Origin of the sequence: Methylobacterium sp. yr668, from assembly GCF_900116245.1 — a bacterium.
Taxonomy (GTDB): Bacteria; Pseudomonadota; Alphaproteobacteria; order Rhizobiales; family Beijerinckiaceae; genus Methylobacterium.
This window is the reverse complement of sequence record NZ_FOZY01000006.1, coordinates 55542-170884: the sequence shown is the minus strand read 5'-3', so window position 1 is coordinate 170884 and position 115343 is coordinate 55542. Positions and strand designations below refer to the sequence as shown.

Below are 115343 nucleotides of genomic sequence, written 5' to 3'. Positions count from 1 at the left end.
TCCGCGAGCGTGGCATCCGGCAGCATCCGGAGGCCGCGGACGTCGCGGACGGGCTCCGGGCCCGGCGCGTAGACCCGGTAGGTGCTGTTGGGCACCCGGGACAGGACCTCGAACGGGCCGGTGAGGTCGATCTGGTCCAGCCCCTCGAACAGGAGCGAGCCGATCTGCAGGTGGGTGTCGGGCGGGATCATGCCGGGTCTCCGTGGTGGACAGGGTGATCCTAGCGCGTCAGGATCTGGCCGAAATGCCAAAGAGCCCTCGTTTCTCGCCAGATCCGCCGCGCCCGGTCGAGGTGCTGGCCTTCCCGTCGGTGCAGCTCCTCGACGTGGCCGGGCCGCTCCAGGTCTTCGCCACCGCCAACGAGCACGGCGGCGCCGGGATGCCCTACGCGCCGCGGGTGATCGCGGCCGGCGACCCGGGGCTCACCGCCTCGGCGGGCCTGCGGCTGGTCGCCGACCCATTGCCGGATCCCGACGCGCCGGTGGACACGCTGGTGATCGCGGGCGGCCCCGGCGTCGTCGCGGCCTGCGACGACGCCGCTCTGGTGGCCTGGGTGCGGGCCCGGGCGGGCCGGGCCCGCCGGGTCGCGTCGGTCTGCACCGGCGCGTTCCTGCTCGGGGCTGCGGGGCTCCTCGACGGGCGGCGGGCCGTGACCCACTGGAAGCATTGCGGGGCGCTCGCCGCCCGCTACCGGCGCGCCCGGATCGAGCCCGACCCGATCTTCGTGCGCGACGGCCCGGTCTGGTCCTCGGCGGGGGTGACGGCGGGGATCGACCTGGCCCTGGCGCTGGTCGAGGAGGATCTCGGCCGCGCGACCGCGCTGACGGTGGCGCGCCACCTCGTGATGTTCCTCAAGCGCCCCGGCGGGCAGGCGCAGTTCAGCGCGGCGCTGGCGCTGCAGGCGGGCGAGGAGCGGTTCGGGCGGCTCCACGCCTACATCGCCGACAACATGTCCGGCGACCTGTCGCTGCCGGCGCTCGCCGCGGCGGCCGGGATGAGCGCGCGCAGCCTGAGCCGGCACTATCACGCGGCGACCGGTCTGACCCCGGCCAGGGCCGTGGAGCGCCTGCGGGTGGAGGCGGCGCGGCGCGCGCTCGCCGAAACGGCGCAGCCGGTGAAGCGCGTCGCCCGGACCTGCGGCTTCGGCTCCGAGGAGACGATGCGGCGCAGCTTCCTGCGGCACGTCGCGGCGACGCCGCAGGAGTACCGGGCGCGGTTCGGCGGGTGAGGGGGGACTAGAGCCGTATCCGACCATGTTGCAACGGTCGGGAAGGACGGCGAGCCCGGTCTCGCCATTCGCTCCAGGCCCCCCTCTCCCGCACGGGAGAGGGGACCCGCGCCTCGTCCCGTCGCCGCGGCGCCGCGCACGACGCTCGAGTCCGGGAGCCCGAACGGCAACCCGCTCACCCCAGCTTGTAGACCGCCGCCAGATCCGGGTCCTTGGCGGCCACGAGCTTCGCCAGGTCCACGATGACCTTGGCCTGCTTCCAGGTGGCGTCGTCCTGCATCTTGCCGTCGAGCATCACGGCGCCGGTGCCGTCCGGCATGGCCTCGACGATCCGCGCCGCGAAGGCCACCTCGGCCGGGTCCGGCGCGAAGACCCGCTTGGCGATCGCCACCTGGCTCGGGTGCAGCGTCCAGGCGCCGGCGCAGCCCATCAGGAAGGCGTTGCGGAACTGCGCCTCGCAGGCGTCGCCGTCGGAGAAGTCGCCGAACGGGCCGTAGAAGGCCTTGATGCCGTTGGCCATGCAGGCGTCCACCATCCTGGCGATGGTGTAGTGCCAGAGATCCTGCTGGGCGGTGGCGCGGGGGGCATCGCCGGAGGGATCGCTGAGCACCCGGTAATCCGGGTGGCCGCCACCGACCCGGGTGGTCTTCATGCCGCGCGACGCCGCGAGGTCCGCCGGCCCGAGGCTCATGCCGTGCATCCGCGGCGAGGCCGACGCGATCGCGTCGACGTTGGCGACGCCCTCGGCGGTCTCCAGGATCGCGTGGACCAGGATCGGCTTCGTCACCCCGTGGCGCGCCTCGAGCTGGGCGAGCAGCTGGTCGACGTAGTGGATGTCCCACGGTCCCTCGACCTTGGGCACCATCACGACGTCGAGCTTGTCGCCGACCTCGGCCACGATCGTGAACAGGTCGTCCAAGATCCAGGGCGAGTTGAGGGCGTTGATCCGGGTCCAGAGGCCGGTGCCGGTGGCGGCGAAATCGGTGGCCTGGGCCATGGCGACGAAGCCCTTGCGGGCCGCCTCCTTCTGGTCGGCCGGGACCGCGTCCTCGAGGTTGCCCAGCACCACGTCGACGGTCCCGGCGAGGTCCGGCACGCGGGCGCGGACCTTGTCGTTGTGGGGCGGCACGAAGTGGATCATCCGCTCCAGCCGCACCGGCAGTTCGCGGAACGGGGCCGGCGCGCCGGTGGCGAGGGGCTGGAAGAAGCGGCGGGGCAGTTTCATCGGGTGCCTCTTGTCAGGGCTGGCGTCTGAGCCCCGTTAAGGCAGCTTGGGCGGGCGCGTAAAGCCGCGCCGCGCGGAAGTGATCTCGGACTTTCGTGACGCTCGGGCTTCCGGCCCGGCGCGCCGCAGGGCCCGCGGAGCCTCAGCCCCGGCCGCCCCGGCGCCCGGCGAGGCCGATCCGGTTGAGGATGCCGCCGCCGTCGCCGCTGCCGGCCACCACCACGAGGCGCCGGACCTCGCCCCGCAGGAAGGCCTGCAGGAAGCGGTTGTAGTCGCGGAACGAGACGCAGCCGTTCGAGGCGCCGGGCTGCCGCAGCATGTAGGTGTGGGCCAGCAGGCCGTCGCGGCCGTGGATCGCGGCGCTGCCGCCCACCGGGTTGAGCCGGATCGCCCGGACCCCGTGGAACAGGCGCTCGCGCTCGGTCAGCGTGTAGGTGCCGGGCGGGGTCGAGCCGCGCATGCGCAGGTGGACGTAGCGCGGGTTGTCCATGTGCTCGCCGAGGCCGGAATGGGCCTCCAGCACCTCGCCGGAGGGCAGCGTCACCGTGCGGGCGGTGATGTCGTAGACGGCCGTTCCGGCCACCGAATCGGGCTCCGGGCTGATCCGGGTGCGCGGCGCCTCCTGCGGCAGGGCGTCCGGGCTGGCATAGGCCAGTGCCTGACGGGGCTCCTGGCGGCTGTCCTGGCGGCTGTCCTGGCGGCTGTCCTGAGACGGCGCCGCGGCGCCGACGCCGAACAGCTTCTCGAAGAAGGACGGCTCCTCGGCCATCGCGGCGCGGAACACGTCGCGGGTCCGGGGCAGGGCGCGGCTCGCCACCCGCGCGGGCGGCGCCGGTGCGCGCCGCAGCTCGGGCGGGCGGGCCACCGGAAGCGGCACGAGGGCGGGAACGGGGGCGGGGGCGAGGGCGGCGGGCGTGGGCTCGGCCGCGGCCATCCGGACCGGCGCCCCCGTCCCCTTCTCGCCGGTCCTCTCGCCGGTCCTGTCCGCGACTCTCTCGGCGACTTTCTCTGCAGCTTTGGCCTGGGCCATCCGGACCTGGGCGGCCCGCGCCCGCTCCGCCTGCGCGACCTGCCGGGCGATCTCCCGGACCGCCGGGGACGGGGCGGCGGCGGCGACCTGGAAGCCGGCGACCGGCGGGGTTTCGCCCCCGAAGGCCGTGGCGGTGCCGGCGCCCAGCGCCGGGCTCCGGTCGAGCATCCAGGCGAGGCTCGGCCGCGGCGCCGCCGCGGCCTGCGGGACCGGGACGGCGGCCGGCCCGGCCGCCGCGACGGACTCCGCCTCGGGGCGGGCCGGCCCCTGCGGGTGGCTGAACACGGCCCAGCCGGCGAGGCTCACGCCGGTGAGAGCGATGAGCGTCGTCAGCCGGGCGCGGCGACGGGCGCGCCGCATGGCGCTCGGGTAGGGCGCCCGGGTGCGGACGACCGGGTCGTAGGCGGTCTCGACGTAGCTGGGGCGCGGGGGCGCCGGTCGCCGGGATTCCGCGCTGGGATACGCGGTCTGGAACGCGGCGAGGGACAACGCAGCCTGGGCCATTCGGGAACTCGCGTACGCGCTTCCCCTGGGCAGCCGCCGCCGTTCGTCCGCGAGAGCCGTTCTCGCGCACGTGGCCCGGGTCACCCGTCTGGGGAGGACATCAACCGTCCACCCCATTAAGCCGTGCTGTGGTTAATCCCCGCTAAAGAGACAGTTTCCGCGGGCGTTCCCGTGTTGGGACACAGCCTCAGGTGGCCCGATTCGGCGTGTCCCCGGCCGCGTCGGCCGCCGGCTCCATCGGCCCGTGCCGGCGCGCGACCAGCAGGCAGAGCAGGGCCACCGGCACGCCGATGAGGGACGTGCCGACGAAGAACCACGCGAACCCGGTCCACTCGATCACGAAGCCCGAGAACCCCGCGAGCAGGCTGCCGGGCAGGGCGCAGAGCGAGGTCAGCAGGGCGTACTGGCTCGCCGCGTGGGCGGTGGCCGAGAGCCGCGACATGTAGGTGATCAGCACGATCGACGCGAAGGCGTAGGCGAAGCCGTCGATCCCGACGGTCAGCGCGAAGGTCCAGAACGCCGCGCCGCCGTGGCCGCCGTGCCAGGCGAGGTAGGCCAGCGCGAGGTGGGAGGCCGAGGCCGTCACGGTGCCGATGAGCAGGCTCGCCATCATGCCGATCCGCGGGATGATGGCGCTCGCCAGGAAGGTGCCCCCGAGCGCGATCCAGAAGCCGAACAGCTTCGTCACCGTCGCGATGTCGGTGTTGGTGTAGCCGAGCGTCTTGAACAGCGGGATCGCCATGGCGTTCGAGACGTAGCCGGGCATCCGGAAGCCCGCGACCAGCGCCAGCACCGGCAGGGCGAGCGGCCCGAGCCGGGCGAGGAGGTCGCGGATCGGCGCCCAGACGGTCTCGACGAAGCCGCCGGTGGCGGGGGTCTCGGGGACGGGGGGTTCGGGCGCCAGCAGGGCCGCGACCGTGCCGGGCGCCATGAGCGCGGCCATGCACAGGTAGGCCACGCGCCAGCCATACGCGTCGGACAGGTAGAGCGCGCCGGCGCCGGCCGCGAGGTTGCCGATCCGGAAGCCGATCTCGGCCCAGGACGACATCAGCGCCTGCTGCTCGGGCGGCGCGGCGGTGATGCGCCAGCCGTCGATCACCACGTCCTGGGTGGCGCCCGCGACGCCGAGCGCCAGGGAGAACGCCACCGTCCAGGCGAGCCAGTGGGCCGGGTCGCCGAAGGCGACGCCCGCCAGCGCCAGGGCGACGAGGATCTGCGTGGCGACGATCCAGCCGCGGCGCCGCCCGAGCCAGCGGCCGATGAGCGGCGCGTCGTGGCGGTCGAGGAAGGGGGCCCAGAGGAACTTGAGCTTGTAGGCGATGGTGAGCTCGCTCATCAGCCCGATCGTGGCGAGCGGCACCTTCGCCTGGACGAGCCACGCCGACTGCGTCGCGTAGACGAGCAGGAACGGGATACCCTGCGCGAAGCCGAGCCCCAGCACCGCGGCGACGCGCCGGTCGGTGAACAGGGGCGTGAGGAAGGCGCCCGGCGCGGCCTTCACCGGCTCGGGCGCGCCGGTGATCGGCGCCGGGTCTGCCATCCACGCGTCTCCTCAAGCCGCCCCGCAGGATGAGGGGTCTCGCCGGGGCGCGACGCCCCCGCCCCTCACGCCGCCTTCTTCCCCCGCTCGGCGATCTTCACGAGACTGCGCAGCACCTCGGTGGCGGTCTTGAGCCGGGCCGGGACCGTGTTCAGCTCGCGCACGAACACCACGCTCATGTCGGGCCGCACCTTCGCGAACGACGCCTGCTCGGCGACGAAGGCCACGAGCCCCTGCGGGTTGGCGTAGGAGCGGTCGCGGAAATGGACCACCACACCCTTCGGCCCGGCCTCGACCTTCTCGACGTTCGCCTTGAGGCAGAGGATCTTGATCGTGCCGATCTTGAGGAGCTGCTCCACCTCCGGCGGCAGCGGCCCGAACCGGTCGATCAGCTCGGCGCCGAAGCTCTCCATCTCGGCATCGTCCTGGATGGTGGCGAGCCGGCGGTAGAGCGCCAGCCGGACGCCCAGATCCTCGACGTAATCCTCCGGGATCGTGACCGGCGCGCCGAGCGCGATGGTCGGCGACCACGCCTCCTCGGGCACGTCCTCGATGCCGGCCTTGAGCGCCGTCACCGCGTCCTCCAGCATCTGCTGGTAGAGCTCGTAGCCGACCTCCTTGATGTGGCCCGACTGCGCGTCGCCGAGCAGGTTGCCGGCGCCGCGGATGTCGAGGTCGTGGGAGGCGAGCTGGAAGCCCGCGCCCAACGTGTCGAGGCTCTGGAGCACCTTGAGGCGCTGCTCGGCCTGGGCGGTGAGCTGGCGGTTCGCCGGGGTCGTGAACAGCGCGTAGGCGCGGGCCTTCGAGCGCCCGACGCGGCCGCGCAGCTGGTAGAGCTGGGCCAGCCCGAACATGTCGGCGCGGTGCACGATCAGCGTGTTGGCGGTGGGGATGTCGAGGCCCGATTCCACGATCGTGGTCGAGAGCAGGACGTCGAACTTGCCCTCGTAGAAGGCGGTCATCACGTCCTCGAGCTGGCCGGCCGCCATCTGGCCGTGGGCGACCGCGACCTTGATCTCGGGCATCTCGGCGTCGAGGAATTTCTTGACCTCGGCCAGATCCTCGATCCGCGGCACGACGTAGAAGGACTGGCCGCCGCGGTAGCGCTCGCGCAGCAGGGCCTCGCGGATGGTCAGCGGGTCGAACGGCGTCACGAAGGTGCGCACCACCAGCCGGTCGACCGGCGGGGTGGCGATGATCGAGAGCTCGCGCACCCCCGTCATGGCGAGCTGCAGCGTGCGCGGGATCGGCGTCGCCGAGAGCGTCAGCACGTGGACGTCCGCCTGGAGCGCCTTCAGCCGCTCCTTGTGGGCGACGCCGAAATGCTGCTCCTCGTCCACGATGATCAGGCCGAGGTCCTTGAAGGCGATGTTCTTCGCCAAGAGGGCGTGGGTGCCGACCACGATGTCGACCGTGCCGGCGATGAGCCCGGCGCGGGTCTGCTTCATCTCCCCCGCCGAGACGAAGCGGGAGAGCTGCGCCACCTGGACCGGCAGCCCTTTGAAGCGCTCGGCGAAGGTCCGGTAGTGCTGGCGGGCCAGCAGCGTGGTCGGGACGATCACCGCCACCTGCTTGCCGGAGATCGCCGCCGCGAAGGCGGCGCGGAGCGCCACCTCGGTCTTGCCGAAGCCGACATCGCCGCAGACCAGCCGGTCCATCGGGCGGCCGGCATTGAGGTCGTCCAGCACCGCGTCGATGGCGTTGGCCTGGTCCTCGGTCTCCTCGAACGGGAAGCGGGCGGCGAACTCGCCGTAGAGCCCCTCGGGCGCCTGCAGGGACGGGGCCTTCCGGACGAAGCGCTGGGCCGCGACCTTGATCAGCTCGCCCGCCATCTCGAGGATGCGGCGCTTCATCTTGGCCTTGCGGGCCTGCCACGCGCCGCCGCCGAGCCGGTCGAGGGCGACCTCGGAATCCTCCGAGCCGTAGCGGGTCAGGAGCTCGATATTCTCCACCGGCAGGAGCAGCAGGCCGCCGGTGTATTGCAGCTCCAGGCAATCGTGCGGGGCGCCGGCGGCGTGGATCGTCTTGAGGCCCACGAATCGGCCGATGCCGTGGTCGGCGTGGACCACGAGGTCGCCGGGCTGGAGCGCCTGCACCTCCAGGATCACGTCCTGGGGCCGCTTGGCCTTGCGCTTCTGGCGGACCAGCCTGTCGCCCAGGATGTCGCCCTCGGAGACGACGGCGAGTTCGCCCGCGGTGAAGCCCGCCTCCAGGCCCCAGACGGCCACGGCCGCGTCGGTTCCGCGCTTGAGCGCGTAGACGTCGGTGAGCCGGGTGATCGCCACGGGCTTCCTCAGGCCGTGGTCGGTGAGCACGCCGCAGAGCCGGTCGCGGGACCCGTCGGACCAGGCTCCCAGGATCACGTGATGACCGGATCCCTGGAGATCGCGGATATGCGCCACCGCGGCGTCGAACACGCTGGCATTCTCGTCGGCCCGCTCGGGGGCGAAGCTCCGTCCGGCCTTGGCGCCGCAATCGATCACCGCGCGCTCGGACGATTCGGGCTGCGCGAACGGGGTCAGCCGCGCCACGGTGGCGGTGCCGATCCGCTCCTTCAGCTCGTTCGGCGTCAGGTAGAGGGCGCGGGGCGGCAGGGGCTTGTAGGGGGCGACGCCGGGCTGCGGCGTCTTCATCGCGCCCTCGCGGGCCTGGTAATAGTCCTGGACGAGCGCGATTCGCTCGGCGGCAGCGTCCTCCACCTGCGGGTCGAAGACCAGCGGCACGCCGCCGAGGTAGTCGAACAGCGTGTCGAGGTGGTCGTAGAACAGCGGCATCCAGTGCTCGAGGCCGGCGTAGCGCCGCCCCTCGCTCACCGTCTCGTAGAGCCGGTCGTCCCGGGTCGCCGCCCCGAAGCTCTGGATGTAGTTCTGGCGGAAGCGGCGGATGGTCTCCGTGGTGAGCTGGACCTCGCTCATCGGCATCAGGTCGAGCGAGCGGAGCTGCCCGGTGGTGCGCTGCGTCTCCGGGTCGAAGGCGCGGATCGATTCCAGCGTGTCGCCGAAGAAGTCGAGGCGGATCGGGGCCGGCAGGCCGGGGGGCGACAGGTCGAGGATGCCGCCGCGAACCGCGTACTCGCCGGTGTCGCGCACCGTCCCGGTGCGCAGGAAGCCGTTGGCCTCGACCCAGGCCACCACGTCGTCCATCGACACGACGTTGCCGATCGCCGCCGAGAACGCCTCCTTGGCGATGTGGGCGCGGGGCGGCACCCGCTGCACCAGGGCGTTGACCGTGGTGCAGAGGATGCGCGGGCGGTCCTCGGCCGAGCGGGTGCGGGCGAGGCGGGCGAGCGCCGTCATCCGGGCGGCGGCGACCGCCGTCGTCGGCGAGACCCGGTCGTAGGGCTGGCAGTCCCAGGCCGGCAGGCTCATCACGTCCATCTCGGGCGCGACGAAGCCGAGGGCCGCCTGGAAGGCCGCCGAGCGCCCGGAATCGCGCGCCACGTGGACCAGCACCGCCGGCGCGTCGACGGTGGGCGCCAGGGCGCGGGCGAGGTCGGCGAGCGCCAGCGCGTCGAAGCCCTCCGGGGCGTTCGCCAGGACCGGGCTGTCGCCGCGCTTGAGGGCGTCGATCGCCCGGGCGAGCGCGGAGGATTTCGGCAGCGCGAAGCGCGCGACCTGCGGCTTGGCGGCGGGGGGCTTCGGCTGAGGCTTGGCCATCGGGTCTTTCGCGGGAAATCCCGCCGGGCGCGTCAGGGGAGGAGGTCGGGTGGCGTTAGCCGATCGGGCCGCCGCGATAAAGCGTCCCCGCGGTCACGGCTGAACGCATCCTATATGGCGGTTCTGCCGCGGCATGGAACGGCTGTTCGGCCGCGCTTCGGGAACACGCGCGGCCCGGCCCAGAGCACCTTGCGGATCGCCTCTCCCAGGGGGAAGAGACGGCCCCATCGTCTTTGCGAGCGCAGCGAAGCGATCCAGCGGCGCCGCACCTTCGGACGTCGCGCTGCCCTGGGTCACATCGCTGCGCTCGTGATGACGGAGCGGGCCGCATCGGCCGAGCTTTTCGATCGGATGAGACGGAAGCCCGCGGCTTACGCCCCTCAGGCGTCCGGCCCGACGATCTCCGCCAGCGCCGCCTCGACCCGGCCGCGGAAGAAGTCCGCGTTGGGCATGTGCTCGGTCATCGCGGCGGCGCGCGCCGTCGCCTGCCGCAGGATCTCGGCGCGGAGCGCCGGATCGGAGCGCTCCATCATCTCCAGCATGATGCGCACCACCAGCTCGGTGGCGATCGACCGGGCCGGGTGGTCGTAGTTGGGCTTCGGTTCGTCCATCGCGGGCTCTCTCGACCGGTCGCTCTCAGGAGTGGATCGGCGCGTCGTGCCGGTGGAACGCCCGCACCCGCCGCCAGACCGACGTGTCGTAGTTCGTGGGCGTCTCGACCTCGCCGGTGAGCCACTTGAACAGGTCGCGGTCCGGCACCTCGATCAGCGCCTCGAACTGGTCGAGCTCCGCCTCCGACAGGTCGCCGATCTCGGCATCGGCGAAGCGGCCCATGATCAGGTCCATCTCGCGGATGCCCCGGTGCCAGGCGCGGTAGAGGAGGCGGCGGCGGCGCGGATCGAGGTCGGCGCTCGTGCGGGTGGTGCCGGACATGGATGTCGGACCTCGGCTCAGGGAATCGCAGGGCCTAGATAGGCGTCCGGGTCCGGCGGATCCAGAACGGGGCCGCGGCCGGGCGGGTTACAACCGGGGCGCGAGAGGCCAAAAACGAATTGCCTCCGGCGGGCGGTCCGTTATCTCGGGCTGCAACGCCCCGGACGGGGCGGCGAGCGGGAGTCCAACGATGCCGAAGGCGATCCGGGTCTACGAGTACGGCGGTCCCGAGGTGATGCGCTTCGAGGACGTGCCCCTGGCCGAGCCGGGCCCCGGGCAGATCCGGGTCAGGCAGGCCGCCATCGGCGTCAACTTCATCGACATCTACTTCCGCACCGGCGCCTACAAGTCCCCGCACATGCCCTACACCCCCGGCAAGGAGGGCGCCGGCACCGTCACGGCGGTGGGCGAGGGCGTGACCCAGTTCAAGGCCGGCGACCGGGTCGCCTACGGCTCGGTGGCGGACGGCTGCTACGCCGAGGAGCCGGTGATCCCGGCCTCGGCGGCCGTGCCGATCCCCGACGGGGTCGACGAGAAGACCGCCGCCGCCATGATGCTCAAGGGCCTGACCGTCGAGTACCTGCTGCACCGGACCTACGCGGTGAAGCCCGGCGACACGATCCTGTGGCAGGCCGCCGCCGGCGGCGTCGGCCTGATCGCGTGCCAGTGGGCCAAGCACCTCGGCGCCACCGTGATCGGCACCGCCGGCAGCCCCGAGAAGGCGGAGCTCGCCAAGCAGAACGGCTGCGACCACGTCATCCTCTACCGCGAGGAGGACGTGGCCAAGCGCGTGCGCGAGATCACCGGCGGCAAGGGCGTGCCGGTGGTCTACGACGGCGTCGGGCAGGCGACCCTGATGGGCTCCCTGGACAGCCTCGCGCCGCTCGGCCTGCTGGCGAGCTTCGGCTCGGCCTCCGGGGCGATCACCGGGCTCGACCTCGGCCTGCTGGCCCCGCGCGGCTCGCTCTACGTGACGCGCCCGACGCTCGCGACCTTCTCGTCGAACCGTGCCACCCTCGAGGAGGCGGCCGCCCGCCTGTTCAAGGTGGTCCGCGACGGCGCGGTGAAGATCGCGGTCAACGCCACCTACCCGCTGGCCGAGGCGCAGCAGGTGCACCGCGACCTCGCGGGCCGGGAGACCACCGGCTCGATCGTGATGCTGCCGTAGGGACCGACCGTGACGCCCGGCAACGCCGACCTGCTCCTCGTCGTCGACGTGCAGGTCGACTTCCTGCCGGGCGGGGCGCTCCCCGTCCCGGGGGGCGACGCGGTGATCGGTCCGATCAACGACCTCCAGCACCGCTTCCGGCACGTGGTGCTGATGCAGGACTGGCATCCGGCCGATCACGTCTCCTTCGCCGAGACCCATCCGGGGCGGGCCCCGTTCGAGACCGTGACGCTGCCCTACGGGCCGCAGGTGCTGTGGCCGCGCCACTGCGTCCAGGGCAGCCCCGGGGCCGCCTTCGCGCCGGACCTCGCCACCGACCGGGCGAGCCTGGTGGTGCGCAAGGGGCTGGATCCGCGGGTCGACAGCTACTCGGCCTTCCTGGAAGCCGACCGGGCCACGCGCACCGGCCTCGCCGGGGCGCTCCGGGAGCGCGGCATCACCCGCGTCGCCGTGTGCGGCCTCGCCACCGATTTCTGCGTCGCCTGGAGCGCGCTCGACGCGCGCGACGCGGGGTTCGACGTCCTCGTGGTGGCGGACGCGGTGCGCGGGATCGACGTGGACGGGTCGCTCGCGCGGGCCTGGGCGCGGATGGAGGCGGCGGGCGTCCGCCGGATCGCCGCGGCGGAGATCGGCTGAGGGCGTGCGGGGACCGGGAGGCGAACCGCCGCACGCCGCGCGGGAGACCGGCCCCGCGCCGACGCGTTGGCCCGACATCAGCATCCGACAGGAGCCTGCATGTCATCCAAGCACCCGAAGACCGACACGCCCACGGACGCCGACCTCAAGGGCAATCCCGGGATCGGCACCTCGAAGGGGATGAGCGGCGCCGACCCCGCGGATCTGCAGGCGGATTCGACCTTCGAGGGCGACGTCGACAACGAGACGAAGCTCGACGGCGGCGTCGACCCCGACCACCGGCCGCGCAAGAACGCGTGACCGAGAACGCGTGACCGGATGCCCGGGCCGGTGCGGCCCGGGTCGATCTCAGCGACTGCGCGCCGGCGCCTTCGGCCGCTGCGGTGCGGGGGCCGCGGGCTTGGCGCTCGGGCCGCCTGCCGGAACGTAGACCTGGGCCGGGCTCGCGGTGTAGCCCCGGAGCTGGGCCGCGTTGGCGGCCCCGAAAGCGGATGTGCCGTCCGCGCGGGCGGCGCCCGCCGCGAGGGCCGATAGAAGCGCGGCGGCCAGGGCCAGGCGGGCGTGCTTCGGCATCGACAGGGTCCTTGTGTTCGCGCAGGCTCGAGAAACCCTGATCCGGACCGGATCGCTCCGCTCTGCGATCGACCCGGCCTTCCCGACGTGCGGAACCGCACAGGCGCCGTGTCGTGCATGACGGCGGCGGCTCCATCGCTTTCCGGTTGATGCTTCCCCACCGTCGTCGTTGCGAGTGGAGCGAGGCGATCCAGGGCCAGAGCCACGCTGACCGATGTCCTGCTGCCCTGGGTCACTTCGCTGCGCCCGTGATGACGGAGCGTGGGCCTGCCCCGGAGGCCGTGTCAGAGCGCCAGCCCGAGCTGGAGCGGCGCCTCCGGCGCGTCCTGCGCGAAGCCCGACAGCGACACCCCGATCAGCCGCGCGCTGCGGCGCAGGGGGAACAGGCCGGCGAGCAGGTCGAGGCCGATCCGCTCCAGGGCGGCCCGGTCGGCCACCGGCACGGCGAGGGACTTCGCCCGGGTGACCTGCGCGAAATCCGAGAACTTGAGCTTCAGGGTCACGGTCCGGGCGCGCATGCCCTTGGCGTCGGCGCCCGCCCAGACCTTGTCGAACAGCGGCGCCAGCCGGGCGGCCAGGACCTCGAAAGCGGCCGTGTCGTCCGAGAAGGTGGTCTCGGCGCCGATCGACTTGCGCACCCGGTGGGCGCGCACCGGCCGCGCGTCGATGCCCCGGGCGACCGCGTGGTAGTAGGCGCCCGCGGAGCCGAAGGTCTCGCGCAGGCGCTCCGGCGTCCAGGCGCGCAGATCCGCCCCGGTCTCGATCCCGAGCCGCTTCATCTTCGCCTCGGTGACCGGGCCGACGCCGTGGAACCGGCCGATCGGCAGCGCCGCCACGAAGTCCGGCCCCATGGCGGGGGTGATGACGAACAGGGCGTCGGGCTTGCGGTGGTCGGACGCCACCTTGGCGAGGAACTTGTTGTACGAGACCCCGGCCGAGGCGATGAGCCCGGTGCGCTCCAGGATCTCGGCCCGGATCGCCTTCGCCACGGCCGTCGCCGTCGGGAGGCCCAGGAGGTTCTCGGTGACGTCGAGATAGGCCTCGTCGAGGGCCACCGGCTCGATGATGGCCGTGTGCCGCGCGAAGACTGCCCGGATCTCCTCGGAGACCGCCCGGTAGACCTCGAAGCGCGGCTTCACGAACAGCAGGTCCGGGCACAGCCGCCGCGCGGTGGCCGACGGCATGGCGGAGCGGACGCCGAATTTTCGGGCCTCGTAGCTCGCAGCGGCCACCACCCCGCGCTCCCGGGAGCCGCCGACCGCCAGTGGCCGGCCGCGCAGCGACGGGTCGTCGCGCTGCTCCACGGAGGCGTAGAACGCGTCCATGTCGATGTGGATGATCTTTCGGAGCGCGACCTCCGGATCCATCGCCGCCTCGGGTCCCGACCAAGTTCCTGATCTGTTCCGAAAGACCGCGCGGGGCGGGCGGGGTCAAGCCGCGCCGGACGCGGCGTCAACAGGAGTCCGGTCCGCGCCCGTCGCGAGCGCAGCGAAGCGACGAGAGGGCAGCGCGACGTCCCCGAGCGCAGCGCATCCCTGGATTGCTTCGCTGCGCTCGCAAAGACGGGGTCTGCCGTCAGGCGACGCTGCCGTAGAGGTCGTAGGCCTCGGCCCGGTCGATCTTCACCGTGACGATGTCGCCGACCCGCACCGGGCGCCGGAACGCGGCGTGGACATTGCCGTCGATCTCCGGCGCGTCGGCCTTGGACCGGCCCCGCGCCACCCCGCCCTCGACGGAATCGACGATGACGGGCAGCCGCTTGCCGACCTTGGCCCGCTGCAGCCGGAGCGCGATGCCGTTCTGGGTCTCCATGAACCGGCGCTTGCGCTCGGCCTTCACCGCCGGCGGCACGAGGTCGCCCAGCGCGTTGGCGGTGGCGCCGGCCACCGGCTCGTACTCGAAGCAGCCGACCCGATCGAGCTTGGCCTCCTGCAGCCAAGCGAGCAGCTCCTCGAACTCGGCCTCGGTCTCGCCGGGGAAGCCGACGATGAAGGTCGAGCGGATCGCGAGGTCCGGGCAGGTCTGCCGCCAGCTGCGGATCCGGTCGAGCTGGCGCTCCTGGTTGCCGGGGCGGCGCATGCGCTTGAGCACGGAGGGGCTCGCGTGCTGGAGCGGCATGTCGAGGTAGGGCAGCACCTTGCCCTCGGCCATCAGCGGGATGACCTCGTCCACGTGCGGGTAGGGGTAGACGTAGTGCAGCCGCACCCAGGCGCCGAGCTCGCCGAGTTCCTTGGTGAGGTCGTAGAACTTGGCGCGGACCTGGCGGTCGCGCCACGGGCTCTCGCTGTAGCGGATGTCGACGCCGTAGGCGCTGGTGTCCTGGCTGACGACCAGCAGCTCCTTCACGCCGGCCTTCAGCAGCTTCTCGGCCTCGCGCAGCACGTCGGCGGCGGGGCGGCTGACGAGGTTCCCGCGCAAGCTCGGGATGATGCAGAAGCTGCAGCGGTTGCTGCACCCCTCCGAGATCTTCAGGTAGGCGTAGTGGCGCGGGGTGAGCTTGATCCCCTGCGGCGGCACGAGGTCGAGGAACGGGTCGTGGGCCGGCGGCACCGCCTCGTGGACGGCCGCCACCACCGACTCGTAGGCCTGGGGCCCGGTCACCGCCAGGAGGTCGGGGTACTTCTCGCGGATCTCCTCCGGCTGCGCGCCCATGCAGCCGGTGACGATGACGCGGCCGTTCTCCGCCATGGCCTCGCCGATGGCCGAGAGCGACTCCGCCTTGGCGGAATCGAGGAAGCCGCAGGTGTTGACGATCACCACGTCGGCGCCGTCGTGCCGCCGGGCCAGCTCGTAGCCCTCGGCGCGCAGATGGGTGAGGATCCGCTCGGAATCGACCAGCGCCTTCGGGCAGCCCAGCGAGACGAACGAGATTTTCGGGGCGGCGCCGGGAGCGGGGCCGCGGGGAGCGGGCGTGGCGGTCATGGCATTCGGGTCGGATAGTCCGGCGGGGCGATCGGCCGCCCGGCGCGCGGGACCAGGAATTCGGGGTCGCGCTCCTATACAGGCTCCCGCGCCTCCGCGCGAGGCCGGCCGCCGCAGGGGTGCCCGGCCCTGCGCGCGAGCCTGAGCCCGGGCGCGGATCCTATCGCTACGGCAGAGCTTTGCGGCCGGCTCCTCAGACCCCACATCAGGATTGGGCGGCGCGGCCCTGCGCCCCGGACACGGCCCGCCCGCGCGCGGCGGCGGGGCCTGCGTGGAACTGCCGCTTCCCCCGCGGCATCGCCTGTGCGACGGCAGCGGATGACGCACAGCCCGAGGATAACGGCCCCGAACCCGGTCATGTGGACCCGAGAGATCCCCTTCATCGATCCCGTCGCGGCGGCGGCGCGGCTGCGCGCCCTGCCCGGGCTCGCCTTCCTCGACAGCGCCATGCGGCACGACCCGCTGGGGCGGCACTCGATCGTGGCCGCCGACCCGTTCGCGCGGTTCCGCTACCGCGACGGGCGCGCGACCCTCGACGGGCGGCCGGTGGCGGGCGGCCCGATGGCCGCGCTCCGGGCCTGCCTCGAACCCTACCGGCTCGAGGCAGGCCCGGAGCCGTTCCCCGGCGGGGCGATCGGGTACCTCGCCTACGACCTCGGCGCGGCGCTGGAGCGGGTGGCGCCGCCCGCCCGGCGGGCGGGGCTCACCGACGACATCGCGCTGAACCTCTACGACACCGCGCTGGTCGTCGACCACGCCGCCGGCACGGGCCGGCTCGTCGCCACGGGTTTCCCCGAGACCGCGCCGGACGCGCGGCGGGCCCGCGCGGAGGCGCGGCTCGCCCGCTTCGCCGACCTGCTCGGCGGCGCGGAGCCGCCGGTCCCGGCCCCCGCCCGGCCGGCCCAGCCGCTCGCGTGGCGCTCGAACTTCGACCGCCAAAGCTATGAAGAAGCAGTCGAAAAGGTCCGCACCTACATCCGGGCCGGCGACATCTACCAGGCCAACATCGCCCAGCGCTTCGTCGCCGACCTGCCGGCCGGCTTCGACCCGTTCGCCCTCTACCGGCGGCTGCGCGAGACCAACCCGGCGACCTTCGGGGCCTACCTGGAACAGGAGGGCCTGACCGTCGCCTCGTCCTCGCCGGAGCGGTTCATCCGCCTCGACGGGCGGCACGTGGAGACGCGCCCGATCAAGGGCACCGCCCGCCGCCTCGACGACCCGGCGGCCGACCGGGCGGCGGCCGAGGCGCTCCAGGCCAGCGTCAAGGAGCGGGCCGAGAACGTCATGATCGTCGACCTGCTGCGCAACGACCTGTCGCGGGTCTGCCGGCCGGGCACCGTCGCCGTGCCGACCCTGTGCGGCCTGGAGACCTACGCCAACGTCCACCATCTGGTGTCGGTGGTGACCGGCGACCTCCGCGACGGGCTCGACGCCCTCGACCTCCTGGAAGGGACCTTCCCGGGCGGCTCGATCACGGGCGCGCCGAAGATCCGCGCCATGGACATCATCACGGAGATCGAGGGCGACGCGCGGGAACTCTACTGCGGCGCCATCGGCCGGATCGGCTTCGACGGGGCGCTCGACACGTCGATCGCGATCCGCACCGTGTTCATGGACGACCGGCAGGCGGTCCTGCAGGCCGGGGGCGGGGTGACTCTGCTGTCGGAGCCCGGCCCGGAATACGACGAGACCCTGGCCAAGGCCGCCCGCGTGTTCGAGGCCTTCGCATGATCCTCGTCCTCGACAATTACGACTCGTTCGTCTTCAACGTCGTCCGTTACCTGGAGGAGCTCGGCGAGACGGTCCGGGTCGTGCGCAACGACGCGCTGGACGTCCCCGGCATCCGGGCGCTGGAGCCGGAGGCCCTGGTGGTCTCGCCCGGGCCCTGCACCCCCGCGGAGGCCGGGATCTCCCTGCCGGCGATCCGCGACCTGTCGGGCGCGGTGCCGATCCTCGGCGTCTGCCTCGGCCATCAGGCGATCGGCGCGGCCTTCGGCGGCACGGTCGCGCGGGCACAGCGCCCCCTCCACGGGCAGATGACGCCGATCGCCCATACCGGCGAGCGCCTGTTTTCCGGAATCCCGGCGCCGATGCCGGTCGGGCGCTACCACTCGCTGGTCGTGAATCCCGGCCCCGACATGGAAAGACACCTCTCGGTCGACGCGGTCTCGCAGGAGGGGGAGGTGATGGCGCTGTCGCACCGGACTCACCCGACCTACGGCATCCAGTTCCACCCGGAATCGGTCCTGACCGAGGGCGGCCACGCCCTGTTCGCCAATTTCCTGGATCTCGCCCGCGCGTGGCGGGAGAGGCCGGAGGGGCGCCGCGATGCTGTGGCGTGACGGGGCGCTTCTGCCCGGAACCACGGCTCCGCTCGACCACACCGACCGCGGCCTGACGCTCGGCGACGGCCTGTTCGACACCGCACTGGCGCTCGGCGGCCGCGTCGCCTTCGAGGACGCCCATATCGCCCGGCTCGTGGCCTCCGCGGAGACGCTGGGGATCCCCGCCGAACCCGAGCGGATCCGTGCGGCCATGCGGGACCTCGCGGGTCAGGGGGAGCGGCTCGCGATCCGGACCACGCTGACGCGCGGCTCCGGCCCGCGCGGCCTGAGGCCGCCGGACGCGCCGAACCCGACCCTGTTCGCCACCGCGGCCGCGAGCGCCAGGGCCGCGTCCTTCGCGCCCCTGCGCCTGTGGCCGACGGCCATCGCCCGCAACGACACCTCCCCCGCCGCCCGCCTGAAGACGCTGGGCTATCTCGACGCGGTGCTGGCCGCCCGCGAGGCCGCCGCCGCGGGGTTCGACGAGGCGCTGTTCCGCAACACCCGGGGCCGCGTCGCCTGCGCGGGCACCGGCAATCTCTTCGCCCTGTTCGGCGCCAATCTGGTGACGCCCCCGCTCGGGGACGGCGTGCTCGCCGGCATCGTGCGGGCGGAGGTGCTGGGTCTCGCCGCCGGATGCGGGCTGCGGGCCGAGGAACGGTCGCTCGGCCTGCCCGATCTCCTCGGCGCGGAGGCCGTGTTCCTGACCAACTCCCTGCGGCTCCTGGCCCCCGTGACGGCCGTCGGCGACACGGCCTTCCCGGGCGCCGGCCATCCGGCGGTGACCCGCCTCGTGGCGGCCCTGCGCGCCCGCGTGGCGCAGGCCTGCGGCGTCACGGAGGACGCGGTCGCGTGACCGAGGGAGCGATCGAGGCGTCAATCGAGACTTGGCGGCGCCGGCTGCGCTACGCGCTCGCGGCGATCTACGGGTTCATCGGCGTGGTCCACCTCGTGGCGACCGATGCGATGCTGCCGCTCATGCCCGACTGGGTGCCGCAGCCGCGGCTCGTCATCCTGGCGACCGGCCTGTGCGAGATCGCGGGCGCGGTCGGCCTCCTCACCGGGCGGTTCCGCCGGGCGGCCGCGCTCGGCCTCGCCCTCTACGCGGTCTGCGTCTACCCGGCGAACCTCAAGCACGCGTTCGAGCACGTCCACGTCGAGGGCATCCCGGATTCCTGGTGGTACCACGGGCCGCGGCTCGCGTTTCAGCCGGTCTTCGTCTGGGCGGCGCTCTGGGCCGGCGGCCTGATCGACTGGCCGTTCGGCGGCCGCCGCGGGTCCGGACAGGGCGCGACCGAGATCTCCGGTGATCCGGCACGGCCGCCGAAAGGTCCGGGTCCCGACGCGCCGGCAACCATCCGCGAACCTTGATCACAGGATCCCGGGATCCCCGGATCCCGGCAGGCTTTGATCCCAGGATCCTGGCCGATCGACCGGCCGGAAGCCGCCGCGCGGGCCGGAAGACCGGTCGGCCCGGCGGCGATACGGGCGGACGACATGCCGAAGCGCCGCGACCCGGGCCGATCGCCCCCGCCTCCGCCGGACGCGGTGCCGGAGACCGTGCCGGACCGCGACGCGGTGGAGCGCGCCCTGGAAACGGTCCTCGACCGCCTGCGCCCGAAGCCGGGCGGCGCGCCGCGGGGCAGCCGGAAGCCGCGCCCGGACGGGGCGGGCGGCTGAGCCCCGAAAGGTTCCTCCACAGGGCGAAGATATCGCCCGGATACGGCCGGCCGGACCGGAGTTCCCCGGAGGACGCCGCCGAACACGGCGCGTGGACACCAGCGGAGACAGACCGAATGGCCAAGCAGAAGACGCTGCAGGACGCCTTCTACGAGACCCTGAAGGACGTCTACTACGCCGAGAAGCAGTCGGTGAAAGCCCTCAAGAAATCCGCCAAGGCGGCGGAGCACGACGAGCTGCGCCAGGCCTTCGAGACCCACGCCGAGGAGAGCGCCCAGCAGGTGGAGCGCCTGACGCAGGTCTTCGAGATCATCGGCAAGCCGGCCCGGGCCAAGACCTGCGAGGCGATGCAGGGCATCGTCTCGGAGATGGAGGAGGATCTCGACGACTTCGCCGACAGCCCGGCCGCCGACGCGGTGCTGGCCGCCTGCGCCCAGGCGGTGGAGCACTACGAGATCGCCCGCTACGGCACCCTGAAGACCTGGGCGGCCCAGCTCGGCTACGCGGACGCCGCCCAGCTCCTGGACGAGACCCTGCAGGAGGAGAAGCGGACCGACGCGCTGCTCTCGAAGATCGCCGAGTCGATCAACGCCGCGGGCGAGCCCGGCGGGGCGGAGCCGGACGCGGAGCCGTCGAAGGGCCGGGGGAAGAAGGCCGCCTGACCGCGGACCGGCCGCGCGGGCGGGCCGGCGCCCCCGGGCGCCGGTTCGCCGCCACCCCGCGGGGGCGTCAGTTCGCCGTCAGTTCGACTTCTCGATGGCGCTCAGCGGCGTCCAGTAGCAGCGATCCTGCGTGTCCTTCAGGGCGAGGCAGCCGTAGCTCATCGTCCGGGACTCGAGCCGGACCTCCTCGCCGGGCTTGAACGACCGGCACTCGCCGCTGGCGAGGCTGCCCTGCAGCAGCTGGCCGAACCCGGACTCGTCGCCCGCCATGACCAGCTTGAACAGGCGGTCCGTGACCTCCTGGGTGTGGCACCCGAACCGCTCCTGGAGGATGGTCTCGGCCGCGGCCGGCCGGGACAGGGCGGCGGTGACGGCGAGGACGGCGAGGGCGGGCAGGGCGAAGCGCATGCGCGGAACATATCCGCGCGCCGCGACGTGTCGAGCCCTCGCCGCGCGGGGGCGCCGCGGAGGATCGCCGCGGGGATCGCCGCGAAGGCAGCCGCGAAGGCAGCCGGCCCGGTCGGGCGGCGCGTCCGGGCGAGGGCCGATCCGCGCTACCCGGCGACGGGCCTGACCACGACGTCCTCGGCGTAGACGAGGGTTGCCATGACGCCGGACCGGATCCGATCGAAGACCGCGTCGAGATCCCCGACGCTCTGCATCAGCACGGCGCACGAGAGGGCGACGATCTGCGGGGTGCGCTCCGTCCCTTCGGCGAGGAACTCGCGGATCGCGTCGACGAGGGACGCGGTGGCGTCCGCCTCCGCGGAGACGTCGAGGACGTGCAGGCAATCCTGCCGCAGGGACACGAGATCGCCGTCCACGACCGAGACCCATTGCCGGTTGTGATCGTAGATGAGCCAGCGCACCGACCCCGCCGCCACGGGGGCCAGTCCCGCGAGGTAGCGCCGAGCGGCCGCGTCGTCGAACATGGCACGGGTTTAACGCCCGCCCGCCGGAACGCCAACGCGTCGGATCACCGTTTCGGAGCCCGACGGATCCGCCGCGACGAGCCGGCATCTCGGGCCGCGAGCGAGCGGGCAGGGCGGGGCGGGGCGGGGCGGGGCGGCCTGACGGCGCCGCTACGCCTGTCCCGCCGCCTCGTCGCGCTTGGCCGCCTGCCACGCCGCCTCCATGGCGGCGAGGTCGGAGCGGCCGAGGGCGCCCCCGGACGCCGCGAGATGGCGCGCCATGGCGGCGAAGCGGCGCTCGAACTTGGCGGTGCCGTCGCGCAGGGCCGTCTCCGGGTCGATCCCGGCGTGCCGCGCGAGGTTCGCCACGGAGAACAGGAGGTCGCCGATCTCCTCGGACAGGGCCTCCGGGTCGCCCGCCGCCAGGGCCTCGGCGACCTCGTCGGTCTCCTCGCGGACCTTGTCGACGACCTGGGCGGCGTCGTCCCAGTCGAAGCCGTAGGCGGCCGCCCGCCGGGAGATCTTCTCTGCCCGGGCGAGGGCCGGCAGCGCCCGCGCGACGCCGCCGAGGAGGTCGGGCGCCGGGTCCGGCGCGAGCCCCGAGTCCCGCCGCTCCGCCTGCCGGGCCGCCCGCTCCTGCGCCTTGATCGCAGCCCACTGGGCCTCGACCGCCGCGGGGTCGCGCAGGGGCGAGCCGGCAGGCAGGGGCGCGCCGTCCGGGGTGAAGACGTGGGGGTGGCGTCGGACCAGCTTGTCGCCGATGGCGCGGGCCACGTCGTCGAACGCGAAGGCGCCCCGCTCCTCGGCCATGCGGGCGTGGAACACCACCTGAAGCAGCAGGTCGCCGAGCTCGTCGCGCAGGTCGCCGAGGTCCCCCCGCGCCACCGCGTCGGCGACCTCGTAGGCCTCCTCGATCGTGTAGGGCACGATGGTGGCGAAGCTCTGCGCCACGTCCCAGGGGCAGCCGGCGACGGGATCGCGCAGGGTCGCCATCAGGCGCAGGAGCCGGCCCAGGGGCGCCTCCGCGGCGGGATCGGCGTCCCGCCCCCCGCTCGCCCCGGACCGGCCCGCCTCGCGTGTCTCGCTCATGCGGACGGGGTTAGAGCATGGCGCGGCGCAGGGAAATGCGTCTCGCGGATCGCCGGTCCTCAGCGCCGGGCCTCAGACCCGGCGGGGGTCGCGCTCGCGCACCCGCTCGGCCTGCAGGCCGTTCAGGTAGCCGGTGAGGCGGCCGCTGACCGCCGGGTCGGCGCACTGCACCCAGAGCGGCGCCGGGAGGGCGCGGACGGGCAGGCGCAGCAGGAAGGCCTCGGCCGAGAGGGCCGCCTCCCGCTCGGAGGCGGCGGCCAGGAGGCGCGCCCCCGCCTGCGTGCCGATCAGGATCGCGATCGTGCTCATGGCAGCTCTCCCGGCAGCTCGCTCGGCCGCGCTCTCGGCCGCACTCTCGGCCTCTCCGGGCCGCGCCCGTGCGGGACAACGGCGCGCGGGCCGCGGGCGTTGCACGGCGCGCCGATCCGCGCGGGTTCCGTCGGGGCCCTCAGCTCGTCGGTCGGACGCAGAGCGGCTCCCGGGCCAGCGCCAGGGTGAACGACCACAGGATCCGGCCGAGGGAATCGGTCAGCACCGCCCCGGTCAGGAGCATGTTGGCGGCGGTCCGGCACAGGTCGCGGGCGCGGCGGATCGCCGCCTCCGCGTCGTCCGCCTCCAGGCGGTCGCTGGCGAAGGCGAGGCCGCAGCGGCCGTCCGCGTGCTCGAGGGTGCGTCGGAGGTGATAGGCCGGCATCGCTTGGACCCACGCGAGGCGAATCACCGGCCGCCCGCGGCGCGGGCGGGAGCGGCTGGCCAAGCTAGCGGCCCGGCGCGGGCCCGCGACTGATCCAGATCAAGCCGACGCGCATCCGCCGCCGCCCGGTCACGTCCCGGTGTCGCAGGCTGTCGCAGGGTACGCCCGCCGCCGCCGGCCGCTGCGGGAGGTCCGCGCGAGGCCGTGCCGGGTCTTGTTCCAGCGCAGCGGCGCCCGGACCAGCTCGATCAGCGCCAGCCACGCGGCGAGGCTGACCAGCAGGAAGTAGACCGGCATCCACGGGACCGACCGGGCGAGGTCCCCCCAGCCGCGCCGGGCGCAGCCGACGAGGGCGGGCAGGACCAGGGCGGCGAGCCCCGTCCCGAACAGCGTGATGGCGAGCCCCGTGGAGAGGTTGTCCAGGAAGACGGGGGCGGCCGGGATGTCCCGGACCAGGAAGGACCACGCCGCCGCGGCGAGGCAGGCTGGGTAGGCGAGCGCCGAGACCACCGTCCCGGGGACCAGGGCGGCGGCGCAGAGCGTCTCCAGGCCGCCGAGCCTGCGGGCGTTGGCCAGCGGGTGCCGCCCGTGGGTGAGGCTCGTCTGGACCAGGCCCTTCAGCCAGCGGGTGCGCTGGCCGAGCCAGGGCCCGAGGCGGGCCGGCGCCTCCTCGAAGGTAGGGCTGGGCAGGTCGCCGACGGTGTAGCCCGCCAGCGCGAGGCGCAGGCCGAGATCCGCGTCCTCGGTGACGTTGTGGGCGTCCCAGCCGTGCAGAGCCCGCACCACGTCGGTGCGCAGGTGCATCGAGGTGCCGCCCAGCGGGACCGGCAGGCCGCAGCGGGCGAAGGCCGGGTTCAGCACGTCGAACAGCCCGGCATATTCGAGGGCGAAGGCACGGGCGAGGCGCGAATCGCCGGCATTGTCGATCACGAGCCGCCCCTGGAGGCAGGCGGTCCGCGCGGGCAGGCGCGCGAACAGGGCGGCCGCCAGCCGCAGTTGCCCGGGATCGGGCACGTCCTCGGCGTCGTAGACCGTGATCAGGGTGCCGCGGGCCAGCGGCAGCGCGGCGTTGAGCGCCCGAGGCTTGGTGCGCGGGCCGCCCGGCGGCACCGTGATCACCTCGAACCGGGCCGGGAGGGTGTCGCGGGGGAGGGCCGCGGCGGTCTCCGCGTCGTCCGCCTCGAGCAGCAGCTTGATGTCGAGCTTGGCGGCCGGATAGTCGAGGGCGGAGAGCGCCCTGAGCAGGTCCGGCACCACCGCCGCCTCGCGGTGGAGGGGGACGAGGATCGTGTAGACCGGCAGGTCGGCCTCGGCGAGGGGCACCACCGCCTCCGCGGCGACCGGAGCCGCGATGGCGAGGGCCGCGATCCGCAGGGTCGCCATGGCCAGGAACAGGATCTGCCCGGCCGTCATCACCGCGCGCGCCAGCGGGGCCGGCAGCGCCGCGCACAGGCAGAGCGCGGCGGTCCCGCCGAGGGCGAGGACCAGCAGCCAGCGGAAGGCCGGCTCGGGGGCGGCCGCCCACTCGGGGCCGTGCCGCCGCAGGTCGTGCGCCGCGTGATCCGCCACCTGCCCGGGCACGGACGCGAACACGGCCTCGCGCAGGCGGGTAGGGCTGGTGATCGCCGGCACGGCGGCGTGGCCAGCGGCGCGGCCGGCGGCGTCGAGGAGGTCCGCGATCGCCCGCCCGCGGGGCGCCAGGACCCAGGGCGCCACCGCGCCCGGCGCCAGCGGCGCGAGGCCGGCCACGAGGCTGTCGGGGAAGCGCAGGCCCAGGCCGAACGGGATCGGGCCGTCGAGGTAGGGGGCGCCGAGCGCCCGGGCCAGGGCCGCGTAGTAGGCCGATTCCGCGATCAGGCCGGCATTCATCAGCGCGGTCGCCGCGTCGGTCCCGGCCGCGGTCGCCGCGGCGGCGGCCCGGGCCAGCAGCCGCGCGTCGACGCCCTCGTCCAGCAGGAAGGCGATCTCCGGCGGCAGGCCCTCCGGCCCCGCGGGCGGGCGCTGGAACGACACGCCGCGCGCTCCCCCGGCGGCCCGAGGACGTGGTAGAGGAGGGGGGTGAGCCAGTCCCCGCCCCCGCGCTCCGAGAGGAGCACCGCCCCGTCCCCGTCGTCAAGAGGCGATAGGACAGCCATCCCATCCCGGATCGCGGCGGCCGCGGTCGCGGCGCTCCTCGCGGGGCCGGCCGCCGCCGCGGCGCCCCCGGCCGCGCCGGCCACGGGCGTCACCGCCACCCCCGCCGTCACGATCCCGGATTTCTGGAACCCGCGCAGCCGGGGCGAGCGCGTGGAGGCGCCGCAGACCGGCCGGGCGGTCCGCTTCCTCACGGACGACGAGTTCCCGCCGCTGCACTTCGCCGGCCCCGACGGCAACCCGACGGGCTTCGTGGTCGAGCTCGCCCGGGCGGTCTGCGAGAAGCTGACGATCACCTGCACGGTGCAGGCGCGCCGCTTCGACACCCTGCTCGACGCCCTCGACGGCAAGCAGGGCGACGTGGTCGCGGCCGCCATCCCGCTGACCGCGTCCCTGCGGTCGCGATTCCTGGCGACGCGGCCGTATTTCCGCTGGCCGGCGCGCTTCGCGGCCCGGGCCGACAAGGGCCTGCCGGTCCCCTCCGCGGCGGCGCTCGCCGGCCGCAGCGTCGGGGTCATCGCCGGCAGCGCCCACGCGGCCTACCTCAAGGCGTTCTTCCCGAAGGCCGTGCCGAAGGACTTCACCGATCTCACGGCGGCCGAGAGCGCGCTCAAGCGCGGCGAGATCGACTACCTGTTCGCCGACGGCCTCAACCTCGCCCTGTTCGTCGGCGGCCAGGACGCGGAGAGTTGCTGCGCGCTCACCGGCGGCGACTACCTCGAGAACCGCTATTTCGGGGAGGGGATCGGCCTGATCACCCGCCAGGAGGACGCCGCCCTCTCCCGGGCGCTGGACGACGCGCTCCAGCGGGTCTGGGACGACGGCAAGTACACCGAGCTGTACCTGCGGTTCTTCCCCGTCAGCCCGTTCTGAGGGCTTTCGTCGCCACCAGGAATGGGTATCCTGCTGCCGGCTTCGGTTGTCGGACGGCACGCGGACGGCACCGTGGCGGATCTGCTCGAGCAGGCGGTGGCGAAGGCGCGACCCGTCCCCGGACCCTCAGGACGAGAGCGCCCGGCTCATGCTGGCCTTCGCGGGGGACGAGGCCCCGGTTTACCGGTTCACCCCGGAGGAAGAGGCGGAACTCGACGAATCCGGGGCCGCCGAGGCGCGCGGCGATCGCGCCACCGATGCGGAGATCCGCGCCATCTGGGCCAAGGTTCGGCGCCGAGAGCCTGTTCGACTCGGGACTTCCCCTCCTCGCCCTCATCCTGAGGTGCCGCGCAGCGGCCTCGAAGGAGAGCTCCAGCCAGCGCAGCGGTCACTGGAGGGCTCCTTCGAGGCCTCCGCTGCGCTGCGGCACCTCAGGATGAGGGCGAGATTCGGAGATCCGGGATTCGCGATTCGGCCTGGCACGCGCAGGAAGCCGAGCGGATCGGGCGTGCGTCTGCCAAGCCGAAACCGGCCCACGCTGTCATAGGCCGCACGCACAGGCCTCACGCGCGAGCCCGCGATGGAACCCCGCATTGCACCTCCGGGCGTTCCGCTCCGATGCGAACCGCTCTAGGGTGCGCGCTCCCCAACGCGTTCAGCCCTGAAGATCGTCTCCAACGACATGCCCGCCGCTCCCCCAGCCCTGACCCTCGACGCCGACGTGATCGAGGCCGCCGCCAACGCCGCCGCCTGGCCCTTCGAGGAGGCGCGCAAGCTCGTGGCGCGGCTGGAGAAATCCGGCAAGACCGAGGTGCTGTTCGAGACCGGCTACGGCCCGTCGGGCCTGCCGCATATCGGCACGTTCGGCGAGGTCGCCCGCACCTCCATGGTGCGCCACGCCTTCCGGGTGCTCACCCGCGACGCGGTGCCGACCCGGCTGATCGCCTTCTCGGACGACATGGACGGGCTGCGCAAGGTTCCCGACAACGTCCCGAACCGGGAGATGCTGGCCGCGCACCTCAACCAGCCGCTCACCCGCGTGCCGGACCCGTTCGGCACCCACGACAGCTTCGGCGCGCACAACAACGCCGAGTTGCGCCGCTTCCTCGACGCCTTCGGCTTCAGTTACGAGTTCCGCTCGGCGACCGAGTGCTACCGCGCGGGCGTGTTCGACGCGACGCTGCTGCGCGTGCTGGAGCGCTACGATTCCGTGATGGAGATCATGCTGCCGTCGCTGCGGGCCGAGCGCTCGGCGAGCTACTCGCCGTTCCTGCCGCTCCACCCGGTCACCGGCCACGTGATGCAGGTGCCGATCGACGAGGTGAGGGCGGAGAGCGGCACGATCGTGTGGCGCGATCCCGCCACGGGCGAGCGCTACGAGACTCCGGTGACCGGCGGCCACGCCAAGCTGCAGTGGAAGCCCGACTGGGCGATGCGCTGGGTGGCGCTCGGCGTCGATTACGAGATGGCCGGCAAGGACCTGATCGATTCGGTCAAGCTCTCGGCCAAGATCGCCCGGGCGCTCGGCGGCGAGCCGCCGGAGGGCTTCAACTACGAGCTGTTCCTCGACGAGAAGGGCCAGAAGATCTCCAAGTCGAAGGGCAACGGCCTGACGATTGACGCGTGGCTCACCTACGGCACGCCGGAATCGCTCGCCCTGTTCATGTACAACAAGCCGCGCGAGGCCAAGCGCCTGTTCTTCGACGTGATCCCCCGGCACGTCGACGAGTATATCGGCTTCCTCGACCGCTACGCCGGCCAGGACGCGAAGCTGCGGCTGGGCAACCCGGTCTGGCACCTCCACGCCGGCAACCCGCCGGAGCCCGAGAAGGTCGAAGGCGCGAGCCTGACCCTCGCGATGCTGCTCAACCTCGCCGCGGTGGCCAACACCGAGGACCCAGCGGTGCTGTGGGGCTTCATCCGCCGCTACGCGCCGCAGACCGGGCCGGAGACCCATCCGGGCCTCGACCGGCTGGTGAAGCACGCCCTGAAGTTCTTCTCGGACTTCGTGCGGCCGGCCAAGACCTACCGGGCGCCGACGCCCGAGGAGCGGGCCGCCCTGGAGGACCTGTCGGAGACGCTCGGGGACCATGCCGGCTCGACCGACCCGGAGGCCCTGCAGGCGGCGGTCTACGAGGTCGGCCGGCGCCACTTCCCCGACACGTCCGGCAAGGCCAAAAGCCCGGACGGGCGGCCCGGCGTGTCGCAGGCGTGGTTCACGAGCCTCTACAACGTGCTGTTCGGCGAGGCGCGCGGACCCCGGTTCGGCTCCTTCGTGGCCCTCTACGGCGTCGACGAGACCCGGGGCCTGATCGCCTCGGCGCTGTCGGGGGCGCTGGTCGCCGAGCACGAAGCCTTCGCGGCCGGCAAGGCCGCCCCGGTCGCGTGAGGGCGCAATGATCGTCGACGATCTCGCCGCGCTGGAGGCGCTCTACAGCGCGCCCCTGGCACCCGCCTCGACGGTGAAGGTGGCGGCCGCAATCACGCCGGACTACGCGGCGCTGATCGCGGCCTCGCCCTTCGCGGTGCTGGCGACCGCCGGTCCCGAGGGGCTCGATTGCAGCCCGCGCGGGGACCGGCCGGGCTTCGTGCGGGTCGCCGACCCGCGCACGCTGATCCTGCCCGACCGGCGGGGCAACAACCGGATCGACTCGCTCCGCAACGTCGTGCGCGACCCGCGGGTGGCGCTGCTGTTCCTGATCCCGGGATCCGGCACGACGCTGCGGGTGAACGGCCGGGCGGTGATCTCGGCCGACCCGGACCTGCTCGCCTCGTTCCGGGTCGACGGCCACGCGCCGCGCACCGCCCTCGTGATCACCGTCGCGGAGGTGTACTTCCAGTGCGCCCGGGCGATCATCCGGGCCGGGCTGTGGGATCCGGAAGCCCGCGTCGACCCGGGAAGCCTGCCGACGCCGGGGGCGATCCTGGCGGCGCTGACCGCGGGCGAGGTCGGCGGCCAGCGCTACGACGCGGAATGGCCGGAGCGGGCGGCCAAGTCGATGTGGTGAGGGTGGCGTCCGCGACATCCCCGTCCTTGCGGGCGGAGCGGAGCGATCCGGTGTCGCGCCACCTTCGGGGATGTCGCGCCGCCCTGGGTCGCTTCGCTGCGCTCGCGATGACGGAGCGTCACCTCATCCCACCAGCGCGAGATCCCGCGTCTCGGTGTCGGGGATGACGTCGACCTCGACCTTGAGGCGCTGCTTGCCCGAGCCGCTGACGATGCCGTCGACCGGCGCCACGTCGCCGTAATCGCGGCCGCGGGCCACCACGATGTGGTCGTCCCGCACCGCGACGCCGTTGGTCGGGTCGAGGCCGAGCCAGCCGGTGCCGCACCAGACCGCCACCCAGGCGTGGCTCGCATCCGCCCCGCGCAGGCGCGGGCGGCCGGGCGGCGGCACCGTGCGCAGGTAGCCGCTGACATAGGCCGCGGGCAGGCCCATGCCGCGCAGGGCCGCGATCATCACGTGGGCGAAGTCCTGGCAGACCCCGGCCCGGAGCGCGAAGGAGTCGGCGAGCGGCGTCGAGACGGTGGTGGCCTTGGAATCGAAGCGGAAATCCCGGCCGATCCGCAGCATCAGGTCGTGGGCCGCCCCGTAGGCGCTGCGGCCGGCGGCGAAGCTCGGCCGCGCGTAGTCGGTGATCGCGGGCAGCAGCGGCACCCGGCCGCTCGGGAACAGGAAATGCACCGGCGCCCGGCCGCCGAGGTCGCGCCCGGCGAGAACGGCGTCGCGGACCCGCTCCCAGGCCATCCCGGATTCGGGCGGCGGCGGGGCCGGGCGCTCGACCCGCACGGTGGAGAGCGCCTCGACGCTGAAGGTGGTGTGGGGCGTCTCCAGGGTGATCGCCACCGCGTCGATCCCGAGATAGTCGCGCCGCATCACCGCGCGGGCGGGGCTCGGGTCGATCGTGACCGCGCTCGCCAGCACGCTCTGGCCCTCGCAATCCTGCGGCTTGAGCCGCAGGGTGCAGCGGGCGAAGTGCACCGGCCGGCCGTAGCGGTAGGCGGTGCGGTGGCGCAGCGTGTAGATCACGCGAGCCCCGTCAGCTTCTCGGGGCGCAGCGCGTTCGGCCCGGTGGGGAAATAGCGGGCCGCGATGCCGTCGGCGAGGCGCTCGAGGTCGGTCGCGAGCGCGGTCAGGCGCACGGCGTCGAAATCCGCGGCCTCGCCGCTGCGCAACTCCGCCAGGATCCGGGTCGCGAGGCGGCAATGGGGCTCGGGGATCCCGTCCGCGGCGAGCGCCGGCAGGTCGGCGAGGTGCCGGGTGATCGCCTCCGCCTGGAAGGCGATCGAGCGCGGGTTGTAGGGGTCGAGCAGCACCATGTCGCGCACGGGGTCGAGGGCCGCCCCCTGCAGGTAGCGCCGCCCGTAGCTGATCTGCGAATCGCACAGGGACAGCATCACCCCGAGGCAGCCGGGGGTCGCCTCGTCGTTGGCGAAGGCCAGCGCGAAGGCGCCGGTGTTGATCGCCCGCTCGATCCGCCGCCCGAGCTCGATGAAGTGCCAGCCCTCGGCGCGGCTCATGTTCTCGTGGGTGAGGCCGGCGAGCGCCGCGAGCTGGCTCAGGGCCCGCTCGGCCCGGCCCGCGAGCTGCGACTCGGTGAAGGCCCGCTCGGTGTTGAGGGACAGGAACTCGTTCAGGTCGGCGAGCACCCGCCACGCCTCGCCCGACAGGCGGGCGCGGAGCGCGGCGGCGTTGCGGCGGGCCGCGATGACGTGGGACCGGGCCGAGCCCGGCCGGTCGCGCCCGGCCAGCGCCTCCTGGGCGAGGCTGGCGGTCGGCAGGTCGGCGGCCGCGATGGCGCCCCACTCGTGCAGCAGCGCCCGGAGCGCCAGGGCCGCCGGCGTGTCGAGGGCGCCCGAGATGTCGGTCCCGACGGCGTCGCCGACGCTGCGCAGGTGGGCCAGCACCAGCCGGATCACCGCCTCGCCGCGCTCCAAGTAGCGGCCGAGCCAGAACAGGCCGTCGGCGGCCCGGGCGGGGAGGTGCCCGCCGACCCGCCGCACCCGCGGCGCCGCCTGCGTGCCGATCAGGGGCGCGGCGACCGGCTCCTCGGACAGGACCCAGACGTCGGCGGAGCGGATGCCGAGCCGCAGCTCGATCGGGTCGACGTCCTCGCGCTCCGAGACCCGGCAGAAGCCGCCGGGCATGACCTGCCAGCCGAGGGGCGTCCGCGCGGCGAAGACGCGGACCACGAAGGGGCGGGGCGTCAGGAACAGGCCGTCCGGGCCGCGCTCCCAGCCCGGCATCGTCGAGAGCGGCGCCGCCTCCTGGGCGACGTAGTCGAAGGGCCGGTCGCGCAGGGCCGCCACGACCCGCTCGCGCTCGGCTGCCAGGACCGGGCCCGCCAGGATCGCGTCGCGCCCCGCCCCGCGCTGGGGCGTAGCGGCCGGGCGCAGGGTCAGGCTGTCGAGGTTGGCCCGCGCGTGCGCCAGGCCCTCGAGGTCGCCGCACCACCACGTGCGCGGGTGGCCGAGCCGCAGGGGCTCGCCGAGGACGCGCCGGGCGATGCCGTCGAGATAGGGGGCGAGGGCAGCCGACTCGACGAGCCCCGCGCCCGGCATGTTGGCCATCACCAGGGAGCCGTTGCGCAGGGCGTCGAGGATGCCGGGCACGCCGAGGCGCGAGGCCGGGTTCAGCTCCAGGGGGTCGAGGAAGTCGGCGTCGATCCGCCGCCACAGGGCGTCGGCCCGCTTCAGGCCCGAGACGGTGCGCACGTGCAGGCGCCCGTCGCGCATGACGAGGTCGTCGCCCTCCACCAGCATCAGGCCGAGGTAGCGGGCGAGCGCCGCCTGCTCGACGTAGGTGCTGCTGTAGGGGCCGGAGGTCAGCAGGCAGATCCGCGGGTCGGCGCGCTCCGCCCCCAGCGCCAGCCCGTCGCGGAACGCCTGGAAGAAGGCCGGCAGGCGCTCGACGTGGAGGTCCTGGAAGAAGTCCGGGAAGGTCCGGGCCAGGACCATGCGGTTCTCCAGCGCCCAGCCGAGGCCCGAGGGCGCCTGGGTCCGGTCGGCGAGCACCTGCCAGCGCCCGTCCGGTCCCCGGCCGAGATCGGCCGCGTAGAGCTTGAGGTAGTGGCCGCCGGGGGGCGCGACCCCGTGGAGCGGGTGCAGGAACTCGGGCGTGCCGGCCACGATCGCGGCGGGGAGGAGCCCCTCGGCGACCAGCCGGCCCTCGCCGTAGGCGTCGGCGAGGATCGCCTCCATCAGCTCCGCGCGCTGGACGATGCCGGCGCTGAGCGCCGCCCATTCCGGCCCCTCGATCACCAGGGGCAGGCAGCCCAGCGGCCAGGGGTGCTCGCGCTGGTCGCCGGCGATGCGGAACGAGATGCCCGCGTCCCGGATGTGCCGCTCCGCCGCGACGAACCGGGCCATGATCTCCGGCTCGGTGAGGCCGCCGAGACGGTCGAGCAGTCGCGGCCACGCCCCGCGGGGCGCGCCGTCGGCGCCTAGGAACTCGTCCGGCCGGCCGGGGGCGGGGCGGTAGCCCGCGCTCCAGCGGGCGACGCGCTCGCGCGCGCCCTCCGGCCGCTCGGCCCGGCCGCGGCTGCCCGCGAGCGCCGCCTCCATCACGGATCCCGGGTCATCGCGGCTCGCGGATCCACGCAGCGTGGACGACGACGCGGCCGCAGAGCGGAGCGCGGGTCGCTCTCCCGCACGGGAGCGGGGGCGGGGGCGGGGGCGGGGGCGCGTCGCGCTCTGTCGACCGCGCCGGTGTCCGCCCCGGATGTCCGAACATCGCGGGTCATTGCGGGGCCGGCGTCCGCAGGTCGAGGGTCAGCGGGAACTCGGCGCTCGATTCCGGGCGGGGCATCTCCATCCGGCCCGGCGTGTGGCCGTTCGGCTGGAAGCGGGCGAGGCGCCGCCCCTCCGCCTCGTAGGCGTTGACCGGGTGGGTCTCGTAGTTGCGCCCGCCCGGATGGGCGACGTGGTAGCGGCAGCCGCCGAGGGAGCGGCCGCTCCAGGCGTCGAGGATGTCGAAGGTCAGCGGCGAGTGCGCGGGGATCGTCGGATGCAGGGAGGAGGCCGGCTGCCACGCCTTGAAGCGCAGGCCCGCCACGGCCTCGCCGCCGCGGCCGGTGGAGGTCATGGGCAGGCGGCGGCCGTTGCAGGCGATGACGTGCCGCTCGGGCACGAAGCCCTCGACCCTGACCTGCAGCCGCTCGACCGAGCTGTCCACGAAGCGCACGGTGCCCCCGCTGGTCCCTTCCTCGCCCATCACGTGCCAGGGCTCCAGCGCCTGGCGGAGTTCCATCCGGACCCCGCCCTGCTCGACCGTGCCGAAGACCGGGAACCGGAACAGGGCCTGCGCCTCGAAGGCGACCGGATCGAAATCGTACCCCGCCGCCCGGAGATCCTCCAGCACCGCGAGGAAGTCGGACCAGAGGAAATGCGGCAGCATGAACCGATCGTGGAGGTTCGTGCCCCAGCGGACACAGCCGCCGGTCTGCGGCTCGCGCCACAGCCACGCCACGAGGGCGCGGAGCAGGAGCTGCTGCGCGAGGCTCATCCGCGCGTCCGGCGGCATCTCGAAGGCGCGGAACTCCAGGAGGCCGAGGCGCCCGGTCGGGCCGTCCGGCGAGTACAGCTTGTCGATGCAGATCTCGGCCCGGTGGGTATTGCCGGTGACGTCGACGAGGATGTTGCGGAAGATCCGGTCGACGAGCCAGCGCGGGATGTTGGGCGCGTCCGGGGCCGGCACCTGGGCCAGCGCGATCTCCAGCTCGTAGAGCCCGTCGTGGCGGGCCTCGTCCATGCGCGGCGCCTGGCTCGTGGGCCCGATATAGAGGCCCGAGAACAGGTACGAGAGCGCGGGGTGGCGCTGCCAGTAGAGCACGAGGCTCTTGAGCAGGTCGGGCCGGCGCAGGAACGGGGAATCGTCCGGCGTGACGCCGCCCATGACCACGTGGTTGCCGCCGCCGGTGCCGGTGTGGCGCCCGTCGGTCATGAATTTTTCCGCGCCGAGCCGGGTCTGGCGGGCCTCGGCGTAGAGGTCGGTGGTGATGGCGACCGCCTCCCGCCACGAGGCGGCCGGGTGGACGTTCACCTCGATCACGCCGGGATCGGGCGTCACCTTGATGACGCCGATCCGCGGGTCGTAGGGCGGCTCGTAGCCCTCGAGGTGGATCGGCAGCTTCAGCGCGGCGGCGGCCGCCTCCAGGTGGCCCGCGAGTTCCAGATACTCGTCGGCGCGCTGCACCGGCGGCATGAACACCCGCACCACCCCGTCCCGGGGCTCGAACGACAGGGCCGTGCGCACCGCCACGCCGGTGATGCCGGAGCCGTTGACCACAGCGGCGCCGGGATGGCCCTCGGGGTGCCCGTCGGGGAGGGCGGCGCGGGGCTCCAGCGGGTCCTGCGGCTGGTAGTAGGGATAGTGCTCCGGCGGCACGTAGGGCAGCGACGACAGCGGCAGGCGGAAGCCCACGGGCGAGTCCCCCGGCACCAGGAAGGCGGCGCCGCGCCGGAAGTCCCACGTCTCCGAGATCCAGACGCGGTCGGCCTCGCCGCCCTTGCCGGTGGGCAGGCTCGCCAGCGGCAGGACGTAGCCGGCCGCCTCCCCGAGGCCCCGCGCGTAGACCCGCCTGATCCGGGCGTCGAACTCCACCGAGCCCGACTTGGCGTCGGCCGGCGTGACGTTGACCGGCAGCTCCGCGGTCTTCCGCTCCCAGAGCTCCCCGTCCTCGAAGGCCGGGAAGACGTAGTCGGCGAGGCCGAGGCGGCGGGCCAGCGCGTCGGCGAGCGCCTCGGCCTGCGCGATGGTGGCGTGCCCCGCCTCCCCGGCGGCCACCTCCGGCGCGATCAGGTCCGGGTCGCGCCAGATCGGCTTGCCGTCCTTGCGCCAGTAGAGCGCGAAGGCCCAGCGGGGCAGGCTCTCGCCGGGATACCACTTGCCCTGGCCGTAATGGAGCAGCCCTCCCGGGCCGAACCGGTCGCGCAGGCGCCGGATCAGCTGGTCGGCGAGCCCGCGCTTGGTCGGGCCGACGGCCGCGATGTTCCACTCGGGCGATTCGAAATCGTCCACCGACACGAAGGTCGGCTCGCCGCCCATGGTCAGCCGCACGTCCTGCGCGGCGAGGTCGGCGTCGACCCGCTCGCCCAGCGCGTCCATGGCGGTCCAGACGTCCTCCGAGAACGGCTTGGTGATCCGCGGCGTCTCGGCGACGCGGGTGATCGTCATCGCGAAGTCGAAGGTGGTCTCGGCCGGCTCCATCGCCCCCGAGATCGGCGCGGCCGAGTGGTAGTGCGGCGTCGCGGCGAGCGGGATGTGGCCCTCGCCGGTGAGCAGGCCCGACGTGGCGTCCATGCCGACCCAGCCGGCGCCCGGCAGGTAGACCTCGGCCCAGGCGTGCAGGTCGGTGAAGTCCGCCGACGCGCCGGTCGGCCCGTCGACCGCGGTCGTGTCGGGCACGAGCTGGATCAGGTAGCCGGAGACGAACCGGGCGGCGAGGCCGATCCGGCGCAGCACCTGCACGAGCAGCCACGCCGAGTCGCGGCAGGAGCCGCTCTTCAGCCGCAGGGTCTCGGCGGGGGTCTGCACGCCCGGCTCCATGCGGACGCCGTAGGCGGTCTCCCGGGCGATCAGGCCGTTCAGCGCCACCAGGAACTGGACCGTGCTGGTCTCCTCCGGGAGACGGGCCAGCAGCGCCTCCATCTCGGGACAATCCGCGTCGACGGGCGTGAGATACGGGGCCAGCTCCCCGGCGAGGGCGGGGTCGTACGCGAAGGGCCGGACCTGGGCGTAATCCTCCACGAAGAAGTCGAACGGGTTGATCACCGCCATGTCGGCCGTGAGGTCGACCTCGATCCTCAGCTCGTCGGACTTCTCGGGGAAGACCAGGCGGGCGAGCCAGTTGCCGCTCGGATCCTGTTGCCAGTTCAGGAAGTGGTTGGCGGGCGTCACCGTGAGCGCGTAGGCCGGGACCTTGGTACGGGCGTGGGGGGCCGGGCGCAGGCGGATCACCTGGGGGCCCAGGCTGATCGGCCGGTCGTAGCGGTAATGCGTGACGTGGTGCAGGGCGGCTCTGATCGACACGATGGCTCCGTCGAAAGGATCGAACGCGGTCGCGCTGCCGGTCCCTGGCGCCGGCGCCCACCGCACGGTTATGCGACACGGATCGCGCAACAAGCAATTTCCGTGCGTCGCCCGGCCGTCCGGGCCGCTGGCAGGAACTTTGCCGCCCGGCCCCGCTTGACCGGCAGGTGGGCCGGCCGCCGGCCCGGGACTGCGCGATGAAGATCTTCCAGTGCCAGGCCTGCGACCAGCCGGTCACCTTCGAGGCGACCGCCTGCGAGAGCTGCGCGCGGCCGCTGGGCTACGCCTGCGCGGTCCACGAGGTCTCGGCGCTGGAGCCGCAGGGGCTCTCGGCCCACCCGCTGATGGGCGGCGCGCAGATCTTCCACGCCTACGCGGATCCCGGCCGGCGCTACCGGCTGTGCAACAACGCCCTCGCGCAGGCCTGCAACTGGCTGGTGCCGGAGGATAGCCCCGACATCTACTGCACCGCCTGCCGCCACAACCGCGTGGTGCCGGACCTGTCGCAGCCCTGGAACCTCGCCCGCTGGCGCCAGATCGAGGCGGCCAAGCACCGGCTGTTCTACTCGCTGCTGCGCCTGGAACTGCCGCTCGCCACCCGCGCCCAGTACACGGACGGGCTGGCCTTCGACTTCCTGGTCGACCCGTCCGAGAGCGTCTCCGGCGGGCCGCCGGTGCTGACGGGCCACATCAACGGCCTGATCACCATGAACATCGCCGAGGCCGACGACGTCGAGCGGGAGCGCCGCCGGATCCTGTTCGGCGAGCATTATCGCACGCTGCTCGGCCATTTCCGGCACGAGATCGGGCATTACTTCTGGTACCTGCTGGTGCTGAACAGCCCCGACTGGGACGCCTTCCGGGCGCTGTTCGGCGACGAGCGCCGCGACTACGTCCAGGCGCTGCAGGACCACTATGCGAGGGGCGCCCCCGCCGACTGGGACGAGGCCTACGTCTCGGCCTACGCCACGGCCCATCCGTGGGAGGATTTCGCCGAGACCTTCGCGCATTACCTGCACATCGTCGACACGGTGGAGACCGCCTCGACCTTCGAGCTGCACGTGCGCCCGCGCCTGCGCCAGCGGGGGCCTTCCGGGCCGCAGGCGCCGACCGTGATCGACTTCGACCCGTACAACACGGCCGACCTCGACCGGCTGATCGCCGCGTGGCTGCCGCTCACCTACGCGATCAACTCGCTGTCCCACAGCATGGGCCAGCCGGCGCTCTACCCGTTCAAGCTGACGCCCGCGGTGATCGCCAAGCTCGCCTTCGTGCACGAGCGGGTCTACGCCTCCCGCACCGGCACCCTGCCGGATGCCGGCGCGGCGGGCGCCGAGATGCTCCGCGCGGTGATCCTGGGCCTGCGCCAGAAGGTGGCGGCGCCGACGGCGTGAGGGTGTCGGTCGCGGCAGACACAACGTCTCCGCGAGCGGCGCGAGGCGATGACGGTCGGAGGGGCGCCTCACGCCCCCCCGTGCCGCTCCGCGAAGGCGCGGAACGCCGCGAGCGTCTCGGCGCTGACGTGGTGCTCGATCCCCTCCGCGTCCCGCCGCGCGGTCTCGGGGCTTACGCCCAGCGCGCACAGGAAGCGCTCGACGATGCGGTGGCGCTCCCGGGCCTGGGCGGCGAGCCGGCGGCCGGCCTCGGTCAGAAACACGCCGCGATAGGGCCGCTGCTGGACGAACCCGTCCTCGCACAGGCGCTTCAGCATCTTGGCGACGGTCGGCTGCGCCACGCCGAGCCGGGCCGCGATGTCCACCTGCCGCGCCTCGCCGCCGTCGCCGATCAGGTCGTCGATCAGCTCGACGTAATCCTCCACGAGTTCCGAGCGCCGGGCCTCGCGGGCCTGGCGGAAGCTCTCCACGTGGCGCTCGGGATCGACCAGCGCGGTCTCGGGCGAGCCCGGCTCGGACGGTTCCTGCATCGGCTCTCCCCCACCGCGGTCCGCGCGGGCCGCCCCGACCCCTGTCTAGCAAACACCGCCACCTCGAGGGGAGTCCCGTGGGGCCGATACCGGCGGCCGCTGCCAGCCCCTTGAATCCTGACCGCGAACCCTGAATATAGCCTCCGCTATATCTTTGAGGAGAGGGTTCGAGCATGGTGGCGCCGAACGCCGCGACGGCCCCCGGGCGCGCCGCGCCCGGGGCGATGAGCCGGCGGACCGAGGGCGCGATCCGCGACGTCCTCGACGGCCGTCCCGGCGGCCGGGCCCGGTTCCTGCTGTTCGCCGGCCCCGCCGTGACGGCGTCGATCGCCTACATGGACCCCGGCAACTTCGCGACCAACATCCAGGCCGGCGCCCGCTACGGCTACGGCCTGCTCTGGGTGGTGCTGCTCGCGAACCTGACGGCGATGCTGTTCCAGGCCCTGTCGGCCAAGCTCGGCATTGTCACGGGCAAGAACCTCGCCGAGCACTGCCGGGACGCGACGACGCGGCCGGTGCGCCTCGCCCTGTGGGGCATCAGCGAGGTCGCCGCCATGGCGACCGACCTCGCGGAGTTCCTCGGCGGCGCGATCGGCCTGTCGCTGCTCACCGGCATGCCGCTCATGGCCGGCATGGCGATCACCGCGGTGGTCACCTACGCGATCCTGCTCCTGGAGCACGAGGGCTTCCGGCCGCTAGAGATCGCCATCGGCGCGATGGTCGGCACGATCGGCCTCTGCTACGCGGTCGAGCTCCTGATCGCGCCCGTGGCCTGGGGCGAGGCCGCCAAGGGCCTCGTCACCCCGCGGATCCCGGACGCGCAGGCGCTCACCATCGCGGTCGGGATCATCGGCGCCACCGTGATGCCGCACGCGCTGTTCCTGCATTCGGGCCTGACCCAGGGCCGGGGCAATCCCCGCACCGAGGCCGACCGGCGCCTGCTGGTCCGCTACTCGAACCGCGAGGTGGTGGTGGCGCTGCTGCTGGCGGGCCTCGTCAACATGGCGATGGTGATCATGGCGGCGGCCGCCTTCCACGTCGGCCACAGCGAGGTGGCGGAGATCGGCGAGGCCTACCGCACCCTGACGCCGCTTCTCGGGCCCGCCGCGGGGGCGGCCTTCCTGGTGTCGCTGCTCGCCTCCGGGATCTCCTCCTCGGTGGTGGGCACGCTCGCCGGGCAATTGGTGATGCAGGGCTTCACCGGCTGGCGCATCCCGCTCCTCGTCCGCCGGCTCGTGACCATGCTGCCGGCCTTCGCGGTGGTGGCGATCGGGGTCGACCCGACGCAGGCGCTGGTCCTGTCGCAGGTGGTGCTGTCGCTCGCCCTGCCGGTGCCGATGGTGGCCCTGGTGGTGTTCACCCGGCGCCGCAGCGTGATGGGGCCCTTCGCCAACGGCCCGCTCACCCAGGCCGCCGCCGTGGCGGGGGCCGCCCTGGTGCTCGCCCTCAACATGGTGCTGCTGGCGGTCGCCTTCGGGGTGCGGGTGCCGGGGCTGGAGTGAGAGCTCCGCCGGCAGATCCACCGGCAGCCCTGCCGACAGCCCTGCCGACAGCCCCGCCGACGGCCCCGCTCAGGTCGCCCGCACCACCACCTCCACGAGGTTGGCGCCCCCCGAGCGGATCCCGGCCTCGATCGCCGGGGCGATGTCGGCCGCCCGGGTCACCCGCCGGGCGGGCACGCCCATCGAGGCGGCCAGCGCCGGGAAGTCGATCCGCGGGTCGGTGAGGTCCATGGCGATGAAGCGGTTGGCGCGCACCGAGGCGTAGTGCGCCTGGCCCTTCATGAAGGTCTTGAGGATGTTGTACTCGGCGTTGTTGATCACCACGAAGGTGACCGGCAGCTTCTCGTGCGCCGCCGTCCAGAGGGCCTGCGGCGAGTACAGCGCGGCCCCGTCGCCGACCACGCAGACCACGGGCGCCCGGTCGAGCCCGAGGGAGAAGCCGACCGCGGCCGGCATGCCCCAGCCGAGCACGCCGCCGCGCATCGCCGCGTACTGGTGCGCGGAGGGGCTGTCGAGGAAGGTGCGCAGGTGGGTGAGCGTCGCGGGCGCCTCGTCCACGATGGTGGTCTCGGCCCCGACCGCGCGGGCGACCTCCCGGGCGGCGACTAGCGGCGCGATCACCGGATCCTCGAAGGCCGCGTCGGCGGCGGCGGCGAGCTTCGCCCGGCGCTCGGCCCGGGCGGTCACCGCCTGGGCGCGCAGGCCCGCGAAGGCGTCGGCCCGGTCGACGAGGCGGGGCGCGAGCAGCGGCAGCAGGGCGTCGAGGGAGGCGCGGATGTCGCCCACCGTCGACAGGCAGGTGGCGTAGGTGCGCCCGAGGTCGCGCACGTCCGCCGAGAGCTGGAACACCTGCACCCCCGGCGGCACCGCCGAGACCTCCGAGTAGAGCACGGTGATCAGCGACTTGCCGCCGAGCGCGAACACCGCGTCGTAGCGCCCGAGGATGTCGGCGATGGCGTCGGCCCGGGTCGGCAGGTTCCCGGCCCAGAGCGGGTGCGCGGTGGGGAAGGGGATGTGGGCCGGCCAGGACGAGCCGTAGACCGGCGCCGCCAGCAGGTCGGCGAGCGCCACCATCTGCGCCGAGGCGTCCGAGGCGTCGATCTCGTCGCCCGCGATCAGCGCGAGGCGGCCCGGCGCGATGGCGGCGAGCTTCTCCGCGAGGCGGTCGAGGGAGCCCGCCACGGCCCGCTGGTCGATGGTCGAGGTCTCGCCGGCCGGCACCGCCGACAGCGCCTCCATCACGTCCATGGGCAGGGACAGGAAGACCGGCCCGGAGGGGGCGGCCCCCGCGTCGTGGAAGGCCCGGCGCAGCAGGATCGGGATCTGGTCCGGGCTCGTCACCTCGCGGGCCCACTTCATCACCGGGTCGGCGATGGCGACGAGGTCGCCCATCAGCAGCGGGTCGGTCAGGGCGTGGCGGAGATCCTGCTGCCCGGCGGTGACCACCAGCGGCGTGCCGGAGACCTGGGAATTCACCAGCCCGCCCATGGCGTGGCCGAGGCCGCCCGCCGTGTGCAGGTTGAGGAAGGCGGGCCGGCGGGCGCCCTGCGCGTAGCCGTCCGCCATCGCCACGGCGGTCGCCTCCTGCAAGGCGAGGATGTAGGCGATGTCCGGCGCCTCGGTGAGCGCGTCGATGAGCGGCAACTCGGTGGTGCCGGGATTGCCGAAGATGTAGCGCACGCCCTCCGAGCGCAGCACCTCCACCAAGAGGTCGGCGCCCCGGCGGCGGCCGGCGGTCTCCACGGTCTCGATCGGCATGCCCTGTCCTCTCCGACGGAATCAGCCGGAGGCTACCCCATGGGCGGACCGGGGCAATGCCGGCACCGCCCCCCCCCGCCGCCCCGCGCCGGGCGGCGACCGATCGGCAACCGATCGGCAGGCTTTTCGGCGTAGCCTCCGGCCGGGACGCGCCCGCGCCCCCGGGCGCAGGCCTGCCGATCCACGCCACCGACCAGGACGACACATCATGCGGATCGCGGCGTCCCTCGCGCTCCTCGCCACCCTGGTGGCTCCCCCGACAGCCACCCTGACAGCCGCCCTGGGCCTCGCCGCGGGCGCGCGGGCGCAGGGGCTCGAGCGCGGGGCCCAGGAGGGCGCCTCGCGCGGCGAGGAGATGGCGGGCCCCCTCGGGGCGATCGTCGGCGGCGCGATCGGTGCGGCCGTGGGCACCGCCAACGGCATCCTCGGCGTCGACCGGCGGGAGCGGTTCCGCATCTACGCCCGCGGCGAGCGCCGCCCCTCCATCGCGCTCGCGGGACCCGTGCGGGTCGGCACGGTGCTCCCGGAGGACGGCATCGTGTACTACGATGTCCCGCGGGAGTTCGCCCTGCCGGATTACAGCTACACGATCGTCAACGACCACCCGGTCCTCGTCGACCCGCGGTCGCGCCGGATCGTTGAGGTGATCGACTGACGGCCCGGGCGGCCGGCCGGGGATCCGGCGCGAGGGAGAGGGCGAGCCGATGCCGAGAAGGGTGGGGATCCGGGCGATGCTCCCGTCGGCGCTCCCGGTGACGGGCCTGGTGACGGGATGAGCGCGCGCGACGCCGCGGATGCCGGACGACGGCACTGGTTCTACGACAGCCGGATCTTGGTCTGCACCTTCTGCCTGTTCGCGGTCATGGTCATCTTCTGGCAGGTGAGCCGGTTCGAGGGTTTCCAGCCGATCTTCACCTGCGCGCGCAATCAGGACGTCGATCGCGACCTGCTCTCCGTCGGGATGCGCGCCTGCATGGGCGACGCGCCCTCGCAGGCCGCCCAGGCGCGCTGCATGCACGTCGTCTACCTGCTGGCCTGCACGGACGAGCGGTGGCGCTGACGCCGCCGCGCGCGGGCCCGTCCGCGGCGGGGCGGGTTCCGCTCAGGCGCGCAGCTCCGCCACGAAGGCCCGGATGAACGGCGGCAACCCGTCGAGGTCGCGCAGGCACAGAGTCAGGTCGCGCCGCGCCCAGGCGTCGGCGAGGGGCACCACCGCGAGGGCGAGGCCCTGCGCGGCGCGGGCGGCGGCGCTCTCGGGCAGGATCGCCAGCCCGACCCGCGCCTCGACGAGACGGCAGACGGCGTCGAAGTCCCGGAGTTGGACGCGCAGGCGCATCGGTCGCCCCTCGCGCACCGCCTGGGCGACGAGGAAGCGGCTGATGGCGCTGCGCCGGTCGAGGCCGACGAGGTCGTGGCCGAGCACCTCGGCGAACGGGATGGTCCCGCGCGCGGCCAAGGGATGGTCCCGGGCCGCCACCAGCACGAACCGGTCCTCCCGGAACGGGAAGGTCTGCAGCGAGCCGGTATCCACCGTGCCGGACAGGATGCCGAGATCGGCCGCCCCCTCGGCCACCAGCCCGACGATCTCCTCGGAGGTGCGCTCGTCGATCTCGACGCCGATCCCGGGGTGATCGGCCAGGAAGGCCGAGAGCGCCTCCGGCAGGAATTCGGTGAGCGCGTTGGTGTTGGCCAGCACCCGGATCTGCCCGAAGGCGCTCCCCGAGAAGGCCGCCATCTCCTCGCGCAGGCGCTCCACCCCGGCCAGGACCTCCCGGGCATGGACGAGGAGCGCGCGCCCGGCCGGGGTCGGGCTGACGCCCTGCCGGCCCCGGGTCAGCAGGGCGGCGCCCAGGGAGTCCTCCATCAGCCGGATCCGCGTCGAGGCGGCCGCCAGGGCGAGGTTCGCCCGCGCGGCCCCGTGGGTGATCGAGCCGGCCTCGACCACGTGCCGGAACAGGCCGAGATCGACGAGATCGAACCGCATCATCGCGAAGGCGCCTCCCGCCGCGCCGTCCGGCCGGCGCGTCCCGGACCGCCCGGGACCCGTCCTGATCCGCGTCTCCGTCGGGGGGCTTGGCGACCGCGTCAACCCCGCCATCCCGGGGCCGCGCCGGGGCCGCCGCGGCGATCCCGGTTACAGACACGCCGATCCCTCAGGCGCCCCGGAGCGGGCGAAGCCAACTCTCCGCGGGTCGATCGCCGCGGCCCCACCGGTCTCCGACAAACGAAGACCCGAATTCGCACCCGCCAAGGCTCCGAGTAAAGTAAATCTCCTCAATATAGCCGAGAACGACGATTTACCGCCCGTTAATGCCGCATCCTTCAATGCTGCTCGACAGTCTTGCGAGGCGTCGCGGCGATGGTTCCTGTGTCGACATACCCGGTCCGGCGGCCGCCCCGGGATCGCCTGCGCCGGCCCGGGAACCGCTGATGGACGCGCTCCTCGTCGACGACAGCGCCACCATGCGGATGCGGCTGCGCCTGCTGCTGGAGGCCAAGCCCGACGTGTCCGTCACCGATCACGGCGACCCGGTCGCCGCCATGGTCGAGGCGCGGACGCGGGCCTTCGACCTCGTCCTGGTCGACTGCCACATGCCCGACATCGACGGGATCGCCTTCATCCGGCAGATGCGGACCATCCCGCACTACGCCCAGGTGCCCATCGTGATGGTCACCAGCGACATCTCGGACGCGGTGCGGCTCGCCGCCCTGGAGGCCGGGGCGACCGATTTCCTCGACAAGTCCATGCAGGGCGTCGAGCTCACCGTCCGCCTGCGCAACCTGATCCGGCTCGCCCGGGCGGTGCGGCGGCTGGCCGAGCAGGCCGCTTGGCTCGACGGCGAGGTGGAGGCCGCCCTGCGCCACATGCGCGAGCGCGAGGAGGAGATCATCTTCCGGCTCGCCCTGGCGGTCGAGTACCGCGACAACGACACCGGCGATCACACGTGGCGGGTGGCCCGCTACAGCCAGATCGTGGCCGAGGGGCTCGGGCTGGCGCCGGAGATCTGCCGCAACCTCTACCTCGCGGCGCCGCTGCACGATGTCGGCAAGGTCGGCATCCCGGACGGCGTCCTGCTGAAGCCCGGCCGGCTCGACCGGGACGAGTTCGACCTCGTCAAGACGCACCCCGCGATCGGCCGGCGCATCCTGGGCGGGAGCGCCTCCGAGCTGATCCGGCTGGCCGCGGAGATCGCCGAGTTCCACCACGAGAAGTGGGACGGCGGCGGCTACCCGCACGGGCTCGCCGGCGCCGCCATTCCCCTCTCGGCCCGGATCGTTGCGGTGGCGGACGTGTTCGACGCCCTGACCACGGCGCGGCCCTACAAGGACGCGATGCCCTTCGAGGCGGCCCTGGACTGCATCCGCGCCGAGAGCGGCCGCCATTTCGACCCCGACTGCGTGGCGGCGTTCTGCGCGCGCTTCCCGGACATCCGCGTCGCCGGCGGGCGGACCCGGGCGGGCATGCGGCCGAGCGCCGGGCCGGTCACGGAACCCTGGGCCCGGGTCCCGACCCTCCTGCGCGAGGTCGCCCCCGCCGCGCCCGACCCGACGGGGTGGCGCGCCGACACCCTCGACAGGATCCTGGAGCCGTCATCGGCCCTGTCGGCGAACCCGGAGGCGTTTGCACCGTTGATCCCCGACCCGCACGGATCACGGACGGAGCCGGACCATGACCCCGACCTGGAAGACGCTGCCGGAGATCGCCCTGGCGCACGGGATCTCCCTGGAGGATGCCCAGCGCCTCGTGGACGGGGCGAACTGCCCGAAGGTCTTCCGCGCGGACGGCACCGTCTACCTCATCTGAGCCCGTCCCATCCGGGCGCGTCCCATCCGGGTGCATCCCATGCGGGTGCATCCCATGCGGGCGCGCCCCGCGAGGCCGTCCCGGGCGGATGACGCGCGGCCCGGCGGGCCCTAACCTGCCGGCATGCGCATCGTCCACACGCCCGATTCGAGCCGGCACGATCCCGAGCGCTACATGCGCCGCGGCGCGCCGATCCCGCATCCCGAGCAGGCGGCCCGCTACGCGATCCTGCGGGACGCGGCCGTCCGGGGCGGCCACGACCTCGCCGAGCCGGCCGATCACGGCCTCGACCCGATCCGGGCGGTGCACGATCCCGACTACGTGGCGTTCCTGGCCGAGGCCTGGGCGCGCCGGGACGCGATCCCCGGCATCGGCGACGAGATCCTGACCGGGGCCTTCGCCCGGCCGCAGATGCACCGGAAGCCCGCCGGCCTCCTCGGGCGCCTGGGCCTCTACACCGCCGACACTTCGACGCCGATCCGCGCCGGCACCTGGGCGGCGGTCTACGGATCGGCGCAGTGCGCGGTCGCGGCCGCCGACGCTGCGCTGGCGGCGGGGCACGCCTACGCCCTGTGCCGCCCGCCCGGCCACCACGCCTACGCGGATTCCGCCGGCGGCTTCTGCTTTCTCAACAACAGCGCCATCGCGGCCGAGCGGATGCGCGCCGCGACCGGCGGCCCGGTGGCGATCCTCGACATCGACGTCCATCACGGCAACGGCACGCAGGGGATCTTCTACGCCCGCGCCGACGTGCTGACCGTCTCGGTCCACGCCGACCCGTCCGACTACTTCCCGTTCTTCGCCGGCTACGCCGACGAGACCGGCGCCGGGGCGGGGGCGGGGTTCAACCGCAACCTGCCGCTGCCGCCGGGCTCGGGGGACGCGCCCTGGCTCGAGGCCGTCGAGGCGGGCCTCGCACTGATCGCCGCGCACCGGCCCCGGGCGCTCGTGGTGGCGCTCGGCCTCGACGCCGCCGCGGACGACCCGATCGGCGCCCTCGCGGTCTCCCGGGGGGCTTCGTCGGGGCGGCGGAGCGGATCGCCCGGGCCGGGCTGCCCACGGCGCTGGTCCAAGAGGGCGGCTACCTCTGCGCGGCCCTGCCGGACAACCTCGCGGCCTTCCTCGCCGCCTTCGACGCCGCGCGCTAGGCCGAACGCCGCGGGCGCGCAGAAGGTGCCCAGTGCAAGGTGCCCAGTGCAAGGTGCCCAGTGCAAGGTGCGCAGTGAAGCTGCGCAGTGAAGGCGTGATGCGATCGTGATCGCCGGGGCGCCGGGCCGGCCGCCCGGATATGGTCGACCCGATGCCACAACCGACCTATCAGGGCGGGGCGGGGCGGGCGCCGCAGACGCGTCCCGGGCGGGAGGAGCGGGCGATGGACGCGGGCGACGTGGGCATGCGCGAGGCGGCCGGCGCACCGTGGCACGCGGGTCTCACCCGGCGCCACTGGCGGATCCTGTGGGGCAGCTATCTCGGCTGGATCTTCGACGGCTACGAGGCAGTGGCCCTGGTCTACGCCCTGCGCCCGGCGCTGGCCTCGATCCTCACCCCCGAGCAGGCCCAGGCGCCGGCCTTCTACGTGGGCCTCGCCATCGGCATCACGCTGCTCGGCTGGGGGATCGGCGGCCTGATCGGCGGGATCGCGGCCGACTACATCGGCCGCAAGCGCATGATGATGGTGTCGATCCTGGGCTACGCGCTGTTCACGGGGCTCACCGCCTTCGCGGAGAGCTTCACGCAGCTCGCCGTCCTGCGCTTCATCACCGGGCTCGCCATCGGCTCGGAATGGTCCACCGGCATCGCCCTCGTGGCCGAGACCTGGCCGAACCGGGCCCGCCCGAAGGGCTGCGGCTTCCTGCAATCGGGCTTCGGCGGCGGCGCGGTGCTCGCCGCCATCGTGTGGGCCGTGCTCGCCGCCACCGAGCCCCTGGGCGCGGAATCCTGGCGGATCCTGTTCGCGCTGGGCGCGCTGCCGGCCTTCGTGTGCCTGTACCTGCGCCGGGCGCTGGAGGAATCCGAGCAGTGGATGCGGGCGCTCAAGGCGCAGCGCTGGGCGGCCACCGCGGAGGACGCGGACCGGGCCCCGCGGAGCGCGCGGCGCCCGTTCTCCCTGACGGAGATCTTCCGCGAGCCCGAGAGCCGGCGGCGGGTCCTCCTCGCCACGCTCCTGTCCTTCGCCACCACGGTGGGCTGGTGGGCGGTCTCGTCCTGGCTGCCGGCCTACACGGAGGGGCTCGCCAAGGCCGCGGGCGCGCCGGCCAATGTCTGGGGCCCGCGCATGGGCATCGTCTACAATATCGGGGCGATCACCGCCTACGTGATCTCGGGCTTCGTGGCCGACGCGATCGGGCGCCGCGCCTTCCTGCTCGTGACCTATGCCGGCTGCATCGCCACGTCACTCGCCTGCTACCTCTGGACCGGCGGGCTCGTGCCGTTCATGGCGCTCGCCTTCCTGAACGGGTTCTTCACCCTGGGCTTCGCCTTCTCGTGGATGGCGATCTACCTCGCGGAGCTGTTCACCCCGGCGGTCCGGGCGACGGCGTCGAGCGCGGTCTTCAACGGCGCGCGGCTGATCGCCTGGATCTTCCCGATCCTGGCCGGGCAGATCGTGACCGCCTTCGGGGGCGTCGCCGCGGCGGCGCTGACCCTGTCGAGCGTCTACGTGATCGGCCTCGTGGTGCCGTGGTTCATGCCGGAGACGCGGGGCCGGCCGCTGCCGGAATAGGTCGGTCCGGCCCCCGCTCGGTCGGAGCGGGGGCCGGTCCTAGTCCTGGTCCTAGTCCTCGTCGTCCTCGTCCTGGTGCCGGCCCTTGAGCTTGGCGAAGACCGAATCGGCGTCGAGCCGCTCCTCGCGGCCGCCGTGATCGTCCTCGTGGTCCCGCTCGTCGGCGTCGCGGGCCGTGGAGACCTCGGTCGGCAGCAGCGAGGCGCCGGACTCGGCCGCCACCGCGGCCGGGCGGTCGGCCGCCGCGCGCTGGACCTCGAAATCGAGGTTGATCTGGGTGGTCAGGCCGAGGGTGACCGGGTCCATCGGCTGGAGCGAACCCGAGTTCCAGTGGGTGCGCTCGCGGATCTGCTGGATCGTCGACTTGGTGGTGCCCACGAGCCGGATGATCTGCGAATCCTTCAGCTCGGGGTGATTGCGCAGCAGCCACAGGATGGCGTTCGGCCGGTCCTGGCGGCGGGAGAGGGGGGTGTAGCGCGGGCCCTTGGTGGTGCGCTTCACCTCCGGCAGCTTCACCTTCGAGACGGCGGGCTTGAGCTTGTAGTGCGGCGCCTTCTGGGCCTTCTCGATCTCGTCGCGGGTGAGCTGGCCGGTGGAGACCGGGTCGAGCCCCTTGATGCCGGCCGCGACCTCGCCGTCGGCGATGCCCTTCACCTCCAGCGGGTGCAGCTTGCAGAAATCGGCGATCTGCTCGAAGGCGAGCGAGGTGTTCTCGACCAGCCAGACGGCGGTCGCCTTCGGCATCAGCGGACCCTGGGACATGCTTCTCGTGCTCCGGCCTGGCGGGACGGGGGCCGGGCATCGGGCCGCGGGCTCCGGATGACCGATCCGGATGTCCCGTCTCACGCTGTCGAATGGGGATGACGCACTATAGGCCCGAGCGGGGAGGGGCGCAATCGCGGGTTGGACCCGTTCGGAGCCCGGCATGCCGATTCACCGGCGTCTAAATCACCGGGGCCGGGCGCCCCTCAGCGCGGGCGCACCCCGTCGAGGAACAGCCGCACCGCCGCCTGCCGCCGCCGCTCCTGCGCCTCCGGGTCGGTGGCGATGCCGTAGAGAGTCGCCTGGGACGACCGGCCGAGGACGAGGCTGAGGAACAGGTCGGCCGCGATCTCCGGATCCGCCACGGCGATCCGCCCGCGCCGCGCGAAGGCGTCGAGCAGCTGCGCCACCGCGCGCACGCCGCGCAGCCAGCCCTCCTCGTGGGCGAGGCGGGCGAGCTCGGGGAACTGCAGCGCCTGGGCCACGAGGTTGCGCTTGAGCATCGCCGCGCCCGGCGACTGCCCGTGGGCCAGCAGGGTGCGGCTGAGATCCTCCAGGGCGGTCTCGACGTCGTCGCTTCCGCCCTGCGCGGCCTGGGCCTCGGCCGCGGCGGAGAGCGGCGCCAGCCACGCGGCGATCCGCTCGCGCAGGACCGCCTCGAACAGGGCCCGCTTGTCGCGGTAGCGCGCGTAGACCGTCGGCTTGCTCATCCCGGCGGCCTCGGCCACCGCGTCGATGGAGGTGGCGTCGAAGCCGCGCTCCAGGAACAGGGTCGTGGCGACGGCGATCAGGTGCGCCTCGCGCCGGGCCGCCTCCGCGCGGGTCGGCCGGCCGCCGCGCCGCGGGCCCGCCTCCGCCCGCTCGATCTCCGTGACCGTCACCCCGCGATCCTCCTTGCTCACCACCGCCGTTCGTCCTATTAAAACGATACCGTACCGTTTTGATTCTGGCCAGACCCGATGGACGCACGTCGCAGCGACAGCTTCAAGAGCGCCGACCCGGTCGCGGGTGCGCCGGTCACCGCCCCGACCACCGCGGCTGTCACGCCCCCGGTCTCCGCGCCGGTCCCGGCCACCGTCTCCGCACCGGCGCCGCGCCGCCGCCGCGCGCGGATCGTGCTGCCCCTCCTCGGCCTGCTCGCGCTGGGCGGGACCGGGACCTACGGCTGGCACTGGTGGAGTGTCGGGCGCTTCCTCGAGGTGACCGACGACGCCTATCTCCAGTCCGACAAGGTCACGGTGGCGCCGCGCATCGCCGGCACCGTCGCGGCGGTGCTGGTCGGCGACAACCAGCCGGTGAAGGCCGGGGACGTCATCGCCCGCCTGGACGACCGGTCCTACCGGGTCCAGCTCAGGCAGGCCGAGGCCGAGGTCGAGAAGGACCGGGCGCAGATCCTGGGCGTCGCCTCGGCGATCGTCCAGCAGCGGGCGCAGGTCGCCTCGTCGCGGGCCGACCTCGCCAACGCCGAGGCCGCCCTCACCTTCGCGCAGCAGGAATACACCCGCTACCAGAACCTGCTGCAGACCGGGTCCGGCACGGTGCAGCGCCAGCAGCAGGCGGAGTCCGACCTGCGCCAGCGCCACGCCGCCCGCGACAAGGCCGCCGCCTCGCTCGACGCCGCGCAGAAGCAGATCGACAGCCTGAAGGCGCTCGAGGCCAGCACCCGCGCGAGCCTGGAGGGCGCGCAGGCCAAGGTCGAGGGGGTGAGGCTCGACCTGAGCTACACCACCATCGTGGCGCCGATCGACGGCGTGGCCGGCGACCGGGCGCTGCGGATCGGGCAGGTCGTCTCGGCCGGCACCGGGCTCCTGACCCTCGTGCCGATGGGCCGCGACATCTACCTCGTGGCGAACTTCAAGGAGACCCAGACCGGCCGCATGGTCGAGGGCCAGCGCGTCACCTTCACGGTCGACGCCTTCGGCGACCACGCGTTCCGGGGCCGGATCGAGAGCTTCTCCCCGGGCACCGGCTCGCAATTCGCGCTGCTGCCGCCGGAGAACGCCACCGGCAACTTCACCAAGGTGGTGCAGCGCGTGCCGGTGCGCGTCGCCCTCGACCCGTCGGATCCGCTCATCGCCCGCCTGCGCCCGGGCCTGTCGGTGGAGGCCACGGTCCACACCCAGGATCCGGTCGAGCCGGTGCGGCCCGCCCGGCCGAGGCCCGCTCCGGCCCTCGTCAGCGAGGCCCTGCCCCGATGAGTCCGGCCCCGACCAGCCCCGTGCCGGCCGTGGCCGTGCCCGAGGCGAAGGCGAGCGCCCGGGACTGGCTCGCCGTGTTCGGCGCGATCCTCGGCGCCTTCACGGCGATCCTCGACATCCAGATCACCAACGCGTCGCTCGCCGACATCCAGGGGGCGCTCGGCGCCTCCACCGAGGAGGGCAGCTGGATCTCCACCGCCTACCTGATGGCCGAGATCATCGTGATCCCGCTCACCGGCTGGCTGTCCTCGGTGATCGGCCTGCGCCGCTACCTCGCGGTGAACACCATGCTGTTCACCGCCTTCTCGCTGGCCTGCGCGCTGTCGACGACCTTGGGCCAGATGATCCTGTTCCGGGCCGGCCAGGGTTTTACCGGCGGCGTGCTGATCCCCACCGCCATCGTGATCGTGCGCACCCGGCTCTCGAAGGCGCAGCAGCCCATTGGCATCGCGCTGTTCGGGCTGACCGCGACCTTCGCGCCCGCGATCGGCCCGACGGTCGGCGGCTGGCTCACCGACAACCTGTCGTGGCACTACATCTTCTACCTGAACCTGATCTTCGGACCCGTGGCGGCGGCGATCCAGCTCGGCGCCTTCGACAGCGTGCCGGCGCGCTGGGGCGAGCTGCTCAAGGGCGACTGGATCGGCATCGGCCTGATGGCGATCGGCCTGCCGGCCCTGACCTACGTGCTGGAGGAGGGCCAGCGCAAGGACTGGTTCGGCTCGCAGATCATCGTGAACATGTCGCTGCTGGCGGCGGCCGGCATCGCCGGCTTCATCGTCCGCGAGCTCACGACCGAGCGCCCGTTCATCAACCTGCGGGTCCTGGCCAATCGCTCGGTCGGCGGCGCCTGCGTGCTGATGACCGTGCTGGGCGCGGTCTCGTTCGGGTCGATCTACATCATCCCGGTCTACTGCGCGCAGATCCAGGGCTACAACGCCCAGCAGATCGGCTACGTGGTGATGTGGTCGGGCCTGCCGCAGCTCGTCCTCTTCCCGATGATGCCGCTGCTGATGCGGACCTTCGACGCCCGGGTGCTGGTGGTCACCGGCACGCTGTTCTTCATCGCGAGCTGCTGGATCAACGTCGGCCTGACCCACGATGTCGGCGCCGACCAGCTGATCCTGCCGCAGCTGATGCGGGCCGTCGGCCAGCCGCTCTTCACCATTCCGCTGTCGCAGCTCTCCACCGTCGGCCTCGCCCCGCGCGACACCGCGGACGCCTCCGCCCTGTCGAACATGATGCGCAACCTCGGCGGCTCGATCGGCATCGCCATGCTGTCGACGATGATCGACCGGCGGGAGCACTTCCACTTCTCGATGCTGGCCGAGGCGATCACCGTCAACGCCACCCGCACCCAGGACCGGCTCGCAGCGCTCGCCGCCGGGATGCACGCCCGCATCGCCGACCCGCTGGCCGCCAAGGGCGTCGCGCTGGGCCAGCTCGCCGCCCAGGTCCGCCGCGAGGCCTACGTGATGGCCTACGCGGACGGGTTCTGGCTGGTGGGCGTGAGCCTCGTGGCGAGCCTCGCCGTGGTGGCCATCCTCAAGAAGCCGCAGCGCGCCGCCGGGCCCGTGGAGGCGCACTGAGCGGCCGGGGTCCTACCGCCCCGGCAGGTTGTGGACGATCGGGAAGAACGTGTCCTTCCAGTCCTTGGGCTCGGTCTTGATGGTCTTCATCGCGTAGAAGTGCCGGGCCTGGAGCATGATGCCGTAGGGCGTGGTGGAGAAGTTCGTCCCGGGCTCCTTCATGATCTCGACCAGGGTCTCGGGGGGCGTCTTCTCGTTGGTGGCCGCGACGTAGTCCTTGGCGGCCTTCAGCGGATCCCGGGCGATCTCGGCATTGGCCTCGTCGATGGCGGCCACGATAGCGGCGGCGAGCTTCGGGTTGCGGTTGTACCAGCCGGTCCGGGCGTAGAAGATCGCGTTGCTCACCGGCTCGCCGACCATCTCGTAGGAATTGAGCACCTTGTGGATCGCCGGGTCCTGCAGCTCGCGCTGCTGGAACGGCGGCAGCGAGAAGTGGCTGTTGACCTCGTTGTGCGGGCTCGCCAGCGCCGCCACGGCGTCGGGATGGCCGAGCTGGACGGTGAGCGGGTCGAGCTTGGTGGCGTTCTCGGGCCCGAACGCCTTCTTGGCGGCGATCTGCAGCAGCACAGCCTGGGACGAGACCTTCACGGAGGGCAGGGCGATCTTGTCCTTGGACGAGAAGTCCTTGAGTTCCTTCACGTCCGGATTGCGGGTGAGCAGCATCATCGGCGTGGTGCCGACCCCGCACAGGCCCTTCACGTCGCCCTTGGTGCGGTCGTTGAGCAGCAGCATGTTGGTCGAGCCACTGTCGACGATGTCGATGTTGCCCGAGAGCAGCGCGTCGTTGCCGGCGGCGCCGCTCGTCAGGTTGACCCACTCCACCGTGACGTCCCCGAGGCCCGCGGCCTTGGCGTGCTTCTCGATCAGCTTGTGCTGCTCGGCCAGCACCGCGGGCAGGTAGACGAAGCCCGGCTGCCGGCTGATCCGGACCTTGGCATCGTCGGCCCGGGCGGGGGTGGCGAGCGCCAGCCCGGCCAGCAGGAGGACCGATCCCGCCCGCAGGAGCCGACGGCGGCCCGGCAGCAGCGAGCCCGTCCGAGACGTACGCACCATGACGCTTCTCCCTGTGGCCCGGCGCGATCCTGAGCGGCGCCGGGCTTTCGTTGGACGGGGAGTGGACAGGCTCGGGCCGGCGCGCGCAAGGCCGTCTTCACGCTCCGCTAACGCAGAAGCTGCAAAATATCGCAGGTTGAAATCATCTTCTTGCAATCATCATCGCGGGGGCGTGGGTGAAGATCGGGCTCGGAGCGAAGCTCCACACCATCACAGCCACCGCGCTGGTCGGCATCGTCGCGGTCTCGGGCATCGGGCTCGTCAGCCTGAAATCCCAGGTCGAGCAGGACCGGATGGCCAAGACGCGGAACCTCACGGACGTCGCCTACGGGGTCGCGGCCTATTTCGAGGGCGAGGAGCGGGCCGGGCGCCTGTCCCGGGCGGACGCGCAAGGCGCCGCGATCCGGGCCCTCAAGGCCCTGCGCTACGACGACAAGGAGTACTTCTGGGTCAACGACATGCAGCCCCGCATGGTCGCCCACCCGATCAAGCCCGAACTGGAGGGCAAGGATCTCGCCGCCGTGCAGGATCCCACCGGCAAGCGCCTGTTCGTCGACTTCGTCGAGACGGTGAAGCGGCAGGGGCAGGGCTTCGTCGACTATTACTGGCCGAAGCCCGGCGCCGACGCCCCCGTGCCGAAGCTCTCCTACGTGCGCGGCTTCGCCCCCTGGGGCTGGGTGATCGGCACCGGCATCTACGCCGACGACACCGCGGCGATCCTGCGGGACGCGGCCTGGAAGGCGGCGGCCGGCATGCTCGTGGTGGTGGCGCTGATCGGCCTGCTCGCGGCGCTGATCGGCCGGCGGCTGACGCGGCCGCTGCGCGCGCTGAACGGCGCCATGCACCGCCTCGCGGCCGGCGAGACCGCCGTGCCGGTGCCGGCACGGGAGCGCCGGGACGAGATCGGCGCCATGGCGGGCGCCGTGCAGGTGTTCAAGGACGCGCTGATCGCCAAGGCCGAGACCGACGCCCGCGCCGCCGCCAGCGCCGACGGGGATGCCCGGCGGGCCGCCGCCCTCGACCGGCTGACCCGGTCCTTCGAGACCCGGGCCGGGACCCTGAGCCGCGGCCTCGCGACGGCGGCCGCCGACCTCGAGGCGACGGCGCGGACGCTGACCGTCACGGCCGCCCACACCACCGAGCGCACCGGCGCGGTGGCCGCGCAGGCGGCCGGCACCTCCGCCGACGTCCAGACCGCCGCGGCGGCCACCGAGGAGATGTCGGCCTCGGTCCAGGAGATCGCCGGGCAGGTGAACCGCGCCTCGGAGATCGCCGGGCAGGCCGCGATCAGCACCCGCCAGGGCGAGGCGACCGTGCGGGCGCTCGCCGCCGGCACCGAGAAGATCGGCGACGTGGTCGGCCTGATCGCCTCGATCGCCGGCCAGACCAACCTGCTGGCGCTCAACGCCACGATCGAGGCGGCCCGCGCGGGCGCGGCCGGGCGCGGCTTCGCGGTCGTCGCCTCCGAGGTGAAGGCGCTGGCCGAGCAGACCGCCAAGGCGACCGAGGAGATCTCCGGCCAGATCGGCCGGATCCAGGGCGAGACCCGGGACGCGGTGGCGGCGATCGGCGCGGTCGGCCGGACCATCGAGGAGATGCGCGGCATCGCGGTCGGGGTCGCGGCCGCCATGGAGGAGCAGAACGCCGCCATCCAGGAGATCGTCCGCGGCGTGGCGAGCGCCGCCACCGGGGCGCAGGGCGTGTCCGAGAACGTCGTCGACCTGCGCCGTGGCGCCGACGAGACCGGCAGCGCCTCCGAGCAGGTGCTGGCGGCCGCACGCGACCTCACCCGCGGCTCGGACGAGCTCGACCACGCCGTGAAGGCCTTCCTGGCGGAGGTCCAGGCTGCCTGAGGGCGCGGCCTGAGGGTGGCCTGAGGGGCGGGGCCCCCGCGGGCGGGCAGGGCGGCGCTCAGCCCGCGGAGAAGCCCCGGACCGCGGCCCGCACCAGCGCGTCGATCATCGGCCGCACGTCGCTGACCCCGAGGGGACCCAGGCTGCCGAGATCGGCGAGATAGGTCATGCCGTGGACGCTGGACCACAGCGCCCGCGCCATCACGGGGATCGCCGCCTCGCCGAGGCGGCCACCGTCGCGCAGCACCCCCTCCAGGATCCCGAACAGGGCCGCGATGTCGGCCTGCACCGAGTCCGGCGCCGCCACCGTGCGCCGCTCGAAGATCGCCGCCCAGGCGGCGTGGTGCTCGGCCGCGAAGGCGAGATACGCGTCGGCCAGGCACAGGAGCCGCGCCTCCGTCTCCCGCGACGGACAGGCCGCCAGCGCCCCCGCGAGGGTGTCCCGGAGCCGGCGCATGGTGACGGCGTTCGCCTCCAGGCGCAGCACTTCCAGGCTGTCGAACTGCGTGTAGACCGAGCCGACCGCCGTGCCGGCCCGCTCCGCGACGCCGCGGGCGGTCAGCGCCGCCGCGCCGCCGGCGTTCAGGATCGCCACCGCGGCCGCGATCAGGGCCTGGCGATCGGCCGCCCGATCGCCGGGCTCCTTCCGCGGCCGCCCCCTCACTTTTTTATGAACCTCGTTCATTTTATCCCTTGCGGCCCGGCACGTCCCGTGTTTACTTGTTTCATGAACGACGTTCAATCAAATCCGGACGCGGTCCGGCCCGTCGTTCCCGCGAGGTGAACCGTGATGAGGACCCTCTCCTTCCTGATGCGCGGCGTGATCGCCGACAACGCCCAGGCGATCCACGACGCCCATGCCGTGACGATCCTGCGCCAGCAGATCCGGGACGCCGCCGGCGCCCTGGCGACCGCCCGGCGGGAACTCGCCGTCGCCATGGCCTACCACGCCGCCGAGGCGCGCGCCCTCGATGCCATCGGCACCCGCATCGACACCCTGTCTGACGGGGCGCGGCGGGCGCTCAGCGACGGGCGCGAGGATCTCGGGACCGAGGCGGCGATCCACATCGCCGCCCTGGAGGACGAGCGGGCCGACCGCCGGGCCGCCGCCGAGCGCTTCGCCGCGGAGGTCGAGCGGCTGAAGGGCCTGGTCGCGCAGGGCGGCGAGCGCCTGCGGGACCTCGACCGCGGGCTCCAGACCGCCCGCACCACCGAGGCGCTGCGGCGGGCCGGACTGGAGGGCCGCCGGGTCACGACCCTGTCGGCGGGGGCGCTCGGGGAGGCCGAGCGGACGCTGGCGCGCCTGCGCGAGCGGCAGGCGGCCGAGGCGGACGTCGCCGCCGCGCTGACCGCGCTCGAGGCCGAGGCCGCGGGCGGAATCGAGGCCGACCTCGAGGCGGCGGGCTACGGCCGCCCCCGCACCGACCCGCGGGCCGTGCTCGACCGCCTCAGGGCCGGCGCCTGACCGGCGCCGCACCGCTTCCCCTTCGATCCTTCCTCAGGAGACCGCACCATGACACCGCAGATGCCCCATACCGGCGCCTGGAAGACCTTCACGCTGGTCAGCTTCGCCGTCGCCGCCGCCATGCTGACATTCGGCATCTTCTTCCTGCCCGCCGACATCTGGATCAAGGGCTACCTCGCTATGGCGTCGCTGTTTCTCACGGGCACGACCTTCACCCTGGCCAAGACCCTGCGCGACGAGCACGAGGCGAAGCGGCTGATCAACAAGATCGAGGACGCCGCCACGGAGCGCGTCCTGCGCGAGGTGGTGCCGGGCCGGCTCTGAGGCCCGGCAGGCCCGCGCCCCGACCCGGGCGGCGCGCGTCCGGGGTCGGGGAGGCGGCGCGCGGCGGAGCGCGGCACCTCCCCGGATCGCTCACGCCGCGGCGTCCAGGAACCCGGCCACGACCCGGGCGAATTCCGGGGTCCGCAGGTAGCCGTAGGATTTGTGCCGGTTCTCGGCGCCGTCCGGCCTCCGGTAGGCGTTGATCACCGGTACGTCCCGCACCCGCACCCCGGCGGCGTTCGGCGTGTAGAGGGCCGCGAGGTCGTCGCCCACCGTAGCGATGTCCTGGCGGTCCATCAGGTTGGTCCAGGCAGCGAGCGCCGCAGGCACCCGGAGATCGCCGTGCTCGTCGGCGAGCTTCAGCTTCAATTCGGCGAGCCCGAGGGGCGCGCCGAGGGTGACGAGGTCGCAGCGGGGCATCGGCGTCCCGTCCGCCTCGGCGGCGCGCAGCACGTCGTAGGCGATCAGGCCGCCCATCGAGTGCGCGGCGATCAGCACGGTGTCGGATGCGGCCGCCGCCAGGGCATCGCGCAGGCGCGCCCGCGCCGCCGCCCGGAAGTCCGCGTCCTCGTAGTAGCCCCAGAGGTCGTCGAGGCGGTATTCCAGGATCAGGTCGTCCACCGGCGTCAGCCCGGCGGCCTCCTGCAGGTGCGACAGGCCGCGGTAGATCCGGTCGGTGAGGGTCGGCTCGGCGCGCTCCGGCTCCCCCGCCGGGGAGGGGAACGGCCCGAGGCCGTGATCGGGGCGGTAGGGCTCGCGGTTGCGGTCGCCCGCGAGCGGCTGCGGGTAGCGCAGGTCGGCCCAGTAGACGAAGGTGAAGGGCAGGTCGGGCTCCGCGACCCGGAGCCCGAGATTGCGGTCGAGCCCCTCGCGGATCGCGGCGCGCCACCAGGCGGCCTTCTCGTCCCGGGGCGGCTTGTTGGCGAGCCCGTGGATGCCGATGATGTGCGTCCGACCCAGTGTCCGCTCCCAGACCGAAGAGAGTGCCGGCCGGGCAAGATAGGGCCGCCCAACGCGGACGGAACTGCGGCTTAGTTTCCGCGCGGCCCGCCGTCACGCCGCTACCCTCCGCCGTCACCTGGCCGTCACCTCGCCGTCACCTCGCCGTCACCTCGCCGTCACGCCCGCCGATACCCCATTGCCACGCGGCCGCTCCGCCATAGCTGCGCTGCGGGAACCGGATCGGGCCCGGGGCCTTCTCCCACGACAGATGATCCTGCCGCGCTTGCGTCCCGGTCGCGCGGCCAATGACGAGGACGGTGGCCCGATGCGGCGCGCCCACAGCATGGATTTCGGGGCCGAGATGGTCGGGGGCGGCGTCCGCTTCGCCCTCTGGGCGCCCACCGCCCGGAGCGTCGACCTCGTCGTCGACGGCGTCGACCACCCGCTGCCCGAATCCGGCGGCGGCTGGCGCCGCACGGCCCTGCCGGGGGTGAAGCCCGGCGCCCGCTACGGCTTCCGCGTCGACGGCGACCTCGTCGTGCCCGATCCCGCCTCCCGCTTCCAGCCGGACGACGTCTCGGGCCTCAGCGAGGTGATCGACCCGCGGAGCTTCGAGTGGTCCGACGCGGGCTGGACCGGGCGGCCCTTCGAGGAGGCGGTGATCTACGAGTGCCATGTCGGCACCGCGACGCCGGAGGGCACCTATGCCGGCCTGCAGGCCCGGCTGGCCGACCTCAAGGCGCTCGGCGTCACCGCCCTCGAGCTGCTGCCGCTCGCCGACTTCAAGGGCTCGCGCAACTGGGGCTACGACGGCGTCCAGCCCTACGCGCCGGACGGCGCCTACGGTCGACCGGACGACCTCAAGCGCCTGATCGACGCCGCCCACGGGCTCGGCCTGATGGTCTATCTCGACGCGGTCTACAACCACTTCGGGCCGGCCGGGAACTACCTCCATGCCTATGCCGGGACGTTCTTCACCGAGCGCCACCAGACCCCCTGGGGCGCGGGCATCAACTTCGACGGCAAGGAGAGCGGCGCCACGGTGCGGCAGTTCTTCATCCAGAACGCCCTGTACTGGCTGGAGGAGTACCATTTCGACGGCCTGCGCTTCGACGCCGTCCACGCCATCCTCGACGATTCGCCCCGCCACTTCCTGGCCGAGCTCGGCGAGACGGTCCGGAGGATCTTCCCGAACCGGCAGATCCACCTGATGCTGGAGAACGAGGCCAACCAGGCCCGCTGGCTGGAGCGCGACGCCGCCGGGCGCCCGAAGATGCACGACGCCCAGTGGGCCGACGACCTGCACCATTGCTGGCACGTCCTGCTGACGGGCGAGGACGCCGGCTACTATAAAAGCTTTGCCGACAAACCGGTCGCCCACCTGGCCCGCTGCCTCGCCGAGGGCTTCGCCTACCAGGGCGAGCCCTTCCCGACGCTCGACAACCACCCGCGCGGCGAGCCCTCCGGGCACCTGCCACCCTCCGCCTTCGTGACCTTCCTGCAGAACCACGATCAGGTCGGCAACCGGGCGCTCGGCGAGCGGCTCAACCACCTCGCGGATCCCAAGAAACTCGACCTCGCCCGGGCCGGGCTCCTCCTGGCACCGCAGATCCCGATGCTCTGGATGGGCGAGGAATGGTCGGCCTCCGCGCCGTTCCTGTTCTTCGTCGACTTCGCGCCCGACGCGGAGCTGAACAAGGCGGTGCGCGACGGGCGCCGCCGGGAGTTCAAGAGCTTCGCGGCCTTCGCGGACGACACCTCCAAGATCCCGGACCCGACCGAGGCCGAGACCTTCGCGGCCTCGAAGCTCGACTGGTCCGAGCGGGAGCGCTCGCCCCACCGCGAGGTGCTGGCCGAGACGACGCGGCTCCTGGGGCTGCGCCGCGACGTGGTCGTGCCCCTGGCGAAGTCCGGCTACGACGGCGCCGCCGCCGCGATGCCGCGCCCGGACGTGGTCGACTGCACGTGGCGCTTCGGCGCCGGCACCCTGCGCTTCGTTGCCAATGTCGGGACCGAACCCTTCGCGCTGGATCCGGGCGGTGCCCGGCCGGTCTGGACCAACGCCCCGGACGGGGCCGGACGCGATCTCCCGTCCTGGACGGGCGTGTTCCTGACGGAGTCCCGCGCGTGAGCCGCCTCGAGACACTCGCCGACCTCGTCGGCGTCGCCCCCGGCTACACCGACGCCTTCGGCCAGCCCGTCGAGACGTCGCTGGAGGTGCGCCGCGGACTGCTGGCGGCCCTCGGCTTCGCGGTGGAGGACGAGGCGGCGATCGCCGCGAGCCTCGCGGAGGTCGAGCGCCTGCGCCACGGCCTGATCCCGCCGCTCCTGCCGGTGGAGGCCCGCCGGGCCGCCCGGGTGCCGGTGCGCCCGCAGGACGGCGCGCCCCACACCCTGGTCTGGCGCCTCGTCGACGAGCGCGGCGCCGCTCGTGAGGGCCGGGCCAACCCGCAGGGGTCGGAGCCCGGCTTCGAGCTGCCGCCGCTGACCCCGGGCTACCACCGCCTCACCGTCCAGGCCGGGCAGACCCGCACCGAATCCTGGGTGATCGCCGCGCCGCAGCGCTGCTGGCGCCCGCGGCCCTACACGGAGGAGGGCGCCTCCGACTGGGGCATGGCCGCCCAGCTCTACGGCCTGCGCTCGGCCACCAATATCGGCATCGGCACCTACGCGGATGCCGGCGAGGCCGCCCGCGAGGCCGCCCTACGTGGGGCGGCGTTCTTGGGGCTCAGCCCGGTCCACGCCCTGTTCGGCTCCGACCGGACCAAGATCTCGCCCTACTCGCCGTCCTCGCGGCTGTTCCTGGAGACCCTGTTCATCGCCCCGCGCAGCCTGCCGGGGCTCGCGGGCTCCCGGGCCGAGGCGCTGCTCGCCGAGCGCGCGGACGCGATCACGGCTCTGCGCGAGGCCGCCCTCGTCGACCACCAGGGCGTCCACGACGTGCTCGACCCGGTGCTCCGGGCGCTCTGGGCCGAGTCGCCGGCCCGGGCCGGCACCGACGCGGGCTTCGAGCAGTTCCGCCAGGAGGGCGGGGAGGATCTCGAAGCGCACGCCCTGTTCGAGGCGCTGTCCGAGCATTTCCGGGGGCAGGGGGCGCACTGGCTGGGCGACTGGCCGGAGGCGTATCGCCGCGCCGGCACGGAGGCGGTCCGAGCCTTCGCGGCGGAGAACGCGGACCTCGTCGGCTACCACGCGTGGCTGCAGTACCTCGCCGACCGGCAGCTCGCCGAGGCCTCAGCGGCGGCGCTCGGGGCTGGCATGCGGGTCGGGCTCTACCGCGACCTCGCGGTCGGCGCCGACCGGGGCGGCTCCGAGATCTGGTCGCATCCCGAGCGCTTCGCCGACAAGGTGTCGATCGGCGCGCCGCCGGACCTGCTCGCACCGAAGGGCCAGAACTGGGGCCTGCCGGCCTTCGATCCGCTGGCGATGGAGCGCGACGGGCTCGCGGCCTTCCGGGCCCTGGTCCAGGCCAACATGCGCCACGCCGGCGCGATCCGGATCGACCACGCCTTCCAGCTCGCCCGCCTGTTCCTGATCCCGCTGGGGGCGGGGGCCCAGGCCGGCGCCTACGTGGCCATGCCGTTCGAGCCGATGCTGGCGGTGCTGCGGCTGGAGAGCCACCGCAACAAGTGCCTCGTCATCGCGGAGGATCTCGGCACGGCGCCGGAAGGCTTCTCCGACGCGCTGATGCGGGCCGGGGTGCTGAGCTACCGGATCCTCGCCTTCGAGCGCGAGGCCGACGGACGCTTCAAGCCGCCCTCGGCCTACCCGCGGGACGCGCTCACCGCCATCACCACCCACGACCTGCCGACCTTCGTCGGCTGGTGGCGCGGGGTCGACACCGACACCCGCCAGTCGCTCGGCCTCTACGATCAGGAGCGGGCCGAGGTCGAGCGGGGCGAGCGCGTCGTCGAGCGCCGCCGCCTCGCCGAGGCGCTGGCGGCCGAGCAGCTGCTGCACTCCGCCGAGCCGCCGGATTCCGCGCCCTTCGAGGCCGCCGCCCGCTACCTCGCCCGCGCGCCCGCGATGCTCACCGCCGTCCAGTACGAGGACGTGGTCTCGGAACTCGCCCAGGCCAACGTGCCCGGCTCGACCGAGGGCTACCCGAACTGGCGGCGCAAGCTCGACCGGGATCTCGTGGACATCGCCGCCCCCGGCGGGCCGCTGGCGAAGCTCGCGGCGTCCCTCTCGGCCGAGGCGCGGGGCCCGCGCTCGGGCGCCGCGCGGCTCGCCGCGCCGCCGCCGCGCGCGACCTACCGGCTGCAGTTCCACAAGGACTTCACCTTCGCGGATGCGGGCCGGATCGTCCCCTACCTGCACCGGCTCGGGATCAGCCACGTCTACGCCTCGCCGCTCCAGAAGGCGCGGCCCGGCTCGACCCACGGCTACGACATCGTCGATCACGGCGCGATCAACCCGGAGCTCGGCGGCGAGGCGGGCTTCATCGCGCTCTCCGAGACGCTCCACGCCCACGGGATCAAGCTCCTGCTCGACATCGTCCCGAACCACATGGGCGTCGGCGGCTCCGACAATCCGTGGTGGCTCTCGGTGCTCGAATGGGGCTCCCTGTCGCCCTTCGCCGACGCCTTCGACATCGACTGGCAGCGGCTCGGGGCCGGGCGCAACCTCGTGATCCCATTCCTCGGCGACCGCTACGGTGAGGCCCTGGAGAAGGGCACGCTAGAATTGAAGTTCGACCCCGAGAAGGGCGCCTTCAGCGTCTGGCACTACGAGCACCAGCTGCCGATCCGCCCCTTGAGCTACCCGACCATCCTCAACCGGGTGATCGCCGCGATCGGGGCGGTAGACGACGACACCACCGCGGAACTGCTCGCCATCTCCGAGCGGCTGCGGGCGATGTCGATCGATACCGACGAGACCCGCCGCAAAGGCTTCCCCGAGGAGGCCGAGGGCCTGAAGCGCCGGCTCGCCGAGATCTACGGCGTGTCGCCACTGATCCAGGAGGCGACCGCCAGCACGCTGGCGCTGCTCAACGGCTTCAAGGGCCGCCCGGACAGCTTCGGGCCGCTGCACCGGCTGCTGGAGGCCCAGGCCTACCGGCTGGCCCACTGGCGGGTGGCGTCGAGCGACATCAACTACCGCCGCTTCTTCGACGTGAACTCGCTCGCCGGCCTGCGGGTCGAGCTGTCCGACATCTTCCACCGCTCGCACGAGACCGTGTTCCGGCACGTCCGCGAGGGCCGGATCGACGGCTTGCGCATCGACCACATCGACGGCCTCGCCGACCCGCTGGGCTACGCGCGGGCGCTACAGGCAGCGGTCGGACCGGGCTTCTACGTCGTCGTCGAAAAAATCCTGGAGCCGGGCGAGCGGCTGCGGCCCTGGCCGGTGGCCGGGACCACGGGCTACGACGTGCTCAACCAGCTCGACGGGATCCTGGTCGACAAGAGCCGGCGCGGGAAAATCGAGCGGCTCTACACCTGGGCCACGGGGTTCGACGAGCCCTACGGCTTCCAGCTCCGCGCCGCCAAGGCCGAGATCCTCGAGATCAGCTTCGCGAGCGAGCTGGAGGTGCTGACCACCGACCTCAAGGAGGTCGCCGATGCCGACCGGCGCACCCGCGACTTCACCGTCAACGCGCTCCGCCGGGCGCTGATCGAGATCATCGCGCGCTTCCCGACCTACCGGAGCTACCTGCCGTCGGATCTGGAGGAGGGCGAGGTCGAGCCCGAGGATGTCCGCCTGATCGAGGGCGCCGTCGCCAAGGCCAAGCGCTGGTCGAGCCTGCCGGACCGCTCGGTCCACGACTTCGCCGCCGACGTCCTGCTCGGTCGGGTCGAGACGGCGGGCCCCGGCCGGCCGGACCCGCGGGTGGTGCTGCGCTTCCGCCGCCGGTTCCAGCAGCTCACCGGCCCGGTCATGGCCAAGAGCCTGGAGGACACGCTGTTCTACCGCTACGCCTGTCTCCTCGGCCTCAACGAGGTCGGCGGCGATCCGGGCGAGTACGGGATCGACGCGGAGCACTTCCACGATCTGCAGACCGCCCGCGCCCGGGACTGGCCGAGCGCCATGATCACCACCGCGACCCACGACACCAAGCGGGGCGAGGATGCCCGCACGCGGCTGCTCGCCCTCTCGGAGATCCCCGAGGAATGGGCCAAGGCCTGGGACTTGTGGCAGCGGGTCGCCGGCCCGCACCTCGCCCGGATCGACGGCGAGCCGGCCCCGGACGCCAACGACCAGTGGATGTTCTTCCAGGCGATCCTGGGCGCCTGGCCGCTGGAGCTTCTGGAGCGGGACGAGGCCGGGGCGATCGCGGATTTCCGGGACCGGCTGATCGCCTACGGCGAGAAGGCCATGCGGGAGGGCAAGCGCCGGTCGAGCTGGGTCAACGTCGACGAGGTCTACGAGGGTGCGGTCAAGCGGCTGTTCACGGCGCTGATCGCCCCGGGGTCGGATCTCCTGAGCGAACTCCGGCCCTTCGCCCGACGGCTCGCCCATCTCGGCATGCTGGCGAGCCTCGGCCGGACGGTCCTGAAATGCACCCTGCCGGGTCTGCCCGACACCTACCAGGGCACGGAGATCTGGGATTTCTCCTTCGTCGATCCCGACAACCGCCGCCCGGTGGATTACCCGGCCCTGGAGCGGATGCTGGAAGAGGGCGGGGCGCCCGCGGAGCTGCTGGGCCACTGGCCGGACGGGCGGGTCAAGCAGGCGACGCTGACGCGGCTCCTCGCCGAGCGGGCCGAGCGCCCGGACTTCTACGCCAGCGCCGCCTACGAGCCCGTCGCGGCCACCGGCGCCCGGGCCGACCACGTCATCGCCTACCGGCGGACCGACCCCGTCCAAGAGGGCGGCGACCTGTTCGTGGCGGTGCCGCGGCTGGTGGCGGGCTTCGTCGGGGACGCCGTCTGGTCGGGCGAGGCCTTTGCCGGCACCCGGGTCGATCTCGGGGCGGGGACGCGCTGGCGGGACCTCGCCTCGGGGCGGGTGGTGGAGGGGGAGGGGGCCGATCTCGGCGCTCTCCTGCGCGACCTCCCCTACGCGGTGCTGCGGCGGGAACCGTGACCGCGCCGTCATCGCGAGCGGAGCGAGGCGACCCAGGGCAGCGCGACCTGGATCAGCGTGGCGCCGCTCGCAGAGACGGCGGCGGTCCGGGCGCGTCTTCCGGTGGCCCCGCCGCAGCCCTGTCACGCGACTCTGCTGAGACACGTCGGACCGGATCGCGCGGCACAGCCCGGCGGTTCGGGCGTTACGACACTGGGAACGGGAGCCGAGAGGCAGCATGAACGCACCGACCAAAGCCGCTGCGACGTCCGGGGCCGCGGCCGTCCTGCCGGCCGCGCTGGCCCCCCGGGCCGAGGGGCCGCGGATCTACAACCTGTTCCCGCTCCTGGTCGGGCGCGTCTCGGACTGGACGGCCGAGCTGCCGCGGATCGCCGCCCTCGGCTTCGACTGGGTCTACCTCAACCCGTTCCACCAGACCGGCGGCTCGCGGAGCCTCTACGCGGTCGCCGACCCCGAGCGCCTCGACGAGCGCTTCCGCGATCCCGACGGCACGCCCGACGACGAGCAGATCCGCCGGTTCTGCACCGCCGCCGCGGCGCTGGGCCTGTCGGTGATGACCGACCTCGTGATCAACCACACCGCCGACAACGCCCGGCTCGCCACCGAGCGGCCCGACCTGTTCATGAAGGAGCCCGACGGCTCGATCATGCACCCGGCCGCCGTCGACCCGGACGACCCGTCGATCCGCACCGTCTGGGGCGACCTGGCCGAGCTCGACTACCACACCCCCTCCGCCCGGGACGAACTCACCCGGATCTGGGGCGCCTACGTGGCGCATCTCCAGGGCCTCGGCGTGAAGGGCTTCCGGTGCGACGCCGCCTACAAGGTGCCGCCGGAGACCTGGCGGGTGCTGATCGGGCAGGCCAAGAGCCAAGACCCCGCCTGCCTGTTCGCCGCCGAGACCCTGGGCTGCACCTTCGAGGAGGCCCGGGCCACGGCCGGCGCCGGCTTCGACTATCTGTTCAACTCCTTCGCGTGGTGGGACCTGAGGAAGCCCTGGGCGCTCGAGCAGTACGAGCGCCTGCGGGTGCTGGCCCCCTCGATCGCCTTCCCCGAGAACCACGACATGACGCGGCTCGCCGCCGAGATCGGCGGCGGCCCGGAGGCGGTGGCGGCGCATCTGCGCACCCGCTACGCGCTCGCGGCCTTCTTCTCGGCCGGCGTGCTCATGCCGATCGGCTACGAGTGGGGCTACCGGCGGGCGCTGCACGTGGTCGAGACCACCCCGCGCGACCGCGAGAATGAGACCGGCATCGACATCTCCGGCTCCATTCGGGCGATCAACGCCCTGCGGGCGGAGCTGCCGGCCGCCAATGTCGAGGGCGCGCAGATCCGGATCTCGGCCCCCGACAGCGATCTGGTGGCGCTCGCCCGCTTCGACACCGGCCACCCGGCCTCGGCGCGGCACGGGTTGATCGTGCTCTACAACCCGACCGACCGGCCGGTGCCGGTCGAGGCCGGCGCGCTCGTCGCCCGCACCGGCGGGATGCTCGGCGTCTTCGTCGACCGGACCCCGGAGGCCGAGCCGATCGCGTTCCATCCCGGCAGCGCCATCGACCTGATGCCGGGCGAGTTGCGCATCCTCGCGGCCAGCGCCCAGGAGGTCGCCCGCCAGCCGGCGCGCGGCACCCCGGACGGGGAGGGAAGGGTGGTGATCGAGGCGGTCAGCCCCGAGATCGACGGCGGTCGCTCGGCGGTGAAGCGGATCGTCGGCGAGTCCCTGCGGGTCGAGGCCGACATCTTCTCCGACGGCCACGAGATCATCGACGCCGCGATCCTGTCGCGGGTCGCCGGCACCGAGGCGTCTGGAGGCGAGACTTGGCGCGAGGACCCGATGGTCTTCGTCGACAACGACCGCTGGGCCGGGCACTTCCCCCTGGAGCGGAACGCCCGCTACGAGTTCACCCTGATCGCGTGGCGCGACGCGTTCTCGTCCTGGGTGCGCGACACCCTGAAGAAGCGCGCCGCCGGCGTCGACGTGCGGCTCGAGACGATCGAGGGCGTGGCGCTCGTCGGGACCGCGGCCTCGCTCGCCCGGACCCGCGGCGGCCGCGACGCCGAGCGCCTCGCCGCGCTCGTGGCCGCGCTCGCCGCCGAGGAGACTGGCTCGGCCGCCCAGCTCGACCGGATCCTCGCCTCCGACGCGTCGAGCCTCGTGCGCCGGAACGCCGAGCGGGTGAACCTGACCCGCTATCCGGTGACTCTTCCGGTGATCGCCGACCGCCTCGCGGCCCGGTTCTCCGCCTGGTACGAGATCTTCCCGCGCTCCCAGTCGATGGACGTGAACCGCCACGGCACCTTCGACGACGTCATCCGGCGCCTGCCCGAGATCCGTGAGCTCGGCTTCGACGTTCTCTATTTCACGCCGATCCACCCCGTGGGTCGGACCAACCGCAAGGGGAAGAACAACACCCTCAAGGCCGAGCCCGGCGATGTCGGCTCGGTCTACGCGGTCGGCGCGGAGGAGGGCGGCCACGAGGCCGTGCATCCCGACCTCGGCACGCTCGCGGATTTCGAGCGGCTGGTCGCGGCGAGCCACACCTACGGCATGGAGATCGCCCTCGACTTCGCGATCCAGTGCTCGCCGGACCATCCCTGGATCAAGAACCACCCGGAATGGTTCGAGTGGCGCCCCGACGGCACCCTGAAATTCGCCGAGAACCCGCCGAAGAAGTACGAGGACATCTCGAACGTCCACTTCTACGGGGGCGCCCTGCCCTCGCTCTGGATCGAGCTGCGCGACATCCTGCTCGGCTGGTGCGCGCGCGGCGTGCGCATCTTCCGGGTCGACAACCCGCACACCAAGCCGATCCCGTTCTGGGAATGGGTGATCGGCGAGGTCAACGGCCGCTACCCGGACGCGATCTTCCTCGCCGAGGCCTTCACCCGGCCGAAGATGATGAAGAAGCTCGCCAAGGCCGGCTACCAGCAGAGCTACACCTACTTCACGTGGCGCAACACCAAGCAGGAGCTCACCGACTACGCCCTGGAGCTGGCCGGCGAGATGGGCGAGTACTACCGCCCCAACTTCTTCGCCAACACCCCCGACATCAACCCGTACTTCCTCCAGACCAGCGGGCGGGCGGGGTTCGTCATCCGCGGCACGCTCGCCGCGACCCTGTCGTCGGTCTACGGCATCTACAACGGCTTCGAGCTGTGCGAGGCCGCGCCGTACCCGGGCAAGGAGGAGTATCTCAACTCCGAGAAATACGAGCTCAAGGCCTGGGACTACGACCGGCCGGGCAACATCCGCGAGCACATCGTCAAGCTCAACAGGATCCGGCGCGAGAATCCCGCTCTCTGGGATTTCCGCAACGTGACCTTCACGGGCGCCTGGAACGACAACATCATCGCCTACGCCAAGGCGACGCCGGAGCGCGACAACTGCGTCTTCACCATGGTCAACCTCGACCCGAAGAACCGCCAGGAATGCACCTACGAGGTGCCGCTCTGGCTGTTCGGCCTGCCCGACGACGGCGCCGTCGAGGTCGAGGACCTGCTCCAGGGCTACACGTTCGAGTTGCGCGGCAAGACCCACCGCATCGCCCTCGATCCGGCCGAGCGATCCTGCGTGATCTGGCGCCTCCGGGCGCCGCGGCGGGTTGCGGGCTGAGGCCGCGCGTGGCACTCGGCCATGGCCCTTGAATGCGGCGGCGGGAATTCCCGTCGCCGACCCTCGCACCCGCGCGGCGGCCCGCCGCCCGCGCCCCGGCCGGGTCCCCCGCCGGTCCCGTCAGACTCGACCGATGAGGCAGCGACGCGATGATCGATCGCAGCGACCCGCAATGGTACCGTGACGCCATCATCTACCAGATCCACGTCAAGTCGTTCTTCGACTCGAACAACGACGGGATCGGGGATTTCGAGGGCCTGACCCAGCGCCTCGACTACGTGCGCGATCTCGGCGTGACGGCGATCTGGCTGATGCCGTTCTATCCCTCGCCGCTGCGCGACGACGGCTACGACATCGCCGATTACCGGGACATCAACCCGTCCTACGGGACCATGGAGGACTTCAAGGCCTTCGTGGAGGCCGCGCACGAGCGCGGTCTGCGGGTCATCACCGAGCTCGTCATCAACCACACCTCGGACCAGCACCCCTGGTTCCAGGCCGCCCGCGAGGCCCCTCCCGGCTCGCCCGAGCGCGACTTCTACGTCTGGTCGGACACCGACGAGCCGTACAAGGACACGCGGATCATCTTCCTCGACACCGAGGCGTCGAACTGGACCTGGGACCCGGTCGCCAAGCAGTATTTCTGGCACCGGTTCTACAGTCACCAGCCGGATCTCAACTTCGACAACCCGAAGGTGCTGGAAGCGGTCATCGACGTGATGCGCTACTGGCTCGACATGGGCGTCGACGGCCTGCGGCTCGACGCGATCCCCTACCTGATCGAGCGCGACGGCACGAACTGCGAGAACCTCGCCGAGACCCACGACGTCATCAAGGCGATCCGCGCCGCGCTGGACGCGAGCTACCCCGACCGGATGCTGCTCGCCGAGGCCAACCAGTGGCCCGAGGAGACCGCGCAGTATTTCGGCGACGGCGACGAGTGCCACATGGCGTTCCACTTCCCGCTGATGCCGCGGATGTACATGGCGATCGCCCGGGAGGACCGGCACCCGATCACCGACATCATGCGCCAGACCCCGGAGATCCCGGAGGGCTGCCAGTGGGCGATCTTCCTGCGCAACCACGACGAGCTGACGCTCGAGATGGTCACGGCCGAGGAGCGTGACTACCTCTGGTCGTTCTACGCCGCCGAGCGGCGCGCCCGGATCAACCTCGGCATCCGCCGCCGCCTCGCGCCGCTCCTCGAGAACGACCGGCGCAAGATCGAGCTGATGAAGTCCCTCGTCCTGTCGATGCCCGGCACGCCGGTGCTCTACTACGGCGACGAGGTCGGCATGGGCGACAACATCTACCTCGGCGACCGCGACGGCGTGCGCACGCCGATGCAGTGGTCGCCCGACCGGAACGGCGGCTTCTCGCGGGCGAACCCGCAGAAGCTGTTCCTGCCGGCGATCCAGGACCCGATCTACGGGTTCGACGCGATCAACGTCGAGGCGCAGACCCAGGCCCAGACGAGCCTGCTGAACTGGACGCGGCGCATGATCGCGATCCGCAACAACAGCGTCGCGCTGGGGCGCGGCACGATCCAGTTCCTGTACCCGTCGAACCGGAAGGTGCTCGCCTGGATCCGCGAGCACGAGGACGAGCGGATCCTGTGCGTGGCGAACCTGTCGCGCGCGCCGCAGGCGGTGCAGCTCGACCTGTCGGAGCTGCGCACCGCGGTGCCGATCGAGCTGACCGGCGGCACCGAGTTCCCGCCGATCGGCGACCTGCCCTACCTGCTGACCCTGCCGTCCTACGGCTTCTACTGGTTCTCCTTGAGCGCCGCCCGGTCGGGGGTGATCGGCCCGCAGCAGGAGCCGCCCGAGCTGTTCACCCTCGTGCTCACCGGCGGGATCGAGACCCTGATGAGCGGGCGCGAGCGCGTCGCCTTCGAGCGCACCGTGGTGCCGCCGTTCCTGACGAGCCGGCGCTGGTTCGGCGCCAAGGGCTCGCGGATCAAGGCCACGAAGGTCGTCGACTGCGCCGCCCTGAAGGACGTCGACGGCAGCGCGCGCTTCCTGCTGCCGCGGCTGCAGGTGCAGCTCGCCAGCGGCGAGACCCAGGAATACTTCGTGCCCGTGGGCGTCGAGGAGGGCCGCGAGGACGAGACCCTCATGCCCTTCGCGGTGGCGCGGGTGCGCCGGGGGCCGCGCACCGGCCTGCTCTACGGGGCGGCCGGCTCCAACGACTTCGCCGCCTGCCTGATCGACGACATGCGGCAGGCCCGCGAGATCCCCACGGAGACCGGGCGGCTCGTCTTCGCCGTCACCTCGGCCTTCGACCCGGACGTCACGGTCGACGTGGCCGACATCCGCCGGCTCTCGGGCGAGCAGAGCAACACCTCGATCGCCATCGGCTCGAAGATGATGCTCAAGCTGCTGCGCCGCCTGCAGCCGGGCCTGCATCCCGAGATCGAGGTCGGGCGCTTCCTCACCGAGAAGGCGGGGTTCTCGAACACCCCCGCCCTGCTCGGCACCCTGGAGCACGTCGCCGAGGACGGCACCCGGACCGCCCTGGCGGTCCTGCAGAAGTTCGTGATGAACCAGGGCGACGCCTGGACCCTGATGCTGGAGGGCCTGCGCCGGGACTTCGAGACCGTGGTGCTCACGCCCGAGAGCGAGGCCGCGACCCCCGAGGAGGCGTTCCAGGCCCACCGGCCCTGGGCCGACCTGCTCGGCCGGCGCACCGCCGAGCTGCACGCGGCGCTCGCCATCGAGACCGACGACCCGGCCTTCGCGGCCGAGCCGTTCACCGGGGACGACCTCGCCGTGCTGGCGCGCGACGCCCGCCACCAGGCCGAGCGCGCCTTCCGGGCGCTCAAGGGCCTCGCCGACCGCGGCCTCGACGCCGGCAAGCCGGCCTGCGCGGAGCTCGGCCAGCGCCGGGGCGAGGTCGAGGCGCTGATCGCCGCGCTCACCGAAGCGCCGGTCCGGGGCGCCCACAAGACCCGCATCCACGGCGACTACCATCTGGGCCAGGTGCTGGTCGCCGAGAACGACCTGATCATCGTCGATTTCGAGGGCGAGCCCTCGCGGCCGGCCGACGAGCGCCGGGCCAAGTCGATGCCCCTGCGGGACGTCGCCGGGCTGATGCGCTCCTTCGCGTACGGCGCCGAGACGGTGATCCGGGAGATCACCGCGCGGTTCGCCGATTCCGAGGAGCGGGCGCGGGACGCGGCGACCGCGTGGCGCGGCATGATCGAGGCGGCGTTCCTCGCCGGCTACGAGACCGCGGTCGAGGGCTCCCGGGCGGCGGTGACCGATCCGGAGAGCCGGACCCGTCTGCTGCGCCTCTGCCTGCTGACCAAGGCGCTCTACGAGGTCGACTACGAGGCCAACAACCGGCCGGACTGGATCGAAATCCCCGCCCGTGGGGTTCTCACCATTCTGGACACGGACGGACACGAGCCCGGAGCATCTGAATGACGGCGATCGACGAGACCTTCGCACGACGGGCCGACCCGGGCACGGGGACGGCGCGGACCGCGGATGTCCCGGGCTCCGGCGCCGCGCAGCCGCCGAGCGTCCACCCGGACGCGGTCGCCGCGCTGATGGCCGCCAACCACGGCGACCCCTTCGCGGTGCTCGGGCCCCACCGGGTCGGGCCGAAGGCCTGGGAGGTGCGCGCCGTGCTGCCCGAGGCGCGGGCCGCCACCCTGGTGATGGACGGCCGCACCGCGCCCTTCGAGAAGCGCCATCCGGACGGGTTCTGGGTCGCCAAGGTCGAGGGCGAGCACCGGCCGCTCTACGAGATCGAGGTCGAGTCCTGGGACGGGACGAAGCGCCGCCGCTACGACCCCTACGGCTTCGGCTCCTCGATCGAGCAGTACGACGTGGCGGCGCTCCGCGAGGTTGGCACCAACCTCGTCTACCGGATGCTCGGCGCGCAGTCGGGGCAGCTCGACGGCATCGACGGCTTCCGCTTCGCCGTCTGGGCGCCCAACGCCCGCAAGGTCAGCGTCGTCGGCGACTTCAACGACTGGGACGGGCGGCGCCACCCGATGCGCCTCTGGCAGGACGGCGGCATCTGGGAGCTGTTCGTGCCGGGCCTCAAGGCCGGCGTGCGCTACAAGTTCGAGATCCGCGGCCCCGACGGGTCCCTGGTGCCGCTCAAGGCCGACCCGGTCGCCTTCGCGGCCCAGCACCCGCCGGAGACCGCCTCGGTCACCCACGGGACGGGCGACTTCGACTGGCGCGATTCCGGCTGGATGAGCACCCGCGGCGCCAAGGACCCGCGCCACGCGGCGATCTCGATCTACGAGGTCCATCTCGGCTCCTGGGCGCGGGTGCCCGAGGAGGGCAACCGCTACCTCACCTACAAGGAACTCGGCGACCGGCTGATCCCCTACGTCAAGGATCTGGGCTTCACCCATATCGAGATGCTGCCGATCACCGAGTTCCCGTTCGACGGGTCCTGGGGCTATCAGCCGGTCTCGCTGTTCGCGCCGACGAGCCGCTTCGGAAGCCCTGAGGACTTCGCGGCCTTCGTGGACGCGGCCCACGAGGCCGGCATCGGCGTGCTGCTCGACTGGGTGCCGGGCCACTTCCCGCTCGACGCCCACGGGCTCGGCCTGTTCGACGGCACCCACCTCTACGAGCACGCCGACCCGCGCCAGGGCTTCCACCAGGACTGGGGCACCTACATCTACAATTTCGGGCGGACCGAGGTCGCGACGTTCCTCGCCGCCAACGCCCGGTTCTGGCTGGAGCACTACCACCTCGACGGCCTGCGCGTGGATGCCGTGGCGTCGATGCTCTACCTCGACTACTCGCGCCGCCAGGGCGAGTGGATCCCGAACCGCTATGGCGGCAACGAGAACCTCGACGCCATCGACTTCCTGCGCAAGACCAACGAGGCGACCTACAGCCACGCCCCGGGGACGATCACGGTGGCGGAGGAATCGACCTCCTGGCCGGGCGTCTCGCACCCGACCTACACGGGCGGCCTCGGCTTCGGCTTCAAGTGGAACATGGGCTGGATGCACGACACCCTGCATTTCATGCAGGAGGATCCGATCCATCGCCGCTACCACCACCACAACCTGACCTTCGGGCTGCTCTACGCCTTCTCGGAGAATTTCATCCTGCCGCTCTCCCACGACGAGGTCGTGCACGGGAAGGGCTCGCTGCTCGGCAAGATGCCGGGCGACCGCTGGCAGAAATTCGCGAATCTCCGGGCCTATTACGGCTTCATGTGGGGGCATCCCGGCAAGAAGCTGCTGTTCATGGGCGGCGAGTTCGGCCAGGAGCGGGAGTGGAACCACGACAACAGCCTGGACTGGCACCTCCTGGACGATCCTCTGCACAAGGGTGTCCAGAGCGTGATCCGCGACCTGAACCGGCTCTACGTCTCGACCCCGGCCCTCTACGGCCGCGACGTCGAGCATACCGGCTTCCAGTGGCTGGTGGCGGACGACCAGGACAACAGCGTCATCGCCTGGGCCCGCAAGGGTGCCAAGCCCGGCGAGGTGGCGATCGTGGTGTCGAACTTCACGCCGGTGCCGCGCGAGGGCTACCGGATCGGCGTGCCGAAGGCGGGTTTCTATCGCGAGGCGTTCAACTCGGATGCCGGGGTCTACGGTGGGTCCAACCTGGGCAACCAGGGCGGCCGCCACACCGACGATCAGGCGAGCCACGGCCAGGGTCAGAGCCTGTCGCTGACCCTGCCGCCGCTCGCCACGATGATCTTCCTGCTGGAGGAGTGAGGAGACTTTCGCCTTCGCCCAGGCGTCACCGCGTCGTCCCGGGGCCGCGCAGCGGAGCCCGGGATCCAGGCCCGCCGGCGGTCAAGGTCCGCACCGATGGCGGTCCGGGTTGCCCCCCTCCGGCATATCCGTCCGGGTCCGGCTGCGACGCCCCGGGACGACGGGCGCGGTGAAGCGGCGCGAGGGGAAGCGCCCGCGCCGTTGGCAGAGATGATCTGACCCGACCGGACCTCCCCGCCCCGCAGGGGGGCCCGCGAGAAATCCCTACGCCGCCCGCCAGCGCAGCCCGACGCTGTTGCCGATGGCCCGGCCGTAGAGCCCGGCATAGTCCTCGGCGGCCCGGTCCCAGCCGAAATGGGCCGCCATGGCCCGCCGCCGCATGGCGTTGAGGCGCTTCTTCTGGCCGAAGGCCTCCAGCGCCCGCCGCACCGCCGCCCCGAAGGAGGCGGCCGAAGCCTCCCCGAAGGTGAAGCCCGTCACGCCGTCCTCGACCGTGTCGGCGAGGCCGCCGGTCCGGCGCACGATCGGCAGGGAGCCGAAGCGCTGCGCGTACATCTGGGCGAGGCCGCAGGGCTCGAAGCGCGAGGGCATCAGCAGGAAGTCGCTGCCGGCGAACATCCGCCGGGCCTGCGCCTCCTCGAAGCCGACATGCACGCCGACCGCGTCGGGATGGCGCTGGGCGAGGCCGCGGAGCGCCTGCTCGAACCGGCCCTCGCCCTGGCCGATCACCACGAGCTGGCCGCCCCCGGCCACGATGGTCTCGGCCGCCTGCAGGCTCAGGTCGATGCCCTTCTGGTGCACGAGGCGCGACACGATAGCGAAGAGCGGCCCGCGGGAGACCGCGAGGCCGAATTGCTGGCGCACCGCCTCGGTGTTGGCGCGCTTGCCCTTCCAGTCGTCGATCTCGAAGCGCGTGGCGAGGTGCGGGTCGGTGGTCGGATCCCAGCTCTCGTCGATGCCGTTCAGGATGCCGGCGAGCCGGCCCTGGCCGGCGCGGGTGCGCAGCAGCCCGTCGAGGCCGCAGCCCAGCTCGGGCGTCTGGATCTCCCGCGCGTAGGTCTCGCTCACCGTGGTGACCTGCGAGGCGTAGAAGATGCCGGCCTTCAGGAAGGAGAGCTGTCCGTAGAACTCGGCGCCGTCGACCTGGAAGGCCGCGTCCGGCACGCCGAGCCGGGGCAGGGCGTCCCGGGGGAACAGGCCCTGGTAGGCGAGGTTGTGGATGGTCAGCACGCTCGGGACCCGCCGGCCGCGCCACGCGAGATAGGCCGGCGCCAGGGCCGCCTGCCAGTCGTTGAGGTGCAGGATGTCGGCCGCCCAGTCGGGATCGGCGCCGGTGGCGAGGTCCGCCGCCGCGAGGCTGAGGCGGGCGAAGCGCAGGTCGTTGTCGCCGAAATCGCCGTGCTGGTCGCCGTAGGGCGTGCCGTCGCGCTCGTAGAGGTCGGGGCTGAGCAGGACGTAGATCCGCAGGCCGTCGGCCGCCTCGACCAGGCCGAGGTCGCAGGCGGGAATGCCCGCGAAGCCCTCGAGGCGGGCGACGACCGGGATCTCCGGGAAGGCGGCCCGGACCTGCCGGTAGCCCGGGATCAGGACGCGGATGTCGTAGTGCGGGACCAGGGCCCGGGGCAGGGCGGCCGAGACCTCGCCGAGGCCGCCGGTCTTCACGAAATCCGCCATCTCGGGCGTCGCGTAGAGGATGCGGCGGCGCAGCGAGGCCGGCCGGGCCGGAACCGGTACGGGACCGACGCCGTTCCCCTCGCCGGACGACCACTCGGCGAAGGGACCACCACGGCGCGCATCGAGCATCAGCATTGATCCTGGCCGGGCGGAATGCCCCGGTCTGGCAGTCGACCGGGCAGGCACGGCTGTCACGATCTCAACCACGGCCAATGCTCCTTCGCCGCGACGGTTCCGTTGCGACGCACAAAATAGGCCACCGTGGTGATTAAGCGTCACTTACCTATGTGGCATCGCAGCGAGAAATCGCGCCGCCACGGCGGATTTCGGCCGCTGGATACAGATCTTCGGCCCGGAACGACGGCGCCCGGCGTAACCGGACGGGTCCCGCTCGTCCGTCTTCGCCCGATCGGCGGTGCCCGCCCCGAGCCCCTGATTCGGTCCCCGGCCTGACGGGGGCCGGAGCCGGGGCGGCCTCGCGTCACCCGGCGCGGCGCAGAATCACCCCCTCGGCGGGCTCCAGCGCGAGGGTGAGGCCGGCCGGCTCGCCCGCGCGCCCCGGACGGGTCGAGAGCAGCACGGTCCAGGCCCCCTCGGGGAGCGGCAGGTCCTGCGACGCCGCGCCGAAATTCAGGAGCACGCGCAGGACGTCCCCGTCAGCGAAGCGCTCGTAGGCGAACACCTCGGCGATCCCGAGCGGCACCTCGCGGTAGCCGCCCACGGCGAGCGCCGCGTGGTCGCGGCGCAGGGCGAGCAGCCGCCGGTGCAGGGTGAGCATCGAGCCCGGATCCGAGCGCTGGCTCTCGACGTTCCAGGCAGCCCAATCCGCCGCCAGCGGCAGCCAGGGCTCGGCCGTGGAGAAGCCGGCCTGGGGCGTGTCGTCCCACTGCATCGGCGTGCGCTCCGGGTCGCGGCCGTGCCCGGGCTCGTTGTGCTCCCAGGGATCCCGGGCGCGGTCCGGGGGAATCGGCACGTGGCCGAGGCCGATCTCGTCGCCGTAGTAGAGGGTCGGCGTGCCCCGAAGGGTCAGCAGCAGCATCGCGGCGATGCGGGCCTGCGCCGGCCCGACCCGCGCGGCGATGCGCGGCTGGTCGTGGTTGCCCAGCACCCAGTTCGGCCAGCCGCCCTCGGGCAGGGCCGCCTCGTACTGCGCCACGAGGTCGGCCACCGCGTCGGCCCGCCACGGGGTCTGGATCAGCTGGAAATTGAACGGCAGGTCGGCCCCGGTCAGGTCCGGGCCGTAATAGGCGACCAGCCGCTCCACCGGCAGGTAGATCTCGCCGATCAGCACCCGCTCGCCGTACTGGCGCAGCACCCCCCGCATCCCGGCGATCACGTCGAAGATCTCGGGCCGGTCGGCGGAGTAGACCTGGGTGAAGCGGTTGATCTCGGGCGAGCCCGGCGCGTAGTCGGGATTGGCCGGGTTGTCGCGGAATCCCACATCCTTCATCAGGTGCCAGATCACGTCGACCCGGAACCCGTCGACTCCGCGCTCCAGCCAGAAGCGGAGCACGTCGTGCATGGCCGCCCGCACCGCGGGGTTGCGCCAGTTCAGGTCCGGCTGCTCCGCCAGGAAGGCGTGGTAGTAGTACTGGCCGGTGGTCTCATCCAGCGTCCAGGCCGGGCCGCCGAAGTTCGACAGCCAGTTGTTGGGCGGGCCGCCGCCGGGCGCCGGGTCGCGCCAGATGTACCAGTCCCGCTTCGGGCTCGCGCGCGACGACCGGCTCTCGGAGAACCAGGGATGCGCGATCGAGGAGTGGTTCGGCACGAAGTCGAGGATCACCTTCAGCCGGCGCCGATGGGCCTCGGCCACGAGGGCGTCGAAATCGGCCAGCGTGCCGAACAGCGGGTCGATCCCGCAGTAATCGGCCACGTCGTAGCCGAAATCGGCCATGGGCGAGGGGTAGACCGGCGAGATCCACACGGCGTCGACCCCTAGCCATGCGAGGTAGTCCAGCCGCGCCGTGATGCCCGGCAGGTCGCCGACCCCGTCGCCGTTCGTGTCCTGAAAGGAGCGCGGATAGACTTGGTAGACGGTCCCGCGCTTCCACCAGACGGTGTCGGTCATGCTGCGCCCCTCGCATCGGCGGCCCACGCTTAACCGCTGACCCGCGCCCTGGCGACCGGCGATGGATGCGCCGAGAGCGCGCGCTGCGCGCGAAATGCCCCGACGCGGCGTCGCCCGGGGAATGGCTGCGGCCCCCAAAACCTGTGCGCATGCCCCTCACGCAGGGCGACGCCGCGCGGCTGTGCCTGGAATGTCACGCCGCCCTGCCATATCTCCTCCGGCGTGCCCGTGCGCTCCGCCGGAGCGGCGCTGCCACGACTTCGCCGGAAGCCGACCGCATCGTCGGACGCTTCGGGGCACGGATCGCCCGTCCGTTCATGCGGCGGCAATCCATCAAAAGAGATAATCCGCCCACGATACCCCCGGCGCTAGAATCCGGGGCGACGACTTTGGGGGACCCGCACGTGTTGAACGATGTTCTGACCCGGCCTGTGCCACAAGATGTCTCGAGCGACGAGCGCGCAACCGAGGCGCCCGCCCCGGCCGCCTGGACCGCCCCGGTGCTGTCCGGCAGCGGCGACGCGGTGGTGGACCTGCGCGAGGCGATCCGCGCCAAGCTCACCTTCACGCTCGGCCGCACGCCCGAGACCGCCCGCCCGCGCGACTGGTTCGCCGCGACGGCGCTGGCCCTGCGCGAGCGAATCGTGGCCGCCGCGCTGGCCTCCGAGCGGAGCGTGCCGAACAAGCGCGTCTACTACCTGTCGCTGGAATTCCTGATCGGCCGGCTGATGTCGGACGCGCTGAACAATCTCGGCCTCACCGAGACGACCCGCGGCGCGCTCCGGGAGCTCGGGATCGATCTGGACGCCGTGCAGGAGGCCGAGCCCGATGCGGCCCTGGGCAATGGCGGCCTCGGGCGGCTCGCCGCCTGCTTCATGGAGAGCATGGCCAGCATCGGCATCCCGGCCATGGGCTACGGCATCCGCTACGACCACGGCCTGTTCCGCCAGTCCTTCGAGGACGGCTGGCAGCGCGAGGCGCCGGAGACCTGGCTGGCCGAGGGCAACCCCTGGGAATTCGCCCGGCCCGAGGCGACCTACGCGATCGGGTTCGGCGGCACCGTCACGCTGTCCTCGCCGGAGGAGGGGGTGATCCGGCGCCACTGGCAGCCGGCCGAGACCGTGCGGGCGGTGGCCCACGACGTGCCGGTGGTCGGCTGGCGCGGCCGCCACGTCAACGGCCTGCGCCTCTGGAAGGCCGAGGCCGGCGAGCCCGTCGACCTCGCCCGCTTCAACGGCGGCGACCATGTCGGCGCGGTCGCGGCGCGGATGCGCGCCGAGGCGATCTCGCGGGTGCTCTACCCGAGCGATTCCTCGGCCGAGGGCCAGGAGCTGCGCCTGCGCCAGGAATACTTCTTCACCGCGGCCTCGATCCAGGATCTCGTGGCCCGCCACGTGGCCGAGCGCGGCGACGTCCGGTCCCTGCCGGACCACGCGGCGATCCAGCTCAACGACACGCACCCGGCCATCGCGGTGCCGGAGCTGATGCGCGTCCTCCTCGACGTCTACGGCCTCTCCTGGGAGGACGCGTGGCACGTCACCACGCACACGCTGCACTACACGAACCACACCCTCCTGCCCGAGGCCCTGGAGACCTGGCCGGTGGAGCTGATGGAGCGGCTGCTGCCGCGCCACATGCAGATCATCTACCTGATCAACTGGATGCACCTGGAGGAGCAGGCCAAGCACGGCCGGCAGGAATCGGCGGATGCCGCGGCCTACCTCGCGTCGATCTCGCTGATCGACGAGTCGCACGGGCGGCGGGTCCGGATGGGGCACCTCGCCTTCCACGGCGCGCGCCGGGTCAACGGCGTCTCGGCCCTGCACACGGACCTGATGCGCTCGACGGTCTTCTCCGACCTGCACGCGCTGGATCCGGACAAGATCGTCAACAAGACCAACGGCATCACCTTCCGCCGCTGGTTCCACAACGCCAATCCCGGTCTCACCCGGCTCGCCGTGGAGACGGTGGGCGCCGGCGTGCTCGACAATCCCGAGCTGCTCCGGGGCCTGGAGGCCCACGCCGAGGATCCGGCCTTCGTGGCGCGCTACGCGGCCGTGCGCCGGGAGCGCAAGGAGGCCCTGGCGGCGATCATCGCCGAGCGCACCGGCATCGACGTCGATCCGGCCGCTTTGTTCGACATCCAGGTCAAGCGCATCCACGAGTACAAGCGCCAGCTCCTCAACGTGGTCGAGACCGTGGCGCTCTACCAGGCGATCAAGGCCGAGCCGCACCGGGACTGGACGCCCCGGGTGAAGATCTTCGCCGGCAAGGCGGCGCCGAGCTACGTCCAGGCCAAGCTGATCATCAAGCTCGCCTGCGACGTCGCCAAGGCGGTGAACGACGATCCCGAGGTCGCGGACCGGCTGAAGGTGGTGTTCCTGCCGAACTACTCGGTGAGCCTCGCAGAATCGATCATCCCGGCCGCCGACCTGTCCGAGCAGATTTCCACCGCCGGCATGGAGGCCTCGGGCACCGGCAACATGAAGTTCGCCCTCAACGGCGCGCTCACGGTGGGGACCCTCGACGGCGCTAACATCGAGATCCGCGACCATGTCGGGGCGGACAACATCTTCATCTTCGGCCTGGAGGCCGACGGCGTCCGCGCCCGGCAGGCCGAGCCGGACTACGCGGCCCGGGCGATCCAGGCCTCGCCGCGGCTGGCCGCCGCCCTCGACATGATCGCCTCGGGACGGTTCTCGCCGGAGGAGCCGGGCCGGTTCCGGCCGCTTACCGACGACCTGCGCCGGCGCGACCAGTACCTGCTCACCGCCGATTTCGACGATTACTGGCGGGTGCAGCGGTCGATCGACGCCGCGTGGCGCGATCCCCGCGGCTGGTGGGCGAAGGCGATCCGCAACACCGCCCGCATGGCGTGGTTCTCCTCCGATCGCGCCATGCGCGAGTACGCCGAGGAGATCTGGCGGGTCCGCCTGGGCTGAGTCGCCACCGGCCCGCTCCCCGCGCGGGAGCGGGCCTGCCCCGCCCTCAGGCCGCGCGCACGCCGTCCAGGAACCGCTCCACCTCCGCCGCGAGCCCCTCGGACTGACGGGACAGGGCGGTGGCGGCCGTGAGCACGTGGTCGGCCGCGACCCCCGTCCGATCGGAGGCCTCGGCCACCCCGGCGATGGTGCCGGTGACCTCCGCGGCGCCCCGCGTCGCCTCGGCGACGGTGCGCACGATCTCCCGGGTCGCGGCACCCTGCTCCTCCACGGCCGCGGCGATCGCGATCGCCACCCCGTTGATCTCGCGGATCCGGTCGATGATCGCGCCGATGGCGCCGACCGCGGATCCGGTCACGCCCTGGATCCGGCCGATCTGCGCGGCGATCCCGTCGGTCGCCCGCGCGGTCTTCTCGGCCAGGGCCTTCACCTCGCCCGCCACGACCGCGAAGCCGCGGCCGGCCTCGCCGGCCCGCGCCGCCTCGATGGTGGCGTTGAGGGCCAGCAGGTTGGTCTGCTCGGCGATGGACGCGATCAGCCGCACCACCTCGCCGATCTCGGAGGCCGCCTGCCGCAGCTCAGCCACGAACCCGGCGGTCTGGTCGGCCTCGCCGACCGCCTGCTGGGCGAGCGCGGACGAGCCGCCCGCCTGACGGCCGATCGCCTGGATGGCGCTGCCGAGCCGCTCGGTCGCGGCCGCCACCGTGCCGATGTTAACCGCCGCCGCCTCGGCCGCCAGCGCCACCGCGCCGGACTGGCTGGCCGTCTCCTGGGCGGTCGCGGTCATCTGGTGGGCGGTGCCCTCGAGTTCGCCCGCGGCGGTCGAGACCCGGTCCACGATCCTGGCCACAGCCGCCTCGAAGGTCCGGGCGAGGCCCATCGTGGCGTCCTTGCGGGCCGCGGCCGCGGCGGCGTCCGCGCGCCGCCGGCCCTCGGCTTCCGCCTCGGCGTTGCGGATGATCAAGCTCCGGATCGCCTCGACCGCCCGGCCGCTCCGATCTCGTCGCCGCGCCGCGCCTCCGCGATCGTGGCGGCGCCGTCGCCCTGCGCCACGCGCCGCAGCGCGGCGACGAGGCGGTGGAGCGGCCGCGTGACACCGACCACGACGATGGCCGCGGAGAGTCCCAGGGCGACGAGCAGGCCCGCCACCGTGGCGCCGATCAGGACCGTCCGGGCCTGCTCGGCCCCCTGCTGCGTGGCGATCTTCGCCTCGCCGAGGCGGGCCGCCGCCGCCGCCTCGTACGCCTGGGCCGCGCGGTCGAACTGCGCCCGGACCTCCCGGCTGGCGACCACGCCGACCTGGATCGCCGCCGGCCGGTCATTCCGGAGCGCGAGGTAGTTGGAGCGGTCGAGCAGGTCAAAATAGTCCCGGGCGACGGTGCCGATCTGGCGCTGCAGCGCCGCGATCTTCGCGCGCCGCGAGCCCTGTTCCAGCGTCTCGATGCCGTCGGCCACGGCCTTGACGGAGGCGTCGTAGCCCTTGCGGAAGAGGGGGATGTCGCCTTTCGGCTTGCCGATGATGAGATTGCGGTTCATGAGCGCCGCATCGACGAACTTTTCGCGGACACTTGAGAATATCTCGAGCCTCGCGAAATAGTAATCCACCAAAAATCTATCTCTCTCCTCGATCGCTCTGAGTTCTCTGAGCGAGTACGCGGCAGAGGCGGCGCACACGATCACCATGAACAAGAGCGGCGCGGACATTTTCACATGCAGGTTCGCATCGCGCAGGATCCGCATTCCGTTCGATCTCCGCCGGCGTCACCGGCACAGCTTATCACACGCCACGAACAGGAAGCCACGATCGATCACATCACTCTTCGCACGCACGAATACACGAACCGATACAGAGACTGGATTGATAATTACAGAGATCGATAAATCGAATGCCATAAAGGTGCGTTATTCAAACGCTCGTGCCTGCATGACTATGCCTGAACGGGGCCGGGGTCAGGCGCCTCGGACGAGCCCGAGCCGCAATCCGACGCGGCGCAGGCCGCGCCGCAGCCGGTGAAGCTGGCGCGCGGCGCGCGGGGCGAGGCCGAGTCTGCGCCGGCAGACGACGTGCGACACGCGCCCGATCCGCGGGCCTGGATCCGGCGCGCCCTTGCGCAGGGCGATGTCCGGGCGCTCCGCCGACTGCGCGATCGTCAGCGCGCGCGCCGCCGGGAGAGTCACGCTGCGGAACATCGCGCGCGTGTAGTAGGAGAACTCGTCGTAGGCGACGAGGGTCCGCGCGCGCCCGGTCGCCGGATCCTCGACCGTCAGCGTGCCCGCCCGCGGCCCGTAGGTCACGAGGAGCCCGATCACGTCGCGGGGGCGCCCCAGGGGAACGGCGACGCGCGTGCCCTCCGGGATCTCCAGGAAGTCCAGCGGGATGCCGTTGCGGCGCAGGGCGAACCCGCAGGTCAGGCCGGGGAGGGCGCGCAGCGGCAGGGCCTCGAACCGGCCCGGCAGGGTCCGGAACCGGTCGATATAGGCCCGCCCCGGCGGCGGCGCGCGCAGGAAGCTGTAGACCAGGGTGCCGTAGAGGTCGGCGCCCGCCGGCGTAACGTGGGTCGCGTCCTTCAGCAGGTAGGTGATGTCGCCCGCGCCCGCGGCCGCCACCGGGGCGGCGATGTCCAGATAGGGGATCCCGTAGAGGGCGCGGTACGCCGCCAGCAGGCCGGCGACGGGCTCGGCCGCGTAGTCGACGCCGCCCTGGTGGAGGTTGAGGAAGGCGACGGGCAGGTCCCGCCGGGCGGTCGCCGCGAGGATGTCGTCGAGATAGGCCCGCATCGTCGCGCCGTCGAAGTAGCGGACGTTGCCGGTGAACAGCTCGAGGAGGACGCGGTCGCAGGGGATCGCGTCCAGGATCTCGTCGATCAGCGCGGCGATGGAGGGCAGGGAATGGCCGCCCCAGCCGCTGCGGAGGAACGTGACCGGGCGCCCCTCGGCCTCGGCCAGGGCGTTGGCCCGCTCCACGTAGCCCGGCAGCTCCGTGACGCTGTAGCCGAGGCAGAGGACGCGGATCATCGGGGCTCGGATCGGACTCGGATCGGGCTCGGGACCGGCCCCGTGCGGCCGCCCCGGCGCCGGTAGCAGCCGGGCGCCGCCGCGTCGAGGCGACGGCGCTCAGTCGATCACGATCGGGTAGCAGCGGGCGCCCACCGCGGCGGCGAGCACCTGCACGGCGCCGACCGTCGAGACGTCGCCCGCCACGTGGACCACGTCGGTGGCGCGCAGGCTCGGCAGGTGGGCGCTGAGCGGGCCGGAGCGCACGTCCGGCGGCCGCTGGCGGCCGCGATCGGCGCAGAGCACGATCCGGCCGACCCCGGTGCGGCGCAGCCAGTCCAGGCTCTCGCGCATGTAGAGGTCCAGGGCGTCGCGGGCGCCGACGGCCAGGGCCATCTCGCGGGCGGGCTCGACGTAGCGGGCCGCCCGGGCGATCGCCCAGATCGCGCCGAAGCCGGCGCCGGCCGCCACCAGCACGAGCCGGCCGCCCCCGGGGCGGTACTGTCCCCGGCCGACGGGGCCCTTGAGGCGCACCGGCTGGTCGAGGCGGAGCCCGTCGAGCGGATCGCCCTCGGGGTCGCGGGCGACGTGGAACACCACGTCGTTGATCTCGGTCGTGCCGTCGACCCGCAGGGTCGGGGACAGCGTCCGCGTCGGCAGCCCCGCGAAGGTCACCAGCGCCTGGTGGCCGGGCTCGCCGGTCGGGCGCCGGGTCAGGGTCGCGACGATCTCGAGGATGCCGGGACTGAGCCGGCGGATCTCCGTGACCGTGCCCTTGCGGACGGTGACGGGCGGCGGCGGCGCCTCCTCCTGGCCCTGGATCGGGGCGCCGGGGAGGGCCGGGCGCAGGGCCTCGGCCCGGGCCCGGCGGGCCGGATGGCGGCGGCCGGACGGCGCCGCGCTGCCCTGAGCGATCCCCTGAGCGATCCCCTGGCCGGCGAGCAGGTTGCCGGACTGCGCCTGCAGCGGCGCGATCATGCCCTCGGCCAGCGCCGCCTCCAGCGGCGTGTCGCCGGTCGAGACGCGGACCGACCGACCGTTGACGACGAGCGAGCAGCGCGCCCCCATGGCTCTCCCCCGCATGCCCTGGTGACGGATCAGCGGGCGCGGATCAGGAGCGAGTCGACCAGGGCCGCCCAGCGCTCGCGGGTCGCGCGGACATCGTCGGTCGGGGCCGATTCGGTCAGGAGCTGGCGCTGCGCCCGCAGCGACTCGACCTCCTGCCGCTGGGCCCGGAGTACCGCCTTCATCACCTGCAGCTCGGTCTCGAGGCGGGCGATCGCGTCGGCCTCGTCCCGCGCCTCCGCGTCGTCCGCGGCCTCGTCGGCGTAGGCGTAGGCGTCGGCGAACGCGTCGACGCGGCGCGGGTCGCGGAGGGGCATCCGGGTCCGGACCTGCTGCTCCAGCCGGACCGGCCGGGCCATCAGGCGACGCACGAGGTCCGAGCCGCCCGCCTGCTGGTAACGCCGTGCCGCCTCGGCCATCCGACCCATCCCCATCGCGGGCGCTGGAGGGCCCGCCTATCAACAGGAGCTTGATCGGACATGGTTAAGGCGAACTTAAACCGATCCGCGACTTTCGCCGGATCGGGTCCCGGGAGCAGCCCTCAGGCCGCTTCCGGGGCGGCCCCGACGATCTGGCGGGCCTGCAGCATGGTCATCGGCTCGCCGAAGGCCGGGCCGAGGGCGTACTCGCAGCCGAGACCGGCGAGCGCCTGGGCATCGGCCTCGGACTCGCAGCCCTCCGCCACGATGGCGAGGTTCAGCTCGCTCGCCATGCGCACGATGGAGCGCAGGATCGCGGTCTGCCCGGTACCGATCTGGCGCACGAAGGTCGCGTCGACCTTGATCGTGTCGAACGGGAAGCGCTGGAGATAGGAGAGGGCCGAGTAGCCGGTGCCGAAATCCGACAGGCACAGGCCGGCGCCGAGGTCGTGGATCCGCGCCAGCATCTGGGCGGCGTATTCCGGGTTCTCCATCACGAGGCTCTCGCTGAATTCCAGCTTGAGCGAGCCGGGCAGGGCCCCGGAGCGGGCCAGCACGGTCTTCACGTCGTGCAGGAGGTCGTGGCGCAGGAGCTGGCGCGAGGACAGGTTGCAGGCCGCGAAGATCGGCGGCTCGACCTCCAGGGAGCGCTGCCACGCCGCGAGTTCGAGAGCCGTGCGCTCCAGGGCGAAGATGCCCAGGTTGACCACGAAGCCGCTCTCCTCGGCGAGCGGCAGGAAGGTCGAGGCGGGGATGCGCCCGAGCTTCGGGTGGTCCCAGCGCAGCACGGTCTCGAACCCCGCCACGGTGCGGTCCTCGAGCCGCACCACCGGCAGGAACAGCACTCGCAGCTCGTTGCGCTCGATCGCCTTGCGCAGGTCGCTCTCCAGCATCAGCCGGTCCGAGCGGTCGGTGCGCATGTGGGCGCGGAACACCTCGATCCGGTCGCCGCCGTTGCGCTTGGCCTGGATCATGGCGATCTCGGCGCTCTTGAACACCTCGTCGCGCTTCAGGTTGGCGCCGGCCTCGTAGAGGGCGAGGCCGATCGAGACGGTCAGGAAGATCTCCCGGTCGGCGTAGGTGATCGGCGTGGCGATCGCCCGGCGGATCATCTCGGCGAAGGCCAGGATCCGGTCGGGGTCGCGCTCGGAGAGCAGGATCACCGCGAACTCGTCGCCGGCGACCCGGGCCAGCGTGTCCTGCGGGCGCAGCAGGCGGCCGAGGCGGCGCGACAGGGTCAGCAGGATCGAGTCGCCCGCCGACAGGCCGATCGCGTCGTTGATGCCCTTGAACCGGTCGACGTCGAGGACGATCACGGTGGGCTTGAGGCGCTGGTCCTGGCCGGCGAAGGCCAGCGCCGCGTCGAGGCGGTCGCCGAACAGCTCGCGGTTCGGCAGGCCGGTGAGGCTGTCGTGCACGGCGTCGTGGAGCAGGCGCTCCTCGGCGGTCTTGATCTCGGTGACGTCCGCGATGGTGCCGACCACCCGGATCACCTCGCCGTCGGCGCCGATCACCGGCCGCGCCTTCAGGCGGTACCAGAAGAACGTGCCGGCCTCCGAGCGCAGGCGGAAATCGTGGACGATGCGGCCGCGCCGCTCCTCGATCACCGTGTCGAGGGCGGCCGAGTAGCGCTCCACGTCGAAGGGGTGGAGCGCGCCCAGCCAATTGGTGGCCGGCCCCTCCAGGGTGCCGCGGGCGAGGCCGAGCTGGCCCTCGATCTCAGGGCCGACGAAGACCCGGTCGGCGGGCACGTCCCAGTCGAACACCACGTCGCCGGCGCCGGTCAGCGCCAGCGCCCGCCGCTCCGTGTCGGAGACCAGGGTGTGGCTGAGGCCGCCGCCCGCGAAGGCGTGCTGGAGCACCGTGAAGCCGATCAGCATCACGATCAGCACGAGGCCGCCGATCAGGGCCGGCTGCACGAGGTCGCTGCCGATCTGGCCGGTGACCGCGAAGCCCGCCGCCGTCACCCAGACGACGAGCAGGAGCCAGGTCGGCACCAGCAGGATCGCCCGGTCGTAGCCGTTATGGGCGGCGAGGTAGACGATCAGCAGCAGGCCGATCCCGGCCACCGCGGCGATCGAGATCCGCGCCACGCCCGCCGCCACCGGCGGGTCGAACACCGCGAGCCCGACGAGGCCTGCCAGGAAGGCAAGCCAGAAGAACGCCACGTGGCTGTAGCGCACGTGCCAGCGGGCGAGGTTGAGATAGGCGAACAGGAAGACCAGCAGCGTCGCCCCGAGCACCGCCTCCGCGGAGGCCCGGTAGACCCGCTCGGCGAGTTCGGTGACCGGGAACACCCGCTGCAGGAAGCCGAAATCGATGCAGGCATAGGCCAGCACCGACCACGCGAGCGCGGCGGCGGCCGGGAAGATGATCGCGCCCTTGACCACGAACACGATGGTCAGGAACAGGGCCAGCAGGCCGCTGATCCCGATGATGATGCCCTTGTAGAGGGTCAGGCCGGCGGTCTTGCGGCGGTAGGCGTCCTGGTCCCAGAGGCGCAGCTGGGGGACGTTGGAGCCGCGCAGCTCGGCCACGTAGGTGACGGTGGCGCCGGGATCGAGCGTGATGGTGAACTGGTCGGCCTCCGGGTTCTCGTCCCGCTCGGGCCGGATGCCCTGGCTCGCCGTGATAGCGGCGATGCGCGAGCCGCCGAGATCGGGCCAGATCACCCCGGAATCGACCAGCCGGAAATGCGGGGCGACCAGGATGCGGTCGATCTGCTCGTCGGTGTCGTTGGTGAGCGCGAACACGATCCAGTCGGGCCGGGCGCCGGCGTCGCGCGCCTTCACGACGATGCGCCGGACGATGCCGTCCTTGCCGGGCGCCGTAGAGATCTGGATCAGGTCGCCGTCGGAGCGGTAGCGCTCGATCGCGGTGGTCAGGTCGATCACCGGCGCGTCGAGGGTGACGCGGACCGCCTCCACGGCCTGGGCGGGCGCGCTCGCGGCGAGCGTGAGCGCGAGGGCACCGACGAGACCGCCGACCAGGGTCAGGAGGAGGGCGAGGATGCGCAAGGGTGTCTTGACTTCCGGCCGTGCGAGCTTCGGCATCGGCCGCCCGGGCGGCCTCGATCGATAGGCGCGGACCTGACCTGGGGCAAGGTTGCCCCGGGGCCGGTTCACCGCCCGCGGATCGCGCCCCTTTGCGGCCAAATCAAGTTGGGCGGGGCGGGGGCCGGCCGTTGCGGGGGGTCTCCGCTCGCAAAGACGGTGGCGCGGCGACCGACCGAAGCTGCCCTACGCCCCCCGGAGCGCGCCCGCGATCCTGTCGAGGGTGGGCAGCTTGCGGATCGGGCCGATCGCCGCCAGCGTCGGCGTGCCCTGCAGCATCGCGGCCGCCGCGGCGCGGACGTCCTCGACCGTGACGGCATCGACCTTGTCGATCACCTCCCCGGCGGGAATCACCCGGCCCCAGGCCAGGATCTGGCGGGCGTTGCGCTCGATGCGCCCGCCCGGCGTCTCCAGGGCCGAGAGCAGCGAGACCTTCAGCTGCGCCTTGGCGCGGGCGATCTCGGTGGCGTCGAGGTCGCGGGCCGCCCGGGCGGTGGCCGCCAGGGTCACGTCGACGAGTTCGGGCAGGTCCGCCCCGGCGGTGCCGGCGCCGATTCCGAACAGGCCGCAATCGGAGAAGGGCCAGTGGAAGGCCTGGATCTCGTAGGCGAGGCCGCGGGTCTCGCGCACCTCCTGCCAGAGCCGCGAGGTCAGGCCGCCGCCCAGCACCTGCGCGAACATGTGGAGCGCGTAGTAGCGATCGTCCCGGAAGGAGAGGCCCGGAAGGCCGATCACCACGTTGGCCTGCTCGAGCTTGCGCGGCATCCGCCGCTCACCGCCGCCGTAGATTCCCGGCACCGAGGCGGGGGCGGTCTTGGCCGGCAGAGCGCCGAAATGGCGCTCGGCCGCCGCCACGATCGCCTCGTGGGTCACGGCCCCGGCGCCGGCCACGACGATGCGGTCCGGCGTGTATTCCCGGTCGAGATAGGCGCGGATCCCGGCCTCGTCGAAGCTCCGGATCGTCTCGGGCCGCCCGAGGATCGGCCGGCCGACCGGCTGGTCCGGGAAGGCCGCCTCCGTGAAGGCGTCGTAGACCACGTCGTCCGGCGTGTCCTCGACGGCGGCGTATTCCTGCAGGATGACGCCTTTCTCCCGGGCGAGCTCGCCCGCGTCGAACACCGAGTCGGTGAGGATGTCGCCGATCACGTCGAGGGCGAGGCCGGCATCCTCGCCGAGCACCCGGGCGGTGTAGCTGGTGCCCTCCGTGGAGGTGGCGGCGTTGATCTCGCCGCCGACATTCTCGATCTCTTCCGCGATCTTCTGCGCCGACCGGGTGCGGGTGCCCTTGAAGGCCATGTGCTCGATGAGGTGGGACAGGCCCGCCTCGTCGGCGCGCTCGTTGCGCGAGCCGGCGCCGACCCAGACGCCGAGGCTCGCGGTGGCGACCCCGGGCATCGGCTCGGTCACCACCGTGACGCCGTTCGGAAGCCGCGTGGTGCGCAGGGACGGCGAGGCGGCGTGGGTGGAGAAATGCTGGTTCATCGACGGCTCGTCGCGGAGGGGGCCGGATGCGGCGCGGGTCCCCGCTCCCGCACGGGAGAGGGGGCGCGTCGCGTGACGCGCGCCGGGCTCACGCACCCCTCGTGATGCGGGCGCGCTCGCGGATGAGCGCCTCCAGGGCGGCCTGGTCGTTGGCGACCCGGGTCAGGCGCTCGGGCCGGTCCATCAGGTCGGCGAGGTGCGGGGGCAGGGCGGGGCGCAGGCCGCCGGTCGCCCGGGCGACCGCGTCCGGGAACTTCGCGGGATGCGCGGTGGCGAGCGCCACCACGGGGGTCGCCGGGTCCCGCTCCAGGAGCCGCCGCCCGGCCCGGACGCCGATGGCGCTGTGGGGATCGAGCACCACGCCGGTGGCGGCCTGGGTCAGGGCGATCTCCGCCATGACGTCGGGCTCCGGCACCGCCACGGCGTCGAACTCCGCCCGCACCGTCGCCAGCACCTCGGGGTTCAGCGAGAACCCGCCGGACTGCTTCAGACCGGCCATCAGCCGCGACAGGGACGCGGCGTCGCGCCCCAGCGCCTCGAACAGCAGCCGCTCGAAGTTCGACGAGATCTGGATGTCCATGGAGGGCGAGGTGGTGGGGACCACGCCGCGCAGCTCGTAGGCGCCGTGCTCCAGGGTCCGCACCAAGATGTCGTTGGCGTTGGTGCCGATCATCAGCCGCTCGACCGGCAGGCCCATCTGCTTGGCGACCCAGCCGGCGAGCACGTCGCCGAAATTGCCGGTCGGCACCGCGAAGGAGACCGGGCGGTGGGGGGAGCCCAGCGCCACAGCGCTGGTGAAGTAGTAGACCGCCTGCGCCGCGACCCGGGCCCAGTTGATCGAGTTGACGCCGGACAGCCGCACCGCGTCGGCGAAATCGGCGTGCTGGAACAGGGCTTTGACGAGGTTCTGGCAATCGTCGAACGTGCCGTCGACGGCCAGCGCGTGGACGTTCTGCGCCGGCACCGAGGTCATCTGCCGCCGCTGCACCTCCGAGACCCGCCCGTGCGGGTAGAGGATGAACACGTCGACCCGGTCGAGGCCGCCGAAGGCCTCCACGGCGGCGGAGCCCGTGTCGCCCGAGGTCGCGCCCACGATGGTGGCGCGGGCGCCGCGCTCGGCCAGGACGTGGTCCATCAGCCGCCCGAGCAGCTGCATCGCCACGTCCTTGAAGGCGAGCGTCGGCCCGTGGAAGAGTTCCAGCAGGAACAGGTTGTCGTCGAGCTGGGTCAGCGGGCAGACCGCCGGGTGGCGGAACGTCGCGTAGGCCGCGTCGATCATCCGGTCGAGGTCCGGCCCGGCGACGTCGCCGTCGATCAGCGGGCGCAGCACCCTTTTGGCGGCCTCCGCGTAGGGCCGGCCCGCCAGGGCGGCGATCTCCGAACGGCCGATCTGCGGCCAGGTCTGCGGCACGTAGAGCCCGCCGTCGCGGGCGAGGCCCGCCAGGAGCGCGTCCGAGAACGAGAGCGGCGCGGCCGCGCCGCGAGTCGAGACGTGGAGCACGGGGTCCTCCGAGGGAAGGCGCCCCCTCTACACGATGCCGGCGGACCTGTCGAAAGCCGAGCGCCGCCGCCCTGGCTGCCGGGCGCGCACGGGGCGGGGCCGGCGGTTTAACCGGGGCTGAACGGGCCGGTTCAGGGCCGGTTGCCCGGCCGCGTCCTAGAGCCGGACCGCCCCGCGGCCCCCGAGCCGCCGGGGCGGATCCCGTCTCGGAGAGAGCCGACATGACCCGAATCATCGCCCTCGCGGGCGTCGCGGCACTGCTGTCCGGCACCGTCGCCTTCGCGCAGGCCCCGCCGCCGCCGCCCGGCGGCCCGAGGCCCGGCCCCGAGGCCGGCGCGCCACCCCCGCCCCCGGCGACCCGCGCCGCGGTCCCGGCCCGGACGGCCCCCCGCCGCCTCCGCCCCCGCCTCCGCCGTCGCGGGCCGCCCACATCGTGCTGGAGCGCGGCGACGCGCGGGTCGACGTGAAGTGCGCCGACGACGACACGACCAGGGCCTGCGCCGACGTCACCCTGCAGATGCTCGAGAAGCTCGGGACGTTCCGGCCCTGAGCTCGGCCTCCGCGCCCGCCGTGCCGGCGGCGGGCGCCCCTCGGGGGCGCGCTCTCCTGCGCGCTCTCCTGCGCGCGTCCTCAGGCGCGCGTGCCGGGCGCCTTGATGAGGCGGCAGCCGGTGATGCGCCACTGCCCGTCCGCGTCGCGGGCGAGGCTGTACTCGGCCGTCCAGTCGACGCCGTACTCGTCCTGGATCGCCACAGACTGGACCACGCCCGCCGCGTCCGTGTCCCGCGCCTCGCCGAACACGAAGCTGCGGTGGCGGTAGACCGGACGGTACTGGTTCCGGACCATGCCGATGAACAGGTCGGCATTCGGGAACAGCTCCCGGATCCCGGGCGCGGCCTGCTCGTAGGCGGTCTGCGCGTCGTCGCGGCCGAGCGCCTGCTCCTGCTTGGCGATGACCGCCCGGGCCGCCGCGCGCCCCGCCTCGTCGGCCGCCACCGGCCCCGCGAGACCGAGGACGAGGAGCAGGGCGGGCCACGCGCGCATCGCTGTCACTCCGGCAAGGTCAGGCAAGGTCCGGCAGGGTCGGACCGAGATCCGTCATCGTCACGGGAAGATGGTCTTCGCCACGCCCACGACAATGTTTGTGGCCCTGCCGACAGTTATCGCCGCACCGTCACCGCACCGTGACCGATCATCGCGCCGCGCGGAAGCGCGGGCCGGCGGGAAGGTGCGGCCGGACGGGAAGCGCGTACGGGTTGGGCAGGCATCGCGCCCTGGTTGTGCAAGTCGCTGGAAAGATAGGCATTTTTGCGCCCGACGGGCGCCGCGGGTTTGACCCTCCGCGGCGGTTTTGCGAGCCTCCGCTTGCCGACTCGGTTCCGGCGGGGGACCGACCGGGCGGAGCGCGGGACGACGATGCAGAGCCACGCGGACGACAGCGCCGATGCCCGTCCGGCACCGGCGATGAGTGTCGGGGTGTTCATCCCCATCGGCAACAACGGCTGGCTGCTGTCGGAGAACGCCCCGCAGTACCGCCCGAGCTTCGCGCTCAACAAGGCGATCACCCTGAAGGCGGAGGGCTACGGGCTCGACTTCGCCCTGTCGATGATCAAGCTCCGCGGCTTCGGTGGCAGGACCGAGTTCTGGGACCACAACCTCGAATCCTTCACCCTGATGGCGGGGCTCGCCGCCGTCACCACCCGGATCCGGCTGTTCGCCACCGCGGCGACCCTGTGCCTGCCGCCCGCCATCGTGGCGCGCATGGCCGCGACCATCGATTCGATCTCCGACGGGCGCTTCGGCCTGAACCTCGTCACCGGCTGGCAGAAGCCGGAATACGACCAGATGGGCCTGTGGCCGGGCGACGATTATTTTGCCAAGCGCTACGACTACCTGGCCGAGTACGCCCAGATCCTGCGCGACCTGTGGGAGACGGGCGCCAGCGACCGCAAGGGCACGTATTTCCAGATGAACGATTGCCGGCTGAGCCCCCGGCCGCAGGCGCCGGTGAAGATCATCTGCGCCGGTCAGAGCGGCGCCGGACTGGCCTTCACGGCCCAGTACGCCGACTACAATTTCTGCTTGGGCAAGGGGCTCAACACGCCGACCGCCTTCGCGCCCGTGGTGGAGACGCTCGCCGAGGCCGGCGCGCGGACCGGGCGGCGGGTGACCGCCTTCGCGCTGTTCATGATCATCGCCGACGAGACCGACGACGCCGCCATGGCGACCTGGGCGCACTACAAGGCGGGCGCGGATGCCGAGGCGATCGCGTGGCTCGGCGTCCAGGGCGCGGCCGACACCAAGTCCGGCAGCGACACCAACGTGCGCCAGCTCGCCGACCCGACCTCGGCGGTGAACCTCAACATGGGCACCCTGGTGGGCAGCTACGCCAGCGTGGCCGCGATGCTCGACGCCGTCATGACCATCGACGGCGTCGAGGGCGTGCTGCTCGTCTTCGACGATTTCCTCAAGGGCCTCGACGATTTCGGGACCCGGATCCAGCCCCTGATGCGGTCGCGCCGGCACGTGACGGCGGCGGCACTGCCCGAGGTCGCCTGATGGACCGCCCGATGGACCGACCGATGGATCGCCAGATGGATCGCCAGATGGATCGCCCCGCCGGATTCCGCGACGCCCAGGGCCGGCACGGCGGCGTCGTCCTGCCGGCCCGCCCGGAGCCGATCGCCCTCGATCCCGCGACCACGGTCCTCATCGTGGTGGACGTCCAGAACGCCTACGCGAGCCCGGGCGGCTACCTCGACCGGGCCGGCTTCGACGTCTCGGGCACCGGCCCGGTGATCGCCCGGATCGCCCGGGCGGTGGCGGCGGCGCGATCCGCCGGCATCCCGGTCCTGTGGTTCCAGAACGGCTGGGACCCGGCCTATGTCGAGGCCGGTGGACCGGGCTCGCCGAACTGGCACAAATCCAACGCCCTCAAGACGATGCGGCGGAATCCTGAAGCGAACGCGCAGCTGCTCGCCAAGGGATCCTGGGACTACGCGCTGGTGGACGCCCTGAATCCGGCGCCCGGCGACATCGTGATGGGCAAGCCGCGCTACAGCGGCTTCTACAACACGCCCCTCGACAGCACCCTGCGGGCCCGGGGCGTGACCACGCTGGTCTTCACCGGCATCGCCACCAACGTCTGCGTCGAGTCGACGCTGCGGGACGGGTTCCACCGGGAGTATTTCGGGATCGTGCTGGCCGACGCCACGCACCAGGCGGGGCCGGAGAGCCTGCAACATGCGGCGCTCGCCAACATCGAGACCTTCTTCGGCTGGGTCTCGGACGTCGCCGCCTTCGAGGCCGCCCTCGGGGCGTCCTCACACGCCGGGATCGATACATATGGCGGTACATCCGGCGGCGATCTGGCCGGATAAGTGCATCGCGCGCCCGGCCGGTGACCGGCAGGGTGCGCGAAGACCGCCGCGACGCGGCCTCCCGCGCGGCCTGCCCGGCCCGGCCGACAGGTCGCGCGCGGGAGGCGCAGGGGAATGCCCAAGCAGGTCGTGATACCGCCGGGGACCGGCAAGCCGCTGGCCCCCTACGTGCCGGGCACCCTGGCCGACGGGATCCTGTACGTCTCGGGCACGCTGCCGCTCGATGCGGAGGCCAACGTGGTCCATGCCGGCGACGCGGCGGCCCAGACCCGCCACGTGCTGGAGACCATCCGGGGCGTGGTCGAGGCCGCGGGCGGCACCATGGACGACGTCACCTTCAACCACGTCTTCCTGGCGGACTGGGCCGACTACGCGGCGATCAACGCCGTCTACGCCGAGTATTTCCCGGGCGAGAAGCCCGCGCGCTACTGCATCCAGTGCGGCCTCGTGAAGCCCGAGGCCCGCGTGGAGATCGCCGCGATCGCCCATATCGGCCGCTGATGGGCCCGCTCCATCACGCGGTGGCCGGCGCGGCGGGCGGGCGGCCGGTGCTGCTCTCGCCCGGGCTCGGCGGCGCGGCGGGCTACTTCGCGCCGCAGATGGCGGCCCTGACCGCGCGGTTCCGGGTCGTCACCTACGACCACCGCGGCACCGGGCGCTCGCCCGGCCGGCTCGCGCCGGACCACGACGTTCCCGCCATGGCGCGGGACGCGCTCGGGGTGCTGGACGCGGCCGGGATCGACCGGGCCGACGTGGTCGGCCACGCGCTCGGCGGCCTGATCGCCCTCCAGATGGCGCTGGACGCCCCCGGGCGGGTCGGGCGCCTCGTCGTGATCAACGGCTGGGACGCGATGGACCCGGCCACGCGCTGCTGCTTCGCGGCCCGCCGGGCGATCCTGGCCGGGGGCGGGCCGGAGGCCTACGTGCGGGCCCAGGCGATCTTCCTGTACCCGGCCCCCTGGCTCTCCGCGGAGGCCGACCGGGTCGAAGCCGACGCGGCGCAGGCCCTGGCGCATTTCCCCGGCGCCGAGACCGTGCTGACCCGCATCGCCGCCCTGGAGCGCTTCACCATCGCGGACCGTCTCGGGGCGATCGGCCACGAGACCCTGGTCATGGCCGCCCGGGACGACGTGCTGGTGCCCTACACCCGGTCCGAGCGGCTGGCGGCGGCGCTGCCCAAGGCCCGGCTCGCCCTCGCCCCGGAGGGCGGCCACGCCCACAGCGTCACCCGGCCCGAGGCCTTCAACCGGGCGCTCCTGGAGTTCCTGGACCGGGACTGAGCGCCCGCTACGCCCGCAGCGCGATCATCGGCAGCACCACCGCGTCGAGGGCGGCGGCCAGCACCGGGAGCAGGGCCGGCCAGCGCAGGGCCGCCGCGGTACCGATCCGCCCCCGGGCGAAGGCCAGGATCAGCATCGGCGCCAGCGGCAGCAGGTCCCGGGCCTGCATCCCCCCGAGGCCGCCGGCCGGGGCGAGGGCCTGCGGCAGCACCGCCAGCCAGAGGCCGAGCAGCGCGCAGCCCGAGAGCCACAGCCGCTCCGCGCGCGGGGGCAGGGGGCCGCGCCGCAGCGCGACGGGCGGCACCAGCAGCGCGGCGGTCCAGACCCCGGTGAGGAACCCGGGCAGCGGGACGGGCAGGGACACGAACCCGTCCGCCGCGCCGGCGGGGGGCGGAAGCCCGGGGCTCGCGGCCGGCAGCAGGGCCGGCAGGAGCGCCGGCAGGAGAGCCGGCAGCAGGGCGAGCGCGGCGAGCGGCAGCCGCTCCCGCCAGGCGCGGACGCGTCGCCCCGGGGGCGGGAACGGCACCAGCAGCATCCCCACGAGGGGCGCGCAGGCCGGCCGCGCCAGCACCACCAGGGCGATCGCCAGCGCCGCGCCGGCGCGGCGCGCCGATCCGTGCCGGCCCGTCATCGGCCGGGGGCTGAGCAGCGCGGCCGCGAGCGCCGCCAGCGCCAGGACGGGCCCGTCCGGTCCGGAGGCGGCCGCGAGCGAGGCCGGGAAGCACAGCAGCGCGAACAGCGCGGCCCGGCCCCGGGTCGCCAGGGCCAGGGCGGCGAGCCCCAGGCCCAGGAACGCCGCGATGCCGGCGAGCCGGCCGCAGACGGCGAGGGCGGACGGGGACTCGCCGGTGAGACCGATCCAGGCCAGCGCGAGGCAGGCCGGGAGGCCGAGGCCCAGGAAGGCAAGGGCCCAGAACCGGCCGTCGCCGGTGATCGGCAGGCTCACGGCCGCGTCCGGGTCGATCGGGCGGCCGGCCCCTGCGCGGCGGGCGCGCGGACAGGGCACGGCATCGTCGGCCCGCTCAAGCGGCGGGCCCCGCGCGCGCGGCCCGCAGGAGGTCCGGCACGAGCCCCGGCAGCGCCGCGGCCAGGAGGCCCGCCGCCCGCAGGACCTCCGCGGCCTCCCGGGGGGAGCGGCGGGCGAGGGCCAGGGCGAGCCGCAGGGGCACCTGCGCGCCGAAGCTCGCCGCCGCCAGGCCGAGGGCCGTCGCGGCGCCGTGGTGCTTGCCGGCATAGAGGATCTGGCTGCGCAGGAAGTAGAACAGCCGCCGCGCCCGCACCTGCCGGGTCGTGCCCTGGCCGACATGGCGGGCGACCGCCCCGGCCACGTGCCGCACCGCGAAGCCCGCCGCCCGGGCCCGTTCGCAGAGGTCGGCATCCTCCCAGTAGACGAAGAAGCGCGGGTCGAACCCGCCGAGGCTCCGGAACAGGTCGCGGCGGATCATCAGGAAGGCGCCCATCACCTGGTCGACGGCGCGGTCCTCCGCGTGGTCCCACTCCAGCAGGAAGTGCGGCCGCACGAGGCCGAGGCGGTCCAGCGCCAGGGCGCGGCCGAGGAGGCCCAGCGCCGAGGGCGCCCGGGCGCAGGAGCGCGCGGTCCGCCCGTCCAGGTCGACGAGCCGCGCGCCCACGATCCCGGTCCGCGGGTCGGCCGCCAGGGCGGCCAGGGCCACGCCGAGCGCGTCGGGCGCGACCTGCGTGTCCGGGTTCAGGAACAGGATCGCGGGGGCGTCGCCGGCGGCGGCGCCCTGGTCGCAGGCCCGGCCGAAGCCGAGATTCGCGGTGTTCTGGATCAGCCGCAGCGGGCGGGGCAGGGCGGGCAGGGTCTCGGTGGAGCCGTCCGTCGAGGCGTTGTCCACCACGGTGACCTGCACGGCCGCGGCGTCCCGCGCGGCCGCGAGGCTCGCGAGGCAGGCGCGCAGCAGGCCGCCGCCGTTCCAGTTGACGATCACGACGTCGAGGGCAGGGCGGTCGGTCACGGCAGGTCCCGGGGCAGGTCCCGGGGCGGCCCGAGGCGCCCGAGGGCGCCGTCGCGCGCGGCCGCGAGGAGCCTGAGCAGCACGGCGGGCCGGAAGCCCGAATCCGCCCAGTACAGCCCGGCCTGGAGCGGCAGGTAGGCGGCCTGGGCGAGTTTCCAGCGCGGCGGCACGTGCGGCAGCCGCCACGCGTAGATCGCGTTGCGCAGGTAGGTCGCCATGCGGAACAGGGGCTGGCGCGGCATCGTGATCCCGAAGGCCCGGATCGTCCCGCCGCCGACGCGGTGCGGGATCGCGACGGCGTCGGCTCGGTAGCAGCCGTAGCCGAGGCTCCAGGCACGGAAGCACCATTCGAGTTCGACCCCGTCGATGAAGAAGTCGCCGCGGAACGGCCCGACCCGCGCGAAAGCGTCGAGGTCGAGGAGCGAGCCCGAGGTCGCCAGGAACTGCACCGGGGCGAGGCCGTCGCGTGCCGGCGCGCCGGGACGGGGCGGGTAGGCCGGCGCCTTGTGGCCCGATGCCGGCGCGGGCGCCGGGCCCACCACCGCCGCCGGGATCCCGGCCTCCCGCAGCCGGTCCCGCGCCGCCAGCAGCGCGGCGGCGAGATCCGCGGGCGGCTCGGCGTCCTGGTCGAGGAGGAGGAGGGTCCCGCCCCCCGCGGCGCGGGCGGCCGCCGCGATCCGGTTGAGCGCCTCGGCGATGCCGAGATTCGTGCCCGCCGACAGCAGGGTCACGCCGGCCCGGGCGAGCTGGTCGGCCGTCCCGGCCGGGAGGCCGCCATTGTCGAAGGCGATCACCGCGGCGTCGCCGGCCGAGGCCAGGGCCCGGACGCGCGCCACCTGGTCCGGCCGCGGCCGGAACAGGGTGATCCCGAGGACGAGGCTGCCGAGCCGCGGGTCGGGCACCGGCCGCGTCCCGGTGACGGGTCCGGTGACGGGTCCGATGACGGGTCCGGTGACGGGCGCGGGACGGCCCGTCACGCCCGCTCCACCGCGGCGGTCGCCGCCTCCAGGGCCGCCGTGATGGCGGCGGCCTGCTCGGCGCTGAGCGGGCCGCGGGCGAGCCGCATCTGCAGGGCGAGCTTCAGCCCCTCCTTGGCGCGCACGACCGAGGGCGGGGGACCGTCGCCCCGGGCGGCCTCGGCCTCGGCCATCCGGGCGAGGATCGCCTCGAGGGTCGGGCGGTTGCCGTCCAGGAAGGCCTGCCCCTCGGGCGTGATCGCGTGCAGCCGCTTGGTGCCCTCCCCGGGGGTCACCGTGACGTGGCCGAGTTCCTCCAGGAGGGTCAGCGTCGGGTAGACGGTCCCGGGGCTCGGGCTGTAGGCGCCGCCGACCCGCTCCTCGATCGCCTTGATGATCTCGTAGCCGTGGCGCGGCTTCTCGGCGATCAGGTGGAGGATGACGAGGCGCAGGTCGCCGTGGGCGAAGAAGCGCGCGAGGTCGCCGCGGCCGCCGCGGCCGAACATCCGGCGGTCGCCGGGACCGCGACCCGGGTGGCCGTGGGGCCCGTGCCGTCCGCGGGGGTCGCCGCCCATCGGCCCGCGATGAGCGCGGACGCGGAAGGCGTCGAAGGGATCGGCGTGCAGGCCGTCCGAGACATAGGGATGCATGGAGACGACTCTATTTCGATATGACGAATTTTCAGATATATCGAAATACGGTCGACAGCAAGGCCCCTCCGCAGGTCCGCGGCGTGGCCCGCGGCGTGGCCCGCGGCGTGGCCCGCGGCGTGGCCCGCGGCGTGGCCCGCGGCGCGGACGCCGGCGGCGCCCCGCGGTTTACGGATTCGGCCGGTTCCGCTAGTGCGACTTGTGTCCGACAGGACGATCGCTCCCGCGCCGCCTCGCGCCTCCGACGCTGCCCGCCAGCTGCCGCCCATGACCCGATCAGAGCCCCGCGCCTCGACGGCGCCCGCCCGGCGGGCGGCCGATGGATCCCGCGCCCCGTGACGGCCCGCGGCGAACGCCCCTCCGCAGAGTCCTGAGATGCGCCGCGACTCCGACGGGACCGGCCGGATCTCGGCCCTGACGCGGATGCGACGCCGCCTCGGCCGGCTGCGCGACCCGCTGGCCACGCCGGCGGCGCTGCACCGACGCTGGGCGGGCGCGGCGACCGGCGCGGATCTCGAGGCGCGCCTGATCGCCGCCCTGGCCCCGCACTTTGACACGGCGTTCTACGCGAGCTGGTACGGGATCACGGCCGACCCGGTGCGCGACTACCTCGTCCACGGCTGGCGCGCGGGCCGCGACCCGCGCCCCGACTTCGACTCCGCCGCCTACCTCGCCGCCCATCCCCACCTCGCCCGCGCCGGCATCAACCCGCTCCTGCACGCCCTCGCGCGCCGGCGCGCCGGACGTGAAGGGGAGGGGGAGGCGGCCGCCCTGCCCAAGCCCGACACGGCCGAGGCCCACCGCCTCGCCCGCCGCCTCGTCGACGGCGCCTACTATCTCGCCGGCAACCCCGACCTCGCCGCCGCCGGCGTCGACCCGGTCGACCACTACATGGCCTCCGGCTGGCGCGAGGGCCGCGAGCCGGCGCCGCACTTCGACACCCTGGCCTACTGCCTCAGCCGCGGGATCACCTTCGCCACCCGGAACCCGCTGGTCCACTACGTCCTCCACGGCGGACCGGCCCGCCCCGACCCGGAGGCCGCGCTCGCCCTGCGGATCGAGACGCTCGCCCCCTACTTCGACGCCGCCCATTACCGGCAGCGCCTGCCCGGACCGCAGGCCGAGGCGCTGGCCGATGCCTCGGACACGGAGTTGCTGCGCCACTACGTGGCGGAGGGCTGGCGGGCGCGGATCGGCCCGCGGCCGGACTTCGACCCGGCCGGCTACGTGCAGGCGCGGGCCGGCAGCCGGGCGGTCGCGGACGACCCGTTCTTCCGCTACGTCGCCGAGACCCGGCTGACGGGGGCCGAGCCGTTCGCGGAGCCGCACCGGCTGAACCTGCCGGCGGTGGACGCGGACTGGTACCGGGCGACCTACCCGGACGTGGGCGGGCGCGAGCCGTTCCTGCACTTCGCCGAGGCGGGCTGGCGGGAGCTGCGCGATCCCGGCCCGGGGCGCTCGACGCTGGCGGCGCTGCTGCGGGTCTGCGGGCTGCGGCCGGCGCGGGCGCCGGTCGAGGACACGGGCTGGCTCGGGGCGATCGGGCAGGAGACCCTCGAGCGGGACGCGTTCCTGGACCTGCAGGCGCGGCTGGTGGCGGGGCATTTCGACCACGGCTTCTACCGGGCGCGCTACGGCCTGTCGGAGGCGCAGGACGCGGTGCGCGACTACTGCGACACCGGCTGGCGCGCGGGCCGCAACCCCAGGCCCGACTTCGACGGGCAGGCCTACGCCGACGCGCATCCCGGGATGCGCGAGACGGGCCTCGCGCCCCTCGTCCACCGCCTCGCCACGGCGCTGATGCACGGGACCGACATCGCGGCCGGTGCCTTCCACCCCCGCTACGGCACGCCGGATTCGCGGGAGGCGGCGCTGGCCGACGAGGCCCGGACGGTCGCGCCGTTCTTCGACGCCGCCTTCTACGCCAAGCGCAACCCCGACGCCGCCGGGGCCCCCGGCGGGCCGCTCGCCCACTTCGTCGCCTACGGGCAGCACGAGGGCCGGGACCCGAGCAAGGCCTTCTCGATCGCGTTCTACCGGGAGACCTACGGGCACCTGCTGGGTCCCGGGGAGTCGCCGTTCCTGCACTACGTGCGCACCGGCCGGGCCGCCGGGCTGATGGCCTGCCCCGAGGATCTCGGCACCTACCCGCCCATGGAGGCCCCGGCGGCCGACGCGTGGGACCGCCTGCCCCGGGCCCTGCCCATCGCGCAGGCCCGCGTCGTCGTCATCGTCCCCGTCTACAAGGGCCGCGGCGAGACCCTGCGCGCCCTCCACGCCTGCCTGTCCGCGCCCCAGGCCACCCCCTTCACCCTGCTCGCCGTCAACGACCGCTCCCCCGACCCGCAGCTGTCCGCAGACCTCGCCGCCCTCGCCGGCCGCGGCCTGTTCCACCTCGTCGAGAACGAGCGCAACCTCGGCTTCGTCCGCTCGGTCAACCGCGCCCTCGGCCTGCGCCAGGGCCGCGCCGTCGTCCTGCTCAACTCCGACGCTGAAGTCTTCGGCGACTGGCTCGACCGCCTCGTCGCCCACGCCGAACCGCAGGCAGACCCTCAGGCCGGGTCCGGCGGGGAGGCAGGCGCAGGAGTAGAGGCCGGGGCAGGGATGGGCGCGGGGCTGCCCGTGGGCAGCGTCACGCCGCTGTCCAACAACGCCACGATCTGCTCCTACCCGCGCTTCAACGCCAACAACACCATGCCGCTGGAGATCGCCCGGCCCGACCTCGACCGCGTGGCCGCGCAGGTCAACCGCGGCCGCGCCGTGCCCGTGCCCACCGGCGTCGGCTTCTGCATGTACATGACCGCCGCCGCCCTCGACGCCGTCGGCGACCTCGACGCCGAGGCCTTCGGCAAGGGCTACGGCGAGGAGAACGACTGGTGCCTGCGCGCCACCAAGGCCGGCTTCGTCAACCTGCTCGCCGAGGACGTGTTCGTCCACCATGCCGGCCAGATCTCGTTCGGGCTCGACGCGGGCGGCGAGTACGACCAGGGCCAGGCGGCGCTGCTCGCCAAGCACCCCGACTACCCGGCGCGCGTCGGCCAGTTCGTCCAGGCCGATCCCGGCCGGCGCGGGCGGGCGCGGCTCGACCGGGCGCGGCTCGCCCGGCACTTCGCCGGCCGGGCGCTGCTGTACGTGACGCACAGCTGGGGCGGGGGCATCCAGCGGCACATCGACGACATGGTCGCGCAGGCCCGGGCCGAGGGCCTGAGCGTGGTGCTGCTGCAGATCGACCGGACCCGCAACCTCGAGGTCCACGTCTCGTATCGCGGCCCCGAGTTCCTGTACCTGCCCAACCTCGACAGCCTGTACCTGCCGCGCGACGCGGCCGAACTCGCCGACTTCGTCGGGCAGCTAGCGCCGGTTCTGATCCACGTGCACTCGCTGGCGGGGCTGCGCTGGGGCGCGGCGCGGGCGCTGATGGCGGTGGTGGCGGGGTCGGGGCGTCCCTACGCGTGGACGCTGCACGACTACTCGCCGGTGTGCCACCGCAACCACCTGGTGCAGCCGGACGGGCGCTACTGCGGCCTGGCGCCGGTCAGCGAGTGCCGGTCGTGCCTGGCGGTGGACGCGGACGGGTTCGAGGAGCCGGATCCGGGCGAGCGGCGGGCGGCGTTCGGGGCGTTCCTGGCGGGCGCCGCGCGGGTGTTCGCGCCGTCCTCCGACACGGCGGGCCGGATCCGGACGGTGTACCCGGATCTGTCGGTCACGGTGCGGCCGCACGTCGAGCCGGAGCGGTCGGTGCGCTCGACCGCCCTCCAGCGGCCCGGCCGAATCCGCCGCGTCGCCGTGCTCGGCGCGATCAGTGCCACGAAGGGCGGCCTGTTCCTGCAGGCGCTCGCCACCGACGCGCAGGACCGCGACCTGCCGCTGCACTTCGCGATCGTGGGCTACTCGGACCCGGCCCTGGCGATCGGCCTGGAGCGCGTCGGGGTCGCCCAGACCGGGCGCTATTCCGGGGACCACGAGGCCCTTGACCTGGTCTGGCGGCTCTCGGCCGACCTCGTGCTGCTGCCGGCGATCTGGCCCGAGACCTACTCGTACGCGCTGACCCTGGCGCTGCGCACCGGCCTGCCGGTGGCGGCCTTCGACCTCGGCGCGCCGGCCGAGCGGCTGCGCGCCTACCCGAACGGGCACCTGCTCCCCGGCGCGCTGGCCACCGATCCGGCCGCCTTCAACGACCGCCTGCTCGCCATCGACGTCTCGGCCGCGGGCCGGCTCACCGTGCCGATCCGGGCCGCCACCTACGGCGACCTGATGGGCGACTATTACGGCCTGGACCCGGCGCCGGCCGGGACCGGGCACCCCAGCGACGAGGACGCCGCATGATCTCCGTCAACGAGGACATGAAGCAGGAGATGCTGCGCCGCGGCATCTCGGTGCTGCACCCGGCCCCGTTCGGCCTGCCGGAGGATTGCGTCTTCGAGCCGCCGTGCAGCATCAAGTGGATGGGCGTCGATTACTGCCTCACCATGGGGGCGTTCTCGTACGCGGTCAGCGGCTACTATTTCGGGGCCGACATCGCCCGCTACTGCTCGATCGGCGAGAGCGTCCAGGTCGGGCGCGGCAGCCACCCGGTCCAGTGCGGCTCGACCTCGCCGCTGTTCTACACGCACCACTCGGCCGTGTTCGACCGCATCGACCCGCGGGCGGAGGATTACGAGATCTCCGGCCCGTATCTCTGGCCCAAGCGCGTGCGCATCGGCAACGACGTCTATATCGGCCACGGCGCCTTCCTGATGCCCGACATCACGATCGGCGACGGGGCGGTGATCGGCGCCATGGCGGTGGTGACCAAGGACGTGCCGCCCTACGCGATCGTGGCCGGCAGCCCCGCCCGGATCGTGAAGATGCGCTTCCCGGACGCGCTGATCGAGCGCTACCTGAAGGTGCAATGGTGGCGCTACGCCTTCTGGGACCTGCGCCAGTGCTCGATCACCGACCCGGAGACGTTCATCGACGCCGTCGAGGAGCGGATCGCCGGGGGCATGCAGGAATACCGGCCGGAGCTGATCCCGATCCGGTCGCTGGTGCCGGGCGCCTGAGCCCAGGCACCTGAGCCCAGGCACCTGAGGCCGGGCGCCCGCCGGGACGCGCCGCGCGCCGGGGCGTCCGGGGCGGCACGCTCAGCCCGCCAGCACCCGCGCCGCCGCGTCGCCGAGGGCCCGCACGCCGAGGGCGAGGTCGGCGTCGCTGGTATCCTCCGCCCAGTGGTGGCTGATGCCGCCGATCGAGGGCACGAACAGCATTGCGGCCGGCAGGATCCGGGCGACGTTCTGGGCGTCGTGCCCGGCCCCCGACGGCATCACCTGCCACCCGCCGGGGCAGACGCTCTCGGCCGCCTCCGAGAGGGCGCGCATCAGGGCCGGGTCGCAGGGGGCGGGGATCGCCTTGGCCAGGGCCGTCAGCGTGGCCGGGCAGCGCTCGCGCCGGTTCGAGTCCCGCACCAGCGCCTCCAGGCAGGCCTCCATCCGCTCCAGCACGGGCATCGCCACGTCGCGGAACTGGAAATACACCTCGGCCCGCCCCGGGATGATGCTGAAGCCGCCGGGATCCAGGGTGATCCGTCCCGTGGTCCAGGTGCTGCGCGGCCCGCAGACCTTCGGGAATTCCCGGTCGATCGCCGCGAGCAGCCGCACCGCCGAGAGACCCGCGTCCCGGCGCTCCGCCATGGTGGTGCCGCCCGCGTGGTCCTGGTTGCCGGCGAAGTCGATCCGGAACTGCCAGATCGCCACGATGCCGCTCACCACGCCGAGATGCAGGCCGGCGGATTCGAGCTGCGTGCCCTGCTCGATGTGCATCTCGAGGAAGCCGCGGTAGCGGTCCGGGTCGAGCCGCGTCCGGGGCAGGCCGGCGAGGCCGGCGCTCGCGAGCGCGGCGCGGAGCGGCGTGCCGTCGGTGCGGTTGCGGGCCTCGTCGATCTCGGCCTCGGTCAGGTCGCCGATCGCCGAGCGGCTGCCCAAGAAGCCCCCCGAGAAGTGCCCCTCCTCGTCCGCGAAGGCGACGACGTCGACGGGCAGCCCGGCGCGGGCCAGCGCGACCCCGGCCACGACGCCCAGCGCCCCGTCGAGCCAGCCGGCCTCGTTCTGCGTCTCGATGTGGCTGCCGACCAGCAGGTGCAGGCCCGGCCCGCGGTGGCGCCCGAGCACGTTGCCGATCCCGTCGATGGAGGCCTCCAGGCCGCAGGCCTCGAGCCGGGCCATCAGCCAGCGCCGGGATTCCATGTCGTCGGCCGAGAAGGTCGGCCGGTGGACGCCGGTGCGGAACCGGCCGATCTCGCGCAGTTCGTACAGGTCGGCCAGGAAGGCCCGGGTGTCGATCGCGGTCATGGTGAGCCCAGGCGATGAGGCCGAGTGTTGAGGCCAAGTGTTGAGGCCGAGTGAGGCGGCCACGTGGAGAGGCCTCCGGCGGTGCAAGCCCCGTGCGGCCCGCTATTCCGCCGCCGCAGGTCTCGAGGCCGCGCCCTGCGCGCCACCCCCCGCGCCCTCCAGCCAGGCGGCGAGATCGGCCCGGGCCCGGTCGGTGAGCGCGCGCTTCTTCAGCGCCGCCTTCTCGGGCCCGCGCAGGCGCCGGCCGGTCTCGTTGCGGGGGGCCCGCTCGAGCGGCGGGAACAGGCCGAAATTCACGTTCATCGGCTGGAACGAGCGCGGGGCGTTGGCCTCCCCGTCCGCCATCAGGTGGCCGCCGGTGATGTGGGCGATGAGCGCGCCGAGGGCCGTGCTCTGGGGCAGGGGGGCGAGGGGGTCGCCGGCCGCCTCCGCGACGGCGAAGCGGCCGGCCATCAGCCCGACCGCGGCGCTCTCGACGTAGCCCTCGCAGCCGGTGATCTGCCCGGCGAAGCGCAAGGTCGGACGGGCCCGCAGCCGGAGGGTGGCGTCGAGGAGGCGCGGGCTGTCGAGGTAGGTGTTGCGGTGCAGGCCGCCGAGGCGGGCGAACTCGGCCCGCTCCAGGCCGGGGATCATGCGGAAGACCCGCACCTGCTCGGCGTAGGTCAGCTTCGTCTGGAAGCCGACCATGTTGTACAGGGTGCCCAGCGCGTTGTCCTGGCGCAGCTGCACGATCGCGCAGGGCTTGACCAGCGGGTCGCGGGGATTGGTGAGCCCCACGGGCTTCATCGGCCCGTGGCGCAGCGTCTCGGGGCCGCGCTCGGCCATGACCTCGACGGGCAGGCAGCCGTCGAAATAGGGCGTGCCCTCCCACTGCTTGAACCCGATCTTCTCGCCCGCCACGAGGGCGGCCACGAAGGAATCGTACTGCTCCCGGGTCATCGGGCAGTTGAGGTAGTCCGCGCCCGTGCCGCCGGGTCCCGGCTTGTCGTAGCGGGACTGGAACCACGCCACGTCCATGTCGATCGAGTCGCGGTGGACGATCGGCGCGATCGCGTCGAAGAAGGCCAGCGACTCGGCGCCGGTGAGCCCGCGGATGCCCTCGGCCAGCGCCGGCGCGGTGAGCGGGCCGGTGGCGACGATGCAGGGGCCCCATTCCTCCGGCGGCAGGCCCTCGACCTCCCCGCGGACGAGGGTGACGTTCGGGTGCCGCTCCAGGGCCCGGGTCACCGCGGCGGAGAAGCCCTCGCGGTCGACCGCCAGCGCCCCGCCCGCTGGCACCTGGTTGGCGTCGGCCGCCCGCATGATCAGCGAGCTTAAGGAGCGCATCTCCTGGTGCAGCAGCCCGACGGCGTTGCCCTCCGGGTCGTCCGACCGGAACGAGTTGGAGCAGACGAGCTCGGCCAGCCCGTCGGTGCGGTGCGCCTCGGTGCCGCGCACCGGGCGCATCTCGTGGATCACGGCGCGGTGCCCGGCTTCGGCCACCTGCCAGGCGGCCTCGGATCCGGCGAGGCCGCCGCCGACGATGTGGATGGTCTGTGTCATGTCCGAGAATAGCGAAGGACCGCCGTCCGGATCAACGGGCGGCGGTCCTTCGAGGCATTCGTCTCGGGCGCTGTGGCGCGGACGCGGGGATCAGACGCGGGCGACGCCGCGGATCTCGCTGCGGTTGATGCCGAGATCGGCAAGATCGCGGTCCGACAGGCGGGACAGCTGGGTGACGGTGTCGCGGTACCGGAGATAGGCGCGGACGCGGCTCAGGACGCTACGGGCGGCGGACATGGTGTGCTGTGACCTCTGCTCGGGCAGACGATGGCGCCCCATTGCGCATCGCTGCCTCTTGTTGGTGCAACGCACATATAATCGCGCCGCAGCGCAGCAGGAGTCGTAAGGTCAAGCACCAGACCTGCGAAAATCGCATAACCGGCTTAAGAAACCGGCAAGGTTTCCGGATGGTCATTCTTTGTGCGCATGCAGGGCGCCGAGGGGCCTCCCGCACGCGCGAAGGGCGCCCCGCCGGTCGGCGGGACGCCCTGCATGCCGTCTGACGGGCTCGGACGGGGGCTCAGTAGAACGGGCGCGGCCCGTAGAAGCCGTAGGGCCGGTAGAAGGGCCGCGGCCGGTAGTAACCGCCGTACCCACCGTAATAGACCGGGCGCCGCCAGTATCCGTAGGGCCGGGGGCCCCAGTTCGGCCGGCAGATGCCCCACGGATTGGGATGGAAGCCGGGGCCGCAGCCCCCGGCCGCCTCGGCAGACCCCGCGAGCCCGAGGCCGCCGGCGATCGCGGCGGCCATCACGAGTGCCTTCGCGCGCGGTGCGCTCAGAATCGTCATGACTGGATCTCCTCAACGTTTCCGGCGGATCGGGAGCCGGTCGTTCGAGATTCGGTCCCGCCACCTGAACCGTCGCTGAGCCGTAGGTTGTGTCCGGTACAGGCCCGCGACGGCGCCGCGGCAACGCCGCTCGGAGCGCGAAGGTTGCACGCTCCGGGTCGCGGGCTCAGTGCAGCGAGGGCGTGCGCAGGAACCGCTCCCGATCCCCGGAGACGAGGGCGAGCTTCACGCCGCGCCCCTCCCGGCGGATCGTGAGGGGGACCCGCACCCCGGCCTCGCCCAGGGCCCAGACGCTCCGGAACAGGGCGGCGAGGTCGGCCACCGGCTCGCCGGCCACCGCCTCGATCACGTCGCCGGCCTGGAGGCCGCCGGTCTCGGCCGGGCCGTTATCGGCGAGGCCCATCACGACGATGCCCTCCTCGCTCTCGGTGGCGTAGAGGCCGAGCCAGGGGCGGGGCGGCCGGTCGGCCCGCCCGCGCGTGGCGAGGTCCTCGAGGATCGGCGTCAGCAGATCGATGGGCACGACCATGTTGATCGGCCGCGCCGCGCCGCCGCCGCCCTGCTGCAGCTGCAGCGAGCCGATGCCCAGCAGGTCGCCCTGGGGGCCGATCAGCGCGGTCCCGCCCCAGTGCGGGTGCGCGGGGGCGGTGAACAGGGCCTCGTCGAGGACGTACTCCCAGTAGCCGGCGAATTCCTGCCGGGCCACGACCTCGACGGCGACGCAGCGCTGGCGCCCGCCCGCCCCGGCCAGCACGGCCCGGTCGCCGGTCTTCAGCCCGGCCGAGTGGCCGAGCGGGAGGGCCGGCACGCCGAGATCGCCGAGCGCCTGGACCAGGCCGAAGCCCGTGGCGGCGTCGAAGCCGAGGACGTGGCCGGGCACCGAGCGGCCGTCCCGGGTGGTGAGCCAGACGCTCTCGGCCTCGGTGACGAGGTAGCCGATGGTGAGCACCAGGCCGTCCTCGCGGATCACCACGCCGTTGCCGGCGCGCTCGGTGCCGAGCGTCTCGGCCGTGAACGCGCTGTCCGGGATCCGCGCCGACAGGGCCAGGACCGCGGAGAGCGCCCGGTCGAGGTCGTAGCCGTAATCCGCGGGCCTGGGCTGGGCCTGCGCGGGGATCTTCCACTCGCCCTGCGTCGCCATGACAATCCTTCGGCTCGTCCGCCTGCGCTCCGGTCGGCCCCGGAGCCGCGCCATCGGCACACCATAGGATGTCCGCGCCGCCCGCGTCACCCGCGGCCGGCTGCGACCCGTGGCACGGGCCCGCCCGGGGCGGCCGGCTGCGGCCCGCGGCGGCACCGGCACAAAGAAAAACCGCCCGGCGGAGCCGGGCGGCGCGCCGTCCCGGAGGACGGCCTGTCGGAGATCCGGGAGCCCCCGCCGCGCGGCGGCGGGGAGCCCGGTCTCTCAGGAGGATCTCAGTACTTGCGGACCAGCGGCGCCGGGACCGGCGCGGCGGCCGGGGTCGGCGAGTAGAGCGGCACGATGAACCGGATCCAGCCGTCGGTGGAGTAATCGCTGCGGCTGCGGCCGAACGCGTTGGTGGTCTGCAGGCCGGTCACGACGTCGCGGGCGACGTAGGCCTGGACGGTGAAGATCTTGAAGTCGTAGCCGATGAGGCCGCCGATGGCGAAGCGGCCGCGGTTGCCGGCCGCCGCGCTGGCCTGGCTGATGTCGAAGTTGTAGGTGCCGTAGGCGATCGGACCGATCTCGAAGTTGCCGAACTTCTTGGTCGCCGTGAGGTCGAAGTTCAGCGAGTCCGACAGGCGGATCGGGCCGATGGCGGCGCCGACCTGGCCGGGGAAGCGGCCGGGCGAGTCGTAGATGTTGGCGGTCAGGTTGGCGGTCAGGTTCCAGCCGTCACCCGTGTAGCTGCCGGCGACGCCGAAGCGGTAGGTGTTGGAGGAGAGCTGCGGCAGGACCGGGGTGGCCGTCGTGCCGTTCGCGGTGATGATCGAGCCGCGGTCGCCGTTCAGGTCGTTCAGGTAGGCGCCGCCGAGCAAGCTGACGCCGAAGTTGTTGCCGAGGTCGAAGGCCCAGATGCCGCCGACGAAGGTGCCGACGTTGATCGAGATGTCCTTGTTGCGCACGCCCGCCGGGTTGCGGGTGAAGGCGAACACGGTCGGGGGCGCCACGAGCAGCTCGACGCGGCCGCCGAACGGCACGAACGGGGTCGACCAGACCAGGACCGGGATGTTGACGGCCGTGTCGGGATCGTTCCGGCCATCGGTGCGGCGATAGGTGAACGTGTTGATCGCGTAGAGACCCTCCGGCAGCGGCGCGCCGACGGCGAGGCCGACCTGCTCGCCCGGAACCGTCGTGGTCTGCGCCTGCGCGATCGTCGAGGTCATGCCGACCGTGAGCGCGACCGTGCCGGCCGCGAGCCAGTTCTTCATCATTTTCTCATTCCTTCCCAAGGTCATACGGCGTCCGTCCCGCATTCGGCACTTCCCTGCCGGTCTGCTCGCCTATCGCGGCTGCCGGCTTCGGACCTGCCGAGCGCCCCCACGGAGCCTGCCCGTCTCAACGTCTGCGACTATTCTACAGAGACCTGCGGAAAGACAGTGGAATGCTCGCCGAAACGCCACAACCGGCCGAACCGTTGCGCAAAAGCCGCATTTTTGCGGCGATGCAACACTGTCCACAGACCCTGCTCGGACCGCGGTTTCGGCAAAATATCGTTGAACGGTCAAGCTGTTGCCGGCCCGGGGCGCGGGAGAATCCGGCAAAGGCGGGAAGGTGATCGGGCAGGCCGCCGGTCCGGGCGCGCGGGCCGGGACCCGGCTCCGAACCGGTCGGCGGCGGGTCCGGAGCCGGATCCGGCCGCTCGAATCACCGTCCGCGGGCGCGGGGTCCGGCCGAGACCCGGCAGAAACTGCCGCGCCGGCCCGGGAGCGGGTGATCCGTCGCGTCGGACCCGCGCCCGCACTGCAGGGGCGGGGGCGCGTCCGGCACGGTCGCCGGTGCGTGCGATGCCCGCCCCCGGAAGGTCCGCCCCCCTCCGCCGCCGCGCTACTCCGCGGCGCGACCGCGGCTCGCGGGTGAGGCGGGCCGCCGCTCCAGCACCTCGCGCAGGAACCGGCCGGTATGGCTGGCCTTGGCGCGGGCGATCTCTTCCGGCGTGCCCTGCGCCACCACCCGGCCGCCGCCGTCGCCGCCCTCGGGACCCATGTCGATCACCCAGTCGGCGGTCTTGATCACTTCGAGGTTGTGCTCGATCACCACCACGGTGTTGCCCTGGTCGACCAGCTCGTGGAGCACCTCCATGAGCTTGGCGACGTCGTGGAAGTGCAGGCCGGTGGTCGGCTCGTCGAGGATGTAGAGGGTGCGGCCGGTGGCGCGCTTCGACAGCTCCTTGGAGAGCTTCACGCGCTGCGCCTCGCCCCCCGACAGGGTGGTGGCCTGCTGGCCGACATGGACGTAGTGCAGGCCGACCCGCTTCAGGGTCTCGAGCTTGTCGCGGATCGCCGGCACCGCCTTGAACAGCTCGGCCGCCTCCTCGACGGTGGAGTCGAGCACGTCGGCGATGGACTTGCCCCGGTACTTCACCTCCAGGGTCTCGCGGTCGTAGCGCTTGCCCTTGCAGACGTCGCAGGTGACGTAGACGTCCGGCAGGAAGTGCATCTCGATCTTGATGACGCCGTCGCCCGAGCAGGCCTCGCAGCGCCCGCCCTTGACGTTGAACGAGAAGCGCCCGGGCTGGTAGCCCCGCGCCTTGGCCTCGGGGAGGCCCGCGAACCAGTCGCGGATCGGCGTGAAGGCGCCGATATAGGTGGCGGGGTTCGAGCGCGGCGTGCGGCCGATCGGCGACTGGTCGATGTCGATGACCTTGTCGAGGTGCTCCAGCCCCTCCAGCCGGCCGTAGGGGGCCGGGTGCTCCAGGGCGCCGTTCAGCTTCTTGGCGACGGCCTTGTAGAGGGTGTCGATCACCAGGGTGGACTTGCCGCCCCCCGAGACGCCGGTGATGCACGTGAAGGTGCCGAGCGGGATCTCGACGTCCACGTCCTTGAGATTGTTGCCCCGCGCGCCGAACAGGCCGAGCTTGCCCTTCCGGCCCTTGCGGCGGGCGGTCGGGGTGCGCACCGCCATCGCGCCCGTGAGATACTTGGCGGTGAGCGAGGCGGGGTTCGCCAGCACCTCCGCGGGGGTGCCCTGCGCGATGATCTCGCCGCCGTGGATGCCGGCGCCCGGGCCGACATCGACCACGTAATCGGCCTGCAGGATCGCGTCCTCGTCGTGCTCGACCACGATCACCGAGTTGCCGAGGTCGCGCAGGCGCTTGAGCGTGCCGAGGAGCCGCTCGTTGTCGCGCTGGTGCAGGCCGATCGAGGGCTCGTCCAGCACGTAGAGCACGCCGGTCAGGCCGGAGCCGATCTGCGAGGCGAGGCGGATGCGCTGGCTCTCGCCGCCCGAGAGCGAGCCGGAGCCGCGGGCGAGCGTCAGGTATTCCAGGCCGACATCCACCAGGAAGCTCAGCCGGTCGCGGATCTCTTTCAGGATCCGGACCGCGATCTCGTTCTGCTTCGCGGTCAGCTTCCCGGGCAGGTCCGAGAACCACCGGTGCGCATCGGAGACCGAGAGGGCGGTCACGTCGGCGATGTCCGCCATGGCGACCTTCACGGCCAGAGCCTCGGGCTTCAGCCGCTTGCCGCCGCAGGCGGCGCAGGGCGTCTCGCTCATGAAGCGCCCGATCTCCTCGCGCACGGCGTCCGAGTCGCTCTCCTTGTAGCGGCGCTCCAGGTTCGGGATCACGCCCTCGAACGGCTTGTTGACCGTGTACTTGCGCAAGCCGTCGTCGTAGGCGAAGCGCACCGCCTGCTTGCCCGAGCCGTAGAGCACGATGGCGCGGGCCGTCTCCGACAGGCTCTGCCAGGGGACGCCCGTCTTGAAGCCGAAATGCTCGGCGAGCGCCTCGAGCGTCTGGCCGTAATAGGGCGAGGTCGACTTCGCCCAGGGGCCGACCGCGCCGCGCTTCAGGCTCAAGCCAGGGTCGGAGATCACCAGCTCGGGATCGATCCGCATCTCGTGGCCGATGCCGCTGCAGGTCGGGCAGGCGCCGAACGGGTTGTTGAACGAGAACAGCCGCGGCTCGATCTCCGCGATGGTGAAGCCCGAGACCGGGCAGGCGAAGCGCGACGAGAAGGTGACGGTCCGCGGCGCCTCGCCCTCGGGGGCGTCGGCGAACACGATCTCGGCGACGCCGTCGGCGAGTTCCAGCGCGGTCTCGAAGGAATCGGCCAGCCGCGAGCCGATATCGGCCCGGACCACGATCCGGTCCACCACCACGTCGATGTCGTGCTTGAACTTCTTGTCGAGCTTGGGCACATCGTCGATGGCGTAGTATTCGCCGTTCACGCGCAGCCGCTGGAAGCCTTTCTTCTGGTATTCGGCGATCTCCTTGCGGTACTCGCCTTTCCGCCCGCGGACCACGGGCGCGAGCAGGTAGAGCCGGGTCTTCTCCGGCAGCTCCAGCACCCGGTCGACCATCTGCTGGACGGTCTGGCTCTCGATCGGCAGGCCGGTGGCGGGCGAGTAGGGGATGCCGACCCGCGCCCAGAGCAGGCGCATGTAGTCGTAGATCTCAGTCACCGTCCCCACGGTCGAGCGGGGGTTCTTCGAGGTGGTCTTCTGCTCGATCGAGATCGCCGGCGACAGCCCGTCGATCTGGTCGACGTCGGGCTTGGACATCATCTCCAGGAACTGGCGGGCGTAGGCCGAGAGCGACTCGACGTAGCGGCGCTGTCCCTCCGCGTAGATCGTGTCGAAGGCGAGCGACGACTTGCCCGAGCCCGAGAGCCCGGTGAAGACCACGAGCTTGTCCCGCGGGATGGTCAGGTCGACGTTCTTGAGATTGTGCTCCCGGGCGCCGCGGATCGCGATGACCCGCCGGTCCTCGACGGGGGCCGGCGCGGCGTCGAACAGGGCCTCCAGCTTGGCGTCGATGGCGGCTTCGTTCCGCGCGCCGGGGGAGCTGGATTTCGCGCGAACCGGCTTGGACTCGGGCACCTTGGACTGGGGCGCCTTGGCCGTCGCCGGGGCTTTCGGAGCCGTCTTGGAAGGCGCTTTGGCGGCAGCTTTCGGTGCGGCTTGGGCAGCACCGACGCGGCTTGCGGCACGACTTCCAGCTTGGGCTTTGGCCATGAGGGCGGCGGTCTTTCGAGGCGTCGACCGAGGCATCGACGAAGTCGGACGGATTCGCGCGCGGGCCAGCCGCCGCTCCGGCTCATGTCGAGCCCGAGGGGGCCCGCGGCAAGATGCGGCCGGCGGGACGCAGGCCCGTCATGCGCCGCCCTTGCTAGAACGAAACGCGTACGTCGGCAACCGCTCGGTGAACGCGCGACCGTCTTCGCGAGCGCAGCGAAGCGATGACGCGGTGGAGCCAGCGGCCGCGATCGGAGTCCGGTGGCCCCAGCTTCGCCGTAGCTCGATTCGCCAAACCTTGGCCCACCTTCGGTGTTGCACCGCGGGCGCCGAGATCCACGTCGCCGTGTCCCGCCCTCAGATCCACATCCCGACAGGTATCGATGCCAGCATGCGACGCGACCGATCCGGCCGCCCTCCGCGGTTCCGACGACCGCACGGCCACCCAGCAGCGCCTGTCCACGCGGCTGCTGTTCCTGATCGTGGGCATCGCCAACGCCACCTGGGCGCCCCTGGTGCCGCTGGTGAAGGACCGCGCCGGCCTCGACGAGGCCGGGCTCGGCCTGCTGCTCCTCACCTTCGGCGTCGGCTCGCTCCTGGCGATGCCGAGCGCCGGGGCGGCGGCCGCGCGGCTGGGATACCGGCCGGTCCTGCTCGCCGGGACGCTGGCGCTCGGCCTGGCCCTGCCGGTCCTGGCCCTGGCCTCCGGGCTCGTGCCGCTCACCGGGGCGCTGCTGCTGTTCGGGGCCGGGATGGGGGCGGTGGACTGCGTCATGAACCTGCAGGCCGTCGCGGTGGAGCGCGCCGCCGGGCGCCCGATGATGTCGGGCTTCCACGGCCTCTACAGCCTCGGCTGCATCCTGGGGGCGCTGCTGGCCAGCGTCCTGATGGGCACCGGCCTGGGCGCCGGCTGGAGCGTGCTGATCCTGGTCGCCGGCATCGTGGCCCTGTTCGCGGCCGCCTGGCCGGGCATCCTTCCGGCCGGCGGGACAGGGGGAAGCGGCGGGCCCGCCTTCGCGCTGCCCCGCGGCCCGGTGCTGGTGCT

At 73.1% G+C, this 115343-nt stretch carries 84 protein-coding genes and 3 pseudogenes (2 of these 87 cut by a window edge); 39 read left to right on the top strand and 48 right to left on the bottom strand.

Translation table 11 applies throughout. The features are described 5' to 3' along the window. Positions 1-191: the beginning of a DJ-1/PfpI family protein gene (locus BM419_RS10025; RefSeq protein ID WP_091926330.1), read on the bottom strand. 532 nt of this gene lie to the left of the window's left edge; 191 of the gene's 723 nt are visible here — the first part of the coding sequence; it begins with the start codon at positions 189-191; the stop codon falls past the left edge of the window. 53 nt (positions 192-244) lie between these two features. On the opposite strand from BM419_RS10025, the gene BM419_RS10020 reads away from it, so the two are divergent. Further along, positions 245-1228 carry a GlxA family transcriptional regulator gene (locus BM419_RS10020; protein ID WP_091926329.1) on the top strand — a complete coding sequence of 328 codons (984 nt, stop codon included), beginning with the start codon at positions 245-247 and terminating at the stop codon, positions 1226-1228. Between the two features lie 175 nt (positions 1229-1403). On the opposite strand, the gene BM419_RS10015 is transcribed toward BM419_RS10020, so the two are convergent. The 6 genes from BM419_RS10015 to BM419_RS09990 all read right to left on the bottom strand — a co-directional run bounded on the left by BM419_RS10015 (position 1404) and on the right by BM419_RS09990 (position 10116). Continuing rightward, positions 1404-2453 carry an HpcH/HpaI aldolase/citrate lyase family protein gene (locus tag BM419_RS10015; protein ID WP_091926328.1) on the bottom strand — a complete coding sequence of 350 codons (1050 nt, stop codon included), beginning with the start codon at positions 2451-2453 and terminating at the stop codon, positions 1404-1406. Positions 2454-2595: 142 nt separating this feature from the next. Continuing rightward, positions 2596-3987 carry a DUF2778 domain-containing protein gene (locus tag BM419_RS10010; RefSeq protein WP_091926327.1) on the bottom strand — a complete coding sequence of 464 codons (1392 nt, stop codon included), beginning with the start codon at positions 3985-3987 and terminating at the stop codon, positions 2596-2598. Positions 3988-4174: 187 nt separating this feature from the next. Beyond that, positions 4175-5527, bottom strand: a complete 1353-nt coding sequence (locus BM419_RS10005) for an AmpG family muropeptide MFS transporter (RefSeq protein WP_091926326.1) — start codon at positions 5525-5527, stop codon at positions 4175-4177. Between the two features lie 65 nt (positions 5528-5592). Then, positions 5593-9183, bottom strand: a complete 3591-nt coding sequence (gene mfd / locus BM419_RS10000) for a transcription-repair coupling factor (protein ID WP_091926325.1) — start codon at positions 9181-9183, stop codon at positions 5593-5595. 380 nt (positions 9184-9563) lie between these two features. After that, positions 9564-9794, bottom strand: a complete 231-nt coding sequence (locus BM419_RS09995) for a hypothetical protein (RefSeq protein WP_020093287.1) — start codon at positions 9792-9794, stop codon at positions 9564-9566. A 25-nt stretch (positions 9795-9819) separates the two neighbouring features. Further along, the gene (locus BM419_RS09990; RefSeq protein WP_020093288.1) at positions 9820-10116 is read right to left on the bottom strand and encodes an FAD assembly factor SdhE; all 297 of its coding nucleotides are present in this window, start codon (positions 10114-10116) and stop codon (positions 9820-9822) included. A gap of 190 nt (positions 10117-10306) precedes the next feature. Between BM419_RS09990 and BM419_RS09985 the strand changes: the two genes are divergently transcribed. The 3 genes from BM419_RS09985 (at position 10307) to BM419_RS09975 (ending at position 12220) form a co-directional block, all read left to right on the top strand. Further along, positions 10307-11284, top strand: a complete 978-nt coding sequence (locus BM419_RS09985) for a quinone oxidoreductase family protein (RefSeq protein ID WP_020093289.1) — start codon at positions 10307-10309, stop codon at positions 11282-11284. Positions 11285-11293: 9 nt separating this feature from the next. Next, positions 11294-11920, top strand: a complete 627-nt coding sequence (gene pncA, locus BM419_RS09980) for a bifunctional nicotinamidase/pyrazinamidase (RefSeq protein ID WP_042672749.1) — start codon at positions 11294-11296, stop codon at positions 11918-11920. A 99-nt stretch (positions 11921-12019) separates the two neighbouring features. Beyond that, positions 12020-12220, top strand: a complete 201-nt coding sequence (locus BM419_RS09975; protein WP_056523028.1) for a hypothetical protein — start codon at positions 12020-12022, stop codon at positions 12218-12220. 48 nt (positions 12221-12268) lie between these two features. Here BM419_RS09975 and BM419_RS09970 read toward each other — a convergent pair whose 3' ends face one another. From BM419_RS09970 to rimO, 3 genes are all read right to left on the bottom strand, one after another. Beyond that, positions 12269-12493 carry a hypothetical protein gene (locus BM419_RS09970; protein WP_056523030.1) on the bottom strand — a complete coding sequence of 75 codons (225 nt, stop codon included), beginning with the start codon at positions 12491-12493 and terminating at the stop codon, positions 12269-12271. 284 nt (positions 12494-12777) lie between these two features. Beyond that, positions 12778-13860, bottom strand: a complete 1083-nt coding sequence (gene dinB, locus BM419_RS09965; protein ID WP_020093293.1) for a DNA polymerase IV — start codon at positions 13858-13860, stop codon at positions 12778-12780. A gap of 208 nt (positions 13861-14068) precedes the next feature. Beyond that, positions 14069-15415 carry a 30S ribosomal protein S12 methylthiotransferase RimO gene (gene rimO / locus BM419_RS09960; protein WP_091926324.1) on the bottom strand — a complete coding sequence of 449 codons (1347 nt, stop codon included), beginning with the start codon at positions 15413-15415 and terminating at the stop codon, positions 14069-14071. A 357-nt stretch (positions 15416-15772) separates the two neighbouring features. On the opposite strand from rimO, the gene pabB reads away from it, so the two are divergent. From pabB to BM419_RS09930, 6 genes are all read left to right on the top strand, one after another. Then, a complete protein-coding gene (gene pabB / locus BM419_RS09955) occupies positions 15773-17146 on the top strand; it encodes an aminodeoxychorismate synthase component I (protein ID WP_091926323.1) in 1374 nt (457 codons plus the stop codon). Beyond that, positions 17143-17757, top strand: coding sequence for an anthranilate synthase component II (locus BM419_RS09950; protein ID WP_042672743.1), 615 nt, complete (start codon positions 17143-17145; stop codon positions 17755-17757). Before pabB ends, BM419_RS09950 begins: the two co-directional genes overlap by 4 nt. Beyond that, positions 17744-18595, top strand: a complete 852-nt coding sequence (locus tag BM419_RS09945) for an aminotransferase class IV (protein WP_091926322.1) — start codon at positions 17744-17746, stop codon at positions 18593-18595. The genes BM419_RS09950 and BM419_RS09945 overlap by 14 nt, the downstream gene beginning before the upstream one ends. A gap of 23 nt (positions 18596-18618) precedes the next feature. Further along, positions 18619-19110: a DoxX family protein gene (locus BM419_RS09940; RefSeq protein WP_085986781.1), complete on the top strand. Its 492-nt coding sequence runs from the start codon at positions 18619-18621 to the stop codon at positions 19108-19110. 126 nt (positions 19111-19236) lie between these two features. Continuing rightward, positions 19237-19419 carry a hypothetical protein gene (locus BM419_RS09935; RefSeq protein ID WP_026604943.1) on the top strand — a complete coding sequence of 61 codons (183 nt, stop codon included), beginning with the start codon at positions 19237-19239 and terminating at the stop codon, positions 19417-19419. A gap of 116 nt (positions 19420-19535) precedes the next feature. Next, on the top strand, positions 19536-20081 hold the full coding sequence (locus BM419_RS09930) for a YciE/YciF ferroxidase family protein (protein WP_042672733.1): 546 nt from the start codon (positions 19536-19538) through the stop codon (positions 20079-20081). Positions 20082-20159: 78 nt separating this feature from the next. Here the strand turns inward: BM419_RS09930 and BM419_RS09925 are convergent, their stop codons facing one another. The 6 genes from BM419_RS09925 to BM419_RS09900 all read right to left on the bottom strand — a co-directional run bounded on the left by BM419_RS09925 (position 20160) and on the right by BM419_RS09900 (position 24788). Next, entirely contained in the window at positions 20160-20489 is a 330-nt protein-coding gene (locus BM419_RS09925) for a hypothetical protein (protein ID WP_056523111.1), read from the bottom strand. Between the two features lie 146 nt (positions 20490-20635). Beyond that, a complete protein-coding gene (locus tag BM419_RS09920) occupies positions 20636-21013 on the bottom strand; it encodes a hypothetical protein (protein WP_091677477.1) in 378 nt (125 codons plus the stop codon). Between the two features lie 150 nt (positions 21014-21163). Next, complete coding sequence (mazG, locus tag BM419_RS09915) at positions 21164-22081, bottom strand: nucleoside triphosphate pyrophosphohydrolase (RefSeq protein ID WP_091926321.1); 918 nt, start codon at positions 22079-22081, stop codon at positions 21164-21166. A gap of 72 nt (positions 22082-22153) precedes the next feature. After that, on the bottom strand, positions 22154-22390 hold the full coding sequence (locus BM419_RS09910) for a hypothetical protein (RefSeq protein ID WP_091926320.1): 237 nt from the start codon (positions 22388-22390) through the stop codon (positions 22154-22156). 139 nt (positions 22391-22529) lie between these two features. Then, positions 22530-22775: a hypothetical protein gene (locus BM419_RS09905; protein ID WP_042672728.1), complete on the bottom strand. Its 246-nt coding sequence runs from the start codon at positions 22773-22775 to the stop codon at positions 22530-22532. Between the two features lie 129 nt (positions 22776-22904). Next, the gene (locus BM419_RS09900) at positions 22905-24788 is read right to left on the bottom strand and encodes a glycosyltransferase family 2 protein (RefSeq protein ID WP_091926319.1); all 1884 of its coding nucleotides are present in this window, start codon (positions 24786-24788) and stop codon (positions 22905-22907) included. Between the two features lie 45 nt (positions 24789-24833). Here BM419_RS09900 and BM419_RS09895 point away from each other — a divergent pair, with 45 nt between their 5' ends. The 4 genes and pseudogenes from BM419_RS09895 to BM419_RS09880 all read left to right on the top strand — a co-directional run bounded on the left by BM419_RS09895 (position 24834) and on the right by BM419_RS09880 (position 28789). After that, complete coding sequence (locus BM419_RS09895; protein ID WP_042672727.1) at positions 24834-25781, top strand: transporter substrate-binding domain-containing protein; 948 nt, start codon at positions 24834-24836, stop codon at positions 25779-25781. Between the two features lie 72 nt (positions 25782-25853). Continuing rightward, positions 25854-26067, top strand: a pseudogene (locus tag BM419_RS32835) (hypothetical protein); the annotation flags it as partial. 396 nt (positions 26068-26463) lie between these two features. Further along, complete coding sequence (locus tag BM419_RS09885) at positions 26464-28170, top strand: lysine--tRNA ligase (RefSeq protein WP_020093308.1); 1707 nt, start codon at positions 26464-26466, stop codon at positions 28168-28170. Positions 28171-28177: 7 nt separating this feature from the next. Further along, complete coding sequence (locus BM419_RS09880) at positions 28178-28789, top strand: pyridoxamine 5'-phosphate oxidase family protein (protein ID WP_020093309.1); 612 nt, start codon at positions 28178-28180, stop codon at positions 28787-28789. A 123-nt stretch (positions 28790-28912) separates the two neighbouring features. On the opposite strand, the gene BM419_RS09875 is transcribed toward BM419_RS09880, so the two are convergent. The 3 genes from BM419_RS09875 to BM419_RS09865 all read right to left on the bottom strand — a co-directional run bounded on the left by BM419_RS09875 (position 28913) and on the right by BM419_RS09865 (position 35812). Further along, positions 28913-29812: a transglutaminase family protein gene (locus BM419_RS09875; RefSeq protein WP_091677708.1), complete on the bottom strand. Its 900-nt coding sequence runs from the start codon at positions 29810-29812 to the stop codon at positions 28913-28915. Further along, entirely contained in the window at positions 29809-32346 is a 2538-nt protein-coding gene (locus BM419_RS09870; protein ID WP_020093311.1) for a circularly permuted type 2 ATP-grasp protein, read from the bottom strand. The genes BM419_RS09875 and BM419_RS09870 overlap by 4 nt, the downstream gene beginning before the upstream one ends. A 175-nt stretch (positions 32347-32521) precedes the next feature. After that, positions 32522-35812 carry a transglutaminase family protein gene (locus tag BM419_RS09865; protein ID WP_091926398.1) on the bottom strand — a complete coding sequence of 1097 codons (3291 nt, stop codon included), beginning with the start codon at positions 35810-35812 and terminating at the stop codon, positions 32522-32524. A gap of 197 nt (positions 35813-36009) precedes the next feature. Here BM419_RS09865 and BM419_RS09860 point away from each other — a divergent pair, with 197 nt between their 5' ends. Next, positions 36010-37206, top strand: a complete 1197-nt coding sequence (locus tag BM419_RS09860; protein ID WP_026604947.1) for a zinc-binding metallopeptidase family protein — start codon at positions 36010-36012, stop codon at positions 37204-37206. Positions 37207-37274: 68 nt separating this feature from the next. On the opposite strand, the gene mntR is transcribed toward BM419_RS09860, so the two are convergent. After that, positions 37275-37736 carry a manganese-binding transcriptional regulator MntR gene (gene mntR / locus BM419_RS09855; RefSeq protein ID WP_020093314.1) on the bottom strand — a complete coding sequence of 154 codons (462 nt, stop codon included), beginning with the start codon at positions 37734-37736 and terminating at the stop codon, positions 37275-37277. Positions 37737-37909: 173 nt separating this feature from the next. On the opposite strand from mntR, the gene BM419_RS09850 reads away from it, so the two are divergent. Further along, the gene (locus tag BM419_RS09850) at positions 37910-39238 is read left to right on the top strand and encodes an Nramp family divalent metal transporter (RefSeq protein WP_091926318.1); all 1329 of its coding nucleotides are present in this window, start codon (positions 37910-37912) and stop codon (positions 39236-39238) included. Positions 39239-39307: 69 nt separating this feature from the next. On the opposite strand, the gene BM419_RS09845 is transcribed toward BM419_RS09850, so the two are convergent. After that, positions 39308-40996 (bottom strand): thiamine pyrophosphate-binding protein, encoded by a 1689-nt coding sequence (locus tag BM419_RS09845; RefSeq protein WP_091926317.1) that lies wholly within the window; start codon positions 40994-40996, stop codon positions 39308-39310. A 208-nt stretch (positions 40997-41204) separates the two neighbouring features. Here BM419_RS09845 and BM419_RS09840 point away from each other — a divergent pair, with 208 nt between their 5' ends. Further along, positions 41205-41651 (top strand): DUF1236 domain-containing protein, encoded by a 447-nt coding sequence (locus tag BM419_RS09840; RefSeq protein ID WP_082557747.1) that lies wholly within the window; start codon positions 41205-41207, stop codon positions 41649-41651. 117 nt (positions 41652-41768) lie between these two features. Further along, a complete protein-coding gene (locus BM419_RS09835; protein WP_091926316.1) occupies positions 41769-42056 on the top strand; it encodes a hypothetical protein in 288 nt (95 codons plus the stop codon). Positions 42057-42098: 42 nt separating this feature from the next. On the opposite strand, the gene BM419_RS09830 is transcribed toward BM419_RS09835, so the two are convergent. Next, positions 42099-42983 (bottom strand): LysR family transcriptional regulator, encoded by an 885-nt coding sequence (locus BM419_RS09830; RefSeq protein ID WP_020093319.1) that lies wholly within the window; start codon positions 42981-42983, stop codon positions 42099-42101. A gap of 443 nt (positions 42984-43426) precedes the next feature. Between BM419_RS09830 and BM419_RS09825 the strand changes: the two genes are divergently transcribed. The 3 genes and pseudogenes from BM419_RS09825 to BM419_RS09815 all read left to right on the top strand — a co-directional run bounded on the left by BM419_RS09825 (position 43427) and on the right by BM419_RS09815 (position 47523). Then, complete coding sequence (locus BM419_RS09825) at positions 43427-44893, top strand: HD domain-containing phosphohydrolase (RefSeq protein ID WP_091926315.1); 1467 nt, start codon at positions 43427-43429, stop codon at positions 44891-44893. Positions 44894-44924: 31 nt separating this feature from the next. Next, a pseudogene (locus BM419_RS09820) lies at positions 44925-45949 on the top strand (histone deacetylase family protein). Positions 45950-46101: 152 nt separating this feature from the next. Further along, a complete protein-coding gene (locus tag BM419_RS09815; RefSeq protein WP_244540739.1) occupies positions 46102-47523 on the top strand; it encodes an MFS transporter in 1422 nt (473 codons plus the stop codon). 51 nt (positions 47524-47574) lie between these two features. Here the strand turns inward: BM419_RS09815 and BM419_RS09810 are convergent, their stop codons facing one another. Beyond that, positions 47575-48285, bottom strand: a complete 711-nt coding sequence (locus BM419_RS09810; RefSeq protein WP_020093323.1) for a DUF1013 domain-containing protein — start codon at positions 48283-48285, stop codon at positions 47575-47577. Positions 48286-48491: 206 nt separating this feature from the next. Then, positions 48492-49166: a TetR/AcrR family transcriptional regulator gene (locus BM419_RS09805; protein ID WP_091926397.1), complete on the bottom strand. Its 675-nt coding sequence runs from the start codon at positions 49164-49166 to the stop codon at positions 48492-48494. A 78-nt stretch (positions 49167-49244) separates the two neighbouring features. Here BM419_RS09805 and BM419_RS09800 point away from each other — a divergent pair, with 78 nt between their 5' ends. Next, the gene (locus tag BM419_RS09800) at positions 49245-50483 is read left to right on the top strand and encodes an HlyD family secretion protein (protein ID WP_091677441.1); all 1239 of its coding nucleotides are present in this window, start codon (positions 49245-49247) and stop codon (positions 50481-50483) included. Next, positions 50480-52072 (top strand): DHA2 family efflux MFS transporter permease subunit, encoded by a 1593-nt coding sequence (locus BM419_RS09795; protein ID WP_091926313.1) that lies wholly within the window; start codon positions 50480-50482, stop codon positions 52070-52072. The genes BM419_RS09800 and BM419_RS09795 overlap by 4 nt, the downstream gene beginning before the upstream one ends. Positions 52073-52084: 12 nt before the next feature. On the opposite strand, the gene BM419_RS09790 is transcribed toward BM419_RS09795, so the two are convergent. Next, the gene (locus BM419_RS09790) at positions 52085-53125 is read right to left on the bottom strand and encodes an ABC transporter substrate-binding protein (protein ID WP_020093327.1); all 1041 of its coding nucleotides are present in this window, start codon (positions 53123-53125) and stop codon (positions 52085-52087) included. 176 nt (positions 53126-53301) lie between these two features. Here BM419_RS09790 and BM419_RS09785 point away from each other — a divergent pair, with 176 nt between their 5' ends. Beyond that, complete coding sequence (locus tag BM419_RS09785) at positions 53302-54978, top strand: cache domain-containing protein (protein ID WP_020093328.1); 1677 nt, start codon at positions 53302-53304, stop codon at positions 54976-54978. 58 nt (positions 54979-55036) lie between these two features. On the opposite strand, the gene BM419_RS09780 is transcribed toward BM419_RS09785, so the two are convergent. Continuing rightward, on the bottom strand, positions 55037-55663 hold the full coding sequence (locus BM419_RS09780; protein WP_026604950.1) for a TetR/AcrR family transcriptional regulator: 627 nt from the start codon (positions 55661-55663) through the stop codon (positions 55037-55039). Between the two features lie 105 nt (positions 55664-55768). Here BM419_RS09780 and BM419_RS09775 point away from each other — a divergent pair, with 105 nt between their 5' ends. Next, positions 55769-56443, top strand: a complete 675-nt coding sequence (locus BM419_RS09775; protein WP_020093330.1) for a PspA/IM30 family protein — start codon at positions 55769-55771, stop codon at positions 56441-56443. A gap of 48 nt (positions 56444-56491) precedes the next feature. Then, entirely contained in the window at positions 56492-56767 is a 276-nt protein-coding gene (locus BM419_RS09770) for a YiaA/YiaB family inner membrane protein (protein WP_020093331.1), read from the top strand. Positions 56768-56857: 90 nt separating this feature from the next. Here the strand turns inward: BM419_RS09770 and BM419_RS09765 are convergent, their stop codons facing one another. Further along, positions 56858-57727, bottom strand: a complete 870-nt coding sequence (locus BM419_RS09765; RefSeq protein WP_091926312.1) for a hypothetical protein — start codon at positions 57725-57727, stop codon at positions 56858-56860. 307 nt (positions 57728-58034) lie between these two features. On the opposite strand from BM419_RS09765, the gene treZ reads away from it, so the two are divergent. The 5 genes from treZ (at position 58035) to glgB (ending at position 74058) form a co-directional block, all read left to right on the top strand. Then, entirely contained in the window at positions 58035-59840 is a 1806-nt protein-coding gene (gene treZ, locus BM419_RS09760; RefSeq protein WP_091926396.1) for a malto-oligosyltrehalose trehalohydrolase, read from the top strand. Further along, positions 59837-64738, top strand: a complete 4902-nt coding sequence (locus BM419_RS09755) for a malto-oligosyltrehalose synthase (protein ID WP_091926311.1) — start codon at positions 59837-59839, stop codon at positions 64736-64738. Before treZ ends, BM419_RS09755 begins: the two co-directional genes overlap by 4 nt. Positions 64739-64955: 217 nt before the next feature. After that, positions 64956-68351 carry a maltotransferase domain-containing protein gene (locus BM419_RS09750; RefSeq protein WP_091926310.1) on the top strand — a complete coding sequence of 1132 codons (3396 nt, stop codon included), beginning with the start codon at positions 64956-64958 and terminating at the stop codon, positions 68349-68351. 149 nt (positions 68352-68500) lie between these two features. After that, positions 68501-71779 (top strand): maltose alpha-D-glucosyltransferase, encoded by a 3279-nt coding sequence (treS, locus tag BM419_RS09745; protein WP_042672719.1) that lies wholly within the window; start codon positions 68501-68503, stop codon positions 71777-71779. After that, positions 71776-74058 carry a 1,4-alpha-glucan branching protein GlgB gene (glgB, locus tag BM419_RS09740; RefSeq protein WP_091926309.1) on the top strand — a complete coding sequence of 761 codons (2283 nt, stop codon included), beginning with the start codon at positions 71776-71778 and terminating at the stop codon, positions 74056-74058. The genes treS and glgB overlap by 4 nt, the downstream gene beginning before the upstream one ends. A 264-nt stretch (positions 74059-74322) precedes the next feature. On the opposite strand, the gene glgA is transcribed toward glgB, so the two are convergent. Together glgA and BM419_RS09730 are read right to left on the bottom strand one after the other, a co-directional pair. Beyond that, entirely contained in the window at positions 74323-75861 is a 1539-nt protein-coding gene (gene glgA, locus BM419_RS09735; RefSeq protein WP_091926395.1) for a glycogen synthase GlgA, read from the bottom strand. A 352-nt stretch (positions 75862-76213) separates the two neighbouring features. Continuing rightward, positions 76214-77800, bottom strand: coding sequence for an alpha-amylase family glycosyl hydrolase (locus BM419_RS09730; protein ID WP_091926308.1), 1587 nt, complete (start codon positions 77798-77800; stop codon positions 76214-76216). Positions 77801-78231: 431 nt separating this feature from the next. Between BM419_RS09730 and BM419_RS09725 the strand changes: the two genes are divergently transcribed. Further along, positions 78232-80742, top strand: a complete 2511-nt coding sequence (locus BM419_RS09725; protein ID WP_091926307.1) for a glycogen/starch/alpha-glucan phosphorylase — start codon at positions 78232-78234, stop codon at positions 80740-80742. Positions 80743-80788: 46 nt separating this feature from the next. On the opposite strand, the pseudogene BM419_RS33210 reads toward BM419_RS09725, so the two are convergent. From BM419_RS33210 to BM419_RS09680, 8 genes and pseudogenes are all read right to left on the bottom strand, one after another. Further along, positions 80789-82425, bottom strand: a pseudogene (locus BM419_RS33210) (HAMP domain-containing methyl-accepting chemotaxis protein). Between the two features lie 267 nt (positions 82426-82692). After that, a complete protein-coding gene (locus BM419_RS09715; RefSeq protein WP_091926306.1) occupies positions 82693-83757 on the bottom strand; it encodes an SGNH/GDSL hydrolase family protein in 1065 nt (354 codons plus the stop codon). A gap of 99 nt (positions 83758-83856) precedes the next feature. Then, on the bottom strand, positions 83857-84804 hold the full coding sequence (locus BM419_RS09710; RefSeq protein ID WP_091926305.1) for a ferredoxin reductase domain-containing protein: 948 nt from the start codon (positions 84802-84804) through the stop codon (positions 83857-83859). A 29-nt stretch (positions 84805-84833) separates the two neighbouring features. After that, positions 84834-85220: a hypothetical protein gene (locus BM419_RS09705; RefSeq protein WP_091926304.1), complete on the bottom strand. Its 387-nt coding sequence runs from the start codon at positions 85218-85220 to the stop codon at positions 84834-84836. A gap of 122 nt (positions 85221-85342) precedes the next feature. Further along, positions 85343-88273 carry an EAL domain-containing protein gene (locus BM419_RS09700; protein WP_020093345.1) on the bottom strand — a complete coding sequence of 977 codons (2931 nt, stop codon included), beginning with the start codon at positions 88271-88273 and terminating at the stop codon, positions 85343-85345. 186 nt (positions 88274-88459) lie between these two features. After that, positions 88460-89755, bottom strand: a complete 1296-nt coding sequence (locus BM419_RS09695) for a M16 family metallopeptidase (RefSeq protein ID WP_091926303.1) — start codon at positions 89753-89755, stop codon at positions 88460-88462. Positions 89756-89843: 88 nt separating this feature from the next. After that, a complete protein-coding gene (gene thrC, locus BM419_RS09690; protein WP_020093347.1) occupies positions 89844-91256 on the bottom strand; it encodes a threonine synthase in 1413 nt (470 codons plus the stop codon). Between the two features lie 630 nt (positions 91257-91886). Next, entirely contained in the window at positions 91887-92300 is a 414-nt protein-coding gene (locus tag BM419_RS09680) for a DUF4864 domain-containing protein (RefSeq protein WP_091926302.1), read from the bottom strand. A 420-nt stretch (positions 92301-92720) separates the two neighbouring features. Between BM419_RS09680 and rutA the strand changes: the two genes are divergently transcribed. The 4 genes from rutA (at position 92721) to rutD (ending at position 95916) form a co-directional block, all read left to right on the top strand. After that, on the top strand, positions 92721-93815 hold the full coding sequence (gene rutA / locus BM419_RS09675; RefSeq protein WP_091926394.1) for a pyrimidine utilization protein A: 1095 nt from the start codon (positions 92721-92723) through the stop codon (positions 93813-93815). 35 nt (positions 93816-93850) lie between these two features. After that, the gene (rutB, locus tag BM419_RS09670; protein WP_280141961.1) at positions 93851-94636 is read left to right on the top strand and encodes a pyrimidine utilization protein B; all 786 of its coding nucleotides are present in this window, start codon (positions 93851-93853) and stop codon (positions 94634-94636) included. A gap of 114 nt (positions 94637-94750) precedes the next feature. Next, entirely contained in the window at positions 94751-95137 is a 387-nt protein-coding gene (gene rutC / locus BM419_RS09665; RefSeq protein WP_020093352.1) for a pyrimidine utilization protein C, read from the top strand. Then, complete coding sequence (gene rutD, locus BM419_RS09660; protein WP_175556293.1) at positions 95134-95916, top strand: pyrimidine utilization protein D; 783 nt, start codon at positions 95134-95136, stop codon at positions 95914-95916. Before rutC ends, rutD begins: the two co-directional genes overlap by 4 nt. 7 nt (positions 95917-95923) lie before the next feature. On the opposite strand, the gene BM419_RS09655 is transcribed toward rutD, so the two are convergent. The 4 genes from BM419_RS09655 to BM419_RS09640 form a co-directional block, all read right to left on the bottom strand. Next, positions 95924-96862, bottom strand: coding sequence for a hypothetical protein (locus BM419_RS09655; protein WP_091926392.1), 939 nt, complete (start codon positions 96860-96862; stop codon positions 95924-95926). Positions 96863-96938: 76 nt separating this feature from the next. After that, on the bottom strand, positions 96939-97895 hold the full coding sequence (locus BM419_RS09650) for a glycosyltransferase family 2 protein (RefSeq protein WP_091926300.1): 957 nt from the start codon (positions 97893-97895) through the stop codon (positions 96939-96941). Then, positions 97892-98872, bottom strand: coding sequence for a glycosyltransferase family protein (locus BM419_RS09645; protein ID WP_244540737.1), 981 nt, complete (start codon positions 98870-98872; stop codon positions 97892-97894). The genes BM419_RS09650 and BM419_RS09645 overlap by 4 nt, the downstream gene beginning before the upstream one ends. Next, a complete protein-coding gene (locus BM419_RS09640) occupies positions 98869-99501 on the bottom strand; it encodes a PadR family transcriptional regulator (protein ID WP_020093357.1) in 633 nt (210 codons plus the stop codon). Before BM419_RS09640 ends, BM419_RS09645 begins: the two co-directional genes overlap by 4 nt. Before the next feature lie 375 nt (positions 99502-99876). Between BM419_RS09640 and BM419_RS09635 the strand changes: the two genes are divergently transcribed. Both BM419_RS09635 and BM419_RS33205 read left to right on the top strand, forming a co-directional pair. Further along, complete coding sequence (locus tag BM419_RS09635; RefSeq protein WP_091926299.1) at positions 99877-103827, top strand: glycosyltransferase; 3951 nt, start codon at positions 99877-99879, stop codon at positions 103825-103827. Continuing rightward, positions 103824-104543, top strand: coding sequence for a CatB-related O-acetyltransferase (locus tag BM419_RS33205; RefSeq protein WP_042671319.1), 720 nt, complete (start codon positions 103824-103826; stop codon positions 104541-104543). Before BM419_RS09635 ends, BM419_RS33205 begins: the two co-directional genes overlap by 4 nt. A gap of 81 nt (positions 104544-104624) precedes the next feature. On the opposite strand, the gene BM419_RS09625 is transcribed toward BM419_RS33205, so the two are convergent. The 7 genes from BM419_RS09625 to uvrA all read right to left on the bottom strand — a co-directional run bounded on the left by BM419_RS09625 (position 104625) and on the right by uvrA (position 114298). Beyond that, the gene (locus BM419_RS09625) at positions 104625-105827 is read right to left on the bottom strand and encodes a Zn-dependent hydrolase (RefSeq protein ID WP_091926298.1); all 1203 of its coding nucleotides are present in this window, start codon (positions 105825-105827) and stop codon (positions 104625-104627) included. A 102-nt stretch (positions 105828-105929) separates the two neighbouring features. Next, complete coding sequence (gene trmFO, locus BM419_RS09620; RefSeq protein ID WP_091926297.1) at positions 105930-107369, bottom strand: methylenetetrahydrofolate--tRNA-(uracil(54)-C(5))-methyltransferase (FADH(2)-oxidizing) TrmFO; 1440 nt, start codon at positions 107367-107369, stop codon at positions 105930-105932. Between the two features lie 90 nt (positions 107370-107459). Beyond that, on the bottom strand, positions 107460-107606 hold the full coding sequence (locus tag BM419_RS09615) for a DUF1127 domain-containing protein (RefSeq protein WP_020095497.1): 147 nt from the start codon (positions 107604-107606) through the stop codon (positions 107460-107462). Between the two features lie 283 nt (positions 107607-107889). Further along, a complete protein-coding gene (locus tag BM419_RS09610; RefSeq protein WP_020095498.1) occupies positions 107890-108159 on the bottom strand; it encodes a GCG_CRPN prefix-to-repeats domain-containing protein in 270 nt (89 codons plus the stop codon). A gap of 166 nt (positions 108160-108325) precedes the next feature. Then, the gene (locus BM419_RS09605; RefSeq protein WP_020095499.1) at positions 108326-109300 is read right to left on the bottom strand and encodes a S1C family serine protease; all 975 of its coding nucleotides are present in this window, start codon (positions 109298-109300) and stop codon (positions 108326-108328) included. A gap of 275 nt (positions 109301-109575) precedes the next feature. Continuing rightward, on the bottom strand, positions 109576-110556 hold the full coding sequence (locus tag BM419_RS09600; RefSeq protein WP_042671328.1) for a transporter: 981 nt from the start codon (positions 110554-110556) through the stop codon (positions 109576-109578). Between the two features lie 613 nt (positions 110557-111169). Continuing rightward, positions 111170-114298 (bottom strand): excinuclease ABC subunit UvrA, encoded by a 3129-nt coding sequence (gene uvrA, locus BM419_RS09595; protein ID WP_091926296.1) that lies wholly within the window; start codon positions 114296-114298, stop codon positions 111170-111172. 383 nt (positions 114299-114681) lie between these two features. Between uvrA and BM419_RS09590 the strand changes: the two genes are divergently transcribed. After that, on the top strand, positions 114682-115343 hold the 5' portion of the coding sequence (locus BM419_RS09590) for an MFS transporter (RefSeq protein WP_091926295.1). It continues 517 nt past the right edge of the window; only the first 662 of its 1179 coding nucleotides appear in the window; its start codon is at positions 114682-114684; its stop codon lies beyond the right edge, outside the window.

Bases quoted from the DNA above. Each gene is read 5' to 3' on its own strand.
- BM419_RS09885 (WP_020093308.1), top strand. From the start codon at position 26,464: ATGCCCGCCGCTCCCCCAGCCCTGACCCTCGACGCCGACGTGATCGAG.
- BM419_RS09935 (WP_026604943.1), top strand. From the start codon at position 19,237: ATGCCGAAGCGCCGCGACCCGGGCCGATCGCCCCCGCCTCCGCCGGAC.
- BM419_RS09750 (WP_091926310.1), top strand. From the start codon at position 64,956: ATGAACGCACCGACCAAAGCCGCTGCGACGTCCGGGGCCGCGGCCGTC.
- BM419_RS09615 (WP_020095497.1), bottom strand. From the start codon at position 107,606: ATGTCCGCCGCCCGTAGCGTCCTGAGCCGCGTCCGCGCCTATCTCCGG.
- BM419_RS09905 (WP_042672728.1), bottom strand. From the start codon at position 22,775: ATGCCGGCCTATCACCTCCGACGCACCCTCGAGCACGCGGACGGCCGC.
- BM419_RS09985 (WP_020093289.1), top strand. From the start codon at position 10,307: ATGCCGAAGGCGATCCGGGTCTACGAGTACGGCGGTCCCGAGGTGATG.
- BM419_RS09975 (WP_056523028.1), top strand. From the start codon at position 12,020: ATGTCATCCAAGCACCCGAAGACCGACACGCCCACGGACGCCGACCTC.
- BM419_RS09990 (WP_020093288.1), bottom strand. From the start codon at position 10,116: ATGTCCGGCACCACCCGCACGAGCGCCGACCTCGATCCGCGCCGCCGC.
- dinB (WP_020093293.1), bottom strand. From the start codon at position 13,860: ATGGATCCGGAGGTCGCGCTCCGAAAGATCATCCACATCGACATGGAC.
- BM419_RS33205 (WP_042671319.1), top strand. From the start codon at position 103,824: ATGATCTCCGTCAACGAGGACATGAAGCAGGAGATGCTGCGCCGCGGC.
- BM419_RS09625 (WP_091926298.1), bottom strand. From the start codon at position 105,827: ATGACCGCGATCGACACCCGGGCCTTCCTGGCCGACCTGTACGAACTG.
- BM419_RS09800 (WP_091677441.1), top strand. From the start codon at position 49,245: ATGGACGCACGTCGCAGCGACAGCTTCAAGAGCGCCGACCCGGTCGCG.
- treS (WP_042672719.1), top strand. From the start codon at position 68,501: ATGATCGATCGCAGCGACCCGCAATGGTACCGTGACGCCATCATCTAC.
- BM419_RS09605 (WP_020095499.1), bottom strand. From the start codon at position 109,300: ATGGCGACGCAGGGCGAGTGGAAGATCCCCGCGCAGGCCCAGCCCAGG.
- BM419_RS09635 (WP_091926299.1), top strand. From the start codon at position 99,877: ATGCGCCGCGACTCCGACGGGACCGGCCGGATCTCGGCCCTGACGCGG.
- BM419_RS09945 (WP_091926322.1), top strand. From the start codon at position 17,744: ATGCTGTGGCGTGACGGGGCGCTTCTGCCCGGAACCACGGCTCCGCTC.
- BM419_RS09770 (WP_020093331.1), top strand. From the start codon at position 56,492: ATGACACCGCAGATGCCCCATACCGGCGCCTGGAAGACCTTCACGCTG.
- BM419_RS09830 (WP_020093319.1), bottom strand. From the start codon at position 42,983: ATGATGCGGTTCGATCTCGTCGATCTCGGCCTGTTCCGGCACGTGGTC.
- rutC (WP_020093352.1), top strand. From the start codon at position 94,751: ATGCCCAAGCAGGTCGTGATACCGCCGGGGACCGGCAAGCCGCTGGCC.
- BM419_RS09640 (WP_020093357.1), bottom strand. From the start codon at position 99,501: ATGCATCCCTATGTCTCGGACGGCCTGCACGCCGATCCCTTCGACGCC.
- BM419_RS09610 (WP_020095498.1), bottom strand. From the start codon at position 108,159: ATGACGATTCTGAGCGCACCGCGCGCGAAGGCACTCGTGATGGCCGCC.
- BM419_RS09970 (WP_056523030.1), bottom strand. From the start codon at position 12,493: ATGCCGAAGCACGCCCGCCTGGCCCTGGCCGCCGCGCTTCTATCGGCC.
- rutB (WP_280141961.1), top strand. From the start codon at position 93,851: ATGGATCGCCAGATGGATCGCCCCGCCGGATTCCGCGACGCCCAGGGC.
- BM419_RS09700 (WP_020093345.1), bottom strand. From the start codon at position 88,273: ATGCCGAAGCTCGCACGGCCGGAAGTCAAGACACCCTTGCGCATCCTC.
- BM419_RS09930 (WP_042672733.1), top strand. From the start codon at position 19,536: ATGGCCAAGCAGAAGACGCTGCAGGACGCCTTCTACGAGACCCTGAAG.
- BM419_RS09780 (WP_026604950.1), bottom strand. From the start codon at position 55,663: ATGAACGAGGTTCATAAAAAAGTGAGGGGGCGGCCGCGGAAGGAGCCC.
- rutA (WP_091926394.1), top strand. From the start codon at position 92,721: ATGAGTGTCGGGGTGTTCATCCCCATCGGCAACAACGGCTGGCTGCTG.
- BM419_RS09600 (WP_042671328.1), bottom strand. From the start codon at position 110,556: ATGATGAAGAACTGGCTCGCGGCCGGCACGGTCGCGCTCACGGTCGGC.
- BM419_RS09835 (WP_091926316.1), top strand. From the start codon at position 41,769: ATGAGCGCGCGCGACGCCGCGGATGCCGGACGACGGCACTGGTTCTAC.
- BM419_RS09715 (WP_091926306.1), bottom strand. From the start codon at position 83,757: ATGATCCGCGTCCTCTGCCTCGGCTACAGCGTCACGGAGCTGCCGGGC.
- trmFO (WP_091926297.1), bottom strand. From the start codon at position 107,369: ATGACACAGACCATCCACATCGTCGGCGGCGGCCTCGCCGGATCCGAG.
- BM419_RS09795 (WP_091926313.1), top strand. From the start codon at position 50,480: ATGAGTCCGGCCCCGACCAGCCCCGTGCCGGCCGTGGCCGTGCCCGAG.
- BM419_RS09845 (WP_091926317.1), bottom strand. From the start codon at position 40,996: ATGCCGATCGAGACCGTGGAGACCGCCGGCCGCCGCCGGGGCGCCGAC.
- mfd (WP_091926325.1), bottom strand. From the start codon at position 9,183: ATGGCCAAGCCTCAGCCGAAGCCCCCCGCCGCCAAGCCGCAGGTCGCG.
- BM419_RS09810 (WP_020093323.1), bottom strand. From the start codon at position 48,285: ATGTCCCAGGGTCCGCTGATGCCGAAGGCGACCGCCGTCTGGCTGGTC.
- BM419_RS09950 (WP_042672743.1), top strand. From the start codon at position 17,143: ATGATCCTCGTCCTCGACAATTACGACTCGTTCGTCTTCAACGTCGTC.
- BM419_RS10010 (WP_091926327.1), bottom strand. From the start codon at position 3,987: ATGGCCCAGGCTGCGTTGTCCCTCGCCGCGTTCCAGACCGCGTATCCC.
- BM419_RS09920 (WP_091677477.1), bottom strand. From the start codon at position 21,013: ATGTTCGACGACGCGGCCGCTCGGCGCTACCTCGCGGGACTGGCCCCC.
- mntR (WP_020093314.1), bottom strand. From the start codon at position 37,736: ATGCAGGAACCGTCCGAGCCGGGCTCGCCCGAGACCGCGCTGGTCGAT.
- BM419_RS09705 (WP_091926304.1), bottom strand. From the start codon at position 85,220: ATGGCCGAGGCGGCACGGCGTTACCAGCAGGCGGGCGGCTCGGACCTC.
- BM419_RS09815 (WP_244540739.1), top strand. From the start codon at position 46,102: ATGCCACAACCGACCTATCAGGGCGGGGCGGGGCGGGCGCCGCAGACG.
- BM419_RS09790 (WP_020093327.1), bottom strand. From the start codon at position 53,125: ATGGTGCGTACGTCTCGGACGGGCTCGCTGCTGCCGGGCCGCCGTCGG.
- BM419_RS09880 (WP_020093309.1), top strand. From the start codon at position 28,178: ATGATCGTCGACGATCTCGCCGCGCTGGAGGCGCTCTACAGCGCGCCC.
- glgB (WP_091926309.1), top strand. From the start codon at position 71,776: ATGACGGCGATCGACGAGACCTTCGCACGACGGGCCGACCCGGGCACG.
- BM419_RS09840 (WP_082557747.1), top strand. From the start codon at position 41,205: ATGCGGATCGCGGCGTCCCTCGCGCTCCTCGCCACCCTGGTGGCTCCC.
- BM419_RS09910 (WP_091926320.1), bottom strand. From the start codon at position 22,390: ATGAGCACGATCGCGATCCTGATCGGCACGCAGGCGGGGGCGCGCCTC.
- BM419_RS09775 (WP_020093330.1), top strand. From the start codon at position 55,769: ATGAGGACCCTCTCCTTCCTGATGCGCGGCGTGATCGCCGACAACGCC.
- rimO (WP_091926324.1), bottom strand. From the start codon at position 15,415: ATGACCGCCACGCCCGCTCCCCGCGGCCCCGCTCCCGGCGCCGCCCCG.
- treZ (WP_091926396.1), top strand. From the start codon at position 58,035: ATGCGGCGCGCCCACAGCATGGATTTCGGGGCCGAGATGGTCGGGGGC.
- BM419_RS09850 (WP_091926318.1), top strand. From the start codon at position 37,910: ATGGTGGCGCCGAACGCCGCGACGGCCCCCGGGCGCGCCGCGCCCGGG.
- BM419_RS09860 (WP_026604947.1), top strand. From the start codon at position 36,010: ATGAAGATCTTCCAGTGCCAGGCCTGCGACCAGCCGGTCACCTTCGAG.
- BM419_RS09710 (WP_091926305.1), bottom strand. From the start codon at position 84,804: ATGGGGGCGCGCTGCTCGCTCGTCGTCAACGGTCGGTCGGTCCGCGTC.
- BM419_RS09825 (WP_091926315.1), top strand. From the start codon at position 43,427: ATGGACGCGCTCCTCGTCGACGACAGCGCCACCATGCGGATGCGGCTG.
- BM419_RS09730 (WP_091926308.1), bottom strand. From the start codon at position 77,800: ATGACCGACACCGTCTGGTGGAAGCGCGGGACCGTCTACCAAGTCTAT.
- BM419_RS09680 (WP_091926302.1), bottom strand. From the start codon at position 92,300: ATGCGCGCGTGGCCCGCCCTGCTCCTCGTCCTCGGTCTCGCGGGGCCG.
- mazG (WP_091926321.1), bottom strand. From the start codon at position 22,081: ATGAGCGAGACACGCGAGGCGGGCCGGTCCGGGGCGAGCGGGGGGCGG.
- uvrA (WP_091926296.1), bottom strand. From the start codon at position 114,298: ATGGCCAAAGCCCAAGCTGGAAGTCGTGCCGCAAGCCGCGTCGGTGCT.
- BM419_RS09695 (WP_091926303.1), bottom strand. From the start codon at position 89,755: ATGAACCAGCATTTCTCCACCCACGCCGCCTCGCCGTCCCTGCGCACC.
- BM419_RS09925 (WP_056523111.1), bottom strand. From the start codon at position 20,489: ATGCGCTTCGCCCTGCCCGCCCTCGCCGTCCTCGCCGTCACCGCCGCC.
- BM419_RS10020 (WP_091926329.1), top strand. From the start codon at position 245: ATGCCAAAGAGCCCTCGTTTCTCGCCAGATCCGCCGCGCCCGGTCGAG.
- glgA (WP_091926395.1), bottom strand. From the start codon at position 75,861: ATGCTCGATGCGCGCCGTGGTGGTCCCTTCGCCGAGTGGTCGTCCGGC.
- BM419_RS09870 (WP_020093311.1), bottom strand. From the start codon at position 32,346: ATGGAGGCGGCGCTCGCGGGCAGCCGCGGCCGGGCCGAGCGGCCGGAG.
- BM419_RS10015 (WP_091926328.1), bottom strand. From the start codon at position 2,453: ATGAAACTGCCCCGCCGCTTCTTCCAGCCCCTCGCCACCGGCGCGCCG.
- BM419_RS09995 (WP_020093287.1), bottom strand. From the start codon at position 9,794: ATGGACGAACCGAAGCCCAACTACGACCACCCGGCCCGGTCGATCGCC.
- BM419_RS10005 (WP_091926326.1), bottom strand. From the start codon at position 5,527: ATGGCAGACCCGGCGCCGATCACCGGCGCGCCCGAGCCGGTGAAGGCC.
- pabB (WP_091926323.1), top strand. From the start codon at position 15,773: ATGTGGACCCGAGAGATCCCCTTCATCGATCCCGTCGCGGCGGCGGCG.